Source organism: Alphaproteobacteria bacterium (assembly GCA_016124955.1).
Classification (GTDB): Bacteria; Pseudomonadota; Alphaproteobacteria; order UBA9219; family RFNS01; genus RI-461.
Window position 1 is genome coordinate 56,478 of record WGMR01000005.1, and the last position, 109,340, is coordinate 165,817.

General features: G+C 58.8%; 129 protein-coding genes and 2 tRNA genes (2 of these 131 cut by a window edge). 83 read left to right on the forward strand and 48 right to left on the reverse strand.

The genetic code is table 11. The annotated features are described in order from the left end of the window. The 7 genes from hemB to GC131_03285 form a co-directional block, all read left to right on the forward strand. Positions 1-398, forward strand: partial view of a porphobilinogen synthase gene (gene hemB, locus GC131_03255; GenBank protein ID MBI1273086.1) — the 3' end only. It extends 652 nt beyond the left edge of the window; the window shows 398 of its 1,050 coding nt (coding positions 653-1,050); the start codon falls outside the window, past its left edge; its stop codon occupies positions 396-398. A 196-nt stretch (positions 399-594) separates the two neighbouring features. Beyond that, complete coding sequence (locus tag GC131_03260; GenBank protein MBI1273087.1) at positions 595-1,167, forward strand: DUF4167 domain-containing protein; 573 nt, start codon at positions 595-597, stop codon at positions 1,165-1,167. 56 nt (positions 1,168-1,223) lie between these two features. Further along, the gene (locus tag GC131_03265) at positions 1,224-2,075 is read left to right on the forward strand and encodes a diaminopimelate epimerase (protein MBI1273088.1); all 852 of its coding nucleotides are present in this window, start codon (positions 1,224-1,226) and stop codon (positions 2,073-2,075) included. After that, positions 2,072-3,316, forward strand: coding sequence for a tRNA (N(6)-L-threonylcarbamoyladenosine(37)-C(2))-methylthiotransferase MtaB (gene mtaB, locus GC131_03270; protein ID MBI1273089.1), 1,245 nt, complete (start codon positions 2,072-2,074; stop codon positions 3,314-3,316). Before GC131_03265 ends, mtaB begins: the two co-directional genes overlap by 4 nt. Beyond that, positions 3,313-4,230 (forward strand): signal recognition particle-docking protein FtsY, encoded by a 918-nt coding sequence (gene ftsY, locus GC131_03275; protein MBI1273090.1) that lies wholly within the window; start codon positions 3,313-3,315, stop codon positions 4,228-4,230. Before mtaB ends, ftsY begins: the two co-directional genes overlap by 4 nt. A 19-nt stretch (positions 4,231-4,249) precedes the next feature. Then, positions 4,250-5,752, forward strand: a complete 1,503-nt coding sequence (locus GC131_03280; GenBank protein MBI1273091.1) for an AMP nucleosidase — start codon at positions 4,250-4,252, stop codon at positions 5,750-5,752. Positions 5,753-5,761: 9 nt separating this feature from the next. Continuing rightward, positions 5,762-6,064, forward strand: a complete 303-nt coding sequence (locus GC131_03285; protein ID MBI1273092.1) for a 4a-hydroxytetrahydrobiopterin dehydratase — start codon at positions 5,762-5,764, stop codon at positions 6,062-6,064. Here the strand turns inward: GC131_03285 and GC131_03290 are convergent. Beyond that, the gene (locus tag GC131_03290) at positions 6,061-6,507 is read right to left on the reverse strand and encodes a hypothetical protein (GenBank protein ID MBI1273093.1); all 447 of its coding nucleotides are present in this window, start codon (positions 6,505-6,507) and stop codon (positions 6,061-6,063) included. The genes GC131_03285 and GC131_03290 overlap by 4 nt on opposite strands. Positions 6,508-6,743: 236 nt before the next feature. Between GC131_03290 and GC131_03295 the strand changes: the two genes are divergently transcribed. After that, complete coding sequence (locus GC131_03295) at positions 6,744-8,312, forward strand: hypothetical protein (GenBank protein MBI1273094.1); 1,569 nt, start codon at positions 6,744-6,746, stop codon at positions 8,310-8,312. Positions 8,313-8,335: 23 nt separating this feature from the next. On the opposite strand, the gene phaZ is transcribed toward GC131_03295, so the two are convergent. The 5 genes from phaZ to GC131_03320 all read right to left on the reverse strand — a co-directional run bounded on the left by phaZ (position 8,336) and on the right by GC131_03320 (position 12,500). Continuing rightward, positions 8,336-9,547: a polyhydroxyalkanoate depolymerase gene (gene phaZ / locus GC131_03300; GenBank protein ID MBI1273095.1), complete on the reverse strand. Its 1,212-nt coding sequence runs from the start codon at positions 9,545-9,547 to the stop codon at positions 8,336-8,338. 153 nt (positions 9,548-9,700) lie between these two features. Further along, entirely contained in the window at positions 9,701-10,168 is a 468-nt protein-coding gene (locus tag GC131_03305) for a hypothetical protein (GenBank protein MBI1273096.1), read from the reverse strand. A 40-nt stretch (positions 10,169-10,208) separates the two neighbouring features. Then, a complete protein-coding gene (locus GC131_03310) occupies positions 10,209-10,967 on the reverse strand; it encodes a hypothetical protein (GenBank protein MBI1273097.1) in 759 nt (252 codons plus the stop codon). After that, entirely contained in the window at positions 10,943-11,518 is a 576-nt protein-coding gene (locus GC131_03315) for an SAM-dependent methyltransferase (protein MBI1273098.1), read from the reverse strand. Before GC131_03315 ends, GC131_03310 begins: the two co-directional genes overlap by 25 nt. Before the next feature lie 4 nt (positions 11,519-11,522). Beyond that, positions 11,523-12,500 (reverse strand): hypothetical protein, encoded by a 978-nt coding sequence (locus GC131_03320; GenBank protein ID MBI1273099.1) that lies wholly within the window; start codon positions 12,498-12,500, stop codon positions 11,523-11,525. On the opposite strand from GC131_03320, the gene GC131_03325 reads away from it, so the two are divergent. The 10 genes from GC131_03325 to GC131_03370 all read left to right on the forward strand — a co-directional run bounded on the left by GC131_03325 (position 12,470) and on the right by GC131_03370 (position 23,000). Further along, positions 12,470-13,426 (forward strand): glycosyltransferase family 9 protein, encoded by a 957-nt coding sequence (locus tag GC131_03325; protein MBI1273100.1) that lies wholly within the window; start codon positions 12,470-12,472, stop codon positions 13,424-13,426. The genes GC131_03320 and GC131_03325 overlap by 31 nt on opposite strands. A gap of 42 nt (positions 13,427-13,468) precedes the next feature. Further along, positions 13,469-14,776, forward strand: a complete 1,308-nt coding sequence (locus tag GC131_03330) for a PAS domain S-box protein (GenBank protein MBI1273101.1) — start codon at positions 13,469-13,471, stop codon at positions 14,774-14,776. 53 nt (positions 14,777-14,829) lie between these two features. Continuing rightward, positions 14,830-15,633: an ABC transporter permease gene (locus GC131_03335; protein ID MBI1273102.1), complete on the forward strand. Its 804-nt coding sequence runs from the start codon at positions 14,830-14,832 to the stop codon at positions 15,631-15,633. 248 nt (positions 15,634-15,881) lie between these two features. Continuing rightward, the gene (locus GC131_03340) at positions 15,882-17,072 is read left to right on the forward strand and encodes an acetylornithine/succinylornithine family transaminase (protein ID MBI1273103.1); all 1,191 of its coding nucleotides are present in this window, start codon (positions 15,882-15,884) and stop codon (positions 17,070-17,072) included. Positions 17,073-17,079: 7 nt separating this feature from the next. After that, positions 17,080-17,988: an ornithine carbamoyltransferase gene (gene argF / locus GC131_03345; protein MBI1273104.1), complete on the forward strand. Its 909-nt coding sequence runs from the start codon at positions 17,080-17,082 to the stop codon at positions 17,986-17,988. Beyond that, on the forward strand, positions 17,985-18,548 hold the full coding sequence (locus GC131_03350) for a hypothetical protein (protein MBI1273105.1): 564 nt from the start codon (positions 17,985-17,987) through the stop codon (positions 18,546-18,548). The genes argF and GC131_03350 overlap by 4 nt, the downstream gene beginning before the upstream one ends. Continuing rightward, the gene (gene gcvT, locus GC131_03355) at positions 18,541-19,689 is read left to right on the forward strand and encodes a glycine cleavage system aminomethyltransferase GcvT (GenBank protein MBI1273106.1); all 1,149 of its coding nucleotides are present in this window, start codon (positions 18,541-18,543) and stop codon (positions 19,687-19,689) included. The genes GC131_03350 and gcvT overlap by 8 nt, the downstream gene beginning before the upstream one ends. A gap of 3 nt (positions 19,690-19,692) precedes the next feature. Further along, complete coding sequence (gene gcvH / locus GC131_03360) at positions 19,693-20,073, forward strand: glycine cleavage system protein GcvH (GenBank protein MBI1273107.1); 381 nt, start codon at positions 19,693-19,695, stop codon at positions 20,071-20,073. A gap of 15 nt (positions 20,074-20,088) precedes the next feature. After that, the gene (locus tag GC131_03365; protein MBI1273108.1) at positions 20,089-21,438 is read left to right on the forward strand and encodes an aminomethyl-transferring glycine dehydrogenase subunit GcvPA; all 1,350 of its coding nucleotides are present in this window, start codon (positions 20,089-20,091) and stop codon (positions 21,436-21,438) included. Further along, positions 21,435-23,000: an aminotransferase class V-fold PLP-dependent enzyme gene (locus GC131_03370; GenBank protein ID MBI1273109.1), complete on the forward strand. Its 1,566-nt coding sequence runs from the start codon at positions 21,435-21,437 to the stop codon at positions 22,998-23,000. The genes GC131_03365 and GC131_03370 overlap by 4 nt, the downstream gene beginning before the upstream one ends. Before the next feature lie 224 nt (positions 23,001-23,224). On the opposite strand, the gene fliP is transcribed toward GC131_03370, so the two are convergent. The 4 genes from fliP to GC131_03390 are packed head-to-tail and all read right to left on the reverse strand — an operon-like array spanning position 23,225 to position 25,006. Beyond that, the gene (fliP, locus tag GC131_03375) at positions 23,225-23,992 is read right to left on the reverse strand and encodes a flagellar type III secretion system pore protein FliP (GenBank protein MBI1273110.1); all 768 of its coding nucleotides are present in this window, start codon (positions 23,990-23,992) and stop codon (positions 23,225-23,227) included. Beyond that, on the reverse strand, positions 23,989-24,297 hold the full coding sequence (locus GC131_03380) for a hypothetical protein (protein ID MBI1273111.1): 309 nt from the start codon (positions 24,295-24,297) through the stop codon (positions 23,989-23,991). Before GC131_03380 ends, fliP begins: the two co-directional genes overlap by 4 nt. 14 nt (positions 24,298-24,311) lie before the next feature. After that, positions 24,312-24,647, reverse strand: coding sequence for a hypothetical protein (locus GC131_03385; GenBank protein ID MBI1273112.1), 336 nt, complete (start codon positions 24,645-24,647; stop codon positions 24,312-24,314). After that, positions 24,644-25,006, reverse strand: coding sequence for a flagellar protein FhlB (locus GC131_03390; protein MBI1273113.1), 363 nt, complete (start codon positions 25,004-25,006; stop codon positions 24,644-24,646). Before GC131_03390 ends, GC131_03385 begins: the two co-directional genes overlap by 4 nt. A 138-nt stretch (positions 25,007-25,144) precedes the next feature. Here GC131_03390 and flgB point away from each other — a divergent pair, with 138 nt between their 5' ends. The 8 genes from flgB (at position 25,145) to tldD (ending at position 32,533) form a co-directional block, all read left to right on the forward strand. Further along, the gene (gene flgB / locus GC131_03395) at positions 25,145-25,540 is read left to right on the forward strand and encodes a flagellar basal body rod protein FlgB (GenBank protein ID MBI1273114.1); all 396 of its coding nucleotides are present in this window, start codon (positions 25,145-25,147) and stop codon (positions 25,538-25,540) included. Between the two features lie 15 nt (positions 25,541-25,555). Then, positions 25,556-25,972 (forward strand): flagellar basal body rod protein FlgC, encoded by a 417-nt coding sequence (gene flgC, locus GC131_03400; GenBank protein MBI1273115.1) that lies wholly within the window; start codon positions 25,556-25,558, stop codon positions 25,970-25,972. A 12-nt stretch (positions 25,973-25,984) separates the two neighbouring features. Then, positions 25,985-26,296: a flagellar hook-basal body complex protein FliE gene (gene fliE / locus GC131_03405; GenBank protein MBI1273116.1), complete on the forward strand. Its 312-nt coding sequence runs from the start codon at positions 25,985-25,987 to the stop codon at positions 26,294-26,296. A gap of 94 nt (positions 26,297-26,390) precedes the next feature. Further along, a complete protein-coding gene (locus tag GC131_03410; protein ID MBI1273117.1) occupies positions 26,391-26,663 on the forward strand; it encodes a flagellar biosynthetic protein FliQ in 273 nt (90 codons plus the stop codon). Between the two features lie 19 nt (positions 26,664-26,682). Further along, the gene (locus GC131_03415; protein MBI1273118.1) at positions 26,683-27,450 is read left to right on the forward strand and encodes a flagellar biosynthetic protein FliR; all 768 of its coding nucleotides are present in this window, start codon (positions 26,683-26,685) and stop codon (positions 27,448-27,450) included. Positions 27,451-27,465: 15 nt separating this feature from the next. Beyond that, complete coding sequence (gene flhB / locus GC131_03420; protein ID MBI1273119.1) at positions 27,466-28,536, forward strand: flagellar biosynthesis protein FlhB; 1,071 nt, start codon at positions 27,466-27,468, stop codon at positions 28,534-28,536. Positions 28,537-28,539: 3 nt separating this feature from the next. Next, a complete protein-coding gene (locus tag GC131_03425; GenBank protein ID MBI1273120.1) occupies positions 28,540-31,107 on the forward strand; it encodes a PAS domain S-box protein in 2,568 nt (855 codons plus the stop codon). Further along, positions 31,094-32,533 carry a metalloprotease TldD gene (gene tldD / locus GC131_03430; GenBank protein MBI1273121.1) on the forward strand — a complete coding sequence of 480 codons (1,440 nt, stop codon included), beginning with the start codon at positions 31,094-31,096 and terminating at the stop codon, positions 32,531-32,533. Before GC131_03425 ends, tldD begins: the two co-directional genes overlap by 14 nt. On the opposite strand, the gene GC131_03435 is transcribed toward tldD, so the two are convergent. The 5 genes from GC131_03435 to GC131_03455 all read right to left on the reverse strand — a co-directional run bounded on the left by GC131_03435 (position 32,530) and on the right by GC131_03455 (position 37,070). Next, complete coding sequence (locus GC131_03435; GenBank protein ID MBI1273122.1) at positions 32,530-33,957, reverse strand: hypothetical protein; 1,428 nt, start codon at positions 33,955-33,957, stop codon at positions 32,530-32,532. The two genes, tldD and GC131_03435, sit on opposite strands and share 4 nt — an antisense overlap. Before the next feature lie 18 nt (positions 33,958-33,975). After that, complete coding sequence (locus tag GC131_03440; GenBank protein MBI1273123.1) at positions 33,976-34,203, reverse strand: hypothetical protein; 228 nt, start codon at positions 34,201-34,203, stop codon at positions 33,976-33,978. 12 nt (positions 34,204-34,215) lie between these two features. Beyond that, positions 34,216-35,580: a glutamate--cysteine ligase gene (locus GC131_03445; GenBank protein MBI1273124.1), complete on the reverse strand. Its 1,365-nt coding sequence runs from the start codon at positions 35,578-35,580 to the stop codon at positions 34,216-34,218. Between the two features lie 11 nt (positions 35,581-35,591). After that, positions 35,592-36,380, reverse strand: a complete 789-nt coding sequence (locus GC131_03450; GenBank protein ID MBI1273125.1) for a 16S rRNA (uracil(1498)-N(3))-methyltransferase — start codon at positions 36,378-36,380, stop codon at positions 35,592-35,594. 78 nt (positions 36,381-36,458) lie between these two features. Continuing rightward, entirely contained in the window at positions 36,459-37,070 is a 612-nt protein-coding gene (locus GC131_03455) for a sugar transferase (protein ID MBI1273126.1), read from the reverse strand. 427 nt (positions 37,071-37,497) lie between these two features. Between GC131_03455 and GC131_03460 the strand changes: the two genes are divergently transcribed. The 37 genes from GC131_03460 (at position 37,498) to GC131_03640 (ending at position 62,290) form a co-directional block, all read left to right on the forward strand. Beyond that, positions 37,498-37,869 carry a 30S ribosomal protein S12 gene (locus GC131_03460; GenBank protein MBI1273127.1) on the forward strand — a complete coding sequence of 124 codons (372 nt, stop codon included), beginning with the start codon at positions 37,498-37,500 and terminating at the stop codon, positions 37,867-37,869. 15 nt (positions 37,870-37,884) lie between these two features. After that, positions 37,885-38,355 carry a 30S ribosomal protein S7 gene (rpsG, locus tag GC131_03465; protein ID MBI1273128.1) on the forward strand — a complete coding sequence of 157 codons (471 nt, stop codon included), beginning with the start codon at positions 37,885-37,887 and terminating at the stop codon, positions 38,353-38,355. A gap of 15 nt (positions 38,356-38,370) precedes the next feature. Next, on the forward strand, positions 38,371-40,461 hold the full coding sequence (fusA, locus tag GC131_03470) for an elongation factor G (protein ID MBI1273129.1): 2,091 nt from the start codon (positions 38,371-38,373) through the stop codon (positions 40,459-40,461). 49 nt (positions 40,462-40,510) lie between these two features. Continuing rightward, positions 40,511-41,698, forward strand: a complete 1,188-nt coding sequence (gene tuf / locus GC131_03475; protein ID MBI1273130.1) for an elongation factor Tu — start codon at positions 40,511-40,513, stop codon at positions 41,696-41,698. A 67-nt stretch (positions 41,699-41,765) separates the two neighbouring features. Further along, positions 41,766-42,074 (forward strand): 30S ribosomal protein S10, encoded by a 309-nt coding sequence (gene rpsJ / locus GC131_03480; GenBank protein ID MBI1273131.1) that lies wholly within the window; start codon positions 41,766-41,768, stop codon positions 42,072-42,074. 11 nt (positions 42,075-42,085) lie between these two features. Beyond that, entirely contained in the window at positions 42,086-42,793 is a 708-nt protein-coding gene (locus GC131_03485; GenBank protein MBI1273132.1) for a 50S ribosomal protein L3, read from the forward strand. A 14-nt stretch (positions 42,794-42,807) separates the two neighbouring features. Beyond that, positions 42,808-43,461: a 50S ribosomal protein L4 gene (gene rplD / locus GC131_03490; GenBank protein MBI1273133.1), complete on the forward strand. Its 654-nt coding sequence runs from the start codon at positions 42,808-42,810 to the stop codon at positions 43,459-43,461. A 100-nt stretch (positions 43,462-43,561) separates the two neighbouring features. After that, positions 43,562-43,849 (forward strand): 50S ribosomal protein L23, encoded by a 288-nt coding sequence (locus GC131_03495; GenBank protein MBI1273134.1) that lies wholly within the window; start codon positions 43,562-43,564, stop codon positions 43,847-43,849. Between the two features lie 8 nt (positions 43,850-43,857). Then, positions 43,858-44,697 carry a 50S ribosomal protein L2 gene (rplB, locus tag GC131_03500; protein MBI1273135.1) on the forward strand — a complete coding sequence of 280 codons (840 nt, stop codon included), beginning with the start codon at positions 43,858-43,860 and terminating at the stop codon, positions 44,695-44,697. A 19-nt stretch (positions 44,698-44,716) separates the two neighbouring features. After that, positions 44,717-44,998 (forward strand): 30S ribosomal protein S19, encoded by a 282-nt coding sequence (rpsS, locus tag GC131_03505; protein ID MBI1273136.1) that lies wholly within the window; start codon positions 44,717-44,719, stop codon positions 44,996-44,998. 14 nt (positions 44,999-45,012) lie between these two features. Further along, complete coding sequence (locus GC131_03510) at positions 45,013-45,492, forward strand: 50S ribosomal protein L22 (protein MBI1273137.1); 480 nt, start codon at positions 45,013-45,015, stop codon at positions 45,490-45,492. A 2-nt stretch (positions 45,493-45,494) separates the two neighbouring features. Further along, on the forward strand, positions 45,495-46,178 hold the full coding sequence (gene rpsC / locus GC131_03515; GenBank protein MBI1273138.1) for a 30S ribosomal protein S3: 684 nt from the start codon (positions 45,495-45,497) through the stop codon (positions 46,176-46,178). Positions 46,179-46,210: 32 nt separating this feature from the next. Continuing rightward, entirely contained in the window at positions 46,211-46,624 is a 414-nt protein-coding gene (gene rplP / locus GC131_03520; GenBank protein MBI1273139.1) for a 50S ribosomal protein L16, read from the forward strand. A gap of 11 nt (positions 46,625-46,635) precedes the next feature. Next, positions 46,636-46,842: a 50S ribosomal protein L29 gene (locus GC131_03525; protein ID MBI1273140.1), complete on the forward strand. Its 207-nt coding sequence runs from the start codon at positions 46,636-46,638 to the stop codon at positions 46,840-46,842. 20 nt (positions 46,843-46,862) lie between these two features. Continuing rightward, a complete protein-coding gene (rpsQ, locus tag GC131_03530) occupies positions 46,863-47,129 on the forward strand; it encodes a 30S ribosomal protein S17 (GenBank protein MBI1273141.1) in 267 nt (88 codons plus the stop codon). Positions 47,130-47,163: 34 nt separating this feature from the next. Further along, complete coding sequence (rplN, locus tag GC131_03535; GenBank protein ID MBI1273142.1) at positions 47,164-47,532, forward strand: 50S ribosomal protein L14; 369 nt, start codon at positions 47,164-47,166, stop codon at positions 47,530-47,532. Then, positions 47,532-47,858 carry a 50S ribosomal protein L24 gene (locus GC131_03540; GenBank protein ID MBI1273143.1) on the forward strand — a complete coding sequence of 109 codons (327 nt, stop codon included), beginning with the start codon at positions 47,532-47,534 and terminating at the stop codon, positions 47,856-47,858. Before rplN ends, GC131_03540 begins: the two co-directional genes overlap by 1 nt. 19 nt (positions 47,859-47,877) lie before the next feature. Next, a complete protein-coding gene (gene rplE / locus GC131_03545) occupies positions 47,878-48,444 on the forward strand; it encodes a 50S ribosomal protein L5 (GenBank protein MBI1273144.1) in 567 nt (188 codons plus the stop codon). A 12-nt stretch (positions 48,445-48,456) separates the two neighbouring features. Further along, positions 48,457-48,762 carry a 30S ribosomal protein S14 gene (gene rpsN / locus GC131_03550; GenBank protein ID MBI1273145.1) on the forward strand — a complete coding sequence of 102 codons (306 nt, stop codon included), beginning with the start codon at positions 48,457-48,459 and terminating at the stop codon, positions 48,760-48,762. A 12-nt stretch (positions 48,763-48,774) separates the two neighbouring features. Next, on the forward strand, positions 48,775-49,173 hold the full coding sequence (rpsH, locus tag GC131_03555; protein MBI1273146.1) for a 30S ribosomal protein S8: 399 nt from the start codon (positions 48,775-48,777) through the stop codon (positions 49,171-49,173). A 13-nt stretch (positions 49,174-49,186) separates the two neighbouring features. After that, positions 49,187-49,720 carry a 50S ribosomal protein L6 gene (locus tag GC131_03560; protein ID MBI1273147.1) on the forward strand — a complete coding sequence of 178 codons (534 nt, stop codon included), beginning with the start codon at positions 49,187-49,189 and terminating at the stop codon, positions 49,718-49,720. 8 nt (positions 49,721-49,728) lie between these two features. After that, positions 49,729-50,100 carry a 50S ribosomal protein L18 gene (locus tag GC131_03565; protein ID MBI1273148.1) on the forward strand — a complete coding sequence of 124 codons (372 nt, stop codon included), beginning with the start codon at positions 49,729-49,731 and terminating at the stop codon, positions 50,098-50,100. Between the two features lie 24 nt (positions 50,101-50,124). Next, positions 50,125-50,778 (forward strand): 30S ribosomal protein S5, encoded by a 654-nt coding sequence (locus tag GC131_03570; protein ID MBI1273149.1) that lies wholly within the window; start codon positions 50,125-50,127, stop codon positions 50,776-50,778. 25 nt (positions 50,779-50,803) lie between these two features. Next, positions 50,804-50,998, forward strand: coding sequence for a 50S ribosomal protein L30 (gene rpmD / locus GC131_03575; protein MBI1273150.1), 195 nt, complete (start codon positions 50,804-50,806; stop codon positions 50,996-50,998). A gap of 3 nt (positions 50,999-51,001) precedes the next feature. Next, positions 51,002-51,496 carry a 50S ribosomal protein L15 gene (locus GC131_03580; GenBank protein MBI1273151.1) on the forward strand — a complete coding sequence of 165 codons (495 nt, stop codon included), beginning with the start codon at positions 51,002-51,004 and terminating at the stop codon, positions 51,494-51,496. Positions 51,497-51,573: 77 nt separating this feature from the next. Beyond that, on the forward strand, positions 51,574-52,914 hold the full coding sequence (gene secY / locus GC131_03585) for a preprotein translocase subunit SecY (GenBank protein ID MBI1273152.1): 1,341 nt from the start codon (positions 51,574-51,576) through the stop codon (positions 52,912-52,914). Between the two features lies 1 nt (position 52,915). Then, the gene (locus GC131_03590) at positions 52,916-53,560 is read left to right on the forward strand and encodes an adenylate kinase (GenBank protein ID MBI1273153.1); all 645 of its coding nucleotides are present in this window, start codon (positions 52,916-52,918) and stop codon (positions 53,558-53,560) included. Between the two features lie 167 nt (positions 53,561-53,727). Further along, entirely contained in the window at positions 53,728-54,189 is a 462-nt protein-coding gene (locus tag GC131_03595; GenBank protein ID MBI1273154.1) for a response regulator, read from the forward strand. A 39-nt stretch (positions 54,190-54,228) separates the two neighbouring features. Further along, positions 54,229-54,747, forward strand: a complete 519-nt coding sequence (locus tag GC131_03600) for a hypothetical protein (GenBank protein MBI1273155.1) — start codon at positions 54,229-54,231, stop codon at positions 54,745-54,747. A gap of 21 nt (positions 54,748-54,768) precedes the next feature. Next, entirely contained in the window at positions 54,769-56,517 is a 1,749-nt protein-coding gene (locus GC131_03605) for a hypothetical protein (GenBank protein MBI1273156.1), read from the forward strand. Positions 56,518-56,748: 231 nt separating this feature from the next. Continuing rightward, positions 56,749-57,126 carry a 30S ribosomal protein S13 gene (gene rpsM / locus GC131_03610; GenBank protein MBI1273157.1) on the forward strand — a complete coding sequence of 126 codons (378 nt, stop codon included), beginning with the start codon at positions 56,749-56,751 and terminating at the stop codon, positions 57,124-57,126. A 22-nt stretch (positions 57,127-57,148) separates the two neighbouring features. Continuing rightward, the gene (gene rpsK, locus GC131_03615; protein MBI1273158.1) at positions 57,149-57,571 is read left to right on the forward strand and encodes a 30S ribosomal protein S11; all 423 of its coding nucleotides are present in this window, start codon (positions 57,149-57,151) and stop codon (positions 57,569-57,571) included. Between the two features lie 47 nt (positions 57,572-57,618). Further along, positions 57,619-58,653 carry a DNA-directed RNA polymerase subunit alpha gene (locus tag GC131_03620; GenBank protein MBI1273159.1) on the forward strand — a complete coding sequence of 345 codons (1,035 nt, stop codon included), beginning with the start codon at positions 57,619-57,621 and terminating at the stop codon, positions 58,651-58,653. A gap of 106 nt (positions 58,654-58,759) precedes the next feature. After that, on the forward strand, positions 58,760-59,200 hold the full coding sequence (locus GC131_03625) for a 50S ribosomal protein L17 (GenBank protein ID MBI1273160.1): 441 nt from the start codon (positions 58,760-58,762) through the stop codon (positions 59,198-59,200). Between the two features lie 13 nt (positions 59,201-59,213). After that, positions 59,214-59,501, forward strand: coding sequence for a hypothetical protein (locus GC131_03630; GenBank protein MBI1273161.1), 288 nt, complete (start codon positions 59,214-59,216; stop codon positions 59,499-59,501). A gap of 67 nt (positions 59,502-59,568) precedes the next feature. Continuing rightward, positions 59,569-60,975: a Do family serine endopeptidase gene (locus tag GC131_03635; protein MBI1273162.1), complete on the forward strand. Its 1,407-nt coding sequence runs from the start codon at positions 59,569-59,571 to the stop codon at positions 60,973-60,975. A 1-nt stretch (position 60,976) separates the two neighbouring features. Then, entirely contained in the window at positions 60,977-62,290 is a 1,314-nt protein-coding gene (locus GC131_03640; protein ID MBI1273163.1) for an AAA family ATPase, read from the forward strand. Here GC131_03640 and GC131_03645 read toward each other — a convergent pair. Continuing rightward, complete coding sequence (locus GC131_03645; protein MBI1273164.1) at positions 62,287-64,542, reverse strand: HAMP domain-containing protein; 2,256 nt, start codon at positions 64,540-64,542, stop codon at positions 62,287-62,289. The genes GC131_03640 and GC131_03645 overlap by 4 nt on opposite strands. 194 nt (positions 64,543-64,736) lie before the next feature. Here GC131_03645 and GC131_03650 point away from each other — a divergent pair, with 194 nt between their 5' ends. The 6 genes from GC131_03650 to GC131_03675 all read left to right on the forward strand — a co-directional run bounded on the left by GC131_03650 (position 64,737) and on the right by GC131_03675 (position 69,361). Then, the gene (locus GC131_03650) at positions 64,737-65,960 is read left to right on the forward strand and encodes an aminotransferase class I/II-fold pyridoxal phosphate-dependent enzyme (GenBank protein MBI1273165.1); all 1,224 of its coding nucleotides are present in this window, start codon (positions 64,737-64,739) and stop codon (positions 65,958-65,960) included. A gap of 76 nt (positions 65,961-66,036) precedes the next feature. Then, positions 66,037-66,504: a DNA starvation/stationary phase protection protein gene (locus tag GC131_03655; GenBank protein MBI1273166.1), complete on the forward strand. Its 468-nt coding sequence runs from the start codon at positions 66,037-66,039 to the stop codon at positions 66,502-66,504. 13 nt (positions 66,505-66,517) lie between these two features. After that, positions 66,518-67,654: a tRNA 2-thiouridine(34) synthase MnmA gene (mnmA, locus tag GC131_03660; protein MBI1273167.1), complete on the forward strand. Its 1,137-nt coding sequence runs from the start codon at positions 66,518-66,520 to the stop codon at positions 67,652-67,654. A gap of 54 nt (positions 67,655-67,708) precedes the next feature. Beyond that, positions 67,709-68,152, forward strand: a complete 444-nt coding sequence (locus GC131_03665) for a hypothetical protein (protein MBI1273168.1) — start codon at positions 67,709-67,711, stop codon at positions 68,150-68,152. A gap of 131 nt (positions 68,153-68,283) precedes the next feature. Then, positions 68,284-68,358, forward strand: a tRNA-Met gene (locus GC131_03670). A gap of 13 nt (positions 68,359-68,371) precedes the next feature. Then, positions 68,372-69,361 (forward strand): methyltransferase domain-containing protein, encoded by a 990-nt coding sequence (locus tag GC131_03675; GenBank protein ID MBI1273169.1) that lies wholly within the window; start codon positions 68,372-68,374, stop codon positions 69,359-69,361. Here the strand turns inward: GC131_03675 and GC131_03680 are convergent. The 9 genes from GC131_03680 to rodA all read right to left on the reverse strand — a co-directional run bounded on the left by GC131_03680 (position 69,358) and on the right by rodA (position 75,880). Further along, entirely contained in the window at positions 69,358-69,552 is a 195-nt protein-coding gene (locus tag GC131_03680; GenBank protein MBI1273170.1) for a hypothetical protein, read from the reverse strand. The genes GC131_03675 and GC131_03680 overlap by 4 nt on opposite strands. A gap of 109 nt (positions 69,553-69,661) precedes the next feature. Then, positions 69,662-70,024 carry a hypothetical protein gene (locus tag GC131_03685; GenBank protein MBI1273171.1) on the reverse strand — a complete coding sequence of 121 codons (363 nt, stop codon included), beginning with the start codon at positions 70,022-70,024 and terminating at the stop codon, positions 69,662-69,664. A gap of 141 nt (positions 70,025-70,165) precedes the next feature. Then, complete coding sequence (locus GC131_03690) at positions 70,166-70,657, reverse strand: helix-turn-helix domain-containing protein (protein ID MBI1273172.1); 492 nt, start codon at positions 70,655-70,657, stop codon at positions 70,166-70,168. Positions 70,658-70,706: 49 nt separating this feature from the next. Next, a complete protein-coding gene (locus tag GC131_03695) occupies positions 70,707-71,375 on the reverse strand; it encodes a phosphatase PAP2 family protein (GenBank protein ID MBI1273173.1) in 669 nt (222 codons plus the stop codon). Beyond that, positions 71,372-73,072 carry a glycosyltransferase family 39 protein gene (locus GC131_03700; GenBank protein MBI1273174.1) on the reverse strand — a complete coding sequence of 567 codons (1,701 nt, stop codon included), beginning with the start codon at positions 73,070-73,072 and terminating at the stop codon, positions 71,372-71,374. Before GC131_03700 ends, GC131_03695 begins: the two co-directional genes overlap by 4 nt. Beyond that, the gene (locus tag GC131_03705) at positions 73,072-73,386 is read right to left on the reverse strand and encodes a lipid A biosynthesis (GenBank protein MBI1273175.1); all 315 of its coding nucleotides are present in this window, start codon (positions 73,384-73,386) and stop codon (positions 73,072-73,074) included. Before GC131_03705 ends, GC131_03700 begins: the two co-directional genes overlap by 1 nt. A 155-nt stretch (positions 73,387-73,541) precedes the next feature. Beyond that, a complete protein-coding gene (locus GC131_03710; protein MBI1273176.1) occupies positions 73,542-73,724 on the reverse strand; it encodes a hypothetical protein in 183 nt (60 codons plus the stop codon). 246 nt (positions 73,725-73,970) lie between these two features. Beyond that, entirely contained in the window at positions 73,971-74,735 is a 765-nt protein-coding gene (locus GC131_03715; protein ID MBI1273177.1) for a hypothetical protein, read from the reverse strand. After that, complete coding sequence (rodA, locus tag GC131_03720) at positions 74,735-75,880, reverse strand: rod shape-determining protein RodA (GenBank protein MBI1273178.1); 1,146 nt, start codon at positions 75,878-75,880, stop codon at positions 74,735-74,737. Before rodA ends, GC131_03715 begins: the two co-directional genes overlap by 1 nt. A gap of 58 nt (positions 75,881-75,938) precedes the next feature. On the opposite strand from rodA, the gene zapE reads away from it, so the two are divergent. Further along, a complete protein-coding gene (gene zapE / locus GC131_03725; protein ID MBI1273179.1) occupies positions 75,939-77,045 on the forward strand; it encodes a cell division protein ZapE in 1,107 nt (368 codons plus the stop codon). A gap of 8 nt (positions 77,046-77,053) precedes the next feature. Here zapE and GC131_03730 read toward each other — a convergent pair whose 3' ends face one another. Together GC131_03730 and GC131_03735 are read right to left on the reverse strand one after the other, a co-directional pair. Continuing rightward, on the reverse strand, positions 77,054-77,623 hold the full coding sequence (locus GC131_03730; GenBank protein ID MBI1273180.1) for a hypothetical protein: 570 nt from the start codon (positions 77,621-77,623) through the stop codon (positions 77,054-77,056). A 94-nt stretch (positions 77,624-77,717) separates the two neighbouring features. Next, complete coding sequence (locus GC131_03735; protein MBI1273181.1) at positions 77,718-78,566, reverse strand: squalene/phytoene synthase family protein; 849 nt, start codon at positions 78,564-78,566, stop codon at positions 77,718-77,720. A gap of 149 nt (positions 78,567-78,715) precedes the next feature. Here GC131_03735 and GC131_03740 point away from each other — a divergent pair, with 149 nt between their 5' ends. The 6 genes from GC131_03740 (at position 78,716) to GC131_03765 (ending at position 83,978) form a co-directional block, all read left to right on the forward strand. Then, on the forward strand, positions 78,716-79,300 hold the full coding sequence (locus GC131_03740) for a hypothetical protein (GenBank protein MBI1273182.1): 585 nt from the start codon (positions 78,716-78,718) through the stop codon (positions 79,298-79,300). Between the two features lie 81 nt (positions 79,301-79,381). After that, positions 79,382-81,301 carry a hypothetical protein gene (locus GC131_03745; GenBank protein ID MBI1273183.1) on the forward strand — a complete coding sequence of 640 codons (1,920 nt, stop codon included), beginning with the start codon at positions 79,382-79,384 and terminating at the stop codon, positions 81,299-81,301. Between the two features lie 38 nt (positions 81,302-81,339). Beyond that, the gene (locus tag GC131_03750) at positions 81,340-82,008 is read left to right on the forward strand and encodes a hypothetical protein (protein ID MBI1273184.1); all 669 of its coding nucleotides are present in this window, start codon (positions 81,340-81,342) and stop codon (positions 82,006-82,008) included. Positions 82,009-82,028: 20 nt separating this feature from the next. After that, positions 82,029-82,628: a redoxin domain-containing protein gene (locus GC131_03755; GenBank protein MBI1273185.1), complete on the forward strand. Its 600-nt coding sequence runs from the start codon at positions 82,029-82,031 to the stop codon at positions 82,626-82,628. Positions 82,629-82,781: 153 nt separating this feature from the next. Next, entirely contained in the window at positions 82,782-83,396 is a 615-nt protein-coding gene (gene rpsD, locus GC131_03760) for a 30S ribosomal protein S4 (GenBank protein MBI1273186.1), read from the forward strand. 3 nt (positions 83,397-83,399) lie between these two features. After that, positions 83,400-83,978: a hypothetical protein gene (locus GC131_03765; protein ID MBI1273187.1), complete on the forward strand. Its 579-nt coding sequence runs from the start codon at positions 83,400-83,402 to the stop codon at positions 83,976-83,978. Here GC131_03765 and GC131_03770 read toward each other — a convergent pair whose 3' ends face one another. The 9 genes from GC131_03770 to GC131_03810 form a co-directional block, all read right to left on the reverse strand. Further along, on the reverse strand, positions 83,979-84,245 hold the full coding sequence (locus tag GC131_03770; protein MBI1273188.1) for a hypothetical protein: 267 nt from the start codon (positions 84,243-84,245) through the stop codon (positions 83,979-83,981). A gap of 173 nt (positions 84,246-84,418) precedes the next feature. After that, on the reverse strand, positions 84,419-84,751 hold the full coding sequence (gene grxD, locus GC131_03775) for a Grx4 family monothiol glutaredoxin (protein ID MBI1273189.1): 333 nt from the start codon (positions 84,749-84,751) through the stop codon (positions 84,419-84,421). Positions 84,752-84,769: 18 nt separating this feature from the next. Further along, the gene (locus GC131_03780) at positions 84,770-85,006 is read right to left on the reverse strand and encodes a BolA/IbaG family iron-sulfur metabolism protein (protein MBI1273190.1); all 237 of its coding nucleotides are present in this window, start codon (positions 85,004-85,006) and stop codon (positions 84,770-84,772) included. Between the two features lie 12 nt (positions 85,007-85,018). After that, positions 85,019-87,211 carry a phosphoribosylformylglycinamidine synthase subunit PurL gene (purL, locus tag GC131_03785; protein ID MBI1273191.1) on the reverse strand — a complete coding sequence of 731 codons (2,193 nt, stop codon included), beginning with the start codon at positions 87,209-87,211 and terminating at the stop codon, positions 85,019-85,021. Positions 87,212-87,251: 40 nt separating this feature from the next. Further along, a complete protein-coding gene (gene purQ / locus GC131_03790; GenBank protein ID MBI1273192.1) occupies positions 87,252-87,917 on the reverse strand; it encodes a phosphoribosylformylglycinamidine synthase subunit PurQ in 666 nt (221 codons plus the stop codon). A gap of 476 nt (positions 87,918-88,393) precedes the next feature. Beyond that, positions 88,394-89,923 carry a PAS domain-containing protein gene (locus GC131_03795; protein ID MBI1273193.1) on the reverse strand — a complete coding sequence of 510 codons (1,530 nt, stop codon included), beginning with the start codon at positions 89,921-89,923 and terminating at the stop codon, positions 88,394-88,396. Between the two features lie 492 nt (positions 89,924-90,415). Continuing rightward, positions 90,416-90,961, reverse strand: a complete 546-nt coding sequence (locus GC131_03800; protein ID MBI1273194.1) for a hypothetical protein — start codon at positions 90,959-90,961, stop codon at positions 90,416-90,418. Positions 90,962-91,094: 133 nt separating this feature from the next. Next, positions 91,095-91,171, reverse strand: a tRNA-Pro gene (locus GC131_03805). 72 nt (positions 91,172-91,243) lie between these two features. Further along, positions 91,244-92,269 (reverse strand): polyprenyl synthetase family protein, encoded by a 1,026-nt coding sequence (locus tag GC131_03810; protein MBI1273195.1) that lies wholly within the window; start codon positions 92,267-92,269, stop codon positions 91,244-91,246. Between the two features lie 62 nt (positions 92,270-92,331). Between GC131_03810 and GC131_03815 the strand changes: the two genes are divergently transcribed. Beyond that, positions 92,332-93,066, forward strand: a complete 735-nt coding sequence (locus GC131_03815) for a methyltransferase (protein MBI1273196.1) — start codon at positions 92,332-92,334, stop codon at positions 93,064-93,066. After that, positions 93,063-94,406, forward strand: coding sequence for a bifunctional UDP-N-acetylglucosamine diphosphorylase/glucosamine-1-phosphate N-acetyltransferase GlmU (glmU, locus tag GC131_03820; GenBank protein MBI1273197.1), 1,344 nt, complete (start codon positions 93,063-93,065; stop codon positions 94,404-94,406). Before GC131_03815 ends, glmU begins: the two co-directional genes overlap by 4 nt. Before the next feature lie 19 nt (positions 94,407-94,425). On the opposite strand, the gene GC131_03825 is transcribed toward glmU, so the two are convergent. After that, positions 94,426-95,784 carry a prephenate dehydrogenase/arogenate dehydrogenase family protein gene (locus GC131_03825; GenBank protein MBI1273198.1) on the reverse strand — a complete coding sequence of 453 codons (1,359 nt, stop codon included), beginning with the start codon at positions 95,782-95,784 and terminating at the stop codon, positions 94,426-94,428. A gap of 195 nt (positions 95,785-95,979) precedes the next feature. Here GC131_03825 and glmS point away from each other — a divergent pair, with 195 nt between their 5' ends. The 4 genes from glmS to GC131_03845 all read left to right on the forward strand — a co-directional run bounded on the left by glmS (position 95,980) and on the right by GC131_03845 (position 101,549). After that, positions 95,980-97,806 (forward strand): glutamine--fructose-6-phosphate transaminase (isomerizing), encoded by a 1,827-nt coding sequence (gene glmS, locus GC131_03830; GenBank protein MBI1273199.1) that lies wholly within the window; start codon positions 95,980-95,982, stop codon positions 97,804-97,806. Between the two features lie 226 nt (positions 97,807-98,032). Then, positions 98,033-99,403 carry a 3-deoxy-7-phosphoheptulonate synthase class II gene (locus tag GC131_03835; GenBank protein MBI1273200.1) on the forward strand — a complete coding sequence of 457 codons (1,371 nt, stop codon included), beginning with the start codon at positions 98,033-98,035 and terminating at the stop codon, positions 99,401-99,403. Positions 99,404-99,478: 75 nt separating this feature from the next. Beyond that, a complete protein-coding gene (locus GC131_03840; GenBank protein MBI1273201.1) occupies positions 99,479-99,853 on the forward strand; it encodes a hypothetical protein in 375 nt (124 codons plus the stop codon). A gap of 19 nt (positions 99,854-99,872) precedes the next feature. Further along, on the forward strand, positions 99,873-101,549 hold the full coding sequence (locus tag GC131_03845; GenBank protein ID MBI1273202.1) for an NAD+ synthase: 1,677 nt from the start codon (positions 99,873-99,875) through the stop codon (positions 101,547-101,549). Here the strand turns inward: GC131_03845 and GC131_03850 are convergent, their stop codons facing one another. Genes GC131_03850 through GC131_03865 form a run of 4 tightly spaced genes read right to left on the reverse strand, consistent with a single transcriptional unit; the run spans position 101,550 to position 103,552 of the window. Then, positions 101,550-102,197, reverse strand: a complete 648-nt coding sequence (locus tag GC131_03850; protein ID MBI1273203.1) for a hypothetical protein — start codon at positions 102,195-102,197, stop codon at positions 101,550-101,552. It lies immediately after the preceding gene. Continuing rightward, positions 102,167-102,535, reverse strand: coding sequence for a hypothetical protein (locus GC131_03855; GenBank protein MBI1273204.1), 369 nt, complete (start codon positions 102,533-102,535; stop codon positions 102,167-102,169). The genes GC131_03850 and GC131_03855 overlap by 31 nt, the downstream gene beginning before the upstream one ends. Before the next feature lie 15 nt (positions 102,536-102,550). After that, positions 102,551-102,790 carry a phosphoribosylformylglycinamidine synthase subunit PurS gene (gene purS / locus GC131_03860; GenBank protein ID MBI1273205.1) on the reverse strand — a complete coding sequence of 80 codons (240 nt, stop codon included), beginning with the start codon at positions 102,788-102,790 and terminating at the stop codon, positions 102,551-102,553. Positions 102,791-102,793: 3 nt separating this feature from the next. Further along, positions 102,794-103,552, reverse strand: a complete 759-nt coding sequence (locus GC131_03865; GenBank protein MBI1273206.1) for a phosphoribosylaminoimidazolesuccinocarboxamide synthase — start codon at positions 103,550-103,552, stop codon at positions 102,794-102,796. Positions 103,553-103,753: 201 nt separating this feature from the next. On the opposite strand from GC131_03865, the gene GC131_03870 reads away from it, so the two are divergent. Then, positions 103,754-104,077 carry a DUF1476 family protein gene (locus tag GC131_03870; GenBank protein MBI1273207.1) on the forward strand — a complete coding sequence of 108 codons (324 nt, stop codon included), beginning with the start codon at positions 103,754-103,756 and terminating at the stop codon, positions 104,075-104,077. A 3-nt stretch (positions 104,078-104,080) separates the two neighbouring features. On the opposite strand, the gene GC131_03875 is transcribed toward GC131_03870, so the two are convergent. The 7 genes from GC131_03875 to GC131_03905 all read right to left on the reverse strand — a co-directional run. After that, a complete protein-coding gene (locus GC131_03875; protein MBI1273208.1) occupies positions 104,081-105,391 on the reverse strand; it encodes an adenylosuccinate lyase in 1,311 nt (436 codons plus the stop codon). Between the two features lie 6 nt (positions 105,392-105,397). Then, complete coding sequence (locus GC131_03880; GenBank protein ID MBI1273209.1) at positions 105,398-105,817, reverse strand: hypothetical protein; 420 nt, start codon at positions 105,815-105,817, stop codon at positions 105,398-105,400. A gap of 97 nt (positions 105,818-105,914) precedes the next feature. Then, positions 105,915-106,640 carry a DNA repair protein RadC gene (gene radC / locus GC131_03885; GenBank protein MBI1273210.1) on the reverse strand — a complete coding sequence of 242 codons (726 nt, stop codon included), beginning with the start codon at positions 106,638-106,640 and terminating at the stop codon, positions 105,915-105,917. Further along, entirely contained in the window at positions 106,637-107,482 is an 846-nt protein-coding gene (gene map, locus GC131_03890; protein ID MBI1273211.1) for a type I methionyl aminopeptidase, read from the reverse strand. The genes radC and map overlap by 4 nt, the downstream gene beginning before the upstream one ends. A gap of 2 nt (positions 107,483-107,484) precedes the next feature. Further along, complete coding sequence (locus tag GC131_03895; GenBank protein ID MBI1273212.1) at positions 107,485-108,168, reverse strand: hypothetical protein; 684 nt, start codon at positions 108,166-108,168, stop codon at positions 107,485-107,487. Between the two features lie 101 nt (positions 108,169-108,269). Further along, positions 108,270-108,794, reverse strand: a complete 525-nt coding sequence (locus GC131_03900; protein ID MBI1273213.1) for a hypothetical protein — start codon at positions 108,792-108,794, stop codon at positions 108,270-108,272. Positions 108,795-109,009: 215 nt separating this feature from the next. After that, positions 109,010-109,340 carry the 3' portion of a hypothetical protein gene (locus GC131_03905; GenBank protein ID MBI1273214.1) on the reverse strand. The gene runs 311 nt beyond the window's last position, so the window shows 331 of its 642 coding nt (coding positions 312-642); its start codon lies off the right edge, out of view — the gene reads right to left on this strand; it ends in the stop codon at positions 109,010-109,012.

Sequence of the window (109,340 nt, forward strand, 5' to 3'; positions counted from 1 at the left end):
AATACGCTTCCGGTTTTTACGGGCCCTTCCGTGATGCGTTGAACAACAACGGCAAGCTGGTGGGCGACAAGAAAACCTATCAAATGGACCCGGCGAACGGCGACGAGGCTTTGCGCGAAGTCGCGCTCGATATCGCCGAAGGTGCCGACATGCTGATCGTCAAGCCGGGCTTGCCCTATCTCGATATCGTGCGGCGGGTGAAGGAAGCCTTCGCGATGCCGACATTCGTTTACCATGTCAGCGGCGAATACGCGATGCTGAAGGCTGCGGCGCAGAACGGCTGGCTCGATTATGACAGGGTCATGATGGAAACCATGCTGTGCTTCAAGCGGGCCGGGGCCGATGCCATCTGGACCTATGCGGCGCTAGAAGCGGCGGAAATACTGCGTAAAAGCTAGGAAAAAATAATTCTTGGCATTGGCCGCATGTCCGCCTATTCTCGCCGCACTTGCGATGCCAAAGTCATGAATCGGCGGGCATCGAAACGTGGATGTATCGCACTGAAAACCCCGCGAAGGACGCGACGGAACAGTGACCCCACGATGAACGGAAAACAAGTTAACCGGAAACGAACAACAGATCGGGATAAAGCGCATGAGACAGGGTCCGAATGGTCGCCGTGGACGCGGCCGTCATAATCATCAATCCGGCGGCGGTAACGGCGGTGGTGGCGGCAACAACAGCAACAGCGGCAACCATGGCGGCAACCGTCCGCGCTCACCCTCTTCCTTGCGTCATCAGACCTTCGACAGCAATGGCCCCGATGTGCGCGTGCGCGGCAATGCTTGGCAGGTCTATGAGAAATATCAGGCGCTCGCCCGCGATGCGGCCTCGGCCAGCGATCGCGTTGCGGCTGAAAACTACCTGCAGCATGCCGAACATTATTACCGCATCATCGAAGCTATCAACGAAGCCACCGCGAACGAACAGCGCGCGCGCGGTCAGCAACCCGATGCCCCGTTCTACCCCTCGCAACAGCAGCAGCAACAGCAGCAACAGCCGGGCGAAGGCGCGCAGCCTGCGGCTGCCAACGGCAAGGCGCAGCCTGAACCGGGCAACGAGGCGCAATCGAACGATAAGCAGCAGGGCGGCGGCAACCCCTTCTTCACGCCGGATGATGCCGAAGATGAAGACGGTGGCCCCACCCAGCTTGTGGCGCGTCGCTAAACTGCGCGTTTCCGCTGCCTGTGGAACTGCCCGGCGGTTTGGCCTATAAAAGCCGTATGGACGTTCATTTCCGGAAAATGCACGGCCTCGGCAATGACTTTGTCATTCTCGATAGCCGCAAAACGGGCTTTGTGCCCGACCTTGCCATGCGACTTCACCTTGCCGAAAGACGGCGCGGCATCGGCTGCGACCAGCTCATCGTCATGCTGCCGCCGCGCACAGCCGGGGCCGATGCTTACATCGCTATCTTTAACGCCGACGGCGGCGAGGAAAATACGTGCGGCAACGCGACGCGCTGCGTCGGGCGCTTGCTGTTCGAGGAAACCGGAAAAGATTCCGCCGTTATCGAAACCGCCGCAGGCCTGCTGCCCGTTCGTCGCGTGAATGATCTGGTCGAGGTTGACCTTGCGACCCCGAAAACCGGCTGGAATGAAATTCCGCTCGCGGTCGAACAGGATACGCAGAAAGTCGATTTCGCAATGCCGCCGCTGACGGATCCGTGCTGCGTCAATGTCGGCAACCCGCATGCCGTGTTTTTTGTGCCCGGGGTCGATGTCATACCGCTTGCCGCGCTCGGCCCGCAGATCGAAACGCACCCGCTGTTTCCCCGCCGCGTGAATGTTGAAATCGCGCAGGTGCTGGGCCCGGAAAAAATCCGCATGCGGGTGTGGGAACGCGGCGTCGGCATTACGATGGCGTGCGGCAGCGGGGCGTGCGCCGTGCTGGTTGCGGCCGTGCGGCGCGGCTTGATTGCGGGGCGCGGCGCTGAAATTCTGCTCGATGGCGGCAGCCTGCGGGTCGAATGGCGGGAAAGCGATAACCGCGTCCTGCTTACCGGCGGCACGGCGCTTGTTTGCAGCGGCGTGATTGCGCCCGAACTGCTGGCGGCAGCGCGGCGGGCGGCATGAGCGCGGAACCTGAAATCGTTACCTTCGGTTGCCGGTTGAATATTCATGAATCGGAAGTCATCCGCATGCATGCGCGCGCGGCGGGCGCGGGCGATGCCGTGATCGTCAACACCTGCGCCGTGACGGCGGAGGCGGAGCGGCAGGCGCGGCAAACCATCCGCAGGCTGCGGCGCGAAAAGCCGGGCGCACGCATTATCGTCACCGGCTGTTCGGCACAGATCGATCCCGCGCGCTATGCGGCGATGGACGAAGTTGATTATGTTGTCGGCAACGATGAAAAATTGCGCCCCGATACCTGGCGTGCGCTGAACGGCGGGAAAATAATCGTCAACGATATCGCGGCGGCGCGTGAAACCGCGGCGCATCTTGTCGGCGTCACCGGTATTCCGCGCGGATTCGTGCAAGTCCAGAACGGCTGCGACCATCGCTGTACCTTTTGCATTATTCCGTTCGGGCGCGGGCCTTCGCGCTCTGTTCCCGTCGGCGCTGTGGTAGAGCAGGCGCGCGCGCTGGTGCGCTCTGGCCATAGTGAAATCGTGCTCACGGGCGTCGATATCGCATCCTACGGGCCCGATTTGCCGGGACGGCCGACGCTGGGACAAATGGTGCGCCGCCTGCTGGCGCTGGTGCCCGAATTGCCGCGCCTGCGGCTTTCCTCGCTCGATCCCGCGGCGATCGATGATGATCTGTGGCGCTTGATTGGTGAAGAGCCGCGTCTGATGCCGCATCTGCATCTTTCTCTGCAAGCGGGCGACGACATGGTTTTGAAACGCATGAAGCGCCGCCACAGCCGCGCCGATGCGGTTGCCTTGTGCGCGCGGGCGCGGGCGTTGCGGCCTGATATTGCCTTCGGCGCCGATTTGATCGCCGGGTTCCCGACCGAAGACGAAGCAATGTTCGCGAACACGCTGCGCGCGGTCGAAGAATGCGGGCTTACATGGCTGCATGTATTTCCCTATTCGCCGCGCCACGGCACGCCGGCGGCGAAGATGCCGCAGGTCGCGCCGGATGTGCGCAAGCGCCGCGCCGCCGCATTGCGCACGCTGGGGGGTGTGATGCAGCGGCGGCACTGTGATGCGCTTGTCGGAACGCGGCAGGAAATTTTCGTCGAACAAGCGGGCATCGGCCGCACCCGCCAGTATGCGGAAGTGCGTTTCGCCGGCACGGCGCAAGCGGGGCAAATCAGAATGGCCGGGATTGTTTCACGTGAAACATCGCACATGGCGGGCAGGCTGGTATGAGCTGGTTCAAGCGCTTGCAGCAGGGTTTGCAGAAAAGTTCCGGCAAGCTGGCGGACGGAATCGGCGGCATTTTCACCAAGCGCAAGCTTGATGCCGCGATACTGGAGGAGCTTGAGGAATTGTTGATTGCCGCCGATCTCGGCCCCGCCGTGGCGGCGCGTCTGGCGGCGGAATTCGGCAAGAACCGTTTTGGCAAAGAAGTGAGCGACCGCGAGGTGCGCGAAGCGCTGGCGGAACAGATCGCCGCCTTGCTCGGTCCCGTCGCGAAGCCGCTTGAGATCGACCGGGGCAAGAAGCCGTTCGTCGTGCTGGTGGTCGGCGTCAATGGCGTTGGCAAGACAACCACCATCGGCAAGCTGGCGCAGCACTATGCGGGGGCGGGCATGAAGGTGATGATGGCGGCGGGCGATACCTTCCGCGCCGCCGCGGTACAGCAGTTGCAGATATGGGGCGAGCGCACAGGCGCGCCGGTTGTCGCGGGCAAAGAAGGCGCGGATGCCGCCGGGCTTGTCTTCACCGCGTTGGAGCGGGCGCGCGATGCGAACACCGATCTTCTGCTGGTCGATACCGCCGGGCGGCTGCACAACAAGGAGCATCTGATGGCCGAGCTGGCCAAGATCGTGCGTGTGATGAAGAAGCTGGATGAAAGCGCGCCGCACGCCACGCTGCTGGTGCTGGACGCCACCACGGGGCAGAACGCGGTGGCACAGGCCGAAACCTTCGACAAGCTGACGCCGGTGACCGGCATGGTTGTGACCAAGCTGGACGGAACGGCCAAAGGCGGGGTATTGATTGCACTCGCGGACCGCTTCAAACTGCCCGTGCATGCCATAGGCGTGGGCGAAGCGGCGGAGGATCTGAAACCCTTCACCGCGCGCGAATTTGCCGCTTCGCTGCTGGCGCTGGACAACTGAAGGACATTACGTGCGCACTATCCGCCCGGACATCACCCGCTTCAAGCCCGAACTGTTCGATAACCCGGACAAGGCCTGCAAGCGGGTGCAGGAAATCTATGCCGAAAACACCAAGCATTTGCGCGAAAGTTTTCAGGCCTATGCCGCGGGCAAGGATATCGGCGGGCATGTCAGCGCCGGTTACCCCTATGTCGCGCTGACGACCGACAAGACCGACCATATCGATACATCGATGCGGTCATACGGTTTTATTTCCGGCCCCGGCCGCTATCGCACGACCCTGACGCGGCCCGATGTGTTCGCGGATTATTACCGCGAGCAGTTCGCGCTTCTGCTTTCCAACCACCGCGTGCCGCTTGAAGTTGGTGTGAGCAACGTGCCGATCCCCGTGCATTTTGCGTTCCCCGACGGCGTACATGTGGAAGGCGACCTGATGCCTGAGCGGATCGAAGCGCTGCGCGACGCCTTCGACCTTCCCGGCCTTGATATGATGAACGATAACATCGCCAACGGCATTTATCAGCAGGATGCCGACGGTTATTACCCGCTTGCGCTGTTCACCGCGCCGCGCGCCGATTATTCGTTGCACCGGCTGCGCCACTATACCGCCACGGGGCCGGAGCATTTCCAGAATTTCGTGATCTTCACCAATTATCAGTTCTATGTCGATGAATTCGTGCGCCATGCGCTCGATACGATGCGCGCGAGCGACGATGTGGAAACGGCCGCGCGGCGCAAGCAGTACAAATGCTTCGTCGAGCCCGGCGGGCACGTTACGTGGAACGCGAACCTGACGCAGGACAAGCCGACGGGCAGCAGGCTCGAACGGCTGCCGCAAATGCCCGCCTATCACCTTGTGTGCGACGACCATTGCGGCATCACGATGATCAATATCGGCGTCGGGCCAAGCAACGCCAAAACGATCACCGACCATGTCGCGGTGCTGCGGCCGCACGCGTGGATTATGCTCGGGCACTGCGCCGGGCTGCGCGACGCGCAAAAGCTTGGGGATTACGTGCTGGCGCACGCTTATGTGCGCGACGACCATATTCTGGACAGCGAACTTCCGGTCTGGGTGCCGTTGCCGGCGCTTGCCGAAATCCAGCGCGCGCTGGAACAGGCGGTTGCGCATGTGACCGGCACCAGCGGCAAGGCGCTGAAATCCGTCATGCGCACCGGCACGGTGGTGACGACCGACAACCGCAACTGGGAATTGCTTGGCTACCAGAAGATGGTCGAACAGTTTTCGCAAAGCCGCGCGATCGCGCTGGATATGGAATCTTCGGTTATCGCCGCGAACGGCTTCCGCTTCCGCGTGCCGTACGGCACGTTGCTGTGCGTTTCCGACAAGCCGATGCATGGCGAAATCAAGCTGCCCGGCATGGCCAACAAATTCTACAAGCAGCAGGTGGACCAGCATTTGCAGATCGGGCTGAAATCGATCGAGCTTCTGCGCGCCGGGGGCCGCGAAGCGCTGCACAGCCGCAAGCTGCGCGGCTTTGTCGAAACCGCGTTCCAATAGGCGGGCGGCATGCGCGAACGATTGACCGACCGGGAGCGCGAAGCGGCATTGGCGACGTTGGACGGCTGGCAAATGGCGCAGGGCCGCGAGGCGATCAGCAAAACCTTCAGGTTCAGGAATTTCAGCGAGGCGTGGGGGTTTATGTGCCGCGCCGCGCTGGCAGCCGAACAGCTGGACCATCACCCCGAATGGTTCAACGTTTACAACCGCGTTGATGTAACGCTTGCCACGCATGATGCGGGCGGGCTAACCCAGCTTGATATCAAATTGGCGAAGAAGATGGACGCCATCGCGGCGCCCGGCGCGGCCTAGACCGCGAAGCTGAACAGGCTGTCGGCGGCGATGGGAGAGTGTTGTTCCGCCGCGCTGTAGCGGTCGGCGGCATTGTTGTTCCTGACATAGGCGGGCTTGGATGCATCCGCTTCGTTTTTCAAAGACAGAAGCTGGCTTAAAACATCGGACGAAAGCGCGCCGCGCAGACCTTGTTTGGGCGGCGGTTCGGCTGCAGTCGCTTGCACGCCAAGCGAAGCGGGATTGAATTCGACCACAAGGCGCAACTCGGCACGGCCGGTTTGCTGGCCTGGCTGGTTGTAGGAAGATTTGTTCGATTGAATTGCTTGCAGCTGAAGATATTCGGATGCGTTTTGCGGGCCGTATCCGCGGTTCGGGCTCGCGGGATTGACGCGTGCGATCTCCCTGCCGGGAAGGGGCAGCGTTTTTTGCGGAATCACAAGCTCTACAGAATGTGGCTGCATCAAACTCGGGTCTGTTGTGTGATTAATGAACGGGTAAGGAAATGGAGACCACGACCAGCAAGCATGACCATACAGGCTGAATCGTATCAAATGGGTAAAGACAATACGCGGCAAATCCAAGCGATTTGTCTTTTTTCCAGCTTTTCTGCGGTTTGTTGCGGTATCGGCGCCGCGCCGTTAAGCCCCGCTTAAACTGTGTTGATTCTTTCTTGCTATATCCTCAAAAAACCGTTGCCATGGCCGCAGTTGTGGCGCGGCTTATCCTATTGTATGAAAAAGGTTATTCATTTCTTGATTCGCGCGAGGTTGTCGTGATGCGTGCTTGCCTGACCGCGGTTCTCTGCTGGCTTGTCGTCGTGCCATTGTTGCCTGCGCATGCGCGCGCCGCAGATTTGCCGCGCGCGGCTGAATCGCCGCTGTCGGGATTGGTGTTCGACGATAAACCGATTACCTTGCCGCTTGCGCGCAATTTTGAAATCGCAATGACGGCCGTAAGCCGTGAACTGGGCCGCAGCTGCAGCGCGGTCGAATCCTATGGCTGGCGTTTGGGGGCGGGCGAGCAAGGCAGGGTGAACCAGATCTTCGCGCAGACGGTGGACAGGCTTCGCGCTCTTGGCTATGCGGTCAAGCCGCAGGCGCCGCGCTCGGTTTCAAGCGATGTAACGGTTTTCACGGCCGCGCGGCCCGACCGTGATTTGATGTTTGTTTGGTCGGCGGGCGAGCTTGGGCTCGTGCTGCTGGTATGCGATGCGCAGCCGCCGGCACCCGCGAAAGACAAGGCCGTAAAGGCCGCCGGTGGCAAGAAGGGCGCGCTTACGGCTGCGACCGTGCCGCTGCCCGAAGCCAAGGAAAAGGCCGCGAAGAAGGATTTCGTCGATCCCTATCCCAAATTTTCGCCCAAGGGCCGCTGGATCGGCGGTTATAGCTGTGCGCAAGGTTATACGGGCGGCACGCTGACGATCAGCAGCGTTTCCGGAGAATCGTTCAAGGGCGTGTTCCGTTTCTACCCCACGCCGCAAAACCAGAGCGTGCCCGCCGGAAGCTATTACGTCAGCGGCCAGTATGACAAGGAAACCAAGCGCATTTTGATCGAGCCCGGCGCGTGGATCCATCACCCGGATGATTTCTACACAGCCATTATGATCGGCACGTTCAACCCGGAACGCAAAAAGTTCAGCGGCGTGTTTCAAGGCGTGAACGGGTGCACCAGTTTCGAGGCCAAATATTCCGACGGCAATGTGGCGGCCGAGCTTGATAAGGCCAAGGGCAAGAAGGCGGCAAAGAAGAAGGCCAAGAAGACCGCTTTCAAGAAAAAGACCGAGAAGGCCGCAGCGGCGGAAGAAACAGATAACGGCGAAAAGGCGCCCGCCGGGAAGGCCAAGAGCGAGGCTGCGCCGAATGATGCGATCAGGCTGGATGAGGCGGGGGAAGCCGATCTGCCCAAGCCGCCGGACGAGCTGCCCGAACCGCCGGATGCGCCCGGCGTAGAGACCGGCAAGCCTGCCGCAGCCCCCGCACCTGAGCCTGCTGCTGAGCCTGCGCCCAAGGTGGAGGAAAAGGTAGAAACGAAGGTTGAGGTAAAAACGCCGGAAAAAGTGAAACCGGAACCGGCGGAAGCTGCTGCTCCGGCCCCGGAAAAGGCCGCCGCACCGCAGGAAGATACGATCCCGCTGCCCTTTATGTTGCCCGCCGCGCCGGATGAAACGCCGCCCGCAACCGAAGCCGCGCCGGAAGAAAACAAGGCCGAAAGCAAACCGCAAACCGATGCGCTGCCCGGCGCTGAACCGCCGCCGGCTAAGGAATAAAAACGCTGCGGGCCTGACCGGCCCTAGTTATGCTGCTTGATGAAGCTGCGCACGATCGGGTAGATGGCGTTGCGCCACGTGCCGCCGTTGAAGATGCCGTAATGGCCGACCTTTTCCTGCAAATGATGCTGCTTTTTGTCTTCAGGGAGGCCCGAACACATCGCGTGTGCCGCCACAGTCTGGCCGGGGGCAGAGATGTCATCAAGCTCGCCTTCAATAGTCAGCAGCGCGGTTTTCGTGATTGCGGCGGGGTCAACGGTCATGTGTCGCCATTTGAACGTGCCGTTCGGCAATGATTTTTCGATGAACACGCGATCGACCGTTTGCAGGTAGAATTCGCCCGTGACATCCATGACCGCAAGATATTCATCGTAGAACGTACGGTGGCGTTCGGCGCTCTCGCCGTCACCGCGGATCAGGTGCTGGAAGTATTCTTCGTGCGCCTTCATATGGCGGCCGAGATTCATGAGCATGAAGCTGCTGAGCTGGATATAGCCGGGATAAACTTCGCGCGTCGCACCGGGGTAGTTGACCGGCACGCGGGAGACCAGATGGTCGCGGAACCATTCGATCGGATGCTTATCGGCGAGCTGCGTCACTTCGGTTTCGGCGGCGCTGGCATCAATCGGGCCGCCCATCAGCGTCATGCTGCGGGGCTGGTGGGGGTCGTTCATCTGCGCCAGCAGCGCGGCGGCGCACAGCACCGGCACGGCGGGCTGGCACACGGCCACGACATGCACATCGGGACCGAGCAGGCGGATATAGTCCATCACATAGGTTATGTAATCTTCGAGATCGAACTTGCCGCGGAATACGGGCACGGTGTTGGCATTGACCCAATCGGTGATGAATACATCATGGTCCGGCAGCATGGCTTCAACCGTGCCGCGCAGAAGCGTGGCATAGTGGCCGGACATCGGCGCCACGATCAGTACGCGCGGATCGTTGCGCTCAACAAGCCTTTGGAAATGAAGGAGGCGGCAGAAAGGTTTGTTACGATCGGTCAGGACATCTTCGACGATTTCGACCGTTTCGCCATCGACCTCGGTGGTCTTGAGGCCGAATTCCGGTTTGCGGTACTGGCGCGTGACGCGCTCGAATATCTCAAGCCCCGCCGCCCAGCTGCGGCCCATGCGCGTGTATGACGAGGGCAGCATGGGGTGGTTGAGCATATATTGGCCGGCTTCGGCCGCCATGCGCCACGGTGCGATCAGTGCGCGCATGTTTTCGTACATCTGATAGGAAAGCGGCTGCAGCCATTTGCGAAACGGCTGGTTGGCCACCAAAGGCTTCACAAGTTCCGCATAGTTAATGTCAGCCATAACCCCTACCTAACCGGTTTGATAATTATTTCAAGGCCATAATATCAGGGGCGCTGTAAGATAAGGTTAAGGGCGGGGACGATTTGAAGGACTGAGCAGCAAGATAAAAAGCAGGAACCAGAACCACTTGCCGAAGAAACTTTCTTCGGGTTCCGGTTCGCCCATCGCAACAATTTCCTGTTTGCGCTTAGGATCTTTGCGCAATTCATCCGCATCGACGCGGCGCAGGTGTTTCTTGTGGCGCTGCAGCCTGTGCTTTTCCTCCGCTTCGACAATGCGGTTGAAGGCGCGGCGTTCGTCGGCTTCGGCTGCGCCAATTTCGCCTACCAGGCTGGCGAATCTGGCGTGGCCGGCGGTGTCGAGTCCGCTGCCGCCAAGACCTGCCAGCATTCCGCGCAGGCTAAGCAACTTGATGTTGCGGTGTTTCCACGACTGCACGAGGCGGGGGATGCGGTATTCCGCCCAGCGAATGTTAAATGCCATGCCTAACCCTTTGATGTTCCCATCAAAAGGTAATACAAAAGCATCAAGCAAGTATTTATTTTGGACTTACGGAATTAGTTTCACAAAGGAATCAAGGCATTGCGTTTGTGAGCCGCGCAGCTTTATCCGAGGTGAAAAGCCGGTCGATCAGGATGCCCTGCGGCGTTGCGCCTGGCCCGTAAAGCTGTTCGTTCCATTCATGGCGGGGCCATATCACGGAACCGTCAAGCGAAACGCCGATATAAAGGCCGGCAGTTTTTGCGAAGGCGTACATATCGGAGTTGATACCGACACCGGTCGAGGCTTGCACGCCCTTGCCAACCTCGCCTGCCGCGACGCTGGCATCGGCGCCAAGCGTGGCGCGCCGGTCGATCACGGCATTCAGGCCGCGCTCCGTCATGATGGCGACGATGATTTCCTGTTGCTGTCCGCCGAATTGCAGACCCCAATTGATGCCGCCGATGGTGTAGAAGGCGGGCGCGCTCCAGCTGCCCGTGGTGGCGTCACGCGTGATCAGCACGCCGTTGCCGCCGCGCCCGCCGAAAATGAATGCTGCGCGCAGCATGTTGGGGAAGATCAAGAGCGCTTTGGCCCGCGTCGATAGATCGAGCAGAGTTGTAAATTCCGGATCGGAATACATGCGCTCCGCCGTCGTGGCGGAATTGTTGATGATGCGCTCGGGCTCGGTGCTGAGATCGTCGCTGTTGTAGCAGGCCGCGAGCGGCAGGGCTGCGAGCAGTACGGCGAACGTAAACAGACGGGAAAGAAAGCGAATCGGGCGCATGGAAACCTCCGGGTTCATTCCCGGATAAAGCTGGAACAGCTTTATGTCAATTTTTCGAAGCGCCATATGGCGCTTGGCGGGAAGTTCAGCCACACCCGGCGGATAATCCGGGCCCTGAGCCCGAGCTTTTTCAGGATTGCGGTCGGTACCGGGCAGAACAGGCCATAGGTGAATTGTATGAAAGCGCCGCCCGGCACGAGGCAGGAAAACGCCTCTGCGAGGATGCGGGCGCGCATGGCAGGGCGCATGTTAAGCAGGGGCAGCCCGGAAATGACCGCCTTGACCGGCGGTACTTGCCCGCCGTGCCCAAGCAGGGAGCGCAGCGATGCGGCGTGCCCGCGCAAAATTTTTCCTACCTGCGGGAACGTATCTTTCAGATAGGCGTGCAGGTGCCTGTCCCGCTCAATGATAACGAGGTTGCTTGCTTCCACGCCTTGCGCAAGCAGCGTGCGCGTGATGCCGCCGGTGCCGCCGCCAAGCTCGACAACCAATCCCGGCAACGCCGGATCAATCTCCCGCGCCATAAAGCGGCCGAGCACGGGGCCGCTGGGTGCGATCGCGCCTATGCGGTCGGGCCGCCGCGACAGCCGCGAGAGAAAAACAAGCGCATCCTGCATAGGGTTATTGCACCGCCACGATCGTGCAGATGACGATAAGTTCGACAAGTTGCTGAAGGCCGCCGAGCAGGGGGCCGTTATAGCCGCCCATCAGCTTGCCGCCGAGCAAGATGACACAGATCGCGGCAAGGATGCCGATGCCGAGCGGGATGCCCGCCGCAGGCCCGAGCGCACCGAACACAATCGCGCCGCCAAGCATCACGGCCATCAGCACGCGCAGCCCCGGCGGCTGGCCAAAATGGTCGGACACGGGATCGTTCGGCAGCGGGTGCAGCCATGCGGCCGCGACCGACATGACGGCGTGTGACCAGGCGCAGGAAGCGATCAGGGTTATGAACACAAGTTCACTGTTGTTGATGCTGCCGATCGCGAACACCTTGAGCAGGATGGCAAGGATCACGGCAAAGGTGCCGTAGCGGATCGAGCGGTCTTCCTTCAGCCAGCCAACGCGGCGCGATTTATCGCCCGCATCGCCATACTGGTTCGCCAGCGTGGCGAGCTCTTCTTCATGCAGCGCGCGCGTCAGCCACATCATGGCGGATACCGCGAGCGCGGCCGTGATAGTGGAAGGCATGCCGAGCCAGCCGGTGACGGTTTCAACCGTCGCGCCGAAAGCGCCGATCACGGCCCCGATCACAGGGAACCACGCCATCGAGCGGGCGATCAGCGCCTTTTCCGGCGTACGGCGCAACGGAATGCGGATGCGGGTGAGGTATTTGGTGGCGATGATCAGCTCGGCCACCCAGCTTACGGCATTCAGCCTGCCGACCGCTTGCGGCAGCTGTGTTGTTCCGGCGTTACCGGTGGGGTCGCTATCGGGCTGGGTATCCATGAGCCCTGTTATAGCAAGCCGCGCGGGGGAAGCAATTGGGGCCTGCAAAGGCTTGCGGCGCTGTACTGGCGGGAAAATCGTGATAGTGTGCCGCCCGTCAGAAATTGCCGGAGTTCGATGTGGCAGCGCCACGCGTCTTATATATTGCATCCAACCGTATCGGTGACGGGATTTTATCGACCGGCGTGCTGCAGCGCATGGCCGAAACCATGCCGGATGCGCGTTTTACAGTGGCTTGCGGGCCGCTATGCGTATCGCTTTTCGAAAAGGCGCCGCGTATCGATGCCGTGATCAGCCTTAAAAAGCAACGCTACAACATGCACTGGGTGAAGTTGTGGCGTTTGTGCGCGGCGACACACTGGGATCTGATTGTCGATTTGCGCAACAGCATCGTCACGCGTTTGTTGCGCGCGCGGCGCAAGGCATACCGTGCGGGCGGCGGCGAGGAACACAAGGTTGTGCAAAACGCGGCCGTCGCCGGTTTCGACCCACCGCCCTCGCCGCATATCTGGCTGACGACCGACGACCGGTTGCGCGCACACCATATGATGCCGCCGCATGCGGCGACCGTTGCGCTCGGCCCCGCCGCCAATTGGGCGGCCAAGCAATGGCCGGCGGAAAAGTTTGCAGAACTTGTCGCGCGCTTGCGCGCGCCGGGCGGGCTTTTTCCGGATGCCCATGTGTTGATCCTTGCCGCGGCATCGGAACGCGAACAGATCAAGACGGTTTGTGAAGCCGTGCCGGACGACAGGCGCATCGAGCTGATCGGCGGCGAATTGCGCGTCGCTGCCGCCTGCCTGCAGGCGTGCAAGCTTTTTATCGGCAACGATTCTGGCTTGATGCATCTGGCGGCTGCCATTGGCACGCCGACGCTGGGGCTTTTCGGGCCCGGCTATGAAAAAATGTACGGGCCATGGGGCAAACATACGGCCGTTGTGCGCACGCCGGAAAGCGCGGCCGAGCTTTGGGCGCGTTTGCCATACCCCGGCGCTTCCGAACCCAACTTGATGAACAGCCTTGCCGTGGAAACCGTGGAACAGGCCACAAAGCATCTTTTGTTAAAGATACGTCAATGATCATAGGCTAAAAAGGCATGTTGCCCCTTGTGGCCAAGAGGCATGGACACACGCAGTTTTTGTATCTACCATCTTGATTCAACACGGATTCTTGCCAATCACCTTCGCCCGGTCATGACCCAGCGCCTTGCCATAACCCGGATTGTTGCCTACGGCGTCTGCCCGCTTTTGCTTGCGGTTGGCGGTGTCGGGCTTTGGCGCCTGTTCGCTTGGGTATCCTTGCAAGAACAGCTCGATCGGTTTGAGCTGGTCAGCAACCTTGCTTGGGCCGTGGCGCCGCTGGCGCTTTTTGCGCTGATCGCTGCGTTCTGCGGTGTCGCGCTCGGCAGCATGCGCGCGACGGGCGACTATCAGGCCCGCATCGACGGGCTGCAGCAGCGGCTGCGCTACCACGAAGACCTTGTGCGGCTGGTGGCCGATAGCCGGCCGGGCGCGACCGCAATCATCGATGTCGAAGGGCGCTACTGGTTCGTGAACACGGTTTCCGCCGCCCGGCATGGCATGAACCCGAAGGAAATGGTCGGCCGAAATATCGATAAGGTGCTTGGCCAGCAGGAAAGCCAGAAATTGCGCGCGCGGTTGCAGCAGGTACGCGACAGCAAAATGCCGCTCGATACCATCGACCGCATCAAAGGGCAGGGCAGCGAACATTACGTACGCTCCAGCATCATTTCCCTGCCGGATGTCACGGGCCTTTCCGGCGCCGTGCTCGTGAACGAAGATGACGTTACTTCGCTGATGGTCGAGCGCGAAGCGCGCGAACGCATGTTCCGTCAGGTGATCGATACGCTGGTCGCGGTGGTTGACCGGCGCGATCCGTATGCGGCCGGGCATTCCGCCCGCGTAGGCCAGATCGCGCGCGCAATCGCCGAGGAAATGCGCTTGCCGACCGAGCAGATCGAAACCGCCGAGATTGCGGGGCTGTTGATGAATTTCGGCAAGGTTCTGGTGCCGCGCGATATTCTGACCAAAACCGCCGCGCTTTCGGGCGACGAGCTGAAGCAGGTGCGGGACAGTATTTTGACATCGGCCGATATTCTCGCGCTGATCGGCTTTTCCCAGCCGGTGGTGCCGACGTTACGGCAAGTGCTGGAGCGCTATGACGGTACCGGCGTGCCGGAAGGCCGCCAGGGTGAAAACATCCTGCTGACCGCGCGTATTGTGATGGTCGCCAACGCATTTGTGGCACTCGTGAGCCCGCGCGCCCACCGCCCCGGTATTGGCCCGCAGGGCGCGCTTGAGAGCATGCACGGCGAGGCCGGTTCCGCTTTTGACCCGGGTATTGTCGATGCGCTGCGCGCATACATCAAGAACAGCAAGCATAAGCTGGAATGGTTGGCGGTCGCCTGAATTTGCGCTAGATAGTGGGCGACTTCATCCAAGATTGCCCCGGACCCAGCCAGATGCCCCCTCAACAACCCGCCCCCGTACGCTTTGAGCGCGATGCCAACTGGCTCGGACTCTATACGCTGATCGAGAAGGAAATCGGTCGCTTCATCAAGGTCCATACCCAGACCATCACCGCGCCGGTCATGACTGCGCTGCTGTACTATCTGATTTTCGCGGTCGCGCTTGGCGGCGATTTGCGGACCATGGGCGATGTCGGTTACCTGCAATTCCTTGCGCCCGGCCTGATCATGATGAGCGTGGCGCAAAACGCCTTCGCCAACACATCAAGCTCGCTGGTCATATCAAAGATACAAGGCAACATCGTCGATCTTTTGATGCCGCCGCTTTCGCCGGGCGAGCTGATCACCGGTTTCGCGGTCGGCGGGATCGCGCGCGGTATCGTTGTCGGCACCGTCAGCGCCATTACCATGGCCATTCTTGTGGATCTGCCGCTCCATTCGATCGCGGCCGTGTTGTTCTATGGCGTCATGGGCTCGCTGATGCTGGCGCTGCTTGGGGTCGTGGGCGGCATATGGGCCGACAAGTTCGATCACCTTGCGGCGATCCAGAACTTCATCATCATGCCCGCCACGTTCCTGTCCGGCACCTTTTATTCCATTGACCGCATGCCGCAGGATTGGCATTTCATCCTGCACCTCAATCCGTTCTTCTACATGATCGACGGTTTCCGCTATGGCTTCATCGGCGTTTCCGATGGCACGCTGGGCACGGGGGCGGCGGTGCTGACCGGGGTTAATCTTATCCTGCTTGGCATATCTTATGGCATGCTCAGAACCGGGTATAAGCTCAAGGCCTAAGCCCTAAAAATAATTACAAAATTACTGGACAGGCCCGCGCGGCCTATGGCAATGTTCCGGCACCATGACGAAGACAGATTCCCCCTGCCGGGCCCTGAAGGCCCTGGCCCCGCGCTTTCTCGCACGACGACCGTGAATCTGCCCGGCCGTCCCGCCGCCCTTGTGCCGTTTGCAAGGTTGCGCAGGGACCCCGCCATAAGGCAGAAAATAAAACCCCGTCGGTTCTTTTTTGGTAGCGAGTAATCATCATGGCTGAACAATCTGCGACTGTGCCCCCCGTTTTCCCCGTCTATGCGCGGCAGGACGTATTCTTTGAGCGCGGCGAGGGCTGCAACATATACGACGACAAGGGGCAGCGTTACCTCGATATGGTCGCGGGCATCGCCGTGTGCGCCTTCGGCCACGCGCACCCGAAGCTGGTGGAATCGTTGCACAAGCAGGCGCAAAAGCTTTGGATCGCGTCCAACTATTATAAATCGCACGCGATGGAAAAGCTGGCGCAGCGTTTCGTGGACGCCACTTTCGCCGACAGCGTGTTTTTCCAGAATTCCGGCGTCGAGGCGTGGGAGCTTTGCATCAAGGTCGCGCGCAAATACCAAAGCAGCGTAGGCCAGCCGCAACGTTACCGGGTCATTACCTTTCAGGGGTGCTTCCATGGCCGGACGCTTGCCGCGATCGCCGCCGCGAAAAGCGAGAAGATGTCGAAGGGCTTCGGCCCCATGACCGACGGTTTCGACCAGGTCGCGTGGAACAACCTGAACGAACTGCGCGCCGCGATTACGCCGGAAACCGGCGCGATCATGCTCGAGCCCATTATCGGCGAGGGCGGCGTGCGGGTCGCTTCGCCCGAATTCCTGCGCGAGATTCGCAAGATTTGCGACGAATTCGGCCTGTTGCTTTTGTTCGATGAAATTCAGTGCGGCATGGGCCGCACCGGCAAGCTGTTCGCGCATGAATGGTCGGGCGTGACGCCCGACGTGATGTGCATCGCCAAGGCGATGGGCAACGGCTTCCCGATCAGCGCCTGTCTCGCGACCGCCAAGGCGATGCAGGGCATGACGGCGGGCACGCACGGCACGACATACGGCGGCAACCCGCTCGGGATCGCGGTTGCCGATACCGTGCTCGATATGTTGCTGGCGCCCGGCCTTCTGGCCGAGGTGGAGCGCAAGGGTAAGTACCTTGCCAAGGGTTTCGATGAGCTTGTCCGCAAGCATCCGAAGGTGTTCACCGAGCGACGAGGCGTCGGCCTGATGCAGGGGCTGAAATGCGCCCCGCCGAACATGGAGATCACCAATATGCTCCGTGACGAAAAGATGCTGGTGGCCTATGCGGGCGACAACCTTATTCGTCTGCTGCCGCCGTTGATCATTACCGAAAAGGAAATCGACGAAGCGATCGATATCCTCGACCGGGTAGCAAGGAAAGTGACGGGTTAAAATGAGTATGAGACATTTTCTGGACCTCAACCAGATCGACAAGGCCGATTTACGGGCCATGATCGATCAGGCGAAGGCGATAAAGAAGAAGCCGCAGGATTACCGGCGGCTGGAAGGCAAGGTTCTGGCGCTGGTGTTCGAAAAGCCATCGACCCGGACCCGCGTTTCGTTCGAAGTTGGCATGCTTGAGCTCGGCGGCGATGTTGTCGCGCTCACGGGCGCGGAAATGCAGCTCGGGCACGGCGAAACGCTGGGCGATACCGCGCGCGTGATGTCCCGTTTCGTGCATGTGATGATGGTGCGGACCTTCGAGCCGACCAAGCTGACGGAAATGGCCAAGGCCGCTTCGATCCCCATTATCAACGGGCTGACGAACGATTCCCACCCGTGTCAGGTGATGGCGGATATCATGACGTTCGAAGAACGGGTCGGCCCCATTACCGGGCGTCGCATCACCTGGGTGGGCGATGGCAACAACAACATCCTTGCCAGCCTGATCCATGCCAGCGCGGCCTTCGGCTTCAAGATAACGATCGCGAGCCCGGCGGATCTTGCGCCTTTGGCGGAGCTGGTCGCGTGGGCCAATTCCAACGGCGGCCATGTCGCGGCGGGCGAAGACCCGTTCGAGGCGGCCGAGGGCAGCGACGCGATCGTGACCGACACGTGGGTTTCCATGCACGACAAGGATGTCGCGCGGCGGCACAGCCTGCTCGAACCCTATCGGGTGACAAGCAAGCTGATGAGCGCGGCGGCGCCGGGCGCCATCTTTATGCATTGTTTGCCCGCGCATCGCGGCGAGGAAGTGACCGACGATGTGATCGACGGCCCGCAATCTGTCGTATGGGATGAGGCCGAAAACCGCAAGCACGCCCAAAAAGCCGTTTTGCTATGGTGTCTTGGACGGGAGAAAGCATGAACCGATATCGAACCGCCGCCCTGCCGCTTGCGATTTTGGCCGTTGCCACCCTTGCGGGCTGTTCTTCGGACAAGGATAAGGTGCGCCTTCCGTGCCCGCAGGTTGCCGTGGTGCGCGAGCTGGCGCGTTACATCGACCATGGCCGCGCCGACGTGCAGAACAGCGACACGCTCGTGGCCGAAGCGGTGATGACCGGGATCGAAGGCGATTGCGGTTTCGAGGATGACGGTATCGATATCGATTTCAACCTCAATGTCATCGCCCGGCGCGGGCCCGGCCTTGGCGGCGACCGTGTGTCGCTGCCTTATTTCATCGCCGTGCTTGGCCCCGGCGACCAGATTATCGAAAAAAAGCAGGTTTCGCTTGAAATCAAACTGGACGAGGGCAAGCCGACCGAGAAAAAGGAAAAGCTGGACGTTTACATTCCGTATGGTCAGGATAAGGACCCGGGCCAATATCGCGTCTGGCTCGGGTTCCAGTTAAGTGAACAGCAGGTGGCGCGCCTGCGCGGCACGACAGAAAGTGCCGCCGGGGAAGCGACGGGGAATGCCAATGAGTGAAGCGGCCGTGAAGCAACCTTACCCTACACCCACAAGGCGTACGGCGCTTTATGACCTTCATGTTTCGCTTGGCGGTAAAATGGTCCCGTTCGCCGGCTACGAAATGCCGGTGCAATACCCCGCCGGGATCATGCAGGAACATTTGCATACCCGCAAAGCCGCGGGTCTGTTCGATGTTTCACACATGGGGCAGGTTTTTCTGCAGGGCGAAAGCAACATTCGCGAACAGTGCGAGATGATCGTGCCCGGCGATGTGCGCGATCTCGTGCCCGGCGCGATGCGCTATTCTTTCTTGCTTGATGAGCATGGCGGAATTCTGGATGATCTCATGATCACGCGGCCCGTTGAAGGCGCGGACAACACCTTGTTCCTTGTCGTCAATGCCGGTTGCAAGGAACACGATCTTATCCATATCAAGAACCATTTGCCCGGCGTGGAAACGACGATGCTGGACGATCGTTCGCTGCTCGCGCTGCAAGGGCCTTATGCCGCCAGCGTGCTGGCGCGCTTCTGCGATGCGCCCGCGAAACTGAAATTTATGCGCGCGGGCAAGTTTGAAGTGAAGGAAGCCGGCACCTGTTACATCAGCCGCTCCGGTTACACCGGCGAGGACGGCTTCGAGATTTCGGTGCCCAGTGACGCGGCGGAGCAGTTTGCGCGCCGGTTGCTTGAGCAACCCGAAGTGATGCCGGTCGGGCTTGGCGCGCGGGATTCCCTCAGGCTTGAAGCCGGGCTTTGCCTGTACGGGCACGATCTCGATACCAACACTTCGCCGGTCGATGCCGATCTGATGTGGGCGGTTGCCAAGCGCCGCCGCAGCGAAGGCGGCTTTATCGGCGCCGCGCATGTTCAAGGCCAGCTTGCCAGCGGCGCGACCCGCAAGCGCGTGGGCATCAAGCCCGCCGGCAAGGCGATTGCCCGCGAACAGACCGAGATATTCGATCAACGTCAGGGGCGAATCGGCGTTGTCACAAGCGGCGGCTTTGGCCCGAGCGTGAACGGCCCGATTTGCATGGGCTATGTGCAAACCGCTTTCGCAAAGCCCGGCACCGAAGTGTTTTTGAAGGTACGTGGAAATGACTTGCCCGCGCGCGTCGTTGCGCTACCTTTTGTCCAGCATCGTTATTTCAGGGGGACCTAATATATGAGCACGCTGCGTTTTACCAAAGACCATGAATGGGTGAGGATCGAGGGCGATGTCGCCGTATGCGGTATCACCGATTACGCGCAGAAGGCGCTCGGGGATGTCGTGTATGTGGAATTGCCGGCGGTAGGCAAACAGGTGAAACAGGGCGATCAGGCGGCGGTTGTGGAATCGGTCAAGGCCGCGAGCGAGGTTTATGCGCCCGTTGCGGGTGAGGTCGTTGGCGTGAACGACAACCTTTCCGGCGAGCCGGCCAAGGTCAACGCCGCGCCGACGGGCGATGGCTGGTTCTTCAAGATCAAGCCCGCGAGCGCCGGGCAGGCCGATGGTTTGATGGATGAAGCCGCCTACCAGGATTACGTGAAGGGATTGGCTTCCTAGCAAGGATATTGGGGTATGCGTTATTTACCGCTGACGGATGACGACCGCCGCGCCATGCTGGCGAAAATCGGCGCCGGTTCCGTCGATGACCTGTTCCGCGATGTGCCCGAAGCCGCCCGTTTGCAGGGTGCGGTGCATGACTTGCCGTTGCATCAATCGGAATATGCGGTCGAACGCCATGTCGGCGCGCTTGCGGCGCGCAATGTGGCGGCGGGTTCATGCCCTTCCTTCCTTGGCGCGGGCGCTTATCGTCACCATGTGCCCGCGAGCGTCGATCATATTTTGCTGCGCGGCGAATTCCTGACTTCCTATACGCCCTACCAGCCCGAAGTGAGCCAGGGCACGCTGCAATATCTGTTCGAATTCCAGACGCAGGTTGCGATGCTGACGGCGATGGATGTCGCCAACGCTTCGATGTATGACGGGCCGACCGCATGTGCCGAAGCGGTGATGATGGCAAACCGCGTGACGCGGCGAAGCAAGGCGGTGATTTCCGGCAACCTGCACCCGCATTACCGCGAAGTGACGGAAATGATGGCGCGCACCACCGGCTTTTCGCTGCAAGCGTTGCCGCCCGCGCCGCGCGGAGTGGAAGATATCGCCGCGCAGATCGACGATAAAACATCCTGCGTCGTGGTCCAGAATCCGGACTTTTTCGGCAATCTGCACGATTACACCGCGCTTGCCGGCGCCTGCGCCGCCAAGGGCGCGCTGCTGATCGTGGCGGTAACCGAAATCGTTTCGCTCGGCCTCGTCAAGCCGCCGGGCGCGATGGGCGCCGATATCGTGGTGGCCGAAGGGCAGGGGATCGGCAACGGCTTGAACTTCGGCGGGCCTTATGTGGGCCTGTTCGCCTGCAAGGAAAAATACATCCGCCAGATGCCCGGCCGCGTGTGCGGGGAAACGGTGGATGCGGAAGGCAAGCGCGGGTTTGTGCTTACGCTTTCAACCCGCGAACAACATATTCGCCGCGAAAAAGCGACCAGCAATATATGTACAAATTCAGGCCTTTGTGCGCTTGCCTTCACGATCCATCTTAGCCTGATGGGGGAGGCGGGGCTGACCAAGCTGGCCGATCTGAACCACGCCCATGCCTGCCTGCTGGCCGAACGGCTTGATAAAGTGCCGGGCTGCAAGGTTTTGAACGACAGCTTCTTTAACGAATTCACGGTGCAGCTGCCCCGGCCAGCCGCCGCGGCAGTGGATGCGCTGGCTAAGCGGCCGCTTCTGGCCGGCGTGCCGGCCAGCCGCCTGTATCCGGGCAACAAGGATATGGAAAATCTTTTGCTGGTGACGGCGACGGAGCTGACCAGCGAAGCGGACATGGACGCGCTCGCGGCCGCGCTGCGGGAAGTGTGCGCATGACCGGCATGAACAGCACCGGCCGCCCTTCCAGCCCCGCCGCTCTTGCGGCGGCGGAAGGCAACCGCGGGCTGCATCTGGAAGAACCCTTGATCTTTGAGCGCGGCGCCGAAGGCCGTTGCGGCATTGATCTGCCGCCCGTGCCGAAGCACAAGCCGCGGCTCGGGTCCGTACGGCGCGAAGGTAAAATCGGCCTGCCCGGCCTTTCCGAACCGCAGGTGGTGCGGCATTTTACGCGGCTCAGCCAGAAAAATTTCGGGATCGACAGCGTTTTCTACCCGCTCGGCTCCTGCACCATGAAACACAATCCGCGCCTGAATGAAAAAATGGCGCGGCTGCCCGGCTTTGCCGATCTGCACCCGCTGCAACCGCAAGCGACGGTGCAGGGCGCGCTCGAACTGATCGATCAGCTGGCGGATTGGCTTATGAAGCTGACGGGGCTTCCCGCCGTGGCGATGTCACCCGGTGCCGGGGCGCACGGCGAATTTTGCGGCATGGCCGCGATCAAATCCGCGCTCGATGCGCGCGGCGAAAAGCGCACGCGCGTGCTGGTGCCGGAATCGGCACACGGCACCAACCCGGCCACGGCCGCCGCGCTCGGTTTTACGGTCGATCCCATCCCCGCCACTGCGCAGGGGCGCGTGGATCTTGCCGCGCTTGAAACGAAGCTGGGGGATGATGTCGCTGCGATCATGCTGACCAACCCCAACACCTGCGGCCTGTTCGAACCGGATGTGATCAAAATCGCGGACATGGTGCACAAGGCGGGCGGTTATTTCTATTGCGACGGCGCGAACTTCAACGCCATCGTCGGGCGCGTGCGCCCGGCCGATCTGGGCATCGATGTGATGCATATCAATTTGCACAAAACATTTTCCACGCCGCATGGCGGCGGCGGGCCGGGTTCGGGCCCTGTTGTGCTTGCCGAAAGCCTCGCGCCTTATGTTCCTCTGCCTTACGTCGTGCGGCAGGGCGATGCGTACGGCCTTGTCGAACATGCGGCAGACGCGAAAGGCAAAAAGCCGTTCGGCCGCATGAAGGGTTTCCATGGGCAGATGGGCATGTTCGTGCGCGCGTTGACCTATATGCTTAGCCACGGCGCGGACGGGTTGCTGCAGGTCGCGAGCGATGCGGTTTTGAACGCCAACTATATCCTTGCGAGCCTGCAGGATGTTATGAGCGCGCCGTTCAAGGGCCCGTGCATGCACGAAGCGCTGTTCGACGACAGGTTCTTGAAAGATACGGGCGTGACCACGCTTGATATCGCCAAGGCGCTGATCGATCGCGGCTTCCACCCGATGACGATGTATTTCCCGCTTGTGGTGCACGGCGCGTTCCTGATCGAGCCGACGGAAACCGAAAGCCGCGAAACGCTCGATACCTTCATTGCCGCGTTGCGCGATCTTGCGGCGCAGGCGCACGCGGGCAAGGTGGATATGTTCAAGCAATCGCCGCACTATACGCCGCGCCGCCGTTTGGACGAAACCCGCGCCGCGCGCCAGCCTGTGCTGAAGTGGACACCGGAAAAAGACAGCGAAAACAGCATCCCGCACGCAGCGGAATAGCATTTAGCTCAAATCCAATCTTTCCTTCACGGTTTCTTTGCTGCGCCGCAATATAATGATGGCTGATTCCTTCAAAGGAGGAGAATCGAGCCATGCAAACCCTACCGCAACCGCATAACGAGCTGCACGCTATCTGGGCCAAGGTCGCACGTCTTTATGAAAGCGCCGAAGATGCGTTGCGCCGCTTCATCGAGAGCGAAGAAGGCAAGCATTAACGCGGGCGGTCACCCGTAGCTTTGCACGAGGCTGCCGGCGACAAGGTACCAGCCGTCAACCAGCACGAAAAATATGATCTTGAACGGCAGCGAGATGGTAGGCGGCGGCAGCATCATCATGCCCATCGACATCAGGATCGACGCGATCACCATATCGATAATAAGGAACGGCAGGAACAGAAGGAAGCCGATTTCGAACGCGCGCCTTAGTTCCGATATCATGAAGGACGGGATCAGCACGCGCAGCGGCGTTTCCTTGGCTTCCTTTACATCCGCCACCTTGCCGAGATCCATGAAGAGTTGAAGGTCGCGCGGGCGCGTGTGCTGCAGCATGAAGGCCTGAAACGGTTCGACTGATTTCTCAAACGCCGTTTTTTCGTTGATCTGGTCGTCCATCAGCGGTTGCACGCCGTTGTTCCATGCCTGTTCGAACACCGGTTGCATGATAAAGAGCGTCAGGAACAGCGCAAGGCTGACCATCACGACGTTTGGCGGCGTTTGTTGCACGCCGAGCGCGCTGCGCAGCAGCGAAAGCACGACGACGATGCGGGTGAAGGACGTAACCATCACGAGGATGGACGGCGCCAGCGACAGGACCGTCACCAGCAGGATCATTTGAACGATGCGCGCGGTGGCAGTGGCGCCGCCGCCTAGATCGATGTTCAGTGTCTGGGCGATGGCGTCTGCGCTGTAGAAACCGATCAGGAGCGCGAGCCCGGCCCCGGCGACGATGCCGAGAAGGCGGGCTGTGGAAAATCTGGATTTGCCGGGTTTCATGACGGTTGTGTGGGGCTTTCCTTGCTTGCGGTTGCGGCGGGCGGCGGCGTGATGCCGCTTTCGATCACGATATCGTTGCCGCCGCCGATAAGAATAAGGTGTTCGCGGTCATCGCGGCGGATCAGCACGGCGCGGCGGCGCGTATCGACAGGCATAACCTCGATCACCCGGACGCGGCGGTTGTTCTGGCGGAAAATCGGCAGGCCCCTTTCTTGCCAGCGCCGTGCCGCGATGGCGAGGAACCATATCAGGCACAGGACGAACGTAAGCGCCAGAGCGAATTGTATGTAGCTGGACATGTCCATGCGGGTCGCTTGCGTTATTTGTTGTCTTTGTCGTCGGGTTCCGCGCCGGGCGCGTTGCCGTAAGCGCCCGCGGCGCGGCTGCGTTCGAACGTATCCTGCGCGCGGCGCAGCTGGTTTTCAAGCTGTTCAAGTTCGACCAACATAGAGGAAAGGCCGGGCAGCAGGCCTTGCTTGGTCGCATCGTCACTGCCCATCAACCGTTCGCAAAAGCTGTTGATGCGCTCGTCCAGACCCGATAGATCTACCTGCTGGCCTTGCCGGAGCAAATCGCGGGTTTCACGGAACGCATCGGAAAGCGTGCTTAGCTCTTCCTCAAACTCCTCGCGGGTGGCCTTGGCCGGTTCTGTCATGGATCGTTCCTGCCGGGTGAATCGCTATCCGGAGTTTGCTCCAGCGGGCGCACGTTGTCACGTGCGGCCATCGCCGCGTTGGCTTCGTAAACCCTGGTGAGAATTTCGGCGACCGCGACGATGGCCTCGCTCGGGATGTCGCTGTCGATATCAAGCGTGGCGAGGATTTCGGCAAGATCGGCATCTTCGCGCACCTTCACGCCGTGCTCGAAAGCGAGCTCGAGGATCTGTTCGGCCAGCAAACCGCGGCCGCTGGCGGCAATTTTGGGCAACGATTCGGCGCTGCCGCTTTGCTTGATGGCGACCGCAACTTGTTGCGGGGCGGGCTTTGCCTTGGGATTTTCCGGGTTATTGGCCATCTGCAAACTCTTGATGAATCACATTTATTTAAAATTTTAGACGTTTTTACGCTTTCTTAAAACCGGAAAGCGGAAAATGGGTCTGTGGGAAGAAAACCGCCTGTAAAAGCAGGGGGTTGATATTTAGGGGAACGGGTAATGGATGCAGAAAAAGGCATTGTAGGCCTTATGGCCAACCGGATGACCTGGCTGAACGAGCGGCAGCGGGTGCTGGCCGAAAACGTGTCCAACGCCGATACGCCCAATTACAAGGCGCGCGACCTTGTGGAGCCCGATTTCAAGACCACCTTGCAGCAAGTTATGGTGGCGCCGAAGCTGACCAACGCCAGACATATCCAGACCCGGGCCGAACTGGCGCCGGGCATTGTCGAGAAGGTTGTTGGCTCTACGGAGACCAGCCTTTCGGGCAATGCGGTCGATCTTGAAACGGAAATGACCAAGATTTCATCCACGGCCGTGGAATATCAGGCCATGACGGGCCTTTTGAAAAAGTGGCACGGGATGTTCCGTCTTGCCATGGGCAAGCAGCAGTAGGAAGGATGAAGCAGCATGAGCGGCGATCTTGATACGGTAATGGGCATTGCGGCTTCCGGTCTGCAAACACAGGGCCAGCGCATGCGCGTCATCGCCCAGAACATGGCCAACGCGAACACAACGGCGGACGCGCCGGGCGCAGACCCATACCGCCGCCAGGTCGTGACCTTCCGCCAGGTGTTCGACAAGGAAATGAACGCCAACAAGGTTACGGTTTCCGGCGTCAAACCCGATATGAGCGATTTTACTCGCCGTTTCGACCCCAGCCACCCGGCCGCCGACAAAGATGGCTATGTGTTGCTGCCGAACGTGAAGCCGCTGGTAGAAGTCATGGATATGCGCGACGCGCAACGTTCCTATGAAGCGAACCTGAACGTGATCGAAGCTTCGCGCGGCATGATGCTGCGCACGATCGATCTGCTGAGAAACTAAGGGGGATAGACCATGGTCATGAACGTATCTGACGCGCTGAGCGCTTACCGCCAGGTCAACGGCATTTCCGGTATTGCCGGGGCCAAGCCGGCCGCCAGCAAGGAAAGCGGCGGTTTCGGAGAGCTGCTTGAGAAGCTTTCGAACGAAACGATAGACTCGCTGAAACAGGCGGAACAAACCACGGCCGCCGGTGCGGTCGGCAAGGCCAACCTGACAGACGTGGTGATGGCCGTGAATAAGGCGGAAATGACGCTTCAGACGGTCGTTTCGATCCGCGATCGCGTGGTTTCGGCCTATCAGGAAATCATCCGTATGGGCGTATAGCTGCGGGCCTGATAAAGGCCCTTCAAGCTATCGGGCGCGGCTTTTTGTGTTATATTGATTCGCTTTACCGACCCCGGATTTCTGGCGCCCGCACATGACCGAAACAGAAGTCATAGAAATTTGCCGTGACGCGATCATGGTGATGTTCAAGGTATCAGGCCCGATCCTGATGGCTTCGCTTATCATGGGCGTCGTCATCTCGCTGGTTCAGGCGATCACACACATTCAGGAAATGACGGTCACGTTCGTTCCGAAGATTGTCGTGACCTTCACGCTTACAATCTGGCTATTGCCGTTCATGTTTTCGACGCTGACCAGCTTTACCCATATGCTGACGGATAAGATCGTTCATGGCGGCGGAGGCTGATACATGAACGGGGCGCGCAATGTCGCTTGATATTGGCCAGCTCCTTTCGGGCCAGGTTTTCGCATTCCTGCTGATCTTCACGCGCGTCGGCGTGATCATGATGCTGTTCCCCGGTATCGGTGAAGCGTTCGTCAATACCCGCGTGCGGCTTTTGTTTTCGCTTGTGTTTACATTTGTATGTTTGCCGCTTGTGGCCGATATGCTGCCGCCGCAACCCGAACAGCCGGCGCAGTTTGCTTTATTGGTCATGCATGAAGTGCTGATCGGCCTGTTTTTCGGGACCATTCTGCGGCTGATGATGAGCGCGCTCGAGATCGGCGGTACGTTCATATCGATGCAAATGTCGCTGTCGAACGCCAGTATCTTTAACCCGACATTGGCGACGCAGGGCACCTTTTCCGGCGCATTTCTAAGTATTGCGGCCGTGGCGTTTCTGTTTGCGACCGGGCTTGAAAGCACGTTGCTGCGCGGCGTTATCGGTACATATGACGTGTTCATGCCGGGAAAAGAAATTGTGATGGACGACATCTATGCCACGATTATCCGGGTCGTAAACCGTTCCTTTGCGCTGGGCGCGGAAATGGCCGCACCTTTCATTATCGTAGGCACTTTGGTTTCGGTCGCATTCGGTGTCGTGGCGCGATTGATGCCGCAGATACAAATTTTCACACTTTCGATGCCGCTTCACATCGGGGTCGGGATATCGCTTTTCGGCGTCACGATTGGCGGCGTGCTTTTATACTGGTTGCAGCAATTCATGGATGAATTACGCCAGCTTGGCTGGTAGCGGGGGCAGGGAGCCATGGCAGAAGACCAGGACCAAGACCAAAAAACCGAAGAGCCTACCGGTAAACGGCTTAGAGAAGCGCGCGACAAAGGGCAGCTTGCGGTCAGCCGTGAGGTTGGCAACTGGTTCCAGTTTGCCGGTATCATCGTCACGCTTACCGTGATTATGCCGATGGTCGGGCAAAAGATATTGATGGCGTTGCGCGTGTTCTTCGAACTGCCGCACCAGATCCGTGTCGGCGATCAGGGCTTGCAGAATGTTCTTGGCGCCGTTGCGCTCGAAGTCGGCCTTGCCGTGTTGTTGATCTTTTTTGTGCTGTTGGTCGCTTCTGTGACTGGCACAATCATACAGACCGGGTTTTTCGCATCGCTTGATCCGATCAAACCATCGCTTGGCGCCTTATCTCCCGCCAAGGGCTTTAAGCAGATATTTTCCGCGGCCGCCTTGTTCGAGCTGTTCAAGGGCATCATAAAACTGTTCGTGGTTGGCGGCGCGGCATACATGCTGCTGCGGCCATTCTTCGACCAAATGGCGCTTTATGTCGGCAAAGACATGCTGGGCGTTCTGGAGGCCATCACGCATGAATCGTTCAAGCTCCTGCTTCTCATTATGGTTATCGTCACAATCATTGCCGTCACCGATCTGATCTACCAACGCTATACGCACCACAAGAGCCTTCGCATGACCAAGTCGGAGGTGAAGGACGAATACAAGCAATCGGAAGGCGATCCGATGATCAAACGCCGCCTCGCGCGCCTTCGCATGGAAAAGGCCCGCAAGCGCATGATGTCGCAGGTGCCCAAGGCCGATGTGGTCATCACCAACCCAACCCATTATGCCATTGCCATGAAATATGACGTGGGCCGTATGAATGCGCCGATGGTGCTGGCCAAGGGGGTCGATGCGGTAGCAGAACGTATTCGCAAGCTGGCAAGCGAACACAATATTCCGCTGGTGGCCAACCCGCCGCTGGCGCGCGCGCTCTATAAAACGGTCGAGGTTGACCAGGAAATACCGGCGCAGCATTATCGGGCTGTGGCGGAGATTATTTCCTATGTTTACAAGATCAAGCGCAAAAAAACCTAGCGAATGCTGGATATGAAGCCGCAACTGCAAAAACAGCCTTCGGTGCAGGAATTATCGCTTGCGGCCGCGACCGCCGTGCCATCGATACGCTGGATCACGCGCGGCCTGCTCGCCTGCGGCATCCTTGCGGTCGTGGGTATCTTTACCGTCTTTCTTTCGCTGGTCGCGCCCGAGATAACCTCGCCGCTGGTCTATGGGCCGCTGTTCGTGCTTGCGGTGACATCGGCCGGCAGCGCGCTATGGATTTTGATACAGGCGCGCAACCATGCGCAGCAGGAAATTTTGCTGCGTGAAGCGTTCCATAGCGTGCTGATCCCGCAGGCAATCACGGACGAATCCGGTAACGCCGTTCTGGCCAATCGCGCCTTCATCGGCTGGATCGATATCAGCGACCAGAACGCGGAAGATGCGCTGGCGGGCCGCTTCGCCGACAACCAGGCGGCGGCGGCGGAATTCAAGCAATTGCAAAAAACCGCCCGCGCCGGCCAGATGGCGGTGGCCGAATTGCCGGTGATGCGCAACGGCAGGATGGTGGAATGGCGCCGCATCACCGTGCGCCAGCTGACCGGCTGGCCCAATTACCTGCAATGGCGGCTTGAAGATGTGAGCGAGCGCCGCCGTATGGAACGCGCGATGCGCGAAGAGCAAGCCAAGCTGGTGGACTTCATGGCCAACGCGCCTGTTGGTATCTATTCGGTCGATCAGCACGGGCGTTTCCGTTTCGTCAACCGCACGCTGGCGGAATGGCTTGGCAGTTCGGCGGAAGAATTGATCAGTAATAATGTGCGGCTGCACGATGTGATCAACGCGCCATCGAAGGAAATCGCGCCGCACGCGATTGTGCCCGGCATGGAAGGCGAGCGCCGCGGCGAAGTCGTGATGACCAGCAAGGACGGACGCTTGTTGCCGGTCGCGATCACGCAAACCGTGGTGACGAACGACGACGGCAAAATGCTGCGTACCCGCTCGATCGTCCGCGATTTGACGCCGGAACGCGAATGGCAAGAAGCGCTGCTGCAATCGGAACAGCGTTTTCAGCGTTTGTTCGCGCAGGCGCCCATCGGCGTCGCGCTGGTGGATATGAATTTGAACGTGATGGAATGCAACCAGGCGCTTGTTAGCCTGCTGCGCCGCACGCGCGAGGCGCTGATCAATCTGCCGCTGACCGAACTGATCAGAAGCGATAGCCGTGATGCTGCGGAAACGCAGCTGCGCGACGTGCTGGGCGGCCGCGATTTCGTCAAGCCGCTTGAAGTGCATCTGATCGCCGACCGCGACGTGGCGGTGCTTATATATGTGAAACGCTTCGATGCCCCGGCGCTGACCCGGCAGGGTACCGACCCGAACGTGACCGAAGGCGGCTTGGTGCTTTATTTCATCGACACGACCGAGCAAAAACGGCTCGAGGTGCAGTTCGCGCAATCGCAGAAAATGCAGGCCATCGGCCAGCTCGCGGGGGGTATCGCGCACGATTTCAACAATCTGCTGACCGCCATGATCGGCTTCTGCGATCTTTTGCTGCAGCGGCACAAGCCGGGCGACCAGAGCTTCGCCGACATCATGCAGATCAAACAGAACGGCAGCCGCGCCGCCAATCTTGTGCGGCAATTGCTGGCCTTTTCGCGCCAGCAAACCTTGCAGCCCAAGGTGCTTAGTATGGTCGATGTGCTGGCCGAGCTTTCCAACCTGCTGCGCCGCCTGATCGGCCCCACCATCAGGCTGGAGATGGTTCACGGCCGCGATCTCGCGCCCGTGAAGGTCGATCAGATGCAGCTCGAACAGGTGATCGTCAATCTTGTGGTCAATGCGCGCGACGCGATGCCGCAGGGCGGCGCCATCACGGTAAAAACCAGCAACCACAAGCAGGCTGTGGGGATTCTGCGCAGGCAGGACGAAATGCCGGCGGGGCAGTATGTGTTGATCGAAGTGAGCGATACCGGCACCGGCATCCCCAAGGAAATCCAGCAACGTATCTTCGAACCGTTTTTTTCGACCAAGGAAGTCGGCCACGGCACCGGGCTCGGGCTTTCGACCGTGTACGGCATTGTCCGCCAGACCGGCGGCTTTATTAATCTTGAGAGCGAGGTTGGCCGCGGCACCAAATTCATGGTTTACCTGCCCGCGCATATTCGTGACGGCAAGGCGGTTGAGGAAGCGGCGGTCGAGGAAGCGCCCGAAAAGGCCGCCGACCTTACGGGTTCCGGCAACATTTTGCTGGTCGAGGACGAAGATGCGGTGCGCATTTTCTCCTCTCGTGCGCTGCGCAACAAGGGTTACAACGTGATTGAGGCGCGTAACGGCGAGGAAGCGCTCGCGGTGATCGAGAAGGAAGGCAAAACGCTTGAGCTCATGATCAGCGACGTCGTTATGCCGCAGATGGACGGGCCGACGTTGTATAGCAAGATCAAGGACGATTGGCCGAAGCTGAAGGTGATCTTCATTTCCGGTTATGCGGAAGATAAATTCCGCGACCAGCTAAAGGCAGGCGAGGTGGTTTACTTTCTCGGCAAGCCCTTTACGCTCAAGCAGCTGGCCAGCAAGGTGAAGGATGTGCTCGATGGCAACGAATAACCTGCAACATACGGACCGGATCTTTTTCGGTTCAACCGGATTCGATATTGATACGGCGCAGCGCACCGTTAAGCAGGCGCTTGCGGGTTGCGACGATGGCGAATTGTTTCTTGAATATCATCAATCGGAAAGTTTCGTATGGGATGACGGCAAGCTGAAGAACGCAAGCTTCGATACGGCGCAGGGTTTTGGGCTGCGCGCTGTGGCGGGCGAGGCGACCGGCTACGCCCATGCCGCCGCGCTGGACGCAAAGGCGCTGCGGCGCGCGGCCGACAGTGTGCGCGCGGTCAGCAAGGGGTATAGCGGCACGCTGGCGGCACAGCCCGTCGGCACCAACCGGCATTTGTATGACGACCAGAACCCGTTGCAGAGCAAGGCGTTCGAGGAAAAAATTAAATTGTTGCAGGAAATAGACGCCTATGCGCGCGCCCGCGACCCGCGCGTGCATCAGGTCAGCATCTCGTTGCTTGCCAGCTGGCAAGCGGTCCAGATCATGCGCGCCGACGGCTGGCGCGGGGCCGATATCCGCCCGCTCGTGCGCCTGAACCTTTCGATCGTGACCAAGAACGGCGACCGGCTTGAGGCCGGTTCCGACGGTGCGGGCGGCCGCACCGGCTATGAACGTTATTTTGCGCCAGAACATTGGCAAAAGCAGGTGGATGAAGCGCTTCGTCAATCGCTGGTCAATCAGGAGGCGGTCGAGGCAAAGGCGGGCGAGATGACGGTCGTGCTTGGCCCCGGCTGGCCCGGCGTTTTGTTGCACGAAGCAATCGGCCACGGGCTTGAGGGCGATTTCAACCGCCAGAAAACATCCGCCTTTGCCGGGCTGATGGGGCAGCAAGTGGCGGCCAAGGGCGTCACGGTGGTGGATGACGGCACGCTCGATCAGCGCCGCGGTTCGCTCACGATCGACGACGAAGGCACGCCCACGCAATGCACCACCTTGATCGAGGACGGCAAGCTGGTCGGCTATTTGCAGGACAGGTTGAACGCAAGGCTGATGGGCGTGAAGCCCACCGGCAACGGGCGGCGCGAAAGCTTCGCGCACAAACCCATGCCGCGCATGACCAACACGATCATGCGTTCAGGTACGCAGGACCCGGCCGAGATCCTCGCTTCGGTGAAGAAGGGGCTTTATGCCGTGAATTTCGGCGGCGGGCAGGTGGATATTACATCCGGCAAGTTCGTGTTTTCCGCTTCGGAAGCGTATGAAATTGAGAACGGTAAAATCGGTCGCCCCGTAAAGGGGCCGACGTTGATCGGCACCGGGTTCGAGGCGCTGAAAAAGATCAGCATGGTCGGCAATGACAGCGCGCTCGATGCCGGTATCGGCACTTGCGGCAAGGAAGGGCAAAGCGTGCCCGTGGGCGTCGGCCAGCCGACCATGCGGCTCGAGGCAATGACCGTGGGCGGCGCGGGGGTTTAGGGCGCCGATTTTTTCTGCGCAAGCCCAAATAGCACGGAGACGATCAGGCTGATTGAAATGGTGGTCAGGGAGGCTATCATGACAAGCATGCCATCGTCCTTGATATTGGCGTAAATTGAGAATGGCAGGCCTATAAGCAGTGCGGAGCCAACGGCGAATGCCAACCCCTTGCCATTCATGCGCTTCCAGTACAGTGAAAGCACGATGGGAAAGAACATTGTCGCGGTAATAACGCCGTTCAACATAAACACCCAAAGTATTTTTGGATTGGTCAGCGCAATAAGAATGCTTAGTACGCCGACGGTCAGCATGGTCATGCGTGACGCCATCAATAGTTTCTTGTCCCCTGCTTCTGGCGCTATATAGCGCTTATATATGTCAATGCCGCCAATAGAGCTCATGGCACACAAGGCGGAATCCAGCGTCGAGCACAAGCCTGCAAAAGCCATGAGAACGAATGCATACAGTGCTGCCCGTGGTAGAAGGTGATTGATCACGACCGGGGCAACCATTTCAGGATTATCGACCGTGATGTGCCCTTGCGCAGCCAATGTGGCGCCTATGAAGCCGAGGGCGGATAGGGCTATGGGAACCAGCCCGAACAACAAGCCGCCATACATGAAAGTGGGTTTTATATTTTCTTTCTTCACGGCAAAGGCGCGTTGCACAAACATCTGGTCGGCAATAGGGGCGGTCATCAAGGTAATTGTTGCCGGAATGCCAAAAGTCAACGCGACATCAAGGTCAAACAAATTCTTATGGGTTCCGTCCGCCCCACCTAGCCCCTCAAGATAAACGGATAAACCGCCCGCTTCAAAGAAAACCATGGGAACAATGATTAGTGCGAGCCCAAGCACCATGATCATTTGCAGAACGTCGGTGAATATGGAGGCCTTAAGGCCGCTTAACAGGGAGTATGACAGGGCTATGACGCCCATGCCGATAATTGCCGTACGGGTGTCGATCCCGCTCACTGCGTTCAACAGTATGCCGCCAGCATTGGCATTGGCAACAATCGCGCTGCCGAGATACAAGAAATTACCGATGATGAATATTATATGTCCCGCCTTGCCGTTCTTGTATTTCTCGGCAACGTATTCGGGGATCGTATATCCCTTTGGCATAACATTTCTCAGCCGTATGGCTAGAAAGGCAAACAGGAAAAAGCAGGCGATATTGGGTGCGATAAACCAAAAAACGCCGGGCAAGCCGAGATTATAAGCCTGTAGGGAGCAGACAAAAATTGCCGGGGCCCAAACCCACGTTACGGCTATGCTAAAGGAGCCCTGCCATATGCCTACTTTCCTGTCGGCTACGAGGAAGCCATCGGCGTGCCGTTCTGTATGAGTCTTTATCCATGTTAAGCCAATCATGGCTATGCCAAAAACGGCCAGTATGATGAGTCCCTCTATTTGGGAAAGCATTGCGCGTCTCCTGCCGACCTAGCTGTTCTTTTCCTTGTTCGCGTCCTGCGCGGCCTTGAAGGCGCGTTTGCGTTCCGCGATGTTTTGCGCCGTGTTGGTGACCGCAAGGCCGGGGTTTTTCAAACTGGCGACGCCGCCGCCCCAATGCACGCGATCCGGCCGGTAACCTTCAAACACATCGCTGGGAATCAGCATGCTGTTCAGGTTTTTACGCATTTCCAGTTGTTTGACGGGTTCGTCGGCCATGGTGCTTCTCCGTTACAAACGGCAATCTTCGAACACCTTGCTTATATCACCTTTCCAGAAGTGCTCAAAGCGCATCAACAGATCGTCCGCGTAGCTCATTTCGCCTTCGGTGATCATGAAAAGCCGGTCGAGGTAGCGGGTTTCGTCGGCCATGCCGTGCAGCCGCACGGCGCGGCGGCGCAAGCCCTGCTGCGCCAGCTTGACGGCTTCGTTCGCGTACCATGCCGCCGTTTTGCCCGCGACCGGCGTTTTGAGGCCGCGCTTCGGCACATCGCGGTGCAGCGCGGCGCGGTCTTCCGCCGACCAGACCTTTATAAGCTGCCATGCGGCATCGAGCGCGATGCTGTCATACATAATGCCGGTCCAGAAACTTGGCAGCGCGAGGATGCTTTCGACCGTGCCGGCATCGGCCCCGCGCATTTCCATAAAACTTTTCAGCCGCACATCGGGATAGAGAACACCGAGATGGTTAAGCCAATCGCCGATATACGGCGTTTCTCCGGGCAGGGCAGGCAGCTTGCCGGCCATGAAATCGGCGAAGCTCTGGCCGCTTGCATCGATGAAGCCGCCGCCGCGACGCACATAATACATGGGCACGGAAAGCGCGTAATCGGCATAGCGTTCAAAACCGAAACCGTCTTCGAACACGAATTCCGGCATGCCGCAGCGCGCGGCATCGGTGTCCTGCCATATGTGCATGCGGTAGCTGGCGTAACCGTTCGGTTGGCCTTCGGTGAAGGGCGAGGCGGCAAAAAGTGCAGTGGCGATGGGTTGCAGTGCCGTCGCCACGCGCATTTTCAAAACCATGTCGGCTTCGTCGGCGTAATCGAGGTTCACTTGCGTGGTGCAGGTTTGTTGCATCATGTCGTGCCCGAGCGTGCCGACGCTTGGCATGTATTTGCGCATGATCGCGTAATGGCCCTTCGGTATCCACGGTATGTCTTCGCGCTTCGCGGTCGGGTGAAAGCCGAGCCCGAGGAACCCGAGCCCGAGTTCCGCCGCTGCCTGCCGTGCCTCGGTGAAATGCTGGTCGATCTCGGCCGCGGTTTCATGCAGGTTCGCGAGCGGCGCGCCCGCCAGTTCAAACTGCCCGCCCGGTTCGGGTGAAATGGTTGTTTGGCCGCGCTTCATGGCGACAAGGTTTTTGCCTTCGAACACTTCTTGCCAGCCGAATGCCTTCATCCCAAGCATGAGCGCGCGGATGCCGGCGGGGCCGTCATAGCCCGTGGGTGCAAACGTAGCCGTGTTGAAGACGAATTTTTCATGCTCCGTGCCGATGCGCCATTCGGCCTTCGGCTTGCAGCCGTCAGCGATATAGGCGGTAAGCTGGCGGCGGTCGGTCACCGGATCGCCAAGGAAATCGTTAGACAGCGCCATATGTGCGGTTATCAGGAATAGGTTGGCCGGGCGGCGGTGGCTTGCGGCCAGTCACCGTGAAACGATTGCCAGCAGCTTAGCGCACTGATGGCGGCGGTGTCTGCCCGTAAAATGCGCGGCCCGAGGCTTACGGCGACCGTGCCACGCAAGGCACGTGCGGCCTGCAGTTCCTGCTCGTTGAAGCCGCCTTCGGGGCCGATCAGGATCGCGGCCTTGCGCCATGTAAGCCCGGCGGGCGCAAGTTTGCGCAACGCTTCGCCGATGGGCATGACGGCGCCCGCTTCGGCGCAAAACAGCAATACGCGGTCGGGCGGGAAATTTTTTATCATGGCGTCGAACGTCACGGGTTCGGCAACTTCCGGGATGCTCAGGCGTTCGCATTGTTCCGCCGCTTCGATGGCGATGACGCGCAGGCGGTCGGTGTTCACGCGTTCGGCATTCGTGTGCGCCGTCATCACCGGGCAAAGCCGCGCCGCGCCCAGCTCGCTTGCTTTCTCGATCATGAAATCGGTATGAGCGCGCTTGAGCGGCGCGAAGAACAGCCACACATCGGGTTCGTGCGCCTGCTTGCGGGTTTGTTCGATCAGCCCGAAAAAGGCGCGGTCCTTGCTGAGCGATTTGATCGAGGCGTGCCATTCGCCATCCTGCCCGTTAAAGAGCAGGACTTCGTCGCCGATTTCACGGCGCATAACGTTTTTAAGGTAGTGCAGTTGCTCTTCCGATGAGGCGACCTCGGGCCCCGGCGCCAGCGGCGTTTCTATATAAAGCCTTGGCAGGCGGTGCAGGGGTGTTTTGGCCATCAGTCCTTCGTGTCTGTGATTCCGTGTGCAAACAAGGCGGGTGTGAATGTAATTTTGCCGTACAGACAGGGTAGCATTTTATGCCCGGGGGGTAAAATCCGGCGGCTGTGTATTGCCCCGTGGCGGCGGGTTCGTATCCTTGCCGCCAAATACGGTCGTGATTGTTTTCCACACAATCCACATATTCAGGCAGAAGTTGCCAGCCCTTGCGACATACATAAGGTCGTATTGTAGCCGGCGTTCGGGGTTTGCCTTCATCGAATAGCGGCCTCGTTCTTGTACCTGCGCAAGCCCGGTTAGCCCGGGCTTGGCCCGGTAACGATCTTTGAAGCCGGGAATATCGTGTTCCACGGGCATCGGGCGCGGCCCGATCAATGTCATATCGCCTTTAACGATGTTCCAGAGCTGGGGCAGCTCGTCGATACTCCATCGGCGCAGGAATTTTCCCGTTGGCGTTAACCTATCCTGATCGGGGAGCAGAGAGCCTGCGGCATCCACATCGTTCGTCATCGAACGAATCTTGTATATTGTGAAAGGCTTGCCATGCAGCCCGTAGCGCGTTTGCCGGAATAGACCGGGGCCAGGCGTTGTCATTCTGGTGGCGGCTATGCCGAATAATATAAGCGGAGCCGAGAGCACGAGTGCCGGCGCGGCAACCCCTATATCTATGGTTCTGCGGACCAAGCCCATCTTAAAAAACCTTATAACATATTGATTTATATATTTAATTTTTATTAAATAATCTCTTGATCGGAAAAGATAGTAATACTGGCGCTAAATCTGGCAAGGAAATATTGAAACAAGTGCGTGCCTTGCGGCGCAAGAAAGTTAAAATCCCTTAATCTTCGCTTGACGTGCCCTAGGCATATCCCCTAGAAAGCGCGTGCCTTTTGGGACCGGTGGTAGCCCCAGTTTTACTTCGTGAAATGCCAGGCTAGACGCGGATCCGGATGTTGCAAACGAGAACATAGCCGATGGCGATGAACGGCGGCCGGAAGTTTCGGTCTGCAGGTCGCGCGGTGTTAGAAGTTTACCCTGCACGAAGCGGCAAATGATGTCGCCTCGCTGTGGGTTTTGTCTTTGTGAAATGTACTGAACCGGTTGAGGGACAGGGAATATGGCAACGGTAAATCAGCTGGTCCGCAAGGGCCGCAAAGCATACGCGATGAAGAGCAAAGCGCCGGCGATGAAGCGCTGCCCGCAGAAGCGCGGCGTTTGCACGCGCGTTTATACGACCACGCCGAAGAAGCCGAACTCGGCGCTTCGCAAGGTTGCGCGCATTCGCCTTACCAACGGATTCGAAGTGATCGCCTACATTCCGGGTGAAGGCCACAATCTTCAGGAACACTCGGTCGTTATGATCCGCGGCGGCCGCGTCAAGGATTTGCCCGGTGTCCGTTACCACATCATCCGCGGCACGCTCGATACGCAGGGCGTGAAAGACCGCAAGCAGCGCCGTTCGAAGTACGGCGCCAAGCGTCCGAAGTAAGGGGAGACAGGAATTATGGCGCGTCGTCGTCGTGCAGAAAAAAGAGAAGTCTTGCCGGATCCGAAGTTCAACGAGATCCTGGTCAGCAAGTTCATGAGCTGCCTCATGGTTCACGGCAAGAAATCAGTTGCCGAAGGGATCGTGTATGGCGCGCTGGACAAGATCAAGGCCAAATCGAAGACCGACCCGCTCGAAGTCTTCAAGAATGCGCTGACCAAGGTCCGCCCGCATCTTGAAGTGCGTTCGCGCCGTGTCGGCGGCGCCACCTATCAGGTGCCGGTTGAAGTGCGGCCCGATCGCGGTGTGGCGCTTGCCATGCGCTGGATCATTGCCGCCGCGCGCGACCGTTCGGAAACCACCATGGTGGACAAGTTGTTCGGCGAACTGATGGATGCGGCCAATGATCGCGGCACCGCCATCAAGAAGCGCGAAGATACGCATCGTATGGCGGAGGCCAACAAGGCCTTCTCGCATTTCCGCTGGTAAGAAAGACAGAGAGCAATGCCCCGCCAGACACCCATCAACCTGTATCGCAACTTCGGCATCATGGCGCATATCGACGCCGGTAAAACGACGACGACCGAGCGCGTGCTTTACTACACCGGCAAATCCTACAAGATCGGCGAAGTGCACGAAGGCACCGCCACGATGGATTGGATGGAGCAGGAACAGGAACGCGGCATCACCATTACGTCTGCGGCCACCACCTGTTTCTGGACCCGCAGCGATCAACAGCACCGCTTCAACATCATCGACACCCCCGGCCACGTTGACTTCACGATCGAAGTCGAACGCTCGCTGCGTGTGCTTGACGGCGCGATTGCGGTCTATGACAGCGTCGCCGGCGTGGAGCCGCAGTCCGAAACCGTTTGGCGCCAGGCCGACAAGTACCATGTTCCGCGCATCTGCTTCGTGAACAAGATGGACCGTACCGGCGCGAACTTTTACCGCACGGTCGATATGATCAAGAGCCGCCTTGGCGCAACCCCGCTGGTCGTGCAGCTGCCGATCGGTTCGGAAACCGAATTCCAGGGCGTTGTCGATCTGCAGAAAATGAAGGCGCTGATCTGGTCGGGTGAAGAGCTGGGCGCGAAGTTCGAAGAAGTCGAGATTCCTGCCGACATGAAGGAAAAGGCGGCCGAATACCGGCACGCGCTTCTGGAAACCGCCGTGGAAATGGACGATACGGCGATGGCCGAATACCTTGACGGCAAGGAGCCTTCGGTTGAAACCCTGCGCGCCTGCATCCGCAAGGGCACGCTTTCACGCAAGTTCTTCCCGATTTTCTGCGGTTCCGCCTTCAAGAACAAGGGCGTGCAGCCGTTGCTGGACGGCGTCGTTGACTTCCTGCCTTCGCCGCCGGATGTGGGCAGCGTGAAGGGCTTCAAGCCCGGTACGGAAGAGGAAGATTCGCGTCCCCCCACCGATGAAGCGCCGTTCTCCGGCCTCGCGTTCAAGATCATGGACGATCCCTTCGTCGGTTCGTTGACCTTCGTGCGTATCTATTCGGGTACGCTGCAGGCCGGCAGCTATGTCCAGAACTCGATCAAAGAGAGCCGCGAACGCGTAGGCCGCATGCTGTTGATGCATGCCAATTCGCGCGAAGAGGCAAAGGAAGCTTTCGCAGGCGATATCGTCGCACTGGCTTCACTGAAGGATGTCCGCACCGGCGACACGCTGTGCGACTCCGCCAAGCCGATCGTGCTGGAAAAGATGGAATTCCCGGACCCGGTCATCGAAATGGCGCTGGAGCCGAAAACCAAGGCCGATCAGGAAAAGATGGTCACGGCTTTGCTGCGCCTGGCGCAGGAAGATCCTTCGTTCCGTATCAGCACGGACCAGGAAACCGGCCAGACCATCATCAAGGGCATGGGCGAACTCCACCTCGACATCAAGATCGACATTCTGCGCCGCAACTTCAAGGTCGATGCCAATGTGGGCGCGCCGCAGGTTGCGTATCGTGAAACCATTTCGCGCAAGAAGACGGTCGATTACACGCACAAGAAGCAGTCCGGCGGTTCGGGCCAGTTCGCGCGCGTGATCCTCGATTTCGAGCCGCTGCCCCCGGGTTCCGGCTACCTGTTCGAGAGCAAGGTTGTCGGTGGTTCGGTGCCGAAGGAATACATCCCCGGCGTCGAAAAGGGTCTGGCGTCTGCCAAGGATAACGGCGTGATTGCCGGCTTCCCGACCATCGATTTCAAGGTGACGCTGACGGACGGCGCTTACCACGATGTCGACTCGTCGGCGCTGGCGTTCGAAATCGCCGCGCGCGCGGCTTTCCGCGAAGGCATGCCGCAGGCGGGCCCGACGCTGCTCGAGCCGGTTATGAAGGTTGAGGTTGTCACGCCCGAAGATTTCATGGGCGACGTGATCGGCGATTTGAACAGCCGTCGCGGGCAGGTAACGGGCATGGATCAGCGCGGCAATGCGCGCACGATCGATTCCATTGTGCCGCTGGCGAACATGTTCGGTTATGTGAACACACTGCGTTCGATGACGCAGGGCCGCGCCTCGTTCTCGATGGTGTTCGATCATTACGAGCCGGTGCCCCAGGCGATTGCCGCCGAGGTCAAGGCGAAGTTGGCTGGTTAAGTCTGGTGAGTGTTAAGTTTCCAAATCCTTCAACTGATGGAGAAAGAGTATGACGAAGGAAAAGTTTAATCGTAACAAGCCGCACTGCAACATCGGCACGATTGGTCACGTTGACCACGGCAAGACGTCGCTGACGGCTGCGATCACCAAGGTTCTGGCCAAGTCCGGCGGTGCTTCGTTTACCGCCTATGACCAGATCGACAAGGCGCCGGAAGAAAAGGCGCGCGGTATCACGATTTCGACCGCGCACGTCGAATATGAAACCGGCAAGCGCCACTATGCGCACGTCGATTGCCCCGGCCACGCGGACTACGTGAAGAACATGATCACCGGCGCGGCGCAGATGGACGGCGCTATCCTGGTCGTGTCGGCCGCTGACGGCCCGATGCCGCAGACGCGCGAGCACATCCTGCTTGCCCGCCAGGTCGGCGTTCCGGCGATCGTCGTGTTCATGAACAAGATGGACATGGCAGACCCCGAACTGGCCGATCTCGTGGAAATGGAAATCCGTGAATTGCTGACCAAGTACCAGTTCCCCGGCGACAAAACCCCGATCATCAAGGGTTCGGCTCTTTGCGCGCTCGAGGACAAGAACCCCGAGCTGGGCGACGAAGCGGTCAAGAAGCTGATGGATGCGGTTGACGAATTCATCCCGCAGCCCGAACGCCCGAAGGACAAGCCGTTCCTGATGCCGGTCGAAGACGTGTTCTCGATCTCCGGTCGCGGCACCGTGGTCACCGGCCGTGTCGAACGCGGCATTATCAAGGTGGGCGAGGAAGTCGAAATCGTCGGCCTGCGCGCGACCACCAAGACGGTCGTCACCGGCGTCGAAATGTTCCGCAAGCTGCTTGATGAAGGCGAAGCGGGCGACAACATCGGCGCGCTGCTGCGCGGCACGAAGCGTGAAGAAGTCGAGCGCGGCCAGGTTCTGGCCAAGCCCGGCTCGATCACGCCGCACACCAAGTTCAAGGCGGAATGCTACATTCTGACCAAGGACGAAGGTGGCCGTCACACCCCGTTCTTCACCAACTATCGTCCCCAGTTCTACTTCCGCACGACGGACGTAACGGGCGAAGTGATCCTGCCGCAGGGCACGGAAATGGTGATGCCGGGCGACAACATCTCGGTCGAAGTGCATTTGATTGCGCCAATCGCGATGGACGAAGGCCTGCGTTTTGCTATCCGCGAAGGCGGCCGCACTGTCGGCGCCGGCGTGGTGGCGAAGATCATCGAGTAAGGTGTTTAAACGGGCCGCCGCCCGCAAAAACAGGCGGCGGCCCATTTTTTGGATGTGAGAAAAACAGATGGATACGCAAACGATCCGCATACGCCTGAGAGCGTTTGACCATCGCGTGCTTGACACCTCGGTCGGGGAAATTGTCAACACAGCGAAACGTACCGGCGCGCAAGTGCGCGGGCCAATCCCGCTGCCGACGCGGATCGAACGCTTTACGGTGAACCGTAGCCCGCACGTCGATAAAAAGTCGCGCGAGCAGTTTGAAATCCGGACGCATAAGCGTCTTCTGGATATTGAAGACCCGACCCCGCAGACGATCGACGCGCTGATGAAGCTCGATCTGCCTGCCGGCGTCGATGTCGAGATCAAGGTTTAATGGTGGATGTCATGGCTCTGAAGCAACGTACCGGCGTATTGACAGAAAAACTGGGCATGACCCGTATCTTCACCGATGCGGGCCAGCATGTGCCCGTGACGGTCCTGAAGCTGGATAGCTGCCAGGTCGTTGCCGTGCGCAGCCAGGAAAAGAACGGCTACACTGCGCTGCAGATCGGCGTTGGTGCTTGCAAGGCCAAGCATCTGACCAAGGCCCAGCGCGGCCACTTCGCCAAGGCGAAGGTCGAGCCCAAGAAGCAGATGGCCGAATTTCGCGTTTCGCCCGATGCCGTGCTTGATGTCGGCGCCGAGATTCTGGTTACGCATTTTGTGCCGGGCCAGTTCGTGGACGTAAGCGCGACCACGATCGGCAAGGGTTTTCAGGGCGTCATGAAGCGCCACAACTTTTCCGGTCTGCGCGCCTCGCACGGCGTGTCGGTTTCCCATCGCAGCCACGGTTCGACCGGGCAGCGCCAGGATCCGGGCAAGGTCTTCAAGAACAAGAAGATGGCCGGCCATATGGGCGCGGTGCGCACCACGATCCAGAATCTGGAAGTGATTGCGGTGGACGCGGAAGAAGGTTTGATCATGGTGCGGGGCGCGGTGCCCGGTGCCGAAGGTTCGGTCGTGACAGTGCGCGATGCGGTCAAGCGCGCGCTGCCCAAGGACGCACCGTTTCCGGCAGGCATTAAGGCTGCCGGTGAACAGTCCGCAGCATAAATCGGGGATGTGCCATGAAGGCTAGTGTCGTAAATCTGGAAAACAAGAAGGTCGGTGAAGTCGAGCTGGCCGATGCCGTGTTCGGCGTCGAGGCCCGCGAAGACATTCTTGCCCGCATGATCCACTGGCAGCTTGCCAAGCGCCGGTCCGGCACGCATTCGACCAAGGAAATCTGGGCGGTTCAGGGCACCACGAAGAAGCCGCATTCCCAAAAAGGCACCGGCAGCGCCCGTCAGGGCAGCAAGCGTTCGCCGCAGTTCCGCGGCGGCGCCGTGATCTTCGGGCCGCATCCGCGCAGCCACGCCTACAACATGCCCAAGAAGGTGCGTGTGCAGGCCCTTTGCATGGCGCTGGCCGCCAAGCAGAAGGAAGGCAAGCTGATCGTGCTTGAAGCTGCGAAGGTGGACGCGCCCAAGACCAAGCAGCTCGCGCAACAGCTGACCAAGATCGGCGCCATGAACGCGCTGATCGTTGACGGTGCCAACCTCGATCTCGCTTTCGCACGCGCCGCGCGCAATCTGCCGTTTGTGGATGTGCTGCCGGAGCAGGGCGTGAACGTTTATGACATCGTGCGCCACGATACGCTGGTGTTGACCAAGAACGCTGTCGAACAGCTGCAGGCCCGCTTGCAGAAGGCCGGCAAGCCGGCGGCGAAGAAGGCTGCCTAAGCGGAGAATGATGATGAGCGAAGAAGCAAAAACCACCAAGCCCGCGGCCAAGAAGGCCGCCAAGGCATCCAAGCCCCCGGTCGCCGCCGGCGCCGAGGAAATGGCGCGCCACTATGACGTGATTGTCGCGCCGTGGGTGACGGAAAAGGCGACCAACGGTTCGCAATTCAACCAGATCACCTTCAAGGTGGCGTTGGATGCAACCAAGCCGCAGATCAAGGCGGCGGTTGAAGCGCTGTTCAAGGTCGAGGTTACCGGTGTGAACACCAGCATCCTTGGCGGCAAGGTTAAGCGTTTCCGCGGCCAGCCCGGCACGCGCAGCGACGTGAAGAAAGCGGTCGTGACCCTGAAAGAGGGCCAGTCGATCGATGTGGCGACAGGAGTTTGAGGTAGGTCATGGCACTCAAGAAATATAACCCGACTTCCGCAGGCATGCGCCACGTCGTGGCGATCGACCGCAGCGAGCTGTGGGATGGCAAGCCCGTCAAGGTTTTGACGCAGGGTCTTAGCAAGTCCGGCGGCCGCAACAACAAGGGCCGTATCACCAGCCGCCATCGTGGTGGCGGCCATGCGCGCCGTTATCGCCTGGTCGATTTCGCGCGCCGCAAGTTCGATATGCCCGCGACGGTGGAACGCCTGGAATACGATCCGAACCGCACCGCCTTCATCGCGCTGATCAAGTATAAGGACGGCACGCTGTCCTACATCATTGCGCCGCAGCGCCTGCAAAAGGGCGATGTGGTCGAAAGCGGCAAGCGCGTTGACGTGAAGACGGGCAACGCCATGATGCTCAAGAACATCCCTGTCGGCACCATTGTCCACAATGTGGAAATGAAGCCGGGTAAGGGCGGTCAGCTGGCGCGCTCGGCCGGTGCTTATGTGCAGCTGGTGGGCCGCGACGCGGGCTATGCGCAGATCAAGCTGAACTCCGGCGAGCTTCGCAAGGTGCCGCAGGATTGCATGGCCACGATCGGCGCGGTTTCGAACCCCGATCACGGCAACACCGAAATGGGCAAGGCGGGCCGTGCGCGCTGGAAGGGCATTCGCCCGCAGACGCGCAGTATCGCCATGAACCCGGTCGATCACCCGAACGGCGGCCGCACCAAGGGCGGCAAGCATTGGATGACGCCGTGGGGCAAACCGACCAAGGGTAAGAAGACCCGGCACAACAAGCGTACCGACGGCATGATCATCCGCCGCGCCAACAAGCGCAAGGATGCGCAGGGCGCACGGTAGGGAATAGGGAGAAGAGAAAATGGCACGTTCAGTCTGGAAGGGTCCGTTCGTCGATAGCTATCTGCTGGATAAGGCAGAGAAGTCGCGTTCCAGTGGCCGCAACGAGATTATCAAGATCTGGTCGCGCCGTTCGACGATCCTGCCGCAATTCGTCGGCCTTACGTTCGGCGTCTATAACGGCAACAAGTTTCTGCCTGTGGCAGTGACGGAAAACATGATCGGCCACAAGTTCGGCGAATTCGCGCCGACGCGGTTATTCAAGGGCCACACGGCGGCCGACAAGAAATCCGTGAAGGCCTAAGGGGAGCAGGGAAGATGGGTAAGCCAAAGACAGAACGCAGGCTGGGCGACGATACCGCGGAAGCGCGCGGCCGCGTCATCCGCACTTCGGCGCGCAAGTTGAACCTTGTGGCGGCGAGCATTCGCGGCCTGAGCGCCTCCGATGCGATCACTGCGCTCAACTTCACCAAGCGCCGCATCGCCATCGACGTGAAGAAGGTTTTGCAGGCTGCGATCGCGAACGCCGAAAACAACCACAATCTTGATGTGGACAAGCTTTATGTCGCGGAAGCCAGTGTGGGCCGCAGCTTCGTTATGCATCGTTTTCACACGCGCGGCCGTGGCCGCAGCGCCGCGATCCAGAAGCCGTTCAGCAACCTGACGGTGATCGTGCGCGAGCGCAAGGAAGAGGAAAAGAAGAAAAAGACCGCTTCAGCCAAGGGTAAAGCAAGCGGCAAGGCCAAAACCCCGGCGGCGGAAGCCAAGCCGGCAGAAACAGAACAGGCGGGAACGTAATCATGGGTCAGAAAACCAATCCGGTCGGCTTCAGGCTCGGCATCAACCGCACGTGGGATAGCCGCTGGTATGCCGGCGCCGACTACGCGACCTTGCTGCATGAAGATGTGCGCTTGCGCGAATATCTGACGGAAAAGCTGGCGCAGGCCGGTATCGCCCGCATCGTGATCGAACGCCCGGCCAAGAAGGCGCGCATCACCATCCATTCCGCGCGCCCCGGCGTCGTGATCGGCAAGAAAGGCGCCGATATCGAAAAGCTGCGCAGCGATTTGGCGAAGATGACGAATGCCGAGGTCAGCCTCAACATCCTCGAGATCCGCAAGCCGGAGCTCGATGCCAAGCTGGCGGCCGATAACATCGCGCAGCAGCTTGAGCGCCGCGTCGCCTTCCGCCGCGCCATGAAGCGCGCCGTGCAATCGGCTATGCGTTTGGGCGCCCAGGGTATTCGTATCAACTGCGCCGGCCGTCTCGGCGGCGCGGAAATCGCGCGCACGGAATGGTACCGCGAAGGCCGCGTGCCGTTGCACACGCTGCGTGCCGATGTCGATTTCGGCACATCGACCGCTTACACGACCATGGGTGCCTGCGGCGTGAAGGTCTGGATTTTCAAGGGTGAAATTCTCGACCATGACCCGATGGCGCAAGACAAGCGCGCCGCGGAACAATCGCCGCAGCGCCAGCAATAAGGTTTGGGATACAAGGATCAGGGTGACGTAACATGATGCAACCGAAGCGCACAAAGTACCGCAAGGCTCACAAGGGCCGGATTCACGGTGCCGCCAAGGGCAGGACGCGGTTGACGTTCGGCGCCTTCGGCCTCAAGGCCCTGGAACCCGATCGCGTGACCGCGCGCCAAATCGAAGCCGCGCGCCGCACGATCGCACGTTCGATCAAGCGCCAGGGTCGCCTGTGGATCATGATTTTCCCGGATGTACCGGTTTCGAAGAAGCCGACCGAAGTCCGCATGGGTTCGGGCAAGGGTTCGCCGGAATTCTGGGCATGCCGCGTTCACCGTGGCCGGATCATGTTTGAGCTGGATGGCGTGCCGGAAGCCGTGGCACGCGAAGCCTTTACGCTGGCGGCCGCGAAGCTGCCGATCAAGACCAAGTTCATCCAGCGTATTGCGGCTTGATGGAGGGAATGATGCCACAGGGTAAGACAAAAGATATGCGCCTTAAGACGGAAAAAGAGCTCGAAGAACAGCTCGCGAGCCTGCGTAAGGAAAAGTTCAACCTTCGCTTCCAGCGCGCAACGGGCCAGCAGAAGAACACCGCCCGCGGAAACGCGGTGCGCAAGGAGATCGCGAAGATCTTGACGATTATGAATGAACGCAAGCGGAAAGCCGCGTAAGAGGAAGAGGAAACAGGAAAATGCCGCGTCGTGTATTGCAGGGAACGGTTGTGAGTGACAAGGGCGACAAGACCATCACGGTCAAGGTCGAACGCCGCCTCATGCACCCGTTGTACAAGAAATTTATTCGTCGTTCGAAGAAGTACGCCGCGCATGACGAAACCAACAAGTGCCGCGTCGGCGACAAGGTTTCGATCATCGAATGCCCGCCGATCAGCAAGCGCAAGCGCTGGACGGTGATCGATGGCGCCGCTGCGGCGCCCGCGGGCAAGAAGAAGGCATCATAAGGCTGCAAAGGTTTGAAGGAAGAAGGTTAGTGTCATGATCCAGATGGAATCGACCCTCGAGGTCGCGGACAACAGCGGTGCGAAGAAGGTTGCCTGCATCAAGGTGCTGGGCGGCTCCAAGCGCAAGTTCGCTTCCGTGGGCGACGTGATCGTCGTCAGCGTGAAGAACGCGATCCCGCGCGGCCGCGTCAAGAAGGGCGACGTGCACAAGGCCGTGATCGTCCGCACCCGCAAGGAAGTGCGCCGCGACGATGGTTCGTTGATCCGCTTCGACAGCAACGCCGCTGTTTTGATCAACAAGGACAAGGAGCCGATCGGCACCCGTATTTTTGGCCCGGTGACGCGCGAGCTGCGTAACCTTGGCTTCATGAAGATTATTTCGCTCGCTGAAGAGGTGCTGTAATGGCCGCGAAACTGAAGATCAAAAAGAAGGACCGCGTGATCGTGCTTGCCGGCAAGGACAAGGGCAAGACCGGCGAGGTCATCCGCGTGCTGCCGGCCGAAGGCCGCGTGGTGGTGCAGGGTATCAACATGGTGGCGCGTCATGCCCGCGCCTCGCAGCAGAATCCGGGCGGGATTATCCGCAAGGAAGCCTCGATCCACATTTCGAACGTGGCGCACGTAGATCCCAAGGACAGCAAGAAGCCGACCCGTATCGGCTTCAAGCTTCTGAAGGATGGCCGCAAGGCGCGCTATGCCAAGCGTTCGGGCGAACTGATCGACGCATAAGGTTTGAAAGAGAAGAGCGATGAACACGACAGCAGCAAAATTAAAGCCCCGGCTTAAGGACCGTTACGAAACCACCGTGGTTCCGGCCCTTGTTAAGCAGTTCGGCTACAAGAACAAGATGGAAGTTCCGCGTCTTGACAAGATCGTGCTCAACATGTCGCCGGGCCGCGATGCGGTCAACGACAGCAAGATCATGAAGATCGCGGCCGAGCAGATGGCGCTGATCGCCGGGCAGAAGCCCGTTATCAGCAAATCGCGCAAGGCTATCGCGACCTTCAAGCTGAAGGAAGAACAGAGCATCGGCTGCAAGGTCACGCTGCGCAAGGAACGCATGTACGAATTCCTCGACCGGCTCGTGAACATTGCGCTGCCGCGCGTGCGCGATTTCCGCGGCGTTTCGGGCAAGAGCTTTGACGGCCGCGGCAACTATGCGCTCGGGCTCAAGGAACAGATCGTGTTTCCGGAAATCGAATTCGACAAGATCGACAAGGTCCGTGGCATGGACATCATTATTTGCACAACGGCCAAGACGGATGCCGAAGCGAAGGCCTTGCTGGCCGGCTTTGACATGCCGTTCACGAAGTAAGCGGGGGAGAAAATGGCCAAACAGAGCATGATCAACAAGAACAAGCGCCGCGCCAAGCTGTCGGGCAGCAAGTCCGCCCGCCGCAAGGAACTGAAGGCGATCATTATGAACAAAGCGAACACGATGGAAGATCGTTTCGCGGCCGTGCAAAAGCTTGCCAAGATGCCGCGTAATTCTTCCAAGGTGCGCGTGCGCAACCGCTGCGAGCTTTCGGGCCGTCCGCGCGGTACGTACCGCAAGTTTAAATTGTCCCGTATCGCCCTGCGCCTGATGGCGCTTCAGGGTCTGATCCCGGGCATGGTCAAATCGAGCTGGTAAGGGGAGTTTTGCATGGCACTCAGTGATCCAATTGGCGATATGCTGACACGCATTCGTAACGGCCAGCACGCAAGGCTGGCTGTAATCGAATGCCCCGCGTCGGCGTTCCGTAAGCGCGTGCTCGATGTGTTGCAGCGCGAAGGCTATATCCGCGGCTTCAGCGAGCTGCAGAAAACCGGCGGCCAGCCGCTTTTGCAAATCGAGCTGAAGTACCACGAAGGCGATGCGGTGATCCGCAAGATCGACCGGGTTTCCAAGCCCGGCCGCCGCGTCTATGCGCGGATCAAGGATCTGGGCCGCGTGTATAACGGCCTCGGTATCTCTATTTTGTCGACGCCGCGCGGCGTGATGTCGGACAATGAAGCACGGGCTGCCAATGTCGGCGGCGAAGTGCTGTGCCGCGTGTTCTAAGGGAGTTTTTGTCATGTCACGCGTAGGTAAACATGCCGTTCAGGTGCCGCAGGGTGTTACGGTCGAGGTTAAGGACCGGATCGTTTCCGTCAAGGGCAAGCTGGGCAATCTCAACACCTCTTTCTCGCACGATGTGACGGTGAAGGTGGAAGACGGCAAGGTTGTTGTTGCCCCCAGGGACGACAGCAAGCGCTCCCGCGCCATGTGGGGCACGGTCCGCCAGAACGTCAGCGGCATGATCAAGGGCGTGACCGACGGCTTCAAAAAGACGCTGGAAATCGACGGCGTCGGTTTCCGCGCCGCCGTGCAGGGTAAGGACCTTGTGTTGCAGCTCGGTTTCAGCCACGAAGTGAAATATCATCCGCCGGAAGGCGTGACGCTGAAGGCCGAAAAGCCGACCTTGGTTTCGATCACCGGCACCGACAAGCAACAGGTTGGCCAGGTGGCCGCCGAAATCCGCGCTTTCAGAAAGCCGGAACCGTATAAGGGCAAGGGCATCAAATACACAGGCGAATGGATCCTGCGTAAAGAAGGAAAGAAGAAGTAAGGTCAGACATGAGAAAGACAAAGCAAATCAACGCCCTCAAGCACCGTCGCACCAAGCGTCTGCGCCGCAAGATCGCGCGCGTAGCGGCCGACAGGGTGCGCCTTTCGGTGTTCCGTTCGGGCAAGAACATCTACGCGCAGGTGATCGACGATCGCGCCGGCCGTACCCTTGTGCAGGCTTCGAGCATCGACAAGGAATTGCGCGGCAAGCTCAAGGCGGGCGCCGACAAGAACGCGGCCAGCGAAGTTGGCAAGCTGGTGGCCGAGCGCGCGCTCAAGGCCGGCGTGAAGGAGGTCGTGTTCGACCGCGCCGGTTACATGTTCCACGGCCGGGTCAAGGCGCTGGCGGATGCAGCGCGCGAAGCGGGCCTGTCGTTTTAACGGGAATGCAGAAAAGGAAGATCAATGACGCAGGCTGAAGCAACCACCGAAAAGACCGCAGCGCCCACGGACGACGCGACCCAGGGTCGTCGTCGCAAGCGTCGCAACCCCAACCGTGAAGAGCGGCAGGGCGGCGAAGGCAATGCCGAGGGCGGTCGCGAAGGCGGCGAGATGATCGACAAGCTGGTCGCCATCAACCGCGTCGCGAAGGTGGTCAAGGGCGGTAAGCGTTTCGGTTTTGCCGCCATCGTCGTTATGGGTGATGGCCGTGGCCGCGTCGGTTACGGCACGGGCAAGGCCCGCGAAGTTCCCGAAGCGATCCGCAAGGCGACGGAAGACGCGAAGCGCCACATGGTGCGCGTGCCGTTGCGCGAAGGCCGTACGTTGCACCACGATGTGCGCGGCGTTTTCGGTGCGGGGCAGGTGGTCGTGCGCGCCGCGCCGGCCGGTACCGGTATTATCGCCGGCGGCCCGATGCGCGCCGTGTTCGAAGCGCTGGGGATTCAGGATGTTGTCGCCAAGTCGGTCGGCACTTCGAACCCGCACAACATGATCAAGGCGACCTTTGCGGCGCTGCAATCGATTTCGAGCCCGCGCAGCGTGGCCAACCGCCGCGGCAAGAAGGTGAACGAAATTTTCGGCCGCAAGGCGGATCAGGAAAAGGCGGCGGAAGCGTAAAGCCGCGAATTGAGGGAGTTTGGGTATGAGCAAGGCATCGAAGACCATCGTCGTAACGCAGCTTGGCAGCGCATTCCGCCGCAAGCCCGGCCAGCGTGAAACGCTGATCGGCCTCGGCCTCGGCAAGCGCCATGCGGTTCGCGAACTGGAAGATACGCCTGCGGTGCGCGGTATGATCCGCAAGGTGCAACATCTTATTCAAGTCAAAGAGAAGGCCTAAGCCATGAAGCTGAACAAATTGCGTGATAACCCGGGCGCCCGCAAAAGCGCCATGTGCGTTGGCCGGGGCATTGGTTCCGGCAAGGGAAAGACTTGTGGCCGCGGCGTGAAGGGGCAGAAGTCCCGCAGCGGCGTGACGGGCATTCGCCGTTTCGAAGGCGGCCAGATGCCGATGATTCGCCGTATCCCGAAGCGCGGCTTCAACAATATTTTCGCCAAGCAATATGCGGTGATCAATCTTGATGCGCTGCAGAAGGCGATCGATGCCGGCCAGCTTGACGCAAAAAAGCCGATCACGGGTGAAATGCTGACGCAATCCGGCCTGGCCAAAAAGGCTGCCGATGGCATCCGCCTGCTCGGCAAGGGTGCGTTGAAGGCAAAGGTCGAAATTTCGGTTGCCGGCGCCTCCAAATCGGCCGTTGAAGCAGTCGAAAAGGCGGGCGGCAAGGTGACGATTCTGGAAGCCGGGAACAAGAAGCAAAAGGCCGAGAAGGCGTAAAACCCTTTTCTGACGGGCTTTAAAGCCCTGTTTCCCGCCCCCTTGCTTCTTTCCCCATCCTTCCTAAAATCCCGCACATGGCCTCACCCGCAGAAAATCTGGCATCCAACCTCAATCTCGGCGCACTTTCCAAGGCGACGGAGCTGAAGCAGCGCATCTGGTTTACGCTTGGCGCGCTGATCATCTACCGGCTTGGCACGCATATCCCCATTCCGGGGATCGATCCGCATATGCTGGCCAGCATCTTTTCGCAGCATCGCGGCGGCATCCTCGACATGTTCGATATGTTTACCGGCGGCGCGCTGATGCGCATGACCATCTTTGCGCTGAACGTGATGCCTTACATCACCGCATCGATCATCGTGCAGCTGATGACGGCGATGATTCCGGCGCTTGAATCCCTGAAGAAGGAAGGCGAGGCGGGGCGCCAGAAAATCAACCAGTATTCGCGCTATCTCACCGTGGCTTTCGCGGTCGTGCAATCCTATGCGCTGGCCATCGGGCTTGAAAACATGGCGGGCCCTTCCGGCAGCGCCGTGATCGATCCCGGCTTTTTCTTCCGCATCAGCACCGTGGTGACGCTGACGGGCGGCACCATGTTCCTTTTGTGGCTGGGCGAACAGATCAGCGCGCGCGGCATCGGCAACGGCGTTTCGCTTATTATCTATGCCGGTATCGTCGCCTCCTTGCCAAGCGCGTTCGGACAGGCTCTGGAGCTTGGCCGCACCGGCGCGCTTTCCACCTGGGTCATCATTATGCTGATCGTGCTGGTGTTTGCCGTGCTCGGTTTCTGTGTTTTCTGTGAACGTGCGCAGCGGCGTATCCTTGTGCAATATCCGAAGCGGCAAGTGGGCAACAAGATGTTCGGCGGCGAAGCTTCGCATTTGCCGCTCAAGATCAATACCTCGGGCGTGATCCCGCCGATTTTCGCCAGTTCCGTTTTGTTGTTTCCGCTGACGGCAGCCAGCTTCATGGGCGGCGAAAGCGGCTGGCTGGGCGATCTTGCCGCGATCATGGGGCATGGGCAGCCGCTCTTCATGGCGTTGTATGCGGCGCTGATCGCCTTTTTTGCCTTTTTCTATACCGCCGTGGTGTTTAATCCGGAAGAAACCGCCGATAATCTTAAGAAATATAGCGGCTTTATCCCGGGAATCAGGCCCGGTAAGAATACGGCCGATTACCTCGATTTCGTGCTGACCCGGCTAACGGTGCTTGGCGCCGCCTATCTGGTGCTGGTGTGCCTGTTGCCGGAATTTCTGACATCGAGGGCCTCGATCCCCTTTTATCTTGGCGGGACGTCGCTTCTGATTGTAGTATCGGTGACAATCGATACGGTGGGCCGTGTTCACGCTCACCTGCTTGCACATCAATATGAAGGGCTCATCAAGAAGTCCAAATTGCGAGGAAGGAACGCCTAGAATGAATATCATTCTGCTTGGGCCACCCGGCGCAGGGAAGGGGACGCAGGCAAAACGATTGGAAGACCACAAGCACATGACCCAGATAGCGACCGGGGATATGTTGCGGTCTTCGATCAAGCGCAGCGAGCCGCTCGGCCTTGAAGCCAAAGCGATCATGGATGCCGGGAAGCTTGTTCCGGACGATCTGATGATCCGCATGATCAACCAGCGCATCAGCCGCCCCGATTGCGCCCATGGTTTTATCCTCGATGGGTTTCCGCGCACCGTGCCGCAGGCCGAGGCGCTCGATAAGATGCTGGAAGAAAAGAAAATGAAGCTCGATGCCGTGATCGAGCTGAAGGTTGACGAAGCCGCCTTGATCGAGCGGGTGCAGGGCCGTATCGCGTGTGCGCAGTGCGGCGCCGGCTACCACGAAAAATTCAACCTGCCAGAGCAGGAAGGCGTTTGCGACAAGTGCGGCGGCACCGAATTTACCCACCGCGCCGACGATAACGCTGAAACCCTGAAGATCCGCTTGGCCACCTACCGTGACCAGACCGCCCCGATTCTTCCCTATTATAAGGGCAAGGGCATCCTTCACACCGTCAACGGCATGGCCCCCATGGCCGAAGTCGAGGCGGCTATTGAGAAGGCAATGGGTTAGCAGGGCCTGTTATTTCGCCTCCGTATTGAAATATTTGTGTTTATTGCCAAAAAAGGCTGTGGTGTTAACCATCCTTAACCTTGCGGCAAGGATTTTGTGCGAATTTTACTAGCCTAGGATTCTGCTAATTTAGGTGTTCCCGCCTTGTTCAACCTTGCCGGACGAAGGTGCCCAGCACCAGGAGAGTATGCGTGAGCCAGCTAGCGAACCTCAAGATTCTGATCGCCGATGACCATTTCCTGATCCGGCAGTTCGTCCGCAATACGTTGCAGGATGCCAAGGTCACGAATGTGCATACGGCGGGTGACGGCAACGAAGCGATTGAGCAGATCCAGAAAGCGCGCGACGTCAACCAGCCCTTCGACATCGTTTTTCTTGATTGGAATATGCCGACCATATCCGGCCTTGAGGTGCTCAGCTATTTCCGCGCCAAGCCCGAATTTTCCGATACCGCCTTCGTGATGCTGACGGCGGAATCCGAACAGCAGAACATCATGAAGGCGATCAAGGCCGGGGCGACATCTTACATTATCAAGCCTGTGTCGCCGGCCGATCTCAGCAAGAAGCTGTTCGAGATCAATGAATGGATTAAACGCAAGCGCGCGAACATGCAGCAGATGGCCCGCTGAAACCGGTTCGCGCCTGCCTGCTAACCTAGGGAGATATGAATGACCACCGCGCAGAACCTGCAGCTTGCCCTGGATGAACAGCTTTCCGGCGAAATCAGCAAGGCTGTATGCACGGCAATGCGCGATACGTTCGACGCCGATGTTAAGCCGGGTAAATACGAAATCGGCGAAGGGCCTGTCGCGCTGATCGGCGACGTTTCCGGCATCATCGGCATGGTGCAGAACGATCTGGAAGGCACGCTGACGCTTTGCCTGACCTACGATACCATGCGGGATATTTTGCCCAAGGTGGTGGGCTCCGAAATTGCCATCACCCATGAAATGGCGCTCGATGCGGTGGGCGAGATCACCAACATGATCTTTGGCACCATCAAGACCAGCCTGAACGGTCGCGGCTTCGCGCTCAAGCTCGGTATCCCGAGCGTCATTACCGGGCGCGGGCATTTTCTCAGCCATTTTCACCGCGGGCGCTACATGATCGTGCCCTTCTATCTGGGCGGGCAACTGTTCCAGGTGCATATAGCGATCCACAACATGCGTAGCGCAAACCAGCACTAGCCGCAGGAGGCAGGAAAGCCCATGCCTGAGGCACCCAACCAGGAACCCGCGCAACACGAAGGCGGCGATATCGGCAAGGCGGTGCTGACCGACGCGGTCAAGCAGTTCGACCTTGTGCATACGACGCTTCTGGGCATGGTCGGTATCGTGCTGCTGTTGTACGGCGCGGCGCTTTTGCCTGTGTTTGGCTATCAACCGGTCGAATCCGCTGCCGCGGCGGTGATTATGGGGCTTGCCGCCGCGATCGGTATCGCCGGGCTGTATATTATGAATTTCCGCGTGCACAAGCACGTGACCGAGCAAGCGCAGCTGACCGAGGTGCTGGTCAACAGCCTTGGGCAGGCGTTCCTGACCTTCGATAACCAGGGCGTGTGCGGCAAAGTTTATTCGCAGGTCTGTATGGATTTGCTGGAAGGCTCGCCTTCCGGCCGGCCTATCCACCAGGTGCTGCGGGTCCCGGAGGGCAATAAAGAAGATTTCTATAGCTGGATCGAAGTGCTGTTTGATGCGACCCACGCGCTCGGGTTTGATGACGCCGTTAAATTTCTGCCCGACAGCTATCCGCACAGCGCGGGCAAGAATGTGAACCTGTTATACCGGCCGATCCGCGACAGGGCGGAACGGCTTGTGAGCGTGGTCGTTATCGCGACCGATCGAAGTGAAGAAGTGGCGGCGCAGGAACGTGCCCGCAAGCAGCAGCAATTCGCTTCCATGATCTGCAAGATTTTCCAGGAACGGAACCAGTTCATCACCACGATCGCGCATATCCGGGAATTCATGGCCCAGATTACCAAACCCGGCCTTACGCGCGATAATCTCTCCGACGTTTTGCGCCAGCTTCACACAATGAAAGGCGCCGTGCGCCATTTTAACCTGATCGAATTCGGCGACACGGTGCATGATCTTGAGGATCGTGTTCGCAGCGACGGCGCGGAAACGGATGAAAAGATGCGCGCCGTGCTCAAGGAAGTGCACGCCCGCATTGAAAAAGAACTGCAGGATGTTTTGTCGCAGGTGAAGGATATCATCAGCGACGACGAAGAGCACCGCGGCAACGTCTATCAGATCAACGAAGATGCGATATATGATTTTGCGCACCACCTTCAGCAAAGCGGGGTGGACCACAAAATTGTCCGTGCCTACCTTGATCGTATTGCGACCGTGCCGGTGCGGGAATGTTTCAAAGGTTTCGACCGCGAGTTGCATGAACTGGCGCAACAGATCGAAAAGCAGATCAAGCCGCTGATGTTCACCGGCAGCAACCCCAAAATACTCGCGCAGCCGCTGAGCGAGCTTCTGTTCTCGCTTACGCATATTTGCCGCAACATCATTGATCACGGTATCGAAGCGCCGGTAACCCGGCTTGCGCGCGGCAAGGATGCTGCCGGGACCGTGGTTGTGCACACCGATGTCATGACGGATGTCGATGGCAAACGGTGGCTGCACATTTCGATCAGCGATGACGGGGCGGGTATAGACCCTTCGCGCGTGCGGCAAAAGCTTTCGACCATGGACCCGGAAGGCGATTGGCGCTTCGAAGACGACAGTGCCGTGATCCAGCGCATCTTCAGCTGGGGGTTATCGACAAGCGAGGCGGTCAGCGATTTTTCTGGCCGTGGTGTTGGTATGGAGGTCGTGGAGCGGGAGGTTAAGCTGCTTGGGGGTACGATCAAGGTCAGTTCCGAGATATATCAGGGCGCGCATTTTGATATCCGGGTGCCCTACATCATTGACCTTCCAGAAGTTGAGGCGAGCCGAAAGGCCGTCTAATATATTGATATAAAATACATTTTTACGTCCAAAAAGCCCATTCGGCTTGCTTGACTCAGTGGCGTCGATGACTATACTGCGCGCTCTTGGCCCAAGCTGGATTGGGCCGGGTTCCTTTTTGCGTCTTTTAAAAGCAAAAAGCCACGCAGGTTTTCGAACCGGGGCGCGGTTTTTTTGCTTTTTTGGTCAAGACGATAAAGCGAACCCTTGGCAGATTAAAGGAGAAGGCGCGTGGCGCGTATCGCAGGTGTTAACATTCCGACTGGCAAGCGCGTTCTGATCGCGCTGCAGTACATTCACGGCATTGGTCAGAAAAACGCAAAAGACATTTGCACGGCGCTGAACATTGCGCCGGCAAAGCGCGTCAACGAACTCGCGGAAGCAGAGGTTCTGCAGATCCGCGAATTCATCGACGGTCATTACCGCGTTGAGGGCGATCTGCGCCGCGAAGTTTCGATGAACATCAAGCGCCTGATGGATCTGGCTTGCTACCGCGGGCTGCGCCATCGCAAGGGGCTTCCTGTTCGCGGCCAGCGCACGCACACCAACGCCCGCACGCGCAAGGGCCCGGCCAAGCCGATTGCCGGCAAGAAAATGGCCACCAAGTAATTAGGGAAAGATCAGATCAGTCATGGCAAAGCAAGCAACACAGGTAGCGGCAGAGCGCGCAGCTTCGGGCGGCGGTCGCAAGAAGAAAGAAAAGAAGAACATCGTCAACGCCGTCGCGCACGTTAACGCATCGTTCAACAACACCATCATCACCATCACCGACGCGCAAGGCAACACGGTTGCCTGGGCATCCGCCGGCAGCCTCGGCTTCAAGGGTTCGCGCAAGTCCACGCCCTACGCGGCGCAGGTCGCGGCCGAAGATGCGGGCCGCAAGGCGATCGAACATGGCGTGCGTACGGTCGAGGTTGAGGTCAAGGGCCCCGGTTCGGGCCGCGAATCCGCGCTGCGTGCTTTGCAGGCCGTCGGGTTCCAGGTTACGTCAATCCGCGACGTGACGCCGATCCCGCACAACGGCGTGCGCCCGCCCAAGAAACGCCGCGTCTAATCGCTGGCCGAATTCATAATTTCGTTTTAGCAGGAGCAACGGAAATCATGCTGCAGAAGAACTGGAAAGAGCTGATCCAAGGCAATAAGCAGGTCAATGTTGGCGACGAGCCGAACCGCCTCGCGACCGTTGTCGTGGAACCGCTGGAGCGTGGTTTCGGCATGACACTCGGCAACGCGCTGCGCCGCATTCTTCTGTCGTCGCTGCAGGGCGCGGCCGTCACCTCCGTCCAGATTGACGGCGTTTTGCACGAATTCTCGTCCGTCCCCGGCGTGCGCGAAGACGTGACCGACATGATTTTGAACATCAAGGCGCTGGCGCTGCGCATGCACGCCGAAGGCCCCAAGCGCATGCATCTGCGTGCCGAAGGCCCGGGCGAAGTGACCGCCAAGCAGATTCAGGCCAGCAGTGATATCGAGATCATGAACCCCGATCTGGTGATCTGCACGCTCGATAACGGCGCCAAGCTCAACATGGAGCTGACCGTCAATATCGGCAAGGGCTACATCCCCGCCGCGGTTTCGCGCAAGGAAGATTCGCCCATCGGCCTGATCCCGATCGATGCATTGTACAGCCCGGTCCGCAAGGCCGCGTACAAGGTGGAAAACAGCCGCGTCGGCCAGGTGACCGATTATGACAAGCTGTCGTTGACCGTGGAAACCAACGGCGCGATGAGCCCCGAAGATGCCGTGGCCGTAGCCGCGCGCATTCTGCAAGATCAGTTCCAGATCTTCATCAACTTCGAAGAGCCGCGCCAGGGTGTGCAGGAAGAAGTGGTTGCGGGCGCCGGCGGCGTTGCGACCGACCTTCCGTTCAACCGCAACCTGCTGCGCAAGGTGGACGAACTCGAACTTTCGGTGCGCTCGGCCAACTGCCTCAAGAACGACAATATCGTTTACATCGGCGATCTGGTGCAGAAATCGGAAGCGGAAATGCTCCGCACCCCGAATTTCGGCCGCAAGAGCCTGAACGAAATCAAGGAAGTCCTGTCCCAGATGGGCCTGAACCTTGGCATGGCGGTGACCAATTGGCCGCCTGAAAACATTGAAGACCTTGCGAAGAAGCTCGAAGAGCCGTTCTGAGGTTTTCTGATCCCCCGTACTGTCATGGCCGCTTGCGGCCAACGGGCGAGGGGAATTGTGCAACCGGGATGCGTGCGCGCGCCCATGTTTGAGAAGGAGTACCGTTATGCGTCATAAAGTAGGCGGCCGTAAACTCGGCAGAACCACATCGCACCGTCGTGCACTGTTTGCCAACATGGCAACGGCCCTGATCAAGCATGAGCAGATCAAGACCACGCTGCCCAAGGCCAAGGAACTGCGTTCCGTGGCTGAAAAGCTTATCACGCTTGGCAAGCGCGGGGGCATCGCCAACCGCCGCCGTGTTTTTGCCGTCGTGCGCGACGATGCCACGGTGACCAAGCTGTTCGACGAACTTTCCAAGCGCTATGCCAACCGTCAGGGCGGCTATACCCGCGTGCTGAAGGCCGGCTTTCGCTATGGTGACGCGGCCGCGATGGCTGTGATCGAACTGGTGGATCGCAACCCCGATGCCAAGGGCAAGGATAGCGGCCCGACCCAGGAAGCGGTCGAGCAGACTGAAACCGAAATGGCAAAGGCTGCCGTCTAGAAAGGCTGTTGAGATGAAAACATCATGGCTTGCCGTTCTTGTGGTCGCGGCCATGATGCTTTCCGTCACCGCCTGTTCGCAACGATATCAGGGCATTACCTCCGGCTCTTCCTATGAAGCCGACCCCGGCTCGCTGAGCGACCGGGAAGCCTGCATCAATGCCTGCAACAGCGCGCATGCCGTATGTATGGATAGCGGCGCGGCGCGGCGCGACCGTGACGACGTGCCCGATCTGTTCGGCGCCGGCGCCAATTGCGATGCCCAGCTTCGCAGCTGCCTGCCCGGTTGCAAAGGGCGGTAATTCCGGCATTTCCGCCTTTATTCTGTCAAAAACATAGGCACAATCCTTTGCGGAAAGAGGAAAAGCCATGACCAGACTTGCAGCAATCTTCATCGCTCTGCTCGGTTTCTTTGCCGCGCCCGCCTTGGCCCAAACGGTACCGCAAACGCGCGAGCAGGTTCAAATGACCTTTGCGCCGCTGGTGAAGCAAACCGCACCTGCGGTCGTTAACATTTTCGCCCGCAAGCTCGTGAAGCAGCGGACATTTTCCCCGTTTATGAACGACCCGCTGTTTCAGGAATTTTTCGGCGGCGGCATGCCGGGCATGACGCGGGAGCGGATGGAAAATTCGCTCGGTTCCGGCGTGATCGTGCGGGCCGATGGGCTTGTGGTCACCAACAACCATGTGATCAGCGGCGCCGATGAAATTCATGTCGTACTTTCCGACCGCCGCGAGTTTGAAGCGACGCTGGTGACGACCGACGAAAAGACCGATCTTGCCGTGCTTCGGCTCAAGACCAATGGCGAACAGATGCCGTTCCTTGAATTGCGCGATTCCGACAGCGTCGAGGTCGGCGATATGGTTCTGGCAATTGGAAACCCCTTCGGTGTCGGCCAAACGGTGACGGGCGGTATCATTTCCGCCGTTGCGCGCACGGGCCCGGCGGTGGACGATATGGGCTATTACATCCAGACCGATGCCGCGATCAATCCGGGCAATTCCGGCGGTGCGCTGGTATCGACCGATGGCAGGATGGTGGGCATCAATTCAGCCATTTATTCGCGCACCGGCGGCAATATCGGGATCGGCTTTGCCATCCCTGCCAACATGGTGAGGGTTGTGATTGATGCCGTGGTAAGCGGCAAGAAAAACGTTGTGCGGCCGTGGCTCGGCGTTACGGGGCAGGAAGTGACATCCGACATCGCCCGTTCGCTCGGCCTCGTGAAACCTTCGGGCGTTCTGGTGAACGAGATCAATGCCATCAGCCCCGCCGGCAAGGCCGGGCTTAAGGTTGGCGATGTGATCATGGCGGTCAACGGGCGCGAGGTAGAAGGGCCGGAAGCGCTGGATTTCCGCATCGGCACTATGCAGGTCGGCGGGCTCGCGATCTTTCGCATCAAGCGGGCGGATAGCACCAAGGATATTAATTTCACGCTGATCGCGCCGCCGGAAACACAGCCGCGCGACACAACCCGGCTTGCGGGCACCGGCCCGCTGGCGGGCGCCGTCGTGGTCAACATATCGCCTGCGGTGGTGGCGGAATACGGCCTGCGCGACATGGATGAGAGCGAAAAAGGTGTCGTGGTTGTCGATGTGAAGGAAGGCAGCCCCGCCGCCGGCTTCGGTTTGCGCGACGGGGATATTCTTCTTTACGTGAACAAGACTGTGATCGGCAGCGTGGACGATGTGGTTGAGGCCACCCGAAGCGCCGCCGAAGGCTGGCGCATCCGGCTGCGGCGCGGCCGGCAGATCATGAACGTTTTCGTGCGCTGACATGGCAAAACAGGCGGCAACGACGGGGCAAGGGCTTTTCAGTTCCGCCGCGCCGCGCCCGCTGCCCGACAGGTTGCGCCCGCAGAAACTGGCCGAGGTTGTGGGCCAAGGGCACATTCTGGGCCCTGGGGCGCAGCTCGGGCGCATGCTGGCGGCTGGCCGGCTGGCTTCAATCATCTTTTGGGGGCCGCCCGGCTGCGGCAAAACCACGATAGCGCGCCTGCTGGCGCAGGAAACCGCCCTGTATTTTGAACCCGTGTCCGCCGTGGCTTCCGGGGTTGCGGATTTGCGCAAGATATTCGATGCCGCTTCGGGCCGCCGCATGGGCGGGCAGGGAACGCTCCTGTTCATTGATGAAATTCACCGCTTCAACCGCGCGCAGCAAGATGTGCTTTTGCCTTATGTCGAAGATGGCACGGTCACGCTCGTTGGAGCCACGACCGAAAACCCGTCGTTCGAGCTAAACGGCGCGTTGCTTTCCCGCTGCCAGGTGTTGGTGCTGAACCGGCTCGATGACGGCGCGGCCGAAATGCTCGTACAGCGGGCAGAGCAATCCGTCGGCCATGCCCTGCCGCTGGATACCGCGGCGCGGCAGGCTTTGAAGGCCATGGCGGACGGAGACGGGCGTTATTTATTGACCATGTGCGAAGAGCTGGCTTCTTTGCCCGCCGACAAAACGCTCGATACCGCGGCGCTAGCCGTGTTCGTGCAAAAACGTATGCCGCTTTACGACAAGGCGCAGGAAGGCCACTACAATCTGATCAGCGCCTTGCATAAATCGTTGCGCGGCTCCGATTGCGATGCGGCGCTTTATTGGCTTGCGCGCATGCTGGGGGGCGGCGAAGACCCGTGCTATATCGCAAGGCGGCTGACCCGTTTCGCCAACGAGGATATCGGCCTCGCGGACCCGCAGGCGATTGTGCAGACGCTGGCGGCATGGGAAACCTATGAACGGCTGGGCAGCCCGGAAGGCGAACTTGCGCTGGCGCAGGCTGTCGTTTACCTCGCAACCGCGCCGAAATCGAACAGTCTTTATATGGCTTTGGGGGAGGCAAAGGCGGCGGCGGACAGGTACGGCTCGCTCATGCCACCCAAACACATACTCAATGCGCCGACTGCCATGATGAAGGATATGGGGTACGGCAAAGACTATGCCTATGACCATGATACGCCCGAAGGTTTTTCAGGCCAGAATTATTTCCCCGAAGGCATGCAGCGGCAGGAATTTTACCGCCCTGCCGAGCGCGGTTTCGAGCGCGAAGTCAGGCAACGGCTCGATTACTGGAACAAGTTGCGCGAACGCAAGGCGGACTAGCTGTTCCGGACCTTTGTCAGGAACTGGTCCATCTGCTGCTTCAGCATTTCCGATTGCTGCGACAATTCACGCGCCGCAGACAAAACCTCGTCTGATGCCGCGCGCGCTTCGCCCGCGCCCTGCGAAACTGCCGTGACGCTGCTGGAAACCTCGGCGGTGCCGGATGAAACCTGCTGCGTGCTGGCGGCGATTTCCCGCGTCGCGGCCGATTGCTCCTCGACCGCCGCCGCGATGCCGCTGGCGACCTGATTGATGCGCTCGATGATTTTGCCGATGTTGCGGATGGCGTCAGCCGCCTGCTGGGTCGAGCCCTGCATGGCTTCGATGCGGCCCGATATTTCCTCGGTCGCTTTGCCGGTCTGGTTCGCGAGGTTCTTGACCTCGGACGCGACCACGGCAAAGCCTTTGCCTGCTTCACCCGCGCGGGCGGCTTCGATCGTGGCGTTCAGTGCCAGCAAATTGGTTTGTTCGGCGATATCCTTGATCAGGTTAACGACCTCGCCGATCTGGGCGGAAGATTCGACAAGCGTAGAAACGGTTGCGTCCGTCTGCTTGACCTGATTGACGGCATCGACGGTCATTTTGTTCGAATCCGCGACCTGGCGGCTGATTTCGTTGATCGATGAGGTGAGCTCTTCGGCCGAGCTCGCGACCGTCTGGATGCTGACGGAAGTTTCCTCGGTTGCCGAAGCGGCGGTCGTGGTTTGGTGGCTGGTTTGTTCCGCGATCGCGCTCAGGCTTTCGGCATTCGCCTGCAGTTCGGTCGAAGCGGCAGCGACAGCGCCGATGATCTGGCCCACACTGGCCTCGAAGCTGGAGGCAAGGTCTTCGAGCGCGCGTTTCTTTTCCTGTTTGGCCTGTTCTTCCATGCGGGTTTGTGATTCTTTTAGCTTTTTGGCCTCCAGCCCGTTTTCCTTGAAAACCTGTACCGAACTGGCCATTTCGCCGATCTCGTCATGCCGTTCGACGCCGGGAATTTCGATATCGTACTTTTCCTTGGCGAGATCGCGCATGGTCGCGGTCATTTGCACGATGGGTTGGGCAACTTTTCTGGCCGAAAAGAAAGAAATAAATGCAATAACCACGAGCGCGGCAAGCGTCGCCAATATGGCAAACAGTTTCATGTGGTTGATGGGTTCCATAACCTCGGACTTATCGATTTCAGCCAGAATAGCCCAGCGGACGCCGTGGAAATCAATCGGCCCGTATGCCGATACCACAGGTATGCCGCGATAATCATCGACAATGCCAAAACCTTCCTTGCCCTGCAGCGCAAGATCCACCGTTTCGCCGGTCACCTTGGTTTTCAGGATTGTCGACTCTTTGGAAAATCTGGAGTCGCTGCGCATGAAATAATCGCCGCCGACGATGTAAGTTTCGCCGGATTCGCCCATGCCGGCGGCCACCTGCATGACAGCGTTGATGCGCTTGATTGGCATCTGGAAGGCGAGTACGCCGGCCAGCGTACCGTTATCGTTCAGGATCGGTTGTGCGATAAAGCTCGCGGGGGCGTCGTAACTGGGGGCATAGGGTTTGAAATCGAAGAATGCCTGATAATCTTCCTTCGGGTTGTCTCGTGCGGCGCGGAATGCGTTGCCGAGATCGGTATCCTTCCATTCGCCGGAATTCAGATTGGTGGCAAAATCGAGTTCCTTGAAGACGGTATAGACAAGGTCGCCGTTTGGCGCGAACAGGAAGATATCATAGTAATCGCGCTGGCGCAGAAAATGCCGGAACCATGGGTGGTATTTTTTGTGCAGCTGGCTGTAGTAGGAGCCATCGGAGGCGTAATTCAGCTCTTCCTTCGATCCGGTCGGATGAGGGTTGTTGGTGATGTAGAGCGCGTGCAGGCGCTGTGTCTGGTTGTAGCCCAGTTCGTTCCATGCCGCCGTGTAATCCAGAAGTGCCTGACGCACATATTCGTTGTGGGATAGGGATGAAAGGTCCTGTTCGATCGAACCCAGATAGCTGCCGAGCGCGCTGGCGCGCGAAGCCTGAAGCGCGGCGAGCTTTTCTTCCGCCGCTTCCATGGCATCGCTTGAAGCTTTTGTGAGCGCGATGGCGCCTGTGACAATTGACGAAAGCACGGCCAGGGTTGTGATCAGGATCGTGAGCTTTTGTGTCAGCTTGAGTTTATCGAGCATGATTGGTCCTTGTGGGTCGCGGATTGGTTGGCGCTGTACTGGTTTAACGGCCGGAATGGTTGGTTTTCGTGGTGGGGAGGCTTGCAGATAGAAAATGAAATCATACATATGTATTGGTTAATGAATTATAAAAATCTGTTAGATATCAGGAGCCTACACGACGTATCGGGCTGAACGAGCGTTCGTAAAAACCTATGAAATATCAAGAAATATGGTGAGCTTGATGAATGCTTGGACGATGCATAAAGTGGATGGATGCCGTGCTGTAGGCACCTATTTTTTTGCACAAAGAAAGGTTTTGTATGTATGACAAGTTCTTTGCCGCGCGCCTGAACAGGGTCAAGGCTTCTCCCACCATGGCTATTACCGCCAAGGCCGCCGAGATGAAGGCGGCGGGCAAGGATATCATTGCCCTGAGTGCCGGGGAGCCGGACTTTGACACGCCCGACCATATCAAGGACGCCGCCCGCAAGGCGATTGATGAAGGCAAAACGAAATATACCCCCGTTGGCGGTACGGCAGAGCTGAAGCAGGCCGTAATCGCGAAATTCAAGCGTAACAACGGGCTGGAATATCAGCCGAACCAAATTCTGGTTTCCAGCGGCGGCAAACAAATACTTTTCAATGCGCTGCTCGCTACGGTTAACCCGGGGGATGAAGTGATTATCCCCGCGCCTTACTGGGTGTCATATCCGGATATGGTCAATTTATGCGAAGGCCAGCCGGTTTTTGTGGAAACCAGAACCGAGAACGGCTTCAAGATGACCGGGGCGGAGCTGGAGCGCGTCATTACGCCGCGTACCAAATGGCTGATCCTGAATTCGCCCAGCAACCCTTCGGGCGCCACCTATACGCGCGCCGAGCTGCGCGCGCTGGCCGATGTTTTGCTGAAGCACCCGCATGTGTGGGTGTTGACCGACGATATCTATGAACATCTGGTCTATGACGGGTTTGAATTTACGACCATGGCGCAGATCGAACCGCGTTTGTATGACAGAACGCTGACCATGAACGGCGCTTCCAAGGCCTATAGCATGACGGGCTGGCGTGTCGGTTTTGCCGGCGGCCCGAAAGACCTGATTGCCCGCATGACGGAAATCCAGGGCCATTCGACCAGCAATGCTTGTTCCATCAGTCAGGCGGCGGCGGTTGCGGGGCTAAACGGTTCGCACGATTTTCTCAATGACTGGCGTGCCGCTTACGTGCGCCGCCGTGACATGGTGATCGAAAAGTTGAACGCGTGCGAAGGCATCACCTGCGTCAAGCCGGAAGGCGCGTTCTATGTCTATCCCAATTGCGAAGGGTTGATCGGCCGCCAAGCGCCGGATGGCGACGTGCTGAAGAATGACGAGGATGTCTGTAATTATTTCCTGAAAGCCGAAGGGGTCGCGGTTGTGTTTGGCGCGGCTTTTGGCCTCAGCCCGTGCTTCAGGGTTTCCTATGCCGCTTCCGACAAATCGCTTGAAGAGGCTTGCAGGCGCATCGAACGCGCCTGTAGCAAGCTTTCCGCCAGAAAAGCGGCGTGAGGTTGCACGCTGCCGTCATATAGTTTAGAATAGTTCTAAATAATCGCCACGACATGCACCACGTAAGGAGAGAGTGATGGCAGTAAAGAAGAAACAGGTAGCTTCCGGAGCCGCGATGGTGGCAACACTACGCCGTGTGCTGGCGGATACTTATGTCTTGGCCGTGAAAACACACGGCTATCATTGGAACGTGACCGGCAAACAGTTCGTGGAACTGCACACGCTGTTCGAAACGCATTACACCGCATTGTTCCTTGCCGCCGATATGGTGGCCGAGCAAATTCGCGCCAAGGGCCAGATGGCCCCGACCGGCATGAAGCAGATGCTTGATGCCACGGCGGTGAAGGAAGCGCCTGCCAAGCCGCAGGACGCCAAGGGCATGATTAAAGATTTGATCGTCAGCCACACCAAGATGGTGGATGATCTGAAAGGCGGGATAGACCTTGCGGCGGAAACCGGCGACAAGGCGAGCGAAGATTTACTAACGGGTCGCCTGCGCGATCATGATAAAACCGTGTGGATGCTGAAAAGCCTTTTGGCCTGATACAAAGATTGCCATGAATTCCTTGGGGTTCGATAAGCCGCCCGCGGAAACGCGGGTGGTGGTTGCCATGTCCGGCGGGGTTGACAGTTCTGTCACCGCCGCGCTTTTGCGCGAGCAGGGCTATGATGTTGTAGGCATTACGTTGCAGCTTTATGACCATGGCATGGCGGTGGCGCGCAAGGGCGCGTGCTGCGCCGGGCAGGATATTTACGATGCCCGCCGCGTGGCCGAGCGTATCGGTATTCCGCACTATGTGCTGGATTACGAAAATGCTTTCAAACAAAGCGTGATCGACGATTTCGCCGACAGCTATCTGCGCGGCGAAACACCAATTCCCTGTGTCAAATGCAACCAGAGCGTGAAGTTCCGCGATTTGCTTGCGACCGCGCGCGAGCTGGGGGCCGAAGCGCTGGCCACCGGCCATTATGTGCAGCGCGTGATGGGTGAAGCGGGGCCCGAATTGCATGCGGCAACCGATGCCACGCGCGACCAGAGTTATTTTCTGTTCGCGACCACGCGCGACCAGCTCGGTTTCCTCCGCTTTCCGCTCGGCGGCATGCCGAAAAGCGAAGTGCGCGCACTGGCCGAACGGTTCGATCTGCCGGTCGCGGCCAAGCCGGATAGCCAGGATATCTGTTTCGTACCGAACGGCGATTACGCCAGCGTGGTCGGCAAGCTGCGCCCCGGCGCGATCGACCCCGGCGAGATTGTTGATATGCAGGGCAATGTGCTGGGCCGCCACGAAGGCATCATCAACTTTACGGTGGGGCAGCGCCGCGGGCTCGATATCCATGACCGCGCCGGGGAAAGCAACGAACCGCTTTACGTGCTCCGGCTCGATGCGGCGCGCAAGCGCGTAATCGTCGGGCCGCGCGAGGCACTCGGGCAAACCGAAATTCACTTGCGCGATCTCAATTGGCTCGGTGCGCCGGTGCCGGAAGGCGGCGCGCGCGTGCAGGTGCGGTTGCGTTCCACCCAGCCGCCGGCGGCGGCTACCATTGCCGCGCGCGGCGATACGGGTGCCGTGATCACGCTCGATGAGCCCGTGATGGGTGTGGCCCCGGGGCAGGCGGGTGTTATATATCAGGGCGCGCGGGTGCTTGGCGGGGGCTGGATCGCGGCGGCGAATGAGTATAGGCTTACGGCATAAAGAATTTTTGGCGAGGAATTTATGGTTGATGACGGATATTGCCGGATAACGGGTTTGGAAATTGTTGGCGCGAACGATGCGGGCACCGATCTTGAAAGATTGGTTTACCGCACAGACTTTCTTGACGATGGTGGCGTACGTATTGACGGCCTGAAGGCACAGGATTTGAAGCTTGTTGTCAGGAAGACCCAAAGCGACATCCGGTTCCAGTTTATCAACGTGGCCGACCATATTGTGGCAGAGAAAAAGATCCCCTTCACGGATATCAGAAAAGAGATGCGCGCGTATCGCGCTGTTGTCACGCAAACGCATCAGCTTGGCAGGGATACGCCGCCGTATGAAATTGAAGCCCTGCATGCAAGGCGCAGCCAAATTCATGTGGCCGGCACGGATCGTATGCTGGAACTGTTCGGGCCGGATGTGCAGTGGCGGCGCGGCAGCGAGAAAGGCTCGCCCGCCCGTTCGCTTTTCTATCTATGCACGCATGGGCTGACCTAGCCCTTTTGGGTGGCCCCTGCCTGCGCACCGATGCGGAAACGGGCCCCTAGCGCGTTGAATTAGAAGAGAAAACGCACCTTGACGCAACGGGCTCAACTCCTTATTCCTACCCCTCTCGCGGATAACGGTATGGCAGCGTAGCTCAGTGGTAGAGCAGGGGAATCATAATCCCTTGGTCGGGGGTTCAAATCCCTCCGCTGCTACCAATCTTGGTTTCATATGACCCAATCAGCCTTGTCCCACGCTACCAAATCCTGCCGCATCTGCGGCAATAAAATAGACGGCACGCCATGGCGTGTGCGGGAGATGTTGTGTGGTACACGCGACATGTTCGATTACGTGTTGTGCGGGCAATGCGGCTGCTTGCAGATCGCGGCGGTGCCGGATGATTTGGGGCGCTATTACCCTCAAGACTATTATTCCTACCGCAGTTTTAAACGCCTTGCGGGCAACCGTTTACGCCGGTTTATTGACCGACAACGCGTGCAGGCCTATTTCGGACGGTGGAATATTATCGGCGCTTTGGCAAACCGGCTTGCGCGTCCGCTCGACTACGTTACATGGGCCAAGCGCGCGGGGCTTGATACCACGGCGCGTGTGCTTGATATTGGCTGCGGCAACGGCCGGGTGCTTTTGCGCATGAAGCTGGGCGGGTTCGCCGATGTTGCGGGCGGCGATCTGTTTATTCCGCAAACCCTTGTTTATCCAAACGGGGTTACAATCCACAAGATGAACCTTGAGGATTTTGCTGCGGCCAATCCGCAGCCTTTCGACCTTATTATGATGCATCATTCGCTTGAGCATGTCGTCGATCCCCTTACGACCTTGCAAACGGCGGCACGTCTGCTTTCCGCAAACGGCGCGCTGATTGTGGCCGTGCCGGTGGCGGATAGCGAGGCGTGCGAGCGTTACCGCGAACACTGGATCAGCCTCGATGCGCCGCGTCACATTCATCTATTGACGCGCAAAAGCATGGCGTTGCTGGCAGAGCGGTCGGGGCTTGCCATTGCGCATATCGAATCCTGTGGTCTTGTATCTCAATTCATCGGTAGCGAGTTTTACCGGCGCAATTTAAGCGGTGAAATAAAACGCAAGCCGGAAGACATGTTCAACCGCAGCGAGATTATAGAATTTCAGCGCATGACCGAAAGCCTCAACCGCGATGGGCGCGGCGACCAGGCGATGTTTTTCATGCGCAAGGCCGCCTAGCAGCGCGGCGCCTGCCGGCGCCCCGCCTGGCCTTGCCGGTAGCTAAGCGCGATGGCCTTGCGCAAGCGGCGCTGGAAATCATGCTTGCGGCCGAGCGCGAGGTCTATCTCGAGCATCAAGGCAAGGTCTTCCACATTCACGGGCGGGTGGCGCGGATTGAGCGGCAGGAGCAGGCTGGCTGGCGGTTTCACCTTGGTTCTTACCCCGTTACTTGGCTGATCGCCATACGGTAGTATAGGAAAAATCCCATATCAAGAGGAAATATGGGAAATATCCTATATTGCGAAAAAGGCGGTGAAATCAGCGGATTCTGCGCTGCAGGTAGTCGCGTGCCAGCGCGAACTGGCTGTGCGCCAGGTCATCGAGCCGGTCGATCGAGAATTGCTGGAGAAAATCATCGCGCACAAGGGCTTCATCTTCTGTGCCGGCCTTTGCGGCAAAATGAATAAGGGCCATCAACTCGGTCTTTTCATAGCGGGTCAGGGGGCGCCTTTGTTCCGCAGCCCAGCTGGCAGCGATACCGGTGCTGGCGGCCGCGACAAGTGCGGCGCAGGCAACAACCTTCCAGCTATAGCGGGCGCCGTTGGCGGCATAGCTTCCTGCTTCGGGTTCCTGCAGCATAGCGCTGGCGAGGCTTACAATTTTTTCACCGCGGTCATTCATCGCTATGCCTATTCTTGTTATGATTAAACTTGTCTGTTTCATTCTTACAGGCAAAAACCGAAAGTAAAAAATGCGACACGACCAATTTTGGCTGTATTTGCATATGCTTAACGTGCGTTAAGTAAACGCGCTAGAAAGCCTTTACCGCCTGTTTACCACGAGTGTCTTTCCGCTGTTCGTGCTTTCGTAATCAAAGATAGCGTGCACGCGTGTGGTCAATTCTTTTTTGGTCACATCCTGCCCTTCGCTGGTAGCAACATGGTGGTACAACGCAGAGACGATGCGGGCGAACTGTTCCGGGCCCGGCGTTATACCTAATTCTTTGCTAACTTCCTGCACGCGGGTGATGATCTCGGTTAACAGATCGAGATCCGATATTTTTTTTATTCCGCCCTGCCGGATCTGTTCTTTTATGCCTTCATCACCCATCAGATAGGCCGGGGTGGTGTTCAAAGCGCGGGCGAGCGCCCTGATCGTATCGTAGCGGGGGAACCGGGCCCGGCCGGCTATCATATCGCGCACAGCGGTTTCGTTCAGCTTGGCCGCAAGCGAAAGGCTGCGCGGGCTATAGCCTTCCTGATCCATCAGTTTGATCAGGGTTCCAAGCCAGGTTGGTTTATTTTTCTTAACCATAGCCCGATCCTATAACAGGAAATATCCCATATCAAGGGATTTATCCCAACTATGGCGGCGGCCGCGGCAGCCAGCCGCGGGAGGCAAAAATGGCGGCGATCAGGCAGGTCGTGAGCGCGGCCACGATCGCGCCGCCAACAACATCGCTGATGAAATGGGCGGTAATGATAAAGCGGGTCGAGGCCACCAGCACGGCCGAGGCACCGAATAAAAGCCGCCAGCGTGGCCACAGCATCGTGAGGGCGAAAGCGAGCGCGAAGGCGGTGTTGCTGTGGCCCGAAGGAAAGGAAGCCCAGCGCGAGCTGGCCGTAAAAGGTGCCCACGCGAAAACCCCTTCGGTTTCCAGTAATATCGGCCGCGCCCGCCCGAATATGATTTTGAGCAAATCGACCAGCAGGCCGGAGACCGCGACGCAGGCAAAGACAAAGGCGCAAGCAAGCGCGATGCGCCGGATTTGCGCCTGCCGTGCCGGATTGTGCTTCATCAGCGCGGTAAAACCAAGGCCCGCAAGCGCGGCAAGCCCTGTCGGCCACAGATACCATTTGGAATTGCCGAGCTCCGTCAGCCGCCGGAACAGATCGAGCCCGCCAGGGTTTTGCTGGTCGAAATCCTTCAGCATCAGCGCGAGCGGCCTGTCCGCGAACAGCGCGAGCAGCACGATAGCGGCCGTGACCAGCGCGGCCGCTATCAGGGCTTGTTTGCCGGGGGCTTTGATCATGGGTTCCGGAACAGGTGAAGTGCAACGCGCTCGCCACGGTTATAATTGAAACCGTCAATCGTGGCCAGATGTTCGGGCACGATATTTACGCCCGCCAGCAAACTCATATAGCCGGGCAGGCGCGTTTCTTCCACCAATGTAAGCGCGCAAGGGTTGTGAAGCGTATCGATCGCGGCGTTCACGCCGCTGTTGGCACGGTAGGTATCGGTGCCCGCAAGAAAAACCATGCTGGGTTCGCCAAAGCCTGTAACGGCGATATGCGTCGGTTTGCCCGGGCAGGGGCGGTAATGTTCGATCGCCGCCATCGCGCGCGGCGCGATCCATGGCTGGCTCAGCCCCGGAAGCGTCCAGCCCAGCAGCGCTTGTGAAAGCGCAACGCCGCAGATCACGAGCGCGGCGGCGCTTTGCCCCGCTTCGTTCAGCATAAGCCTGCGTACTGCGATCAAGGCAGCCGAAAGCGCGATGATGGCGAGTGCAAGATCCTGATATATCGCCGCCTTGGCATCAAGCCATGCCAGCCACACCGGCAGCGCGGCAAGCGCAAGCGTGGCGCCGGCCCACAGCGCGATGGCGGTGCGGCGATACCAGCGCGGCACAGCGGCCCCGGCGCCCGCAAGCGGTTCGCGCCCGAACCACGCCATGGCGGCAAGCAGGGCAAAGGCCGGGAAAACCGGCATCACGTAATGCGGAAGCTTGGTGAAGATCAGTTCATAAAAGATCCATGTCGGCAAAGCCCATGCCAGGCAGAAGCGGACCGCCGGTTCGCCCCGCTTTTGCCAAAGCGCGGGCAGCGCCAGCAGCAACAGAAGCGAGAAAGGCCAGAAGGTCACGAGCCCGAGCAGCGTGTGCAGCCCCGGCGGCACGATACCGCGCGCCTGCCCCGACCAGATTTTATTAAGCAGATCCTGCCCGACCGACTCTTCGATAAACGTACCGCCGCTATAGAGCGTGATGGCGATCAGCCACGGCGCGATGACCGCAAGCGCAAGCGGAACCCCGGCAAGCGGGCGCAATTGTTTCAGCCATGCAGCGCCTTTGTCGGCGATCGCCAGCGTAATAACCGTAAGCGCCGCGATCAGCGCACTGATGGGGCCTTTGATGAGGATGCCCGCACCGAGCGCGAGCCAGAATAAAAGCGCGGCGGGCAGCGAAACAGGTTTGCCGGCCCGGTGCGCGGTGTAGGCATGCATGAGCAGTAGCTGGCTCGCGGTAATGCACAGCATCAGCACGGCATCCGTCTTCGCTTGCCGCGCTTCAACCCCGATAAGGAAACAGCAAGCGAATATGGCCCCGGCGGCAAGCCCGCCACGCGCGCCAATGAGCCGTGCGGCGAAAAATGCGAGCAGCATAACCGCCGCTATCACGCCCAGCAGGGAAGGTATGCGATAGGCCCAGATGTTTGTCAGATTGCCGGGGCTGAGCAGGGTTACGCTCGCGGCCTGCAGCCAATAAATTCCTGCGGGTTTCTGGTAGCGGGCTTCGTCCTGATAGCGGATATCGGTGTAGTTGCCGCTTTCGATCATCTGCTTGGTTGCCTGCGCGAAGCGCGATTCATCGCGGTCCGTCGGCGGCAGCGTGAAAAAGCCCGGCAGATAAAGCACGATACAAAGGAACAGCAGCGCGGCATAACCGAGCGGCGAAAGCCTGCCGCCTTTGCCGTCACACAGGCCGAAAGGAAGGGTGGTGGTGCCGTTCATTATGCGGCGCGGAGCCTGAATTTTTCGCGCCAGATGAAATAGATGTTGCGAGTGTAGATCAGCAGCCCGGTGCCTTGCCCAAGGATGAAGACGGGGTCTTTGCGGTAGATGGCATAGGCTAGCAATATGGCGCCGCCCGCCATGCTGAAATACCAGAAAGCTTCCGGCACAACGCTTTTGCCCACGCGTTCGCTGTACACCCACTGATAGAGAAAGCGCATGGTGAACATGGCTTGCCCCAAAAGTCCGATGGCGACCCAAAGGGTCAGGTGGGTTTCCCATAAATCGATGATGGTCTGGAAAATTTCGCTCATGACAGGTTTCCGGGTGCGGGAACGGGTTGGATATGGAATCGATTATGGGGCTATAACACAGAAAAAACCGCTTCGCGACAGCATAGAGCATGCGCGGGCACGGGCTTCAGATAAGCGTTATTACCTTTTGCGAGAGCGGCCCCGCAGGGCGGCTATCAGGCGGCCTTTTTGACGAAGCCGGCCGAGGCCAGAGCTTCCATCTTGCGGGGATCGGCGGCGATCTCTTCGGGCAGGTTATCCATACCTGCAAGCGCGAGTTCGTCTGCGACGCGTTGCAGCAAGGGCAGCGCATCTGTTTCCACCTGCATGGCATCGCGCACCAGGGCGCAAAGGGTCATGTAAGTTGCGGGTGACATTTCAACCATCATTTTCAAGTCCTTGGCAGCCTTCGACTGCCTTGTAAGCCGTTTCTTTCTCTACCCACCTTAGAGGGGAATCATGAAAGCAAAAAACTTTTTTCAATGTGGAAACTGTTGAAAATAAAGGAATTACCGTAAATTAGCAGATAACCGCCGTTTAATGGTGGTTTATTAAAATACTTTCACCCGCAGCCGGATGGACGGACGGAAAAAGGATCTGGAAAATCAGTGGCCGCCGGACAGGGTGAGAGAGAGTAAAAAACCGCCCGAAGCGATAATCACCAGCCCTGCGGTGATGGATAAGGCCCGGCGAACCATGGCGCGCCGGTGGCCGCCGCCTTCGGCCAGCCTGTGCCGCAGCAGGATGGCAGCTATGCCTATGCCCGCTATCGTGCCCCACATGCCGAGCGCGATGGCCAGCGCCCCCAGAATACCCATCCAAAGAATTCCGTTCGCCATGGTAAACAGCAGCACGATCATGGTGCCGGTGCAGGGCGACAGGCTGGCGGAAAGAAACAGCGCCCACGCATCCTTGCGGCGCAACGTGCCGTGATGCGTATGATCATGGCCGTGATGGCAATGATCGTGGCCGTCATCGCTCCGGCGGAAGGCTTTCCATAGCATCCAGAAGCCGATGCAAATGATCAGGCTGTAGCCGACCGTTCCGCCGATGCGGGTTTGCGCCATGATTTCCATATCGCTCATTTGCAAGATCAGGTGCAGCACGACAACGAACAAAATCGCCGACATGCTATGCCCGAGCGCGAAGATGAAACCAGCGCTGATGCCATCAAGCCAGTGAGCCTTGTGACCAAGGAAATATGACGTGACGATCGATTTGCCGTGCCCGGGTCCCAGCGCGTGGAATATGCCGTAAAACAGACAAAGGCCGAGCAGGGCGGCAAACTGCCCCGGCGCGCCGCTTGTCAGCAGCAAAACTTGCTGCGACAGGGCCTGTTCCGTCCATTCGTGGATTGCGTGCAGGTCCATCAAAACTCGCTGATGCCGGTGCGGGAAATACGGGTATCGCGGTGTACGCCGATGCTAAGCAGAATGCCGAAGCCGATCATCAGCGTCAGCATTGCGGTGCCGCCATAGGATACCAGCGGCAGCGGGATGCCAACCACAGGGATCAGCCCCGTCACCATCAGAACGTTAACGCACATATAGAGAAAAAAGTTGACCGTAAGGCCGTAGGCTGCGAGGCGCGCGAACTGGCTACGGCTGCCGATGGCGATCAGCAACCCGAGTCCGAGCACGAGCCCATAGAGCGCCAGCAAAACCAGCGCGCCCGCCATCCCGAATTCTTCCGCGAGCACGACGAAGATAAAATCGGTATGTTTTTCGGGCAGAAATTGCAGCTGGCTTTGCGTGCCAAGGCCCCAGCCCTTGCCGAACAGCCCGCCGGAACCGAGCGCGATCTTGGATTGCATGATGTTATAGCCGGCGCCGAGCGGGTCGGCATCCGGATCGAGGAAGGTCATGAGGCGTTTTTTCTGGTAATCATGCAAAAAGTTCCACGCGATCGGCAGCGTCGCGCCCGCGATCATGCCCAGCGCCGCGAACTTCCACCATTTGACTCCGGCGACGAAAAAGATCGCCCCCGCCGCGGCCAGCAGCAGCGTGGCGGTGCCGAGATTCGGTTGCATCAGCACAAGCCCGACGGGCACGAGCGCGAGCAGCACGGGAAACACAAGTTTGAAGGGGTTGCCGATATCTTCCATCGGCAGCGCGTGAAAATAGCGCGCGAGCACAAGAATAAGCGTGATCTTCATCAGTTCCGACGGCTGGATCACGAAGGCGCCGAAGCTTATCCAGCGCTGCGCGCCCATGCCAACCTGCCCGATGATCTCAACCCCAATCAGCAGCGTGAGCACGAAGGCGTAAAGCGGGTAGGCGAGCCGCAACCACACCCGCAGATCGATCAGCGCCAGCATAATCATCATGACGAAGCCGACGATAAAGCGCGTCAGTTGCTGGCTCGCCCACGGGTCCCAGGCCATGCCATCGACCGAATAAAGCAACCCAACGCCGATCAGGCCGATGGCGATGATGGCGAGCACAAGAAACCAGTTTATCGCGCGCAGCTTGCCGCCGATGCTGAGTTGGTCGCTGCTGAAGTGGCTTTCGCGCATGATTTGGGGTATGGGCTAGGGCTGGCGTGAAGGCGAATCTTCCGTCATCATAACCGACATGAAGCAGGCCATCCTAACAGATTATGAACGGCGGATCGCAGCGGGCGAGCTGCGCCCCGACCCCGAACATGACGGCGTATTGCGGGCGCTGCAAAACCTTTCCGCCGCGCTTGCGGGCTATGCGCCGCCACGCGGCGGGTTTTTCGCGCGCCTTATCGGCAAGGCCGCTGTGCCGCCGCGCGGGCTATATATTCATGGCGGGGTCGGGCGCGGCAAATCCATGCTGATGGATATGTTCTTCGAACACGCGCCGGTTGCGCGCAAACGGCGTGTACATTTTCACCAGTTTATGCTCGAGGTGCACGATTGGCTGCATCGCCAGCGGCAGGGCGGCGCGATCATGGCCGATCCGCTGCCCCGGTTGGCGCAGGAAACGGCACATGATGCTGCGCTGCTTTGCTTCGACGAATTTCATGTCGGCGATATCGCGGATGCGATGATCCTATCCCGGCTGTTCGGTGCACTCTATGATGCCGGGATCGTGGTGGTGGCGACATCGAACTGGGCGCCGCAAGATTTGTACAAGGACGGGCTGCAGCGGCAGCGTTTTTTGCCATTCATCGATGTGTTGCGGGCACATATGGATATTATCCACGTCACGGGCACGATCGATCACCGTATGGCGCGCATCCTCGGCCAGCAGGTTTATTTCACTCCGCTCGGGCCGGCGGCCACGGAGAAGTTGGCTGAAGCTTTTACCGCGCTGGCATCCGGCGCTGCGCCTGCGGAAGACGAACTGTGGGTACAGCAACGGCGCGTGCATGTGCCGCGCGCGGCGCGCGGTGTGGCCTGGTTTGATTTCAGCGAATTATGCGGCCAGCCGCTAGGCGCCGCGGATTATCTTGCGATCGCGCAGTGCTATCACACCGCTATTCTTGATGGCGTGCCGCAACTGGGGCCCGAACAGCGTAACGAAACCGTGCGCTTCACGACCTTCATCGACGCGCTTTATGAAAACCGCGCCAAGCTTGTGATGGCGGCGGCGACCGCGCCGGAAAATCTGTGCACCGACGGGCCGCACGCCTTTGCCTTCCAGCGCACGGCCAGCCGTCTGATGGAAATGCAGGCCGAAGATTACATCCGCAGCGGGCATCTTAGCCGCTAGCGGTTCCGTCAGCCGACCAGGCTTTGCGAAACCATGCAATACAGCATAGGGAACGAAAGCACGAAGTTGGTGCGCGAAGCCATCAACGCGGCACGGCCCGCCTTGGCCTTGGCTGCATCGTCCGCCGGAACCATGCCGAGCACCTTTTTCTGGTTCGGCCAGATGATGAACCAGACATTGAAGGCCATCACCAGCGCCATCCACATGCCGATGCCGATGGTTTGCGCGGGCGGCTGGACTGTCAGCGCCGATTCAAGAAAGCCCCTCAGCAGCGCGACCAGCAAGCCGGTAACGACGGTTGCCAGCGCGGCCCAGCGGAACCAGAACAGCGCTTCGGGCGCAATATATTTGCCGACCGCAGGCTTCAGTTCGGCAGGGATCTTTGGCATCAGCGGCACCTGGACCATGTTGAAGTACCAGAGCAGACCGATCCACAGCACGCCGGAAATAACATGCAGCCATACGGCGAAGCCGATCTCGAGCGTGTGACGGGAGGTTTCCTCGGAAACCAGTTCACCATGCAGCGCATAGAGCAGCGCAAACGCCAGCGCGATGCCGAGCACCAGTGACGCATACATCTTTTCGAGAATCTTGCCCATGGTTTCGTCCCTTTTTCGTTGTGCACCAGTTCATCAGCCTAGATAACGCCGGGCTTGCTGGCAATACGCCGCGCTAGAAGCCCCGCAAGGCACGCCAAGCGAGGCGGGGCAGGCATAGCGGGTGCCGCATGGAAAGCCGGGGCGCGAAGACATTATGGCGCTGCCGCCCGATAGCCTTCAGATGCTGGCGTGCCAGCGCGGCGGGCAAAAGCGCGGCAAGCACCGCACGCTGCTCGGGGTTTGCCAGGCCGGCCGCGAGGGCTTCGCATCTTTCAAGCCTCGTTTCCGCAAGGGCAGCGAGTTCCCGCACGGCGGCCGCCAGCCCATGGGAGGGTTTGAGATCGAAGATGCTGTTGGCCATCACATGGTGCCGCATCAAAAGATCATAGGGCAGCAACAGACGGCGCTGCCGGGCAAAAAACGCGGTGGCGCGCAGCATTCCCGTGATGGCATAGGCGGCGGCAGCTTCGCGCGCGGCGGCAGTTGCCGTTTCGCTCGCTTCCAGTATAGCGGCCGCCAATGCGCCAAGCGTGGCGCCGGTCGCTTCGGCATAGGCCGTAAAATCCTGCACGCGCTGGGGCGGGGTATCGGAAAGATCGGCTTCGCGCGCGTTGATCAGCCGCTGAAACGGCTCCTGCGGCAGCCGATGAGTTTTTACGGCGGCGGCAAGCGCGGCAACGGTTTCATGGGCACGCGGCGGCTTGCCTTCGTAAATCTCGGTGATGGCATCGCGCCACCATTGCAGCCGGATCATACCGATCGCGGGCTCGCTTACCTGTTCGGCCACGCGTGCGATTTCGTAGTTGAAGCCATAAAGCGCGGCCAGCGCTTCCTGCCGCCCGGGCGGGGCGAACAGGCATGTCAGGTAGCGTTCGTAATCCTGGGCGCGCAGGCGAGCGAGGGGGGTGTCTGGTTCCGGCATGCGCCAGTTCTAGCACAATTATGTGTTTCTATAACGGCCCGCAGAGTGGCCGGAAAGTATGGGGGGACGGGGAATTTCCGCCCTTGACTCATGTTATAACATAACATAATAATTGTTACATTATAACATTTAGCGGGGTCGGGCGGCTTATGCGGATCGAAGGCCATGATTTAATCGTCTATAGGGCGACGCCGGAGCTGATAGAAAAGATAAGGGGGTTTCTTGGCGCTGCCGACGATGCGGCAAAGGGCGTTGCCAATGCGGCCGCGCAAGCCGAGCTGAATAAAATAACGAAGGCCGAAAATCCTCATGTCGCTGTTGGAAAAATCTGGCGGGGCAAGGTGGCGTGGGGCGGGAAGAATCTGTCTTCCGAGAAGCACCTGCTGTCCGCCAGCCCGATTGACCTTGTTTTTCCGGCAAACTTGAAGGACGCGCGCGCGCTTGAAAGGTTTGCCGACGACAATGTGAATCCGGCAACCATAAAATCACTGCTTACGCTTCAGCTTTTTAAGGAAAGCGGCAAAACCATTGTTAAAATGGATTACGAAGCCGGGACATCGCTCGTTGTTTTTTTTGGTGACGCTTTTTATCTGATCGACAAGGGAGAGTTTTTGAAACTGAACACAGGCAAACCCCCTATGCGTATTGTGGGGCCTGAGAAGCCGCTACCGGCCGGGTACAACAAACACAGCTTGCTGCATGCGTTTGCTGCCCCAGACCATGGCTGCCACTAGCCAAGTCCCCTATTGACATTAATAATGATTCTCATTATCACACTCAACTAGCTGATTTCTCACCAGCTAGAGGGTATCAAAATGCAATCTAATCTGGCCCAAATTCCTGTAAACGACCCGTTTAGCCTGCCGCCTTTGCGTTATGAGGTTAGCGAGGCGCTGGGCCTTTGGCTGGATGAACGTCAACGGCAAGGTACGATGAATTTTGCCTATGCCGGGTCCGTAAATGGTCTTGCCGAAGCGCTGATAGGCAGGTGGGGGATCGAACCCGGACAGGTCATCCGTGAATTTCATGGGCTTGTGAAAACGGTAACCGGCGCTTTCTATGACGATGCCGGTGTTGATCTGATCGAATTATGGCTCGGCGAGAAAGAGGAAGGCGCCGCATACATTGCAAGCACAGACGTTGCGGCTGGTGTCGTGCTTTGCCTTGATATACCGGTCGCCAACGAAAAGACGTTGGCATTGATGCTTGTGTTGCGCGCTTCAGGCGTTGAGATTCCCGATGACATAACGCGCATACAGTGGCTGAACAAGCTGCAGGGTATCCTTGACAAAAAAGCCGCCGAGCAGCGGGCACAGAACGACAAGACCAATCCCGACAGGCCCAATAAGACTGTCACGACCGCATCCATCTATGATCTTGCGGTGGTGCAGGCGGCAATGGGCAACGGGCTGGCCGTTATTCCGGGCACGCAGGCTGCCGTTAACGCCGCTGCAAAACACAGGGCGCAGGCAAAAGCCAAAGCCGAAGCCGGGCAAAAGGGACAGGTTGTCCAATTAAAAACCGCTGCACCGGCTGCGCGGCAGGATGCCGTAAAAGTGTCTGTCACAAAGACATCGGCAGCGGCAAAGGCAGTGGCAACGAAAACGGTTTCCGCCAAGGCTGATGCGGCCAAGGCCGGTCCTGCCGCCAAGGCAACTGGCGCGAGCCTGAACGGCATCAGGGCCGCCTTTTCGCGTAGCGCCGGCAGCAATGTGCTGCCGACCACGCGGCCGGGTGCCGGCGTGCCGATCATGCGTGCGCTTGCGATCAGAGCGGCGGTGACACTGGCAAAAACCGGCCAGACACCCACTACACCAACCGCTGCGGCCGCGGCACGCCAGAGTGCCGTGTCACAGGTGCGAGCAGAAAGAGCAGCGGCACCTGCGGCTGTCGCCACGGCAACCAATACGGCCACGGCGGCGATTTCTGTTGCCCCCGTTTCTGCAGCCGTGTCCGCAACGGTCCCTGCATCCGTTCCGTCAACCGTGCCGGCGGCCAATGCCGCGACGGTCGTCGCAGTTGCCAAGTCCGATAATGTGCTGCCGTTCGTCGGCAAGGTCGATGTACCTGTTGCATCGGTTCAAACTCAGGGCGGTCTTCAGGCACAGCAATCCGTAGTTAGCCAGCCCGTTACCGGGATTGCCGCAAGTAATGTGGTGGTGCTGCCTGTCGCAAAAGCCGATGGCGCGACCGCAATGGCGTCTGTGCAGAACGTACAGGCACAGAATGTTTCCGCACCCGCAGCGCCGCCGCTTGCCCAGCAGGTTCAGCAACAAGCATCCCAGACCTATACGCCGCCGCAAACCGTCGTTGCAGATACCGCAAAGGCCGGAGGAGCCGACCCTGCCGCGACAACGGCGGTTGTCCAGCAACAAGCCGAGAATAAGACGGGCGGGGACCCGCAGGCCCAACAAGCCCAACAAGCCCAGCAGGTTCAACAGCAAGTTGTCGAACAGAAAGTCGATTATACGGCGCCGGAAACAAAAGCCGATGCAGAAAGGGCGCCGGAAGGAAAGGCGGCGACGGTAGAAACCGCAGTCGTGGTAAGCGGCGATCAGGAATACCACAAGGTGGAAAAAGAAAAGACTGCCGAGGTCAAGGCGGATCCCCCTGAAGTGCCGCCCTGCGGTGGCTGCGGGCGCGCGGATTGCCCGTATTGCGGCAGTGGTGCACGCGCGGATACCAAAGCACAAGCCGGCGCAAGCATGGACATCAAACCCGAGCCGAGAGGCTAGTGCACATTAAAAAGTTTATTTTCTAAAGGAGAAAAAGAATGGCGAAGATGCAGAAAATTACCGTCCATGGGAAATCCATGGAAATATACCCGGCCTCGGACGAACTGATCCGCGCCTATAAGGCGGGGAACAAGGCGAAGGTGAAAAAGATTATGGACGATACGCGCCCTGAAACGCATGAAGGGTATGTGGCCGTCGGCGGCCGCGGCATAAAGGGCGATTATGTCAGCGATAGCGGGAAGGCTATCAAGGGCCACAGCTATGATACTCTGTCGCTCACTCCGATCGATAGCAGCAGCTTTGACAGATCAAAATTCGAAAGGATCATAGAACCCCATAAGAGTGCGATAGAAAACGGGACCTTGGACAAGGCAACCGAGAAAAAACTGGACGATGCGGCGGATGCCGAGGTGATCAGGCAGATTGGCGAGAAAACCGTTGCGACGATGCTGACCGTGCATCAGTTTGTGCAGGCGGGGCAGGAGATTGTGGCGTTCGATTACGTGCCGGATCGTGCAAGGGCGCTGGTCTTTTACGGCGGCAACGTTTTTCTTATTGCCAAGGGCATAGACAAGGTAGCCGGCAAGACCGTCGATGTCGGGCGGATTTACGACCCGGCCAATACGCCGATCAATCCGTTCCCCGTAAGGCCGGCCACGATGGCTCATGCGCTTATCCATGCGTTTGATATTCCGCATGCATCATAAATAACCGGAGAAAAACAAAAATGACGCTCATGATCGGCGCCCCGGCGCCCAATTTTACCGGCGTTGCCATTTTGCCTGGCGGGTATGTGAAGACCGATTTCGAACTGGACGACCATATCAACGCCCGTCCTGCCGTGCTGTTTTTCTACAGCATGAATTTTTCCTATGTATGCCCAACCGAATTACTGGCGCTTGATGTGCGCATGGCGGAATTTGATCGCCGCAAATGCCATGTCGTGGCCGTGAGCACCGACAGCTATCTTAGCCATCAGCGCTGGACGGAAATTGCGCCGGAGCGGGGCGGTATAGGCCCCGTGCGGTTCCCCATTGTCGCTGACGCCAGCCGTGAAATCGCGCGCAGCTATGAAGTGTTAGTCAACGGCGCTGTGGCACTGCGTGCGACTTTCCTGATCGATCGTCGCGGCATGCTGCGCCATATGCAAATTAACGATTTTCCGATTGGGCGGAACATCGATGAGTTGCTCCGCACTATCGATGCCATGCAACATCACGAGCAAACAGGCCGCCTGTGCCCCGGAAACTGGCGCAGCGACGAGCAGGGCATAGAGCCCACGCCGGAATCGTTAATTGAATGGATCAAGGGCCATAAGGCCGCCTAGGCGCTGTTTATTGACATTGCCACCCAGACACCTGTAAAAAGCCCCCATTCCTGAGAATGTGGTTTTGGACGAATGTGCCTTAGCCCGCTTGCCGGATGGCCGCAAGGCCATGGCGGCAAGACTATCGGGACAACATAAAGTAAAGGAAAAACAATGAGTAAGCGTCAAAGTGCAAAGTATAAGATTGACCGCCGTTTGGGTGTTAATCTTTGGGGCCGCCCCCGCAGCCCGATCAACAAGCGCGAATATCGCCCCGGCCAGCATGGCCAGCGCCGCACCAAGCCCACCGATTTCGGCATCCAGCTGATGGCGAAGCAGCGTCTGCGCGGCTATTACGGCAATGTGGGCGAACGTCAGTTCCGCCGCTATTATCAGGAAGCCATGCGCCGCAAGGGCAACAACGCAGAAATTCTGGTGCAGCTTCTCGAACGCCGCCTCGATGCCGTGGTGTATCGCATGAAGTTCGTGCCCACCGTTTTCGCCGCGCGCCAGCTGGTTAACCACGGCCACGTGACCGTGAACGGCAAGCGCGTCAACATCGCGTCATACCGGGTTCAGGATGGCGATGTGGTTGAGCTGCGTTCGAAGGCCAAGCAGATGGCCACCGTTCTGGCCGCCGCCGAGCTGGCCGAACGTGACGTGCCGGAATACATTTCGGTCGATCACAAGGAAATGAAGGGGACCTTCGTCCGTGCGCCGGAAATGAACGACGTGCCGTACCCCGTGAAGATGGAACCGCATCTGGTTATCGAATTCTATTCGCGCTAAGCGATGGATTACCATGCATGGCTGGGGATCGCGGCAAGTTTGCTGGCGATCCCCAGCTATTTTTTTTACATAAGGAACATTCTGCGCGGCCGCACCAAGCCCCATGTGTTTTCATGGCTGGTCTGGACGGTAATGGCAGGCGCCGTTTTCCTGATGCAGATTTATTCGGGCGCCGGGGCCGGCGCGTGGGTTACGGGGCTGACGCTGGTTGCCTGCATCGTTATTCTGGTTTTGGCGCTGCGGTTTCCGTTTGGTTATATAAAAACGATTGACTGGGCTTGTCTGGTGCTGGCGCTCGGCGGTTTTGGCCTTTGGCTTCTGCTCGACAACCCGGTTTGGGGCGTGGCTTTGTTATCGCTGGCGACGTTCGCTTCGTTTGCCCCGACTTATCGCAAGGGCTGGCATTTGCCGCACGAGGAAACCAGCGTCACCTTCTGCCTCGACGGCACCAAATATGTGTTGTCGCTGCTGGCCATGCAGCAGCTTAACATCGTCACCGTGTTCTACCCGGCGCTGTCGGTGCTGCTGAATTTTGTATTGGTCGCCATGCTGCTATGGCGGCGGCAAAGAATTAAGCCGTAATTAGTGCAGCGGCGCGACGCTGTAATGTTCGCACAATTCGACCGAAAGCACATCGCTGTCATCTGCCGCACGATCAAGCGCGTCGCAATTGATTCGCGCGCGCATCCAGCCGGGCGTAAAGGTGCCGAGGATGGTCATGTATTCGGGCCGGTATTCGGGCCGGGCGAGGCGCACGATCGCACTGAAGCCGCCGGCCTTGTGCGTCAGCACATGGCCGTGGGTGAGATGCAGGTTGGTGAATTTGTTGTAGTTGGTAGGCTTAGACATAGGAGCTACTTTCTCGTGTTTTTTTATTGTTCTTGAACCGGAACGAATGCCGGTGCGTACGAGCCTTCAGAATCGCAGAAAAAGATTAACCAAGATTTAAGGGGAAGTGCGCACGGCATCACCATGATATTCCATGGCAATGTGTTGACAGTGTGTTGTAAGCGTGAAGAAAATCAGGCCGCCGTGGCGACACCCTTGTCTTTCAAAAGCTGCTGCAGCTCGCCGCTTTGGTACATTTCCTTGACGATATCGCAGCCGCCCACAAGCTCGCCCTTCACGTAAAGCTGAGGGAAGGTGGGCCAGTTGCTGAATTCCTTCAAGGCTTGGCGCAGGCCGGGATCGGCCAGCACATCGACGCCCTTGAACTGCACCTGCAGCATGGAAAGCACCTGCACCACGGTGGCGGAAAAGCCGCACTGCGGGAAGGCGGGCGTGCCTTTCATGAACAGCACAATATCGTTGCTGCCGATGTCGTTGCGGATGGATTCGAATACGGGGTTATTCATGGTTCTTGTTCCTTCCTGTTATTCCTGCGGTACGCTGGTCGTCAGCGCGAGCGCGTGAAGCTGGCCGCCCATTTTGCCCTGAAGTGCGGCATAGACCATCTGGTGCTGCTGCACGCGCGATTTGCCGGCAAAAGCACTGCTGGAAACCTCGGCCGCGTAATGGTCGCCGTCGCCGCGCAGATCGGTGATCTTTACGGCGGCGCCGGGCAGCGCAGCCATGATCATTTGCTCGATTTCGTTTGCGTCCATCGCCATGGGTTGATTTCCCTATGATTTCATAAAGCCGGGCAGCCAGCTTTCGTGCGCCTTGCGCAAATCCGCGAGTTTGATAGCGCTGCCGTCCGCCAAGGATAGCGCATTGCCCCCCGTGGTGCCAACAGGCTGCGCATGCACACCCGCGGCCTGCGCGGCTTCCAGAATGGGCGCCGGGTCGCTTGCCGTGACGACATAGCGCGCCTGATCTTCCCCGAACCAGAAGGCGGCGGGCTGTTCGGGCCGGGGCGTGAGCGTGGCACCTGTCGCGCCGGCCAGCGCCATTTCCGCGATTGTGACAAGCAGGCCGCCATCGGCGGTATCGTGGCAGGCGGTGACAAGGCGACGGTCGATCAGGCCGCGCACCAGATCGCCGTTGCGCTTTTCGGCCTTCAGATCGACCGGCGGCGGCGCACCATCTTCCTTGCCGTGCACTTCGCGCAGGTAAAGCGTTTGCCCCAAATGGCCCTTGGTTTCACCGATAACGATGATGGTTTCATCCGCCGCCTTGAAGGAAGCGGAAACCGCCTTGCCGACATCATCGATCAAGCCAACGCCGCCAATGGCGGGCGCAGGCAAAATCGCATCGCCGCTTGTTTCGTTATAAAGGCTGCAATTGCCGGAAACGACGGGATAAGCGAGCGCCGTGCACGCATCCGCCATGCCCTGTATCGCGCCGACGAACTGCCCCATGATGCGCGGTTTTTCCGGGTTGCCGAAATTCATGTTGTCGGTGATGGCCAGCGGCCGTGCGCCAACGGCGGTAAGATTGCGCCATGTTTCGGCCACCGCCTGCTTGCCGCCCTCAACCGGATCGGCCGCGCAATAGCGCGGCGTGCAATCGGTCGTGATCGCCAGCGCTTTTTTGCTATCGCGCACGCGCACCACGGCGGCATCGCCGCCCGGGCCTTGCTGCGTATCGGAACCGATGATGCTGTCATACTGTTCCCAGATCCAGCTGCGGGAACAAAGATCGGGGCAAGCCATAAGCTGCTGCAGAATATCCGTTGCGGCCTTGCCGGCCGGCAGGGGGCATTCGGTGGTGGCGATCACGCGCTGCGGCGGGGTCGGTTCCCACGGGCGGTCATAGACCGGCGATTGATCGACCAGCTTGTTGACAGGCAAATCGGCTTCGACCTTGTTGTTGCGCTTAACGACAACGCGGCCCGTATCGGTGAGCGTGCCGATGACCGAGAAATCGAGTTCCCACTTATTGAAGATGCGCTCGGCTTCCTTCTCGTGCCCCGGCTTCAGCACGATCAGCATGCGTTCCTGGCTTTCGGAAAGCATGATTTCGTAAGCGCTCATGTTTTTGGCGCGCTGCGGCACTTTATCGAGGTCGAGCTCGATCCCGAGACCGCCCTTGGCCGCCATTTCGACGGAGGTCGAGGTCAGCCCGGCTGCGCCCATATCCTGTATCGAGATAATCGCTTCGGTTTCCATCAGCTCGAGGCATGCCTCAATCAGCAATTTTTCGACGAACGGGTCGCCGACCTGCACCGTGGGACGCTTGGTTTCCGAATCGTCGCTGAATTCCGCCGATGCCATCGAAGTGCCCTTGATGCCATCGCGCCCGGTCTTGGAGCCGACATAAACCACGGGGTTGCCCACCCCGGCGGCGGCCGAATAGAAAATCCGGTCCGCGCGGGCGATGCCGACCGTCATCGCGTTCACGAGGCAGTTGCCGTTATAGCTTTTATGGAAATTGGTTTCGCCCCCCACCGTGGGTACGCCGACGCAGTTGCCATAGCCGCCGATGCCCGCGACCACGCCCGCGACCAGCGATTTCGTTTTCGGGTGCGAGGGATCGCCGAAGCGCAGTGCATTCATGTTTGCGATCGGGCGCGCGCCCATCGTGAATACGTCGCGCAAAATGCCGCCGACGCCGGTCGCCGCGCCCTGATAAGGTTCGATATAGGAAGGGTGGTTGTGGCTTTCCATCTTGAAGATAGCCGCAAGCCCGTCACCGATATCGATCACGCCCGCATTTTCGCCGGGGCCGCAGATAACATGCGGCGCCTTGGTCGGAAGTTTTTTCAGCCAGATGCGGGATGATTTGTACGAGCAATGCTCCGACCACATGGCCGAAGCGATGCCGAGTTCCGTCAAGCTCGGCTCGCGGCCAAGGATTTCAAGCAGAATGGCGTATTCCTGCTGGTTCATACCGTGTTCGCGGGCGATATCGATCAGGCTTGGCGGTGCGTTCATTTTTTCGGCTGTGGCGGTGTTGGCGGGCATGATGCGTTTCCTATGCGGCCATGCTCTGGCAGATGCTTTCGAACAGCACCTTGCCGTCATCCTGGCCGTGCAGCGGTTCACTGGCGTTTTCGGGGTGCGGCATCATACCGAGGACGGTGAGCTTTTCGTTCATGATCCCGGCGATATCCTGCACCGAACCGTTGGGGTTATCGACATAGCGAAAGGCAATCTGGCCGTTATCTTCCAGTTTCTTCACCGTATCGGGCGGCGCGAAATAATTGCCGTCGCCATGCGCGACCGGGGTTTTGAATTCCTGCGCATGCTTGTAATTGCGGGTGAAGTCGCTGCGGTTGTTCTCCACCCGTAGCGTCACGAGCCGGCAGTTGAACTTCATATGTGCGTTACGCAGCAGAATGCCGGGCAGCAGGCCGGTTTCGCACAGTATCTGGAAGCCGTTGCAGATGCCAAGCACCCGCACGCCCGATTTCGCGCGTGCGATAACTTCGCGCATCACGGGGCTGTGCGCCGCCATCGCGCCTGTGCGCAGATAATCGCCGTAGGAAAAGCCGCCGGGAAGAAGGATGAGATCGGTTTTGGGAAGTTCGGTTTCGGTATGGAAGACGATCTTGGGTTTTCTGCCGCTCACCCGTTCCAGTACCATTGCGGCATCGCGCTCGCGATTGCTTCCGGGGAACGAAATAATAGCCGCTTCCATGAAAATCCCGTTTGTTAACGATTCTATGGGCGGGATAATATGGCTATATAGCCAATACGGCAAACCACAATTACGGCTGTTTTACCGGATGTTTTAGAAAAGGGCAGGGCTTGGATCAGGCGGGCTTTTTCTTGAGGGCGTCAGCGCCGGGAAGAGCGCAACCAATGCCCTTGCTCAGAACATGGGAAATAACCTCGGTCGTGCCCGAACAGGGCTGGGCCGCAGCGTATTCACCTATCTTGGTCTCTACCACCGTATGATCTTTGTGTGAACTTGTGGCCATAACTCACTCCTTGTGTTCGCATATGCAACAAGGATAGGCCAAGGTTATTAACACGTCACTAAATAAGCATCGGATATTACTTGAATATTAACCCATGTTGCTATTTCGCAACTGCAGCATAAACTTGCCGAATTACGGCAAATTTGTGTCTGTTAAGGGTAATATTATTACCGAACAACTGCTTGCCACCTGATCAGGTCAGTTCCTTAAGTTTTTTGAAACTGGCGATCAGCTTTTCCGCACCGCTAAGAAGCTGTGTTGCAATACTCCCGGTTTCGCTTGCAGCGCCCTGAACATGGGTGATGCTGCTCGAAACCTCGCTCGTGGCGACCGAAGCTTCCTGCACGTTTTTCGAGATTTCCTTGGTAGTGGCGCTTTGCTCCTCGATCGCTGCAGCGATAGTGGTGATGGATTCGCTCACGCTGGTGATGGCTTTTGTTACTTCTTCAATCGCCTTCACGGTATCCTGCGTGGTGGATTGGATCATCGATATCTGTTTGTCGATTTCTTCCGTGCTCTTGGTCGTCTGATTGGCAAGGTTCTTGACCTCAGACGCGACTACGGCAAAGCCCTTGCCGGCATCGCCTGCGCGCGCTGCTTCGATCGTGGCGTTCAGCGCCAGCAGATTGGTTTGCTCGGCGATCGCCTTAATGATTTCGGCCACGTCGCCAATTTCCTGCGAAGCCTTACCGAGCGTGCTGATATTCTTGTTCGCTATGTGAACTTTTTCGACTGCTTCCGTTGCCATTTGACGGGAACGGGCTGCCTGCGACGACACTTCCTGGATCGATGCGTCCATTTCCTCGGTGGCCGCGGCAACTGTCTGCACGTTGGCCGATGCTTCTTCCGAAGCGGCGGCAACCGATGTCGCCTGCGCGGTCGATTCTTCCGCGGCTGCGGCAAGCGATTGCGCAAGCCCGCTTAGCTCGTCCACAACGTCGCCGGTTGTCAGGACGTCCTTGAACAACATTTTCTGTTTCGTGATGTCGGTGGCGTATTTGACGACCTTGAACACCTTGCCCTTGTTATCGAAGATCGGGTTATAGGACGCGTTGATCCACACCTCCTTGCCGCCTTTGCCGAAGCGAAGGTATTCGGCCGCTTGATATTCCCCGGCGCGCAGCGTTTCCCAGAATTTCCTGTATTCTTCGCTTGCCACGAATTTGGGATCCGCAAACATGCTGTGGTGTTTGCCTTGCACTTCCGCGAGCGAATAACCCATTGCGCCCAGGAAATTTGCGTTTGCGGTAATGATTGTGCCGTCCGGTTCGAATTCGATTACGGCCTGTGATTTTTTGATGGCGTCCACTTGCCCGGCATTGTCGAGCAGGCTTGAATCGCTCCATTCGACGATGGTGCCGATGCGCTTGCCGCCATCATCGAACAGCGGGCTGGCGACAAGGCCGAACATAATGCCGCTTACCTTGATGCTGGTTTTGAAAGTGCCGGTAAGCTTGTCCAGCATTTGGCGCTGGTGAGCAGGGTTCTTGTGGAACACATCGATATTGGTGCCGATCAATGTGGCAACCTTGAAGTTCGGCAGGTCTTTCTGTAAATCCTTCTCCGCCACCGTCAAGAAGCTGATAAGTGCTTTGTTCACGTAAATGATGTTGTAGTCTGCGTCCGCCACCATAACGTTGGTGCTAAGGACATTAAGCGCGGCGAGTTGCGCCATTTTTGTGCTGTTTGCAGGGGAACGACCGAACATAACTTTTGTCTCCATTCATGGTTTTGGCGCCAAGCGCAGCGGGTAGGGCAGCAGGCGGGATAACGGAAACGCTACGCGGTAAACTATAAAGAGAGTGTAAACATGTGTAGATGCGCGCACAAATCTTATTGTGACACCGGCGCATGCGGGCGGCTGTACATGCTGCATTGCAATATAAGGCTCTTTGCTATGGCTTTGCGTTACAATTGTATTAGCCATTGAATACGATAATGGTTGCTGATGCGACCTGGTTGCATTCAAGGCGGCATGCTTGCGTTCAGCCGTTGCATCATGGGCTGCACCATGCGAGCGGACAAAAAGACTGGTTAGGAGGAGGGAGGTGGCTCGGTTGCTTGGCAATAGTGAGATGATGGTAGAGCAGGTTTACGGGAAGCATTCGCCTGATTATTTGAGGAGAGCGGTGGATGCCCTTAGTATCTCACAAGCCCATTATTCTGGCTTGAAGGCGCTGCCAAAGCCTACGAATGGCTGAATGGTATGAGATGGTTATTTATGGCGACGCTTTTTCTTTTCTGTTTTATGTTTCCGGCGACCCCTCTTATATTGACGTTCGTAAAAATACGTTCCGGCTTCATAGTCTTTAATGTTGCCTGATGATATGCCAAGGCGTTTCTTACGGGTATTAAACTCAAGCAAGAACCCAGCTGCGCGAATAAGTAATGTCTCAATCTCCCGTTCATGCTTTTTTTCAGAGACTACATAGAAGGAATAGTATTTGATCTCCAGTTTTTGAGCCTTAATTCGCGCCCTCAAACGATTAAATATGTTCCCGCGACCTATGTACCGCGCACATCCCATTGAATCATGGGCTATATATATTCCATCGAGACCATGCCCTTGCCGTTGCAAGTCCCTTTCAATCGTATCAAGGAAATAGACAGGAAGTTTTTCTCCAATCACTCTGAACAGATGACTTGTTTTTGGTGGGCGGCCTTTGCCGCGTTTTAATTCTCCGCGATGGATTTCCCATAGCTTGTTCTTAGAAACCTTGGCTTCGATTTTTTTTGATAGAGTTTGTTTTTTCTTTCCCATGTGATGAGCTTGGTCTTCTGAACGCTGTCGAGTCAAGCAAGGGGTTGGAAAAACCCCTATTAAACAGGAGCTAAAGTTATTACACCTGTAATAATTTTCTGGTCTTCACAAAAACCTAAGTCTCTGAAAAAACTGGTCGGAGAGAGAGGATTCGAACCTCCGGCCCCTGCCTCCCGAAGGCAGTGCTCTACCAGGCTGAGCTACTCTCCGATGCCGGTGAAGGGCGGTTATAGCGGGCCGGGCGGGCCGGTGCAACCGGCCTGTAAGCCGCTGCGGCAGCTTCTAAAATTCCCGCTCGATCGTGAAATCGATGATGTCGAGCAACGCGGATTTGACCGGTTGGTCGGGAAACAGGCCGAGCGCATCGCGGGCGATGGCGCCGTAATGGCGGGCGCGGTCCACGCAATCGTGCAGTGCCTTGTGGCGACCGAGCAGCGCCTGCGCCTGCATGAGATCGCCTTCCTGTTGTTCCTGCGCTTCCAGCGTGCGCTTCCAGAAGGCGCGTTCCGTCTTGGTGCCGCGATTGATTGCGAGGATGACAGGAAGCGTCACCTTGCCTTCGCGGAAATCGTCGCCGATGGTTTTGCCGAGCCGCGCTTGCTGCGCCGAATAATCGAGCATGTCATCGATGATCTGGAAGGCGATGCCAAGGTTAAGGCCGTAGGTGCGCAAGGCTTCTTCTTCGGCTGCAGGCCGCCCGGCCACAACCGCGCCGATACGGCAGGCGGCCGCGAACAGCTCGGCCGTTTTAGCGCGCACGACCTCAAGATAGGCCTGCTCGCTCGTGGCGCTGTCGTTCATGGTGCTGAGCTGCAGCACTTCGCCTTCGGCGATGATGGCCGAAGCGTTGGAGAGAATGCGCAACACATCGAGCGAACCGTCTTCGACCATAAGCTGGAACGCGCGGCTGAACAGAAAATCGCCGACAAGCACGCTCGGCTGGTTGCCGAAGATGGCATTGGCCGAAGGTTCGCCGCGGCGCAGCGCGCTTTCATCGACCACGTCGTCGTGCAACAGCGTGGCGGTATGGATGAATTCGACGCAAGCGGCCAGCTTTCTGTGCCGCTGCCCGTCATAGCCGCACAGCTTCGCGGTCGCCAAGGTCAGAACCGGGCGCAGCCGTTTGCCGCCGGCCGCAATAAGATGGCCCGCCAGCCTGGGGATAAGCGGAATGCCGCTATGCATGCGCTGGATGATAAGCTCGTTGCACCCGGCCAGATCGTCGGCGACAAGGCTTGTAAGCTCGTCAAGCGGCGTACGCGGATCTTTGCGCGGCTGCTGCGGGGAAAGCGGGATGACGGTTGCCATAAATTTGTCCTCAATCGGATGCTGGGGTAACTTAAAGCGGAATCTTAACCGGTGCAATTCCCATGGCCAAGCCACCCGCCGCCTTCACAAAGGATGAATTCCTTGGCGGCCGCATTACAGTTTGCCAGCCCGCGCAGGGCTACCGCGCGGCGGTGGATTCCGTGCTGCTGGCCGCTGCCGCACCCGCCAAGCCGGGGCAGACGGTGCTTGAGCTTGGCTGCGGCGCGGGCGTGGTGTTCATGTGCCTTGCGGCGCGCGTGGCGCGGCTGAAGGTAACGGGCGTCGATATTCAGCAAGATCTGGCCCAGCTCGCGCGGCAAAATGCGGCCGGAATCAGCAGCGGCGCCTGCAGGATCGCGAAGGCGGACGTTCGCCGCTTGCCCGCCAGCATACCGGCGGGCGGCTTCGACCATGTTTTTGCCAATCCGCCTTTCCATGACGCTGCCGGCCATTCGCCTTCACCACGCAAAAGCAAAAATATCGCCAATGCGGGCGACGATCTTGCGCCGTGGATCAAGGCGGCGCACGTGCGGCTGAAACATCGCGCTGTTTTCACGATCATTTTCCGCGCCGACAGGTTGGGCGAAGTTCTGGCGGCGATGGAAGGCAAATTCGGCGGCATCGAAGTTATTCCGTTGTGGCCGCGCGCAGGGCAGGCGGCCAGGCGCGTTATCGTGCGCGGCCGGAAGGATGCAAAAACGCCGCTTGTCATGCATCCGGGCATGGTTTTGCACGGCGCGGGAAGCGCCTTTACACCGGAAGCGGAGAATGTGCTACGCCATGCAGGATCGCTATGACGAAAGCAAGTAAACCAATCGCCTGCATCATCCTTGCCGCCGGGCAAGGCACGCGCATGCATTCCGCCACGCCCAAGGTTTTGCACCGCGTTGCGGGCAAGCCGATGTTGCAGCATGTGATTGCGGCCGCTGCGGGGCTGAAGCCGGAAAAAATCGTGATCGTGCTCGCGCCCGGCATGGATACGGTTGCAAAAACCGTTGCGCCACACGCCGTGGCGATACAGGAAAAAGCGCGCGGCACCGGCGATGCCGCCCGCGCCGCGAAACAGCTACTGAAAGGTTTCAAAGGCGATGTGCTCGTGCTGTTCGCTGATACGCCGCTGGTGACGACAGCTTCCCTGCAAAAACTTTGCCAGGCGCGCGATGCCGCGGGCGCCGCTGTGGCGGTCGCGGGGTTCCGGCCCGCCGATCCCGCTGCTTACGGGCGGCTAATATGCGGCGAAAGCGGCGCGTTGCTGCGGATCGTCGAAGCGCTCGATGCCGGCCCGGAAGAAAAAGCGGTGCGACTTTGCAATGGCGGGATCATGCTGTTTGCGGGCGAGCATGTCTGGCGGCTGATCGAGGCAATAGGCAGCGAAAACGCCAAGCAGGAATACTATATGACGGACGCGATTGCGCTGGCGAACGAGGCCGGGTTATCATGTGCTATGGCGGAATTCCCTGTCGATGAAGTGATGGGGATCAACAACCGCGTGGATTTGGCGGAGGCCGAACGTCTGATGCAGGAAAGTTTGCGCAAAAAAGCAATGGAGCAGGGCGTGACCCTGACCGATCCGCAAACCGTCTATCTTTCTGCCGACACGAAATTCGGCCGCGATGTGACTGTTGGCCCGAACGTGTATTTCGGCCCCGGCGTTACGGTTGGCAACAATGTCGAGATCAGGCCGTTTTGCCATCTTGAAGGCGCGGTCGTCAGTGATGGCGCCGTGATTGGCCCGTTCGCGCGGTTGCGCCCGGGCGCCACGATCGGCGCTGATGCGCATATCGGCAATTTCGTCGAGATCAAGAATTCCGAAATCGGCACCGGCGCCAAGATCAACCATCTTTCCTATATCGGCGATGCCGAGGTTGGCGGGAAGGCGAATATCGGCGCGGGCACCATCACCTGCAACTATGATGGTTTCAGGAAACATAAAACGGTTGTGGGCGATGGCGCATTTATTGGTTCCAACACCGCGCTGGTCGCGCCCGTCGAGGTCGGCGGCGGCGCTTTTGTGGGCGCGGGCAGCGTGATAACCGAAAACGTTCCCGCCGATACGCTGGCGGTCGCGCGCGGGCGACAGGTGAACCTTGAAAACTGGGCCACGCGCTTCCGCGACGCCAAGAAAGATACCAAGTAAGAAGGGTTTCTGAAGGATATCAGCTCTTCAGTGCGGTATCTGCCGAGAACTGAGGTTTTGTTTCAGGATATGACGGCTTCATCAATATGGCTTTACGGGTTTCCCGCGCGGTATCGATGAAACGGCATATCGCCTTGTTGTCATTCCTTTTGATCGCGTCGATCAGGATGTCGAGCTTCTCGATGTACTGCGATACCATTGCAGGAAGCTGTGTGCCGTATTGGGCTAAAAGAGCTTGCACGGCGCCCGGATCGATGCCGATAGGCGCCATACCATCTTTCAAGCTGGGGTTTGCGATAGGGGCAATCGGCTGACCTGTGATGGTTTCGGTGTGCCGTGCATTCATGGCGATGGCGGTGCTGATCAGGGAAGCAAAGGCGCTGCCTGCCAAATCCTCATGGGCTCCCGAATATAAAGAGGCGCGTAGCGGGTTTCCGCCGCGGTCACCCAACACTTGCCTGGCATACGAATGTGCAACATCAATGATGCCCTTCAGCTTGTTGAAACCAAGCCAGCGACCTACGGTCCGCCACAGAGAAGTTTCATCTTCGGCGATCTTGGCGATTTGCCTGAGGGTATGTTTGAAGCTCTCGGCGGAACGCAAAATATTGGCGCGGTTTTCGGTGAATATGGCGCGCCACATTTCCGTGCCCGCATCGGCTATGCGGGTCATGCCGCGCTGTCCGTGAACCCATCCACCAATATCCGCACCTTCGCCGTCTTTAAAAAAATCGGTCTGGATCAGTGCAAACATCAACGCATGCTGAAGATGGGATGTAACGCCAAGCGTTCTGTCATGCGCATCCGCAGCCATTTCATGCACATCGGCGCCAAGCGAACGCCAGAAACCGGCAACGAAGTTGTGGGCCTGCGGGTTGGCGCCCGGTATCAACGCGACCGGCTTGCCTTGAAACAAGGTGGCGCCTTCGCGTGAATCCGGGGAAGCGCTTAACGGCCCGGAACCGGCATTCCCATTGAGCGGGTGCGCGGGAACGTAAGCGTTCTGCAGCCCGGCTTCCTGCAACGCGGCGTTTATATTCCGTATCGATGCCTCTTTAACGGACCCAACATCCGTTATGATGGTTGAGGGGGAAAGATATGCCCGCAGGGATTTTATGGCGTTGCCGAACTGGCTTATCGGCGTCGCGAGGATTGTGAGGTCTGAATCGGTGACCGCGTCGGGCGTGGTCGTAAACGTAATACCGCTTCCATCAACCCCCGCGCGATTGAGCGCTCGCGCGAAATCATTTTTAAGACGGGCATCCTGTTCAATGACGGCAATTGCGGCATGCGGATACTGTCTGCGTACCGCCATAACAAGGGATGTGCCGACTTGTCCGCCGCCAACAATTGTAATCTTTTTAATGTCTTCAACCATGTGCCCGGCCTTTAAAAAATCGGCATAATAATATCATATGCGTTTGAAAGTATTTGGCGCATGTTAACCATGCGTGCAAGGACGTATTTTTCTTGTTTTGTAACATGTTGTCACCATTGTTGATCCTGTGCCGGCTTGCCAGCCATGGGCAAATCAGACAGAAATGATCCCGGCCCCATTCGCGGAGTTGTTTTCATGTGCGGCATCGTAGGTATTTTGGCGCAGCGCCCTGTTGCGGGCCTTCTGGTCGAAGGCTTGCGGCGGCTGGAATATCGCGGCTATGACAGCGCCGGTATCGCCACATTGGTCAACGGCCATATCGGCCGCGCCCGCGCCGAAGGCAAGCTCAACAACCTTGCGGACAAGCTGGAAAAGACGCCGCTTGCCGGTACGGTCGGCATCGGGCACACGCGCTGGGCCACGCATGGCCGCCCGACCGAGGAAAACGCGCACCCGCACGCGACCGACCGGGTTGCGCTCGTGCACAACGGGATTATCGAAAACTACCGCGAGTTGCGCGACGAGCTGGCGGCCAAGCAGCATCGCTTCGTGTCCGACACCGATACGGAGACGGTCGCGCATCTGATCACCGATTATCTTGTGCAAGGCATGACGCCGCAGGAAGCGACGGCGGCGGCGCTGAAGCGGCTTGAAGGCGCCTTCGCGCTCGGGATCGTTTTTGCGGGCCATAAGGATTTGCTGATCGGCGCGCGGCGCGGCAGCCCGCTCGCGGTCGGCTATGGCAGCGAAAACGATGAAATGTATCTCGGGTCCGATGCCATGGCGCTCGCGCCGCTGACGCAGCGCATCAGTTATATGGAAGAGGGGGACTGGGTCGAGCTGCACCCCGGCAAGGCGATCGTGCATGATTGCGACGATAAAATCGTTGAACGCAAGATCATGCAAACCGCACTTTCAGGCGCCGTTGTGGGCAAGGGGCAGTACCGCCACTTCATGCTCAAGGAAATATTCGAGCAACCGGCGGTGATCGGCGATACCGTGCATGCGCTGGTGACGGCGGACAACAAGCTTTCGCTGCCCGCCATGCCGTTCGATTGGAAAGATATTCCGCGCCTTACCATCATCGGCTGCGGCACCGCCTATTATGCCGGCAAGGTCGCCAAATACTGGTTCGAGCAAATCGCCCGCCTGCCGACCGAAATCGATATCGCGTCGGAATTCCGCTACCGCGAAGCCTTGCTCGCGCCGGGCGGCGTGACGGTCGCCATTACGCAATCAGGCGAAACCGCCGATACGCTCGCGGCACTGAATTTCGCCAAGAAGGAAAACCAGAAGATCCTTTCCATCGTCAACGTGCCGCACAGCACGATCGCGCGGCAATCCGATATCGTGGTGCCCACACTGGCGGGGCCGGAAATCGGCGTCGCGTCCACCAAGGCGTTCACGACCCAGCTTACGGTGCTGCTGTGTCTTGCCATTGGTGCGGCGCAGGCGCGCGGCGCGATAACACCCGAACGCGCCACGGCGCTATTGCGGGGCCTGCGCGAGATGCCCGCCAAGGTGAACGAGATTTTGCAGCATCACGACAAGCTGCAGCAGTTCGCGCACGAGCTGGCGGAGGCGCACGATGTGCTTTATCTGGGCCGCGGGCCGCTTTACCCCATCGCGCTCGAGGGCGCGCTGAAGTTGAAAGAAGTTTCCTATATCCATGCCGAAGGCTATGCGTCAGGCGAAATGAAGCACGGGCCCATTGCGTTGATCGATGAAAGCGTGCCGATTGTGATGATGGCGCCGAAGGATGCGCTGTTTGAAAAGACCGTTTCCAATCTTGAAGAAGTGCGGGCGCGCGGCGCCAGGACGCTAGTGTTTGGCGACAAGGCGGCGATGGACAGGCTGGCGGGAAAATCAAACTGGTCATTGACCCTGCCGGATTGCGATGCGGCGCTGATGCCCATTCTGTATTCCATCCCTATGCAGCTGCTTGCCTATTACACGGCGGTGGCAAAGGGCACGGATGTGGACCAGCCCCGTAATCTCGCGAAAAGCGTGACGGTGGAGTAGGCGCAAGCAACATGATTGTTGCTTCTGGCACGCTTGCTTGCTAAGATAAATCCATGAAAACGCAGCTCCTTTCAACCACCCTGACCAGCCAAGCCCTTGGCGGTTATGGCTATTTTGCGTTTAGCTGGTTCCGGTAGCCCCGGAAACATAGAGCTTTTTATCCCCCCTGAAATTTGTTCTAACCATATGCCGGCATCGTTCGGCAGCTAACCGATATGTGTGTGCGATGACAAAAACATGGACCCCCGAAGGCTGGCGCGCGAAGCCGGTCAAGCAAATGCCGGTTTATGCGGATGAAGCGAAGCTGAAAGCCGCCGAATCGCGGATGGCAAAAATGCCGCCGCTGGTTTTTGCCGGCGAAGCGCGCCGTCTGAAAAAATCGCTCGCGGATGTATCGCAGGGCAAGGCTTTCCTGTTCATGGGCGGCGATTGCGCCGAAAGCTTCGCCGAATTCGAAGCCAACAACATCCGCGATATGTTCCGCGTGATTTTGCAGATGGCTGTCGTGCTCGCTTTCGGCGGCGCGACGCGGGTGGTCAAGGTCGGCCGCGTGGCGGGGCAGTTCGCCAAGCCGCGCTCGGAACCGAATGAAACCCGTGATGGCGTGACGTTGCCCAGCTACCGCGGCGATATTATCAACGGTATGGAATTCACCGCCGCCGCGCGCGAACCGGACCCGGACCGCATGCTGCAGGTGTATAATCAGGCCGCGTCCACCCTGAACTTGCTGCGCGCCTTCGCGCAGGGCGGCTATGCCAACCTGCACGAAGTGCACCGGTGGAACATGACCTTCGTGGGGCAGAGCGAGCAATCAAAGCGTTATGAGAACCTGGCCGAGCGCATCGACGAGGCGCTGGCCTTCATGGCGGCCTGCAATATAACGGGGGAAACGGTGGCCGAGATCCGGGAGACGGATTTCTTCACCGCGCATGAAGCGCTTTTGCTGCCATACGAGCAGGCGCTCACCCGCGTCGATAGCACAACCGACCAATGGTACAGCGTTTCGGCGCATATGCTCTGGATCGGCGATCGCACGCGCGATCTTGACGGTGCGCATGTGGAATATATGCGCGGTATCAAAAACCCGATCGGTCTGAAATGCGGACCTTCGACCGACCCGGCCGATTTGCTGAAGCTGATCGAGGTGCTTGACCCGGAAAACGAACCCGGCCGTTTGACGCTGATCAGCCGCATGGGTTCGGATAAAATCGCCGACAAGCTGCCGCCGCTTTTGCGCGCGGTGAAGAAAGCGGGACGTGCCGCGATTTGGTGCAGCGACCCGATGCACGGCAACACCATGACAACCAAAAGCGGCTACAAGACCCGCGATTTCAACCGCATCGTGGACGAGGTTAAAAGCTTCCTTTCCATATGCCGGGCCGAGGGGGTTTATCCGGGCGGCGTGCATCTGGAGATGACGGGGCAGCATGTGACCGAATGTATCGGCGGTGCCGGGGCGATTTCGGAACAGGGGCTGAACGAACGCTACAACACGCACTGCGATCCGCGGCTGAACGCGCATCAGGCGCTCGAACTGGCCTTTTTGATAGCGGAACATCTAAAGCAGCTGCGCAAGGTAAACGTCGCGGCCGCCTAGGCGAAACGGCGCTTGCCAGCGCCGTCTATGTCGCGCAAAATGCCTTTCTGCTTCATACCAGCGGCGGAGGCTATTATGGTTAAATCAGCGACGGCATTTTGCACAATTCTGGCGGGCGTGATCCTGCTTGCGGGCCCGGCAGCGGCAGGCAGCATGAATTACGCGAACGGGCAAGGCGTGTGGCAATCAAGCAATTGCCGCAAACCCGGCACCGCAGCCGGCATCGGCGGTCCCGCAGAAATCCCGGCCAACGATCTGAATGCCCAGATCATCCATCACAACGCGGCGGTTGCCGAAATGGCCGATTACATGCGTTGCCTGAGCGACGAGGCCAGCAATGACGCGCGGGCCGCGGCCGAAATCATCACCAATGCCGCCGCACAGGAAATCCAGAAGACCCAAAGCGCGATGAGCCTGAAGGCCCAGCAGCTGAAGCAAGAATCCGAATAAGGTTGCTTGCAGGAACATTATGGCGACTGACCGGCTGACGATTGCACTGGCGCAAATTAACCTTTCGGTCGGCGATATAGAAGGCAACCGTGAAACCATTCGTGCCTTCCGCCGCAAGGCGGCGGAAGCGGGCGCTGATCTTGTGCTGTTTCCCGAACTGGCGATCAGCGGCTACCCACCTGAAGATCTTGTGCTGCGCCGCGGATATCAAAAGGGATGCCGTATCGCGATCGAAGAGCTTGCAGCCGATACCAAGGAAGGCCCTGCCATGGTTGTCGGCATGCCGTGGGTCATGACCGGCCAGCTTTACAATGCTGTCGCGCTGCTGGACGAGGGGGAGATCAAGGCGGTCGTGACCAAACGCGATCTGCCCAATTACGGGCCGTTCGACGAAAAGCGGGTGTTCGCTTCCGGCATGATGCCGGAGCCCGTGATGTTCAGGGGCATCAAGCTCGGGATCGTCATTTGCGAAGATATGTGGAAGCCCTATGCCTGCGGCCACACTGCAAAAATGGGCGCAGAAATGCTGCTGGCCATCAATGGCAGCCCGTATGAAATGAACAAATTCGCCGTGCGGCACAAGCTCGCGCGCGCACGCGTTTTTGAAACCGGTTTGCCGCTCGCCTACATCAACCAGATATGCGGGCAGGACGAGCTGGTGTTTGACGGCGGCTCGTTCATTTACGACACCGAAGGCGTCTGCAAGGCGCAGGGTCCGTTGTGGCGTGAACATCTGATGATCACGAAGTGGGAACGCACAAAGGCAGGCTGGCAGCCGCAGGAAGGCGAAAAACTGGCCGACACCGATTTCAGCAACAGTTTTCAGGGCCCCGAAGCCGTGTATCAGGCCATGATACTTGGCTTGCGCGATTATGTAGAAAAGAACGGGTTTCCCGGCGTTCTGCTCGGGCTTTCCGGGGGCATAGACAGCGCGCTTGCGGCTGCGGTTGCGGTCGATGCGCTGGGGCCGGATAAAGTCTGGACCGTGATGCTGCCTTCGCCCTTTACATCGGAAGACAGCCTTGAAGACGCGCAGGCGACCGCGAATTGCCTCGGCTGCCGTTACGACGTGCTGCCGATCAGCAATGTCATGCAGGTGCTGGAACAAAGCCTTGCCGAAACCTTTACCGGCAAGCAGCGCGATACGACCGAGGAAAACCTGCAATCCCGCATTCGCGGGCTGGCGCTGATGGCGCTTTCCAACAAATTCGGCTGGATGCTGCTCGCGACCGGCAACAAATCCGAACTATCAACCGGCTACGCTACGCTGTACGGCGATATGTGCGGCGGCTATGCGGTGTTGAAGGATGTGTATAAAGCGACCGTTACGGCGGTGGCCAAATGGCGCAACGAGAACAGGCCGGAAGGCGCGCGCGGCCCCGCCGGGGCGGTGATGCCTGCGCGCGTGATCAGCAAGCCGCCAACGGCGGAGTTGAAGCCAAACCAGACCGACCAAGATACATTGCCGCCCTATGACGTGCTTGATGACATATTGAAGGGGCTTGTTGAGCTGGACCAGAGCGTTGACGATATCGTCGCACGCGGGCATCAGCGGGAAATCGTTGTTAAGGTCTGGCACATGCTGGACAAGGCGGAATATAAACGCCGGCAGGCGCCGCCCGGGGTCAAGCTTTCCACGCGCGCCTTCGGCAAAGACAGGCGCTACCCCATAACAAACAAATATCGCGGACGCTAACTAGTTTTGCCGCAACGCCTGCATTTCCACGCTCAGCGTAATGGCGTCGCCGAAGCGGCTTGCGGTTTCCTTATACGGGTCCGTCATGCCGTAATCGGCGCGCTTGAAAGCGCCGCGCAGCGACAGGCCGGCGGCATAGCCTTCGCCGCCCCAGAAGCCGCCGCCATAGGGCGTACTACCGGTACGGTTCAGGGTCGCTTCAAACGTGAAGGGCTTGCGCGTGCCGCGCACCGCCAGTTCGCCTTCAATTTTCGCTTTCCCGTCTGTGAAGGTCGCGGGCTTGAGCTGGATGAAGCTGATTTCGGAATATTCCCGTGCCGCAAGCTGGTCGGTGCCGGTTAGCGCCGCCGCATGTTCGGGGTTGCCGGTCACGAGGCTGCCGCTTTCGATCGCGAGCCGCAGGCCGCTGATGCTTTTGTCGTCTTCGTCGAATTTGAAGCTGGCGGTGGAACGGCCAAACACGCCCGTGATATTGGCAAAGCCGAGTTCGCTAACCTGCAGGGATGCATTGCTTTGTTGCGGCGGCACGAAGAAGGATGCCGTTTTTGCCGCCGCCGGCACCGTATAAAGGGCGAAGAATAAAAGGGCGGCAACGAGCGCGCGGCCGCGGGGCATGGTTATTCCCATGTGCCGGGAACGAATACCCATCCGAACTTACGCTTTTCCCACCTGTCGCCGGACCAAATGGCCGAAGGCACCGGCTTGGGGATGTATTCGCCGGGCACCCAGATGAAATCCAGTCCGTTCCAATCCCAATAGCCGCGACGCCAGGCAACCAGCCACGGATCGGTCGGTGGCCAGGGCTTGATCTCGACCTGCGGCATGGGCGGAGGGGTGGGGGCCATGCGGGCGAAGCTCGGGGCGGCTGTCTGCTGCGCGTTTTCGGTGCCCATCACGGTGGTATCGCCGCCCGGGCCGGCGCTGCAGGCAGCGAGCGCGCAGCAGAGTGGCAGCGCAAGGAATAACCGTTTGGATGCGTGTTTCATGGCTGATCCGGGCAGTTATATGATGGTGACACGGTAATCTTCGATCACCATGTTGGCGAGCAGTTTTTCGGCCATGCTTTTCGCGGCCGCTTCCGCCTTGGCGGGGTCCTTTTCATCCATTTCCAGCTCAATCACCTTGCCGGCGCGTACATCGCCAAGCCCCTTGAAACCGAGGCCCTGCAGCGCGTGGCCGATAGCCTTGCCCTGCGGATCGAGCACACCGTCCTTGAGCATTACGTCAACGCGTACCTTCATACCCTAATTCCCCTGTCCGGCGGTTCCGTTTGCCGTTTCCGGCAATATGCCGAGCCGCCGCGCGACTTCCTGATAACCTTCTTCGACCTTGCCAAGGTCGCAGCGGAAGCGATCCTTGTCCAGTTTTTCGTTGGTCTTGGAATCCCAAAGGCGGCAATTATCCGGGCTGATTTCGTCGGCAAGGATGATGCGCATATCGCCGGTTTCCTCGAAGAAACGGCCGAATTCGAGCTTGAAATCCACCAGTTTGAGCCCGACGCCGAGAAACAGGCCCGAAAGGTAATCATTGACGCGCAGGCTAAGCGCCATGATTTCATCAAGTTCCTGCGGAGCGGCCCAGCCGAATGCGGTGATGTGTTCTTCCGATACCATCGGGTTACCGAGCTCATCTTTCTTGTGATAAAATTCGATGATCGAACGGGGAAGCTGCGTGCCTTCGGGTATGCCAAAACGCCGCGCCAGCGAACCGGCGGCGATATTGCGGACAACGATATCAATCGGAATAATTTCAACCTGCCGGACAAGTTGTTCGCGCATGTTAAGGCGACGCATGAAGTGCGTGGGCACGCCGATCTCGCTCAGCTTGACCATCAGATACTCGGATATGCGGTTGTTTAGCACGCCCTTGCCGGTGATGGTGCCGCGCTTCTGGTTGTTAAAGGCGGTGGCGTCATCCTTGAAATATTGCACGATGGTGCCGGGCTCGGGCCCTTCAAACAGGACCTTGGCTTTGCCTTCATAGATGCGGCGGCGGCGTGACATGCGGAAATTCATAATCTGGGCTGAAAACATTGCTTCTCTGTATGACAGGGCAATTGTCTAAGGCACTGAAACAGCTATAGCAAGACGGGGGCTGCGGCACAATCATTCCTCCGGCCCGTGTATGGGGCTGTGGATAATTTTATATCTTGCGCCAAAGCCTTGGTTTGCTATGACCTTGCTGGCATTCACAAAGGGGGCAGGATGACCGGGCTTGATGATCGCCAGAAGGCTTTTGAGAACAAGTTCAAGCATGACGAGGAAGTGACCTTCAAGGTCATGACCCGGCGTGCCCGGCTGCTTGGTATGTGGGCGGCAGAGCAAATGGGCATGACCGGCAGCGATGCTTCCGACTATGCCAAGACGGTTGTCATGGCGGATATGGAAGAGGCGGGCCATGCTGATCTGATTCGCAAAATCAAAGGCGATTTTACCGATCGCGATCTCGATTTCAGCGATCATCGCATCGAAAAGAAGATGGAAGAATTTCTTTCCATCGCCAAGCAGCAGGTTATGGACGGGAAATAATCCCTAGGCCTTCTGTACCCGCTGCCAGATCATTTTGGCGTGGCGGATATAGGATTTCTCATCGAAGCAGGCCGCCAGCGCCTTGGCGCCGACCAGCTTTTTGATCTTTGCGTCTTTTTCCACCTGTTCGCGGAAACTTGCGGGCTTGCCGGCGCCAAGCCTGTCCCATACGGCCATCGCGTTTTTCTGTACCAGCCGGTAGGCATCTTCCCGGCTCATGCCCGCTTGCGTCAGCGCCAACAGCACGCGCTGCGAGAAATGCAGGCCGCCGGTCGCCTGTAAATTCGCCTTGATGCGCGCCGGGTAGATCACGAGGCCTTTGATGAGGCCCGTGAGGCGCACAAGCGCGAAATCGAGCGCGATAGTGGTATCGGGGCCGATGACACGTTCGACCGCCGAATGGGAAATATCGCGCTCATGCCACAGCGCGACGTTTTCAAGCGCGGGCGTAACGGCGGCGCGCACGATGCGCGCGAGGCCCGTAAGGTTTTCCGACAAAATCGGGTTGCGCTTGTGTGGCATGGCGCTGGAACCTTTTTGGCCCTTGGCAAAGGGTTCTTCGGCTTCCCGCACTTCGCTGCGCTGCAGATGCCGCACCTCGGTCGCGAAGTTTTCCATCGTGCTGGCGATCACGCCGAGCGTCGCGAAAAACATAGCATGCCGGTCGCGGGGGATAACCTGGGTTGAAATCGGCTCGATGGCGAGCCCGAGCTTTTTCGCCACATGGGCTTCGACCCGCGGATCGATGGTGGCAAAGGTGCCGACGGGCCCTGAAATGGCGCAGGTCGCGATTTCATCGCGTGCGGCCGCAAGGCGCTGGCGGGCGCGTTTGAAGGCGGCGTAATGGGTCGCGAGCTTGAGGCCGAAGCTGGTCGGTTCGGCATGGATGCCGTGGCTGCGGCCGATGGTGAGCGTGCCGATCTGTTCGTTCACGCGCTTCTTTAGCGCCGCGAGCACGGCATCAAGATCCTTGAGCAGCAAATCGCTGGCCTGCATGAGCTGGACGGCGAAGGCGGTATCGAGGATATCGCTCGAGGTCATGCCCTGATGCACGAAACGCGCGTCCGGGCCTACATATTCAGCAAGGTTTGTGAGGAAGGCCAGCACATCGTGCCGGGTTTCCTTTTCGATTTCGTCAACCCGCGCAAGCTTCCACTTGCCTTTTTTCCACACATTGGCGGCGGCGGCTTTCGGGATAACGCCAAGCGCCCCCTGCGCATCGCAAGCGTGGGCTTCGATTTCGAACCAGATGCGGAGCCTGTTTTCCGGGTCCCAAATGCGCGCCATTTCGGCGCGGCTGTAGCGCGGTATCATGGCCGCCTAGAACACATAGGCCGCGCAAACGGCGCCGCCGCCCGCCACCGGCATGCGGCCCGAACATTGCGTGACCTCCCAGCCGCGCGTGCGCATGCATTCGGCCACGATCAGGCTTGGTTTTTGCATGCACTGGCCTTTTTCTTCGGCCGCGGTCACGCCGGTTTCAACCATGCGTTGCTTGTCGGGCTGAAATTCGATCAGCTCGTGCTGCGGGATGTTGGTGGGGAAGATGCCGCAATTGCACTGCGACAGATCGAATTCGAGCTTCCTTTGCGCCTTGTCGAGCGGGAGCATGATGTTCGGTTCGCTGATCGGGCGCCAGAATTCGGCAACGCGGTTGTTGCCGCAAGCCGAAAGCAATGCCATGACAGAAATCGCGGCAACCATGAGCAGAGCGGGAAGCAGGCGGAAAGTGCGGGTCATGATCAAAACAGCTCCGTGGCACAGAATCTGCCTGACATAATTGGCGATTTTCCATTAAAGCGCAACAGGTTAAACGCAGCGCCCGGCAAGGCCGCTTTTACATGATTCCAAGCGTCTTGAAGCTGACAACCTTGCCGTGGCCGATGATCAGGTGGTCGTGCACCGTGATATCGAGCGGTTTGCAGGCGGCGATGACCGCCCGGGTCATGTCGATATCGGCCTGGCTTGGGGTTGGGTCGCCGCTCGGGTGATTATGGACAAGCACAATGGCCCCCGCGCCAAGCTCCAGCGCCCGCTGCACGATTTCACGGGGATAAACCGGGGTGTGGTCGATCGTGCCGCGCTGATGAACTTCGTCATCCAGCAGATTGTTGCGCCGGTCGAGGAATAGAAGCCGTAACTGTTCCTTGTTTTCGTGGGCCATGGCGGCCTGGCAGTAATCGACGATGCTTTGCCATGAGTTGAGCAGGGGCTTGTTGACCAGCTGCTGTTTTTGCCCCCGTAGCGCGATAGCGCCCGCGACCGCAATGATGCCGATCGCCGAATCGCCCAGCCCGGCGTCGCGCAGACGCTGTGCGGGCGCATGAACGATATGCCATAAATCCTTGAACTCATTTAAAAGCTCTTTGGCCAAAGGTTTGACGTCGCGGCGCGGAATGGCGGCGCCGAGCAGCAGTTCGAGCAACTCGTAATCCTGCAGCGAATCCGGCCCGTTGCCGAACAGCCGTTCGCGCAGCCGCTGCCGGTGGCCGAGCCAGTGCGGTGATTCTGCGGTAATTTTGTCTTGCCGGGCTTCGGAAAGTTTCCGGGGCTTGGCGGTCATGTTGCTGCGGGGCTATAGGGCGGGTGGTGGAAGCCTGCGGGGGAGAGGGTAAAAATTTCATAGCCGGTTTCGGTGACGCCGATGCTGTGCTCGAACTGGGCCGAAAGGGATTTGTCTTTCGTGACGGCGGTCCAGCCATCGTTCAGAACCTTCACCTCGAAGCGCCCGGCGTTCACCATGGGCTCGACCGTAAAAATCATGCCCGGTTTCAGCACCGTGCCTTGCCCCGGTCTGCCATAATGCAGGACAGAAGGCGGCATGTGGAAGACCTGCCCGAGCCCGTGGCCGCAAAAATCGCGCACGACGGAAAAACGGTTTTCTTCGACAAAGCTTTGTATCGCATAGCCGATATCGCCGAGCGTTGCACCGGGCTTCACGGCGTTGATGCCGCGCATCAGAGCTTCGTAGGTGATATCAACGAGACGGCGGGCCTTCAGGCTGATCTGATCGCCCACAAAGAACATGCGGCTGGTGTCGCCATGCCAGCTGTCAAGGATAACGGTGATGTCGATGTTGACGATATCGCCTTCATCCAGCGTCTTTTCGCCGGGGATGCCGTGGCAAACCACGTGATTCGGGGAAATACAGGTCGCCTTGGGAAAGCCGCGATAGTTCAGTGGCGCGGGGATCGCGTTATGGTCGCGGATAAAGGTTTCGCATAAACGGTCGAGCTCGCCCGTGACGGCGCCCGGCTTCACGAAGGGCGTGATGTAATCAAGCACCTCGGCGGCCAGCCGGCCCGCCTTGTGCATGGCGGCAAACGCTTCCGGGGGGTGGATTTTTATGGATGCGCCGGATTCGTCTTCGTAATCGGCTGCCGGCTTGGTGCTGGTTTCCTGCATTATCAGATGGAGCCCGACGGTTTGAACTGCATCATGTTTTTCATGGCATCATTCTTGTTGGTGGCGACATTCTGCTGCGTCGCGGATATTTGCATCATCTTGCCGAATTCGGTTGGCGCGCGGCTTGATGACGTACGTTCGGCCAGCAAAAGGTTATAGAGGATGCCGGGGATGCCGCCGTCTTCGTGTTTGCCGCTGCGGATACCTTCGTCCTGCCGCGCCTTGGGGCCCCAGAAAAGCTCGATCACGCGCGTATCACGCGTGCCGCGCTTTTTCCTTTTCTTGATAGGGAGGCCGGTTTCTTCGTCAATTTCCTCTTGCTGTTCTCCGGTGTCATCCCACTTGCAATCTTCCCAATTGACGAACAGGAAATCCTGCATCGAGCTGGAGATGAAGGGGAAGTTGACCAGCAGTTCACGCAACATCGCGGCCGCCTTGAAGATGGCCTCTTCTTCCAGTTCCCGGATCTTGGCTTTTTCTTCGTCGGTCTTCATACCCTTGCGGATGGCGTTGACGACGGCGGCGCAGTTATCCTTGAGCTTGCGGGCCCATTCCGCGGCTTCCTGTCCGCGTATGACTTCGCCATTTTCGTTATATATTTCGCTGATGGTACGGAAGCGCTTCACGAGACATTCCGACCAGTACCACCAGTCGTTAAAAGGGGCGCGTTGGCTGTATGATTGCATGATTTCTCAAATCCGCTTTGCAACGCAACGGTTGGCGTTGTTTTGTGCATCTTAAGATTCAGGGCCCGTTATGGCAACCCGCATAAGCCGGGGGCTGCGCGTTATTCAATGCCGCCCGACTTGCGCAGATGCGATGTGCGGGTTTCGGCCCAGCGGCGCGCGAGATCTGTGCGCCGGTTCCGTTCGTCGGGCGCCACCGGCATGGCCGTGGCGGACGTGCGCAGCGGCCTGTCTGTGCCGCGTTCTTCACGGTCGAGCAGATTGCTGATCACCCAGGGCAACATGCCATCGAAAGCGTTGCCGCTGCCGATGCCTTCATTCTTTGTGCCGACGGGGCCCTTGAACAGATCGGCGGCGAGCCGGCCATTGCAATCGCCGGTCCAGCTTGAGCGCAGAAGCTGCTGCATATCGAGCGAGATTTCTGGCAGCTTATCGATCAGCTCCGTGCATAATACGGTCAGGCTGTTGATGCGAAGCTCGTCGTATTTCGAGCCATCTTGCCCGGTCTTGAAACCGGCATGGCTGTGCAGCCCGTCTTCAAGCGTCGTCTGGCGCAGCTTGACGAGGAACACGTCGAGGTCGCGGGCTTTGCCGTCCAGCTTGTTATTGCGGTAAACCGTGGACACAGTTGTGAGCCGCCTAATAAGCGCTCCGGAGGCCTGCATCCATTCATCAAAGGATGCTTTTGTTTCAGGCGTGGGCATAACTACCCCATTAAATAATCAAATCAGGTGTTTATGATATAGCGGTCGTCGCTGAATCGCAAGGAATGAAAGTGAAAAGTGCGACGGCCCGTATTTATTTGCAGAGTTAGTTTCTTAGCGTTTTCAGGCTGTTTTGATCAGGCGGCCGGTTTGGGAGCCACGTTGAATATGCTGCGCATCATGCGCTCTTCGCCATGCATGCGGTTATCCATCTCGTAGCCGAGGGCGGGCATGGAGCCGGGCGTGATGCCATCGCGGGGCTTGAGAGCACCCATATAAAGGAAGCCGACCTGTCCCAGAATCATGTTGCGCATCACGAAGGTCAGGTAGCCAGGGCGGGGCCAGCCATCGGCGATGCCGCGGGGATTGTCATAATCCGGATAGCCAAAAATCATGGCGGCGCGCAGCGTCTTGAAGCCTATGCCGCCATTGTCGCCGTCGGTTTGTTCGCCCTTGCGCCGTTCCGGC

Coding starts and splice junctions, on each gene's coding strand:
- GC131_03590 (MBI1273153.1), top strand. CDS start 52,916: ATGAATATCATTCTGCTTGGGCCACCCGGCGCAGGGAAGGGGACGCAG.
- tldD (MBI1273121.1), top strand. CDS start 31,094: ATGGCAACGAATAACCTGCAACATACGGACCGGATCTTTTTCGGTTCA.
- GC131_03800 (MBI1273194.1), bottom strand. CDS start 90,961: ATGGGAAAGAAAAAACAAACTCTATCAAAAAAAATCGAAGCCAAGGTT.
- rpsJ (MBI1273131.1), top strand. CDS start 41,766: ATGGATACGCAAACGATCCGCATACGCCTGAGAGCGTTTGACCATCGC.
- GC131_03580 (MBI1273151.1), top strand. CDS start 51,002: ATGAAGCTGAACAAATTGCGTGATAACCCGGGCGCCCGCAAAAGCGCC.
- GC131_03780 (MBI1273190.1), bottom strand. CDS start 85,006: ATGGCGATGGACGCAAACGAAATCGAGCAAATGATCATGGCTGCGCTG.
- argF (MBI1273104.1), top strand. CDS start 17,080: ATGAGACATTTTCTGGACCTCAACCAGATCGACAAGGCCGATTTACGG.
- GC131_03350 (MBI1273105.1), top strand. CDS start 17,985: ATGAACCGATATCGAACCGCCGCCCTGCCGCTTGCGATTTTGGCCGTT.
- GC131_03455 (MBI1273126.1), bottom strand. CDS start 37,070: ATGGGCTTGGTCCGCAGAACCATAGATATAGGGGTTGCCGCGCCGGCA.
- GC131_03810 (MBI1273195.1), bottom strand. CDS start 92,269: ATGGCAACCGTCATCCCGCTTTCCCCGCAGCAGCCGCGCAAAGATCCG.
- rpsG (MBI1273128.1), top strand. CDS start 37,885: ATGGCGCGTCGTCGTCGTGCAGAAAAAAGAGAAGTCTTGCCGGATCCG.
- zapE (MBI1273179.1), top strand. CDS start 75,939: ATGAAGCAGGCCATCCTAACAGATTATGAACGGCGGATCGCAGCGGGC.
- GC131_03415 (MBI1273118.1), top strand. CDS start 26,683: ATGTCGCTTGATATTGGCCAGCTCCTTTCGGGCCAGGTTTTCGCATTC.
- GC131_03875 (MBI1273208.1), bottom strand. CDS start 105,391: ATGATACCGCGCTACAGCCGCGCCGAAATGGCGCGCATTTGGGACCCG.
- rpsN (MBI1273145.1), top strand. CDS start 48,457: ATGGCCAAACAGAGCATGATCAACAAGAACAAGCGCCGCGCCAAGCTG.
- rodA (MBI1273178.1), bottom strand. CDS start 75,880: ATGCGCGAAAGCCACTTCAGCAGCGACCAACTCAGCATCGGCGGCAAG.
- GC131_03540 (MBI1273143.1), top strand. CDS start 47,532: ATGGCCGCGAAACTGAAGATCAAAAAGAAGGACCGCGTGATCGTGCTT.
- GC131_03740 (MBI1273182.1), top strand. CDS start 78,716: ATGCGGATCGAAGGCCATGATTTAATCGTCTATAGGGCGACGCCGGAG.
- GC131_03855 (MBI1273204.1), bottom strand. CDS start 102,535: ATGAAACACGCATCCAAACGGTTATTCCTTGCGCTGCCACTCTGCTGC.
- rplP (MBI1273139.1), top strand. CDS start 46,211: ATGATGCAACCGAAGCGCACAAAGTACCGCAAGGCTCACAAGGGCCGG.
- tuf (MBI1273130.1), top strand. CDS start 40,511: ATGACGAAGGAAAAGTTTAATCGTAACAAGCCGCACTGCAACATCGGC.
- GC131_03565 (MBI1273148.1), top strand. CDS start 49,729: ATGAGAAAGACAAAGCAAATCAACGCCCTCAAGCACCGTCGCACCAAG.
- GC131_03435 (MBI1273122.1), bottom strand. CDS start 33,957: ATGCTTTCCCAAATAGAGGGACTCATCATACTGGCCGTTTTTGGCATA.
- GC131_03865 (MBI1273206.1), bottom strand. CDS start 103,552: ATGTCACGCCGCCGCCGCATCTATGAAGGCAAAGCCAAGGTCCTGTTT.
- GC131_03460 (MBI1273127.1), top strand. CDS start 37,498: ATGGCAACGGTAAATCAGCTGGTCCGCAAGGGCCGCAAAGCATACGCG.
- rplB (MBI1273135.1), top strand. CDS start 43,858: ATGGCACTCAAGAAATATAACCCGACTTCCGCAGGCATGCGCCACGTC.
- GC131_03380 (MBI1273111.1), bottom strand. CDS start 24,297: ATGGACATGTCCAGCTACATACAATTCGCTCTGGCGCTTACGTTCGTC.
- GC131_03735 (MBI1273181.1), bottom strand. CDS start 78,566: ATGCCGGAACCAGACACCCCCCTCGCTCGCCTGCGCGCCCAGGATTAC.
- GC131_03825 (MBI1273198.1), bottom strand. CDS start 95,784: ATGGTTGAAGACATTAAAAAGATTACAATTGTTGGCGGCGGACAAGTC.
- purS (MBI1273205.1), bottom strand. CDS start 102,790: ATGAAGGTACGCGTTGACGTAATGCTCAAGGACGGTGTGCTCGATCCG.
- GC131_03340 (MBI1273103.1), top strand. CDS start 15,882: ATGGCTGAACAATCTGCGACTGTGCCCCCCGTTTTCCCCGTCTATGCG.
- GC131_03845 (MBI1273202.1), top strand. CDS start 99,873: ATGGCGACTGACCGGCTGACGATTGCACTGGCGCAAATTAACCTTTCG.
- GC131_03730 (MBI1273180.1), bottom strand. CDS start 77,623: ATGTATGCGTCACTGGTGCTCGGCATCGCGCTGGCGTTTGCGCTGCTC.
- GC131_03770 (MBI1273188.1), bottom strand. CDS start 84,245: ATGTCTAAGCCTACCAACTACAACAAATTCACCAACCTGCATCTCACC.
- GC131_03750 (MBI1273184.1), top strand. CDS start 81,340: ATGGCGAAGATGCAGAAAATTACCGTCCATGGGAAATCCATGGAAATA.
- GC131_03440 (MBI1273123.1), bottom strand. CDS start 34,203: ATGGCCGACGAACCCGTCAAACAACTGGAAATGCGTAAAAACCTGAAC.
- GC131_03685 (MBI1273171.1), bottom strand. CDS start 70,024: ATGAATGACCGCGGTGAAAAAATTGTAAGCCTCGCCAGCGCTATGCTG.
- GC131_03605 (MBI1273156.1), top strand. CDS start 54,769: ATGCCTGAGGCACCCAACCAGGAACCCGCGCAACACGAAGGCGGCGAT.
- gcvT (MBI1273106.1), top strand. CDS start 18,541: ATGAGTGAAGCGGCCGTGAAGCAACCTTACCCTACACCCACAAGGCGT.
- GC131_03260 (MBI1273087.1), top strand. CDS start 595: ATGAGACAGGGTCCGAATGGTCGCCGTGGACGCGGCCGTCATAATCAT.
- GC131_03265 (MBI1273088.1), top strand. CDS start 1,224: ATGGACGTTCATTTCCGGAAAATGCACGGCCTCGGCAATGACTTTGTC.
- GC131_03315 (MBI1273098.1), bottom strand. CDS start 11,518: ATGCAGGATGCGCTTGTTTTTCTCTCGCGGCTGTCGCGGCGGCCCGAC.
- flgC (MBI1273115.1), top strand. CDS start 25,556: ATGAGCGGCGATCTTGATACGGTAATGGGCATTGCGGCTTCCGGTCTG.
- GC131_03835 (MBI1273200.1), top strand. CDS start 98,033: ATGACAAAAACATGGACCCCCGAAGGCTGGCGCGCGAAGCCGGTCAAG.
- GC131_03840 (MBI1273201.1), top strand. CDS start 99,479: ATGGTTAAATCAGCGACGGCATTTTGCACAATTCTGGCGGGCGTGATC.
- GC131_03600 (MBI1273155.1), top strand. CDS start 54,229: ATGACCACCGCGCAGAACCTGCAGCTTGCCCTGGATGAACAGCTTTCC.
- GC131_03290 (MBI1273093.1), bottom strand. CDS start 6,507: ATGCAGCCACATTCTGTAGAGCTTGTGATTCCGCAAAAAACGCTGCCC.
- fliP (MBI1273110.1), bottom strand. CDS start 23,992: ATGAAACCCGGCAAATCCAGATTTTCCACAGCCCGCCTTCTCGGCATC.
- GC131_03285 (MBI1273092.1), top strand. CDS start 5,762: ATGCGCGAACGATTGACCGACCGGGAGCGCGAAGCGGCATTGGCGACG.
- fliE (MBI1273116.1), top strand. CDS start 25,985: ATGGTCATGAACGTATCTGACGCGCTGAGCGCTTACCGCCAGGTCAAC.
- GC131_03385 (MBI1273112.1), bottom strand. CDS start 24,647: ATGACAGAACCGGCCAAGGCCACCCGCGAGGAGTTTGAGGAAGAGCTA.
- purQ (MBI1273192.1), bottom strand. CDS start 87,917: ATGGAAGCGGCTATTATTTCGTTCCCCGGAAGCAATCGCGAGCGCGAT.
- purL (MBI1273191.1), bottom strand. CDS start 87,211: ATGAACGCACCGCCAAGCCTGATCGATATCGCCCGCGAACACGGTATG.
- mnmA (MBI1273167.1), top strand. CDS start 66,518: ATGAATTCCTTGGGGTTCGATAAGCCGCCCGCGGAAACGCGGGTGGTG.
- GC131_03755 (MBI1273185.1), top strand. CDS start 82,029: ATGACGCTCATGATCGGCGCCCCGGCGCCCAATTTTACCGGCGTTGCC.
- rpsC (MBI1273138.1), top strand. CDS start 45,495: ATGGGTCAGAAAACCAATCCGGTCGGCTTCAGGCTCGGCATCAACCGC.
- flgB (MBI1273114.1), top strand. CDS start 25,145: ATGGATGCAGAAAAAGGCATTGTAGGCCTTATGGCCAACCGGATGACC.
- GC131_03745 (MBI1273183.1), top strand. CDS start 79,382: ATGCAATCTAATCTGGCCCAAATTCCTGTAAACGACCCGTTTAGCCTG.
- GC131_03425 (MBI1273120.1), top strand. CDS start 28,540: ATGCTGGATATGAAGCCGCAACTGCAAAAACAGCCTTCGGTGCAGGAA.
- GC131_03390 (MBI1273113.1), bottom strand. CDS start 25,006: ATGGCCAATAACCCGGAAAATCCCAAGGCAAAGCCCGCCCCGCAACAA.
- GC131_03815 (MBI1273196.1), top strand. CDS start 92,332: ATGGCCAAGCCACCCGCCGCCTTCACAAAGGATGAATTCCTTGGCGGC.
- ftsY (MBI1273090.1), top strand. CDS start 3,313: ATGAGCTGGTTCAAGCGCTTGCAGCAGGGTTTGCAGAAAAGTTCCGGC.
- secY (MBI1273152.1), top strand. CDS start 51,574: ATGGCCTCACCCGCAGAAAATCTGGCATCCAACCTCAATCTCGGCGCA.
- GC131_03310 (MBI1273097.1), bottom strand. CDS start 10,967: ATGGCGCTTCGAAAAATTGACATAAAGCTGTTCCAGCTTTATCCGGGA.
- GC131_03765 (MBI1273187.1), top strand. CDS start 83,400: ATGGATTACCATGCATGGCTGGGGATCGCGGCAAGTTTGCTGGCGATC.
- GC131_03365 (MBI1273108.1), top strand. CDS start 20,089: ATGCGTTATTTACCGCTGACGGATGACGACCGCCGCGCCATGCTGGCG.
- GC131_03895 (MBI1273212.1), bottom strand. CDS start 108,168: ATGCAATCATACAGCCAACGCGCCCCTTTTAACGACTGGTGGTACTGG.
- GC131_03335 (MBI1273102.1), top strand. CDS start 14,830: ATGCCCCCTCAACAACCCGCCCCCGTACGCTTTGAGCGCGATGCCAAC.
- GC131_03330 (MBI1273101.1), top strand. CDS start 13,469: ATGGACACACGCAGTTTTTGTATCTACCATCTTGATTCAACACGGATT.
- mtaB (MBI1273089.1), top strand. CDS start 2,072: ATGAGCGCGGAACCTGAAATCGTTACCTTCGGTTGCCGGTTGAATATT.
- rplN (MBI1273142.1), top strand. CDS start 47,164: ATGATCCAGATGGAATCGACCCTCGAGGTCGCGGACAACAGCGGTGCG.
- rpsD (MBI1273186.1), top strand. CDS start 82,782: ATGAGTAAGCGTCAAAGTGCAAAGTATAAGATTGACCGCCGTTTGGGT.
- phaZ (MBI1273095.1), bottom strand. CDS start 9,547: ATGTACGAAAACATGCGCGCACTGATCGCACCGTGGCGCATGGCGGCC.
- GC131_03560 (MBI1273147.1), top strand. CDS start 49,187: ATGTCACGCGTAGGTAAACATGCCGTTCAGGTGCCGCAGGGTGTTACG.
- GC131_03320 (MBI1273099.1), bottom strand. CDS start 12,500: ATGCAATATATAAGACGCGTGGCGCTGCCACATCGAACTCCGGCAATT.
- grxD (MBI1273189.1), bottom strand. CDS start 84,751: ATGAATAACCCCGTATTCGAATCCATCCGCAACGACATCGGCAGCAAC.
- GC131_03705 (MBI1273175.1), bottom strand. CDS start 73,386: ATGAGCGAAATTTTCCAGACCATCATCGATTTATGGGAAACCCACCTG.
- GC131_03370 (MBI1273109.1), top strand. CDS start 21,435: ATGACCGGCATGAACAGCACCGGCCGCCCTTCCAGCCCCGCCGCTCTT.
- rpsH (MBI1273146.1), top strand. CDS start 48,775: ATGGCACTCAGTGATCCAATTGGCGATATGCTGACACGCATTCGTAAC.
- GC131_03710 (MBI1273176.1), bottom strand. CDS start 73,724: ATGACCCTTTGCGCCCTGGTGCGCGATGCCATGCAGGTGGAAACAGAT.
- rpsQ (MBI1273141.1), top strand. CDS start 46,863: ATGCCGCGTCGTGTATTGCAGGGAACGGTTGTGAGTGACAAGGGCGAC.
- rpmD (MBI1273150.1), top strand. CDS start 50,804: ATGAGCAAGGCATCGAAGACCATCGTCGTAACGCAGCTTGGCAGCGCA.
- GC131_03625 (MBI1273160.1), top strand. CDS start 58,760: ATGCGTCATAAAGTAGGCGGCCGTAAACTCGGCAGAACCACATCGCAC.
- glmS (MBI1273199.1), top strand. CDS start 95,980: ATGTGCGGCATCGTAGGTATTTTGGCGCAGCGCCCTGTTGCGGGCCTT.
- GC131_03295 (MBI1273094.1), top strand. CDS start 6,744: ATGGCCGCAGTTGTGGCGCGGCTTATCCTATTGTATGAAAAAGGTTAT.
- GC131_03700 (MBI1273174.1), bottom strand. CDS start 73,072: ATGAACGGCACCACCACCCTTCCTTTCGGCCTGTGTGACGGCAAAGGC.
- GC131_03570 (MBI1273149.1), top strand. CDS start 50,125: ATGACGCAGGCTGAAGCAACCACCGAAAAGACCGCAGCGCCCACGGAC.
- GC131_03650 (MBI1273165.1), top strand. CDS start 64,737: ATGTATGACAAGTTCTTTGCCGCGCGCCTGAACAGGGTCAAGGCTTCT.
- fusA (MBI1273129.1), top strand. CDS start 38,371: ATGCCCCGCCAGACACCCATCAACCTGTATCGCAACTTCGGCATCATG.
- GC131_03695 (MBI1273173.1), bottom strand. CDS start 71,375: ATGATCAAAGCCCCCGGCAAACAAGCCCTGATAGCGGCCGCGCTGGTC.
- GC131_03795 (MBI1273193.1), bottom strand. CDS start 89,923: ATGGAGACAAAAGTTATGTTCGGTCGTTCCCCTGCAAACAGCACAAAA.
- GC131_03870 (MBI1273207.1), top strand. CDS start 103,754: ATGACCGGGCTTGATGATCGCCAGAAGGCTTTTGAGAACAAGTTCAAG.
- GC131_03715 (MBI1273177.1), bottom strand. CDS start 74,735: ATGGACCTGCACGCAATCCACGAATGGACGGAACAGGCCCTGTCGCAG.
- GC131_03690 (MBI1273172.1), bottom strand. CDS start 70,657: ATGGTTAAGAAAAATAAACCAACCTGGCTTGGAACCCTGATCAAACTG.
- GC131_03880 (MBI1273209.1), bottom strand. CDS start 105,817: ATGACCCGCACTTTCCGCCTGCTTCCCGCTCTGCTCATGGTTGCCGCG.
- GC131_03485 (MBI1273132.1), top strand. CDS start 42,086: ATGGCTCTGAAGCAACGTACCGGCGTATTGACAGAAAAACTGGGCATG.
- rpsS (MBI1273136.1), top strand. CDS start 44,717: ATGGCACGTTCAGTCTGGAAGGGTCCGTTCGTCGATAGCTATCTGCTG.
- GC131_03620 (MBI1273159.1), top strand. CDS start 57,619: ATGCTGCAGAAGAACTGGAAAGAGCTGATCCAAGGCAATAAGCAGGTC.
- GC131_03630 (MBI1273161.1), top strand. CDS start 59,214: ATGAAAACATCATGGCTTGCCGTTCTTGTGGTCGCGGCCATGATGCTT.
- GC131_03675 (MBI1273169.1), top strand. CDS start 68,372: ATGACCCAATCAGCCTTGTCCCACGCTACCAAATCCTGCCGCATCTGC.
- GC131_03635 (MBI1273162.1), top strand. CDS start 59,569: ATGACCAGACTTGCAGCAATCTTCATCGCTCTGCTCGGTTTCTTTGCC.
- GC131_03850 (MBI1273203.1), bottom strand. CDS start 102,197: ATGGGTATTCGTTCCCGGCACATGGGAATAACCATGCCCCGCGGCCGC.
- rpsK (MBI1273158.1), top strand. CDS start 57,149: ATGGCAAAGCAAGCAACACAGGTAGCGGCAGAGCGCGCAGCTTCGGGC.
- glmU (MBI1273197.1), top strand. CDS start 93,063: ATGACGAAAGCAAGTAAACCAATCGCCTGCATCATCCTTGCCGCCGGG.
- GC131_03445 (MBI1273124.1), bottom strand. CDS start 35,580: ATGGCGCTGTCTAACGATTTCCTTGGCGATCCGGTGACCGACCGCCGC.
- map (MBI1273211.1), bottom strand. CDS start 107,482: ATGCAGGAAACCAGCACCAAGCCGGCAGCCGATTACGAAGACGAATCC.
- GC131_03640 (MBI1273163.1), top strand. CDS start 60,977: ATGGCAAAACAGGCGGCAACGACGGGGCAAGGGCTTTTCAGTTCCGCC.
- gcvH (MBI1273107.1), top strand. CDS start 19,693: ATGAGCACGCTGCGTTTTACCAAAGACCATGAATGGGTGAGGATCGAG.
- rplD (MBI1273133.1), top strand. CDS start 42,808: ATGAAGGCTAGTGTCGTAAATCTGGAAAACAAGAAGGTCGGTGAAGTC.
- GC131_03450 (MBI1273125.1), bottom strand. CDS start 36,380: ATGGCCAAAACACCCCTGCACCGCCTGCCAAGGCTTTATATAGAAACG.
- rplE (MBI1273144.1), top strand. CDS start 47,878: ATGAACACGACAGCAGCAAAATTAAAGCCCCGGCTTAAGGACCGTTAC.
- flhB (MBI1273119.1), top strand. CDS start 27,466: ATGGCAGAAGACCAGGACCAAGACCAAAAAACCGAAGAGCCTACCGGT.
- GC131_03655 (MBI1273166.1), top strand. CDS start 66,037: ATGGCAGTAAAGAAGAAACAGGTAGCTTCCGGAGCCGCGATGGTGGCA.
- GC131_03510 (MBI1273137.1), top strand. CDS start 45,013: ATGGGTAAGCCAAAGACAGAACGCAGGCTGGGCGACGATACCGCGGAA.
- radC (MBI1273210.1), bottom strand. CDS start 106,640: ATGACCGCCAAGCCCCGGAAACTTTCCGAAGCCCGGCAAGACAAAATT.
- GC131_03645 (MBI1273164.1), bottom strand. CDS start 64,542: ATGTATGATTTCATTTTCTATCTGCAAGCCTCCCCACCACGAAAACCA.
- GC131_03525 (MBI1273140.1), top strand. CDS start 46,636: ATGCCACAGGGTAAGACAAAAGATATGCGCCTTAAGACGGAAAAAGAG.
- GC131_03495 (MBI1273134.1), top strand. CDS start 43,562: ATGGCGCGCCACTATGACGTGATTGTCGCGCCGTGGGTGACGGAAAAG.
- GC131_03410 (MBI1273117.1), top strand. CDS start 26,391: ATGACCGAAACAGAAGTCATAGAAATTTGCCGTGACGCGATCATGGTG.